Raw genomic sequence first — 113,840 nt, 5'->3', positions numbered from 1 at the left:
TCCAGTGCCAGCGGATGACCCTGCCACGATTCGGGGAGGAGGATCCGCCGGAGGTCGGGATGGCCGTCGTATTCGATGCCGACGAGGTCGAAGGCCTCGCGTTCGTGCCAGTCGGCGGTGCGAAAGACTGGTTCGGCCGACTCACAGACCGGGTCGTCCGTCGGCAATGGGACGACCAGCGTCACCTCGTGAGTGCGCTGCTCGTACTTCGTCAGGTGGATGAGCGACTCATACCGGTCCTCATACTGCTGGGACGTGAGACACGTGAGGTGGTCAAACCCCGCCTCGTCGCGCAGCAGGCGGACCACTTCCTGGACCTCGTCCGGGCGGATTACGAAGGCGGGCGCGTTCTCGTGATCGTCGCGCCCGATCGCGTACTCCGAAAGCAGGGCCTCGAGTGCGGCCTCGTCGACGCCCTCCTCGCGACGGTGGTCGTACTTCGGATCGATGCGCTCGTGCTCGGGTTCGGGCTCGGTTGTTTCGCTCATTGGGCCGGACACCACGCCGACGGCCGGCGTCCCCGAAGGCTACAGGTGACGCGGAAATGAGGGTTTTCCCGCGTTTCGGTGACTCTCTCCGTTGGCTACCAGATCGGTGTTGCAGCCGTCGCGGCCACGGAAACCGTTTATGTATCACGTCGTCCGTAGCGTAGAACATGACTCGCGGGATCGGCTGGTTCGACTCGTTTCGTGCGGTCGCCCCCGACTGGAGTGTCGTGCTGCTCGGGCTGGTGACCCAGCTCGGCGACGTGTGGTTTCTCGGATTTCTCGTCGGGGTCGTCTACTGGGCGGCGGTGCCGGACCGCCGTGACGAAGCTGCGACCGTCCTCGGGGTGACGCTGGCCGGGCTCTCGCTGATCACAGGCCTGAAAGAGGTCTTCGCGCTCTCGCGGCCCGATCGAGTGCTCGTGGCGGCCGAGACGCTGCCGGAGACGGTCCACCCGCTGTATCGGGCCACTGCGACGGCGACCGGCTACGGCTTCCCGAGTGGCCACGCCCTCATGTCGACGGTCGTCTATCTAAGTCTGGCCGAGTACCTCTCGGTCGGGACGCGCCGGCAGCGATACCTCGGCGCGGCGGGGATCGTCACGGCCGTCAGTTTCTCTCGCGTCGCGCTCGGCGTCCACTACCTCGTCGACGTCGTTGCCGGCGTCGCCGTCGCGCTGGTATTTCTGTTGCTCGCGGCCGGACTCTTCGATCGGTATCCGGACCGCCGTGGCACGGTCGGATTCGCGCTCGCGCTCGGCGTCGCCGTACTCTCGCTCGTGCCGGCCCGGACGGACCCCGATGCCGTCCTGTTGTTCGGGACGTCACTGGGCGCGTTTGCCGGCTGGCAACTCGCCGTCCTCGTTCGCGATCTCGAGGCCGGTAACGGGCCGATCCGGACCAGCCGGCCGCTGATCGCCAGAGCAACCGTCGCGACCCTCGTCGTCGTCGGGCTTGTCGCTGTCACGGTCTCATACTGGGCCGTGCCAGTGATCGCCGGGAGCGGCCTCCTCGGACTGGCCGCCGCCGCGTTCGTCACGGCACCGGTCCTGTATCGCTCGGACCACGTCGGTGAGCTCGTCCGGGAATCGCCCGCTCGCTCGCAATAAGCCATTCCACTGGCACTCGAGATCAGTCGCGCTCCGCTGACTCGTCGTCCGTCGCGTCCGTGTCGTCAGGTTCCGACTCTGATTCGTCTGCGTCGGGCGGAGCGACTGTCATGTGCGAAGCGTCCGCCGCGGGACTCTCGTCCGGTTCCGTGTCTTCGGTCTGGGTTGGCTGGGCCTGTCGCGGGTCCGGGCCTGTGGCCTCGCTTTCCTCGTCGGCCATCGCCGCGTCGGAGATATCGATCGCAACCTCGTCGTCTTCGGTGTCGCGCCGCGGGTCTTTTGCCGCCGCGCCGAGATCAGGTCTGGATCGGGACTTGTCGTCGTCCGGCTCCTCGGTGAACGCGACGTCAGACTCCTCGTCCTGCGTCTCGTCTATCTCGGGTTCGGCCGCGATTTCACCGCTAGGCCGGACCTCGGACACCCGGCCGGCATCGACGCGGTCGGCGGCAGCGCTGGCCTCGTCTGACATTTCTTTGCCCGCCGTTTCGCTCTCGATATCCGGGATATTCTCTCTGCTCAAGCGGCGATTCTGGAGCCCGAGCCCGACGAGTGCGCCCCCGGCGATGCCAAGTGGAATCGCCCGTGGTCGGTTCGCGGCCAGCGATCGGATCGCTGCCCCGAGCATGAGTCCGCCGCCGACCAGCGGCAGCGTCCCGCTCTCGAGTGCATCGGCTGTTATCGCGGTGGCTCGTCCGATCGGCGTGTCCAGTTGCTCGAGGTCGTCGACCTCGTTCGTCGGGACGTCCGTCGTCGCATCGTGATCTGTGTCTGTCGTCATTGGAATGCTGCCGGGCGTACGCGCCACGGCGGGATGAATATTCGACCGGCAGGTGACTACCGGCCACACCAACGGCGACCGATCTCAGCGTACGTGCATCGGCGACGACTGCGGTCGGAACTGATCGACAGCTGGTCGGGATCGGTCGACGTTGAACGCAGCCGAGATCAGCGGCTTTCGCTCCAGTAACCGATGATTTCTTTCGTTTCCGCCCTGCATGCTCCGGGCAGACGACCTTCCCTGTCTGTCGTGGAGTACTCGTCTATGTCAGATTCAAACGGATGTGAGGACGAGCCACATCGGACAGTGCGGAACGTCGTTTTCGTCGTTCTCGATACGGCTCGAGCGAAAAGCGTCGATGCGAAACTGATGCCGACGCTGACGGACCTGGCCGAGGCGGGAACTGCCTTCGAGAATGCCTTTGCGACCGCGCCCTGGACCCTGCCCTCTCACGCATCGATCTTCACCGGGACGTATCCGTCCGAACACGGCACCCACGGCGGACACACCTATCTCGACGGCGACCTGCGAACGCTGCCCGAGGCGTTCGCCGACGCAGGATTCGAGACGGTCGGCGTCTCGAACAATACCTGGATCACCGAGGAGTTCGGCTTCGACCGCGGGTTCGACGACCTTCGCAAGGGCTGGCAGTACATCCAGTCCGACGCCGACATGGGGGCCGTGGTCCGCGGTGAGAACCTCCGGGAGAAGCTCACGGCAACGCGAAATCGACTTTTCGACGGCAACCCGCTGGTCAACGCCGCCAACGTCCTCTACAGCGAGTTCGTACAGCCGTCGGGCGACGACGGCGCTGACCGGGCGAGCGACTGGGTCGCCGACTGGCTCGGCAGTCGAGACGGCGAGCAGCCGTTTTTCCTGTTCTGTAACTTCATCGAGCCCCACGTCGAGTACGATCCGCCGCGGGAGTACGCCAAGCGTTTCCTTCCCGACGATGCCAGCTACGAAGACGCGACCGCGATCAGACAGGACCCCCGTGCCTACGACTGCGAGGAATACGACCTCTCGGATCACGAATTCGCCATGCTCCGGGGCCTCTATCGCGCGGAACTGGCCTACGTCGACCACCAGCTCGGCCGACTCCGGACTGCCCTCGAGAACGCTGGCGAGTGGGAGGACACCCTGTTCGTCGTCTGTGGCGACCACGGCGAGCACATCGGCGAGCACGGCTTCTTCGGCCATCAGTACAACCTCTACGACACGGTACTCAACGTCCCGCTCGTGTTCTGTGGCGGTCCCTTCACCGATGGCGGGCGACGCCACGATCTCGTCCAGTTGCTCGATCTCCCCGCGACGCTGCTCGAGACGGCCGGCGTCGACGACCCTGCGCTACGCGAACAGTGGTCGAGCCAGTCGCTTCATCCAGTCTCGAGCGACGACACCCGCGACGCGATCTACGCCGAATACGTCGCCCCGCAGCCCTCGATCGACCGGCTCGAGACCCGCTTTGGCGAGGTTCCCGAGTGCGTCCAGGCGTTCGACCGGCGGCTCCGGACGGTCCGCACGGCCGAGTACAAGTACGTCCGTGGTGACGACGGCTTCGAGCGGCTCCACCACGTACGGACCGACCCGCTCGAGCGGACGGATATCAGCGACGGTGAGCCCCAGCGAGTACAGGCACTTCGGCGGCGACTCGCGGGGCGCTTCGAGCCGCTCGAGGCGGCCGGCGCGTCGGCGGCGGGTGCGTCGGCGGACGCGGACGTCGAGATGCAAGCGGGGACGAAAGAGCGGCTCGCGGATTTGGGCTATCTCTGATACTGCCGGACAGAACGACGAGACGCCGGTCACGAATTCGCAGCCGTTCCCACAGGTGACGGCCGCATACATGCGACCGGCTTCGTATTGACTTCTGTTCAGTAGTGTGACAACGGCGACGCCGCCGGACAGCGGTGACGACGGCGAGATATCAAGCGTTTAGTTGTACATGCGGAGACGTTTCTGCCCGCCGTCGGAACGTGGTACCGTGTCTCCCGCCTCGCCTCCAGAAACGGCGTCGTTTCCGTTCCCGACACAGATCGTTTACGACGGCACCGCTGACAGGCTTCGCGTCACCGTCGACGTCGATCCGACTCCCGCCGACGACGTGACGGTCAGGGCCGGTGCGCGTCGCCTCCGGATCACGGTCGATCGCGACGGCGATGTCGTCAAACGAACCGTCACGCCCCTCCCGCCCGGCCTCGTTTTCGGCGACGATCGCGAGGCCGTCTACAACAACGGCGTCCTCACCGTCTCGCTCGAGACCCACGCGCCACCGGGCGCAGGGGCCAAGCGGTAATCGCCGGTATTCGCCTGCTCCACGTTGATCCCGCGGGAGTTCGAATCGCGACCACGGCGATGAGCGACGACTACGACACGAAAGACAATGTCGCGGACGACCTCGACATCGACGAGCCACACGGCTTCTGATACTGTCAGACAGAAGCCAACACGAAGTCGGTCGCGAATTCGTGGCCGTCTCCGGGTGAGACGGCCGCAGCAGCGCGACCGATCGTCAGTCTTCTGTCCGACAGTACGAATCTGAACGGTAGTATCGGCCGCTACACGCGGTTACGGCGTGCCTGCAGCACGCTTTTGCTCGTCAGTCGGATACTGGACGGACGCCGTTGAGTCGAGCAATGACTTCCCACGATGCACAGTCCGGTGATGGATTCGTCTCGTTCTTTCGCCACTACGCGCAGACGTGGGTACACGCGGTCGCGGCGGCCGGCATGACCGCCTTCGGGACGCTGACGATCGTCCACCGCGGGTTCGCCGTCCTCGCGCTCGCCGCCTACGTCGTGCCGCCGATCGTGCTGTACCTCCGGCGGGCGTCGACCGACCGGGCCGAGAGCGACGCTGCTGCCGACAGCGCGGAGCCGGTGGCAACCGGTGACGATTCGACGGACGCGGAGACGGTGCCGCTCGAGCGGCCAGCCGACGAGACGGGACCCGAACCCGAGCGCGCCGGCACCTGGACTCTCGTCGACGCCCCGACCGAGGCGACGCTCCGGGACGTCTGTGTCACCGCGGCCGGCACGGTCCACACGGTAGGTGAAGACGGGCAGGTTCTCGCCGGAGCGGTCCCCGACGGCACAGCCCGTGAGTGGTCGATCACCCTCGCGGATGGACCGGCCGCTGCGGGCGAGGATCTCCACGGGGTCGACGCTACAGCCGATGGTGAGGCCATCTGGGTCGCCGGCGATAGCGGTGCAGTCGGTCGACTCGAGGCCGCGACCGGTCGCCACACCGATTACACGGCACCCGCGGAGATCACCGACAACTGGCTTGGGGTCGCCGTCGGCGGGTCGAACGGCGACGAGACGGTCTTGTTGATCAACGGCTCCGGTGCCGTTCTCAGGGGGCGCTATCGCGATGGCGATCTCTCGTGGGACGACCCCGTCACGCCCGGCAGCGGCTCGAGTCTGAGCGGTGTTGCAGTGGCCGACGAATCGGTCGGCTACTGCTGTGACACGAACGATGGCGTCTTCGAGACGACCGACGGCGGCGACTCGTTTTCTCGCGTCGGGCCGGTAGGGGCCGATGGGTCACTCGAGAACCTCGCGACGCTGGGGCGAGGCGACTGTTTCGTCAGTACTGACGACGGCGTCGTCCACCGCTACGACGGGCTGACGTGGACGCCCGAACGAGTCGGTGACGAGGCGATCTGCGGACTCACTCGGCGCGAGGGGGAGACGATCGCCTGCGATGCGGTCGGCGCGATCCACGAACGGACGCCGATGGCCGAGTGGGAACGAGCCGACACGGTCGCACCCGAGTCGCTGCTCGCTGTCTCGGTCGATACCGCCGGCGATCGAGCGGTCGCAGTGGGTGAGAACGGGACTGTTGTCGAACGGCGGTGATGGAAAACCGCTATGTGAACGTCAGGGGTGGCCGCCGCCGTGAACCATCGCTGGCGGATAGTCAGCTCCCGGAGACGTTCGTCGACCGGTCGAATCGGCGTATTCAGGGCCAACCAGTATTCTGCCGGTAGGTGGAGACCGAATGCTCGCGTCCACACAGCAGGCTGTCCCCCTGTACTCGGACGTGAGACGCCCTCGATCATGAGCACACCCACACGAACGGCGACGCAATACACCGTCCGCGCGTTCGACCCGGCCGATCGAGCGACGTTCCTGTCCATGTACGAAACAGTGTTCGGACACGAGCGAAGCGCCGACTGGTTTCGCTGGAAGTTCAGCGAGAACCCGTTTGCCGATCACGTCCCGATCATCGTGGCCAGCGACGATGGCGGCCCCGTCGGCTTCCGCTCGTTTTTCGCCCAAGAACTGCGTGCCGGTGACACCATCCTACCCGCGTTCCAGCCCTGCGATACGATGGTCCACCCGGATCACCGCAAGCGCGGCCTGTTCGACCGCATGAACGAACGGGCCATCGAGCGCTACACCGACGGCCGCCCGTCGTGTTTCTTCAACTTCCCAAATGAGCACTCGAAACGCGGGAATCGCAAGCACGGCTGGCGCGAAATCGGGACGGTCCCGGCCTACTACCGCCCGCAAAACCCCGCGGGCGTCCTCGAGCGAGTGGCAACTGACACACAGCACACAGCGCAGCGTCGATCGCGAGCGAGCGAGACGGGCGTGGCCGCCACGGTCACAAACACGCTTCGGGATGTCGTCACGGCAACGCATCGAGTCTGTGACCGGCTGCTCGTCGACGACGAGTCCACCCTCGAGATCGAGCGGACGACGCCGCCACCGGCCGACACCCTCGCCGCGGTCTATCGGCGCTCGATTCCCGATGCGATCCACACGAACCGAACCGCGGCGTTCTACCGCTGGCGATTCGACAACCCTGCCCAGACGTACACCAGCTACGTCGCACGTCGTGCCGGCGAGCCGGTGGCTGCGCTGGTCGTCTCGAGCGCTGCCGATCACGCGCGGCTCGTCGAGACGCTTCCGCGGACGCTCGAGACCGAGACGGCAGCGCTCGAGGCGCTACTCGTGGCGGCGCTCGAGGACGTCGCGGACCGGAGCTACGTCGAGGCGTTCGGCGAGACGCTTCCCGCGCCGCTTCGATTCCGGTTCTATCCGGATACCCGAGCGCCCCTGTCGACGCTGCTCCGACCGACGTCCCGAACGCTGTTCGCGCGGACCCTCACGGATGGGATCGACATCGAGTCGACTTCGGCCACGTCGTGGACGTTCTCACGTCTCGAGCTGGATACCACCTGATACGGACTCCTGTCAGTCAGTGCCGGCGCAACCGCGACCGTCCTGCGGTTGCACCGGGACATCGGGACAGCAGACCGTATGAACCGACGGGACGACTGCCGGCTGTCGACGGTGGCCGTCGAAATCGGCCACTGTTATTGCCGTTGAACGTGCAGCTACTACCGTGAGCGATCGACGCGCGGGCGACGACCAGTTCGACCGCTGTCGGCTGTGTGGGTCACCGCTCTCGCGGACTGCCGGCGAGCCCGTCTCGAGTGGCTTCTGTTCGACGGGCTGTCGCGATATCGCCGCCGAGTTCGACGCGAGCGATGACGACGCGCCGGTCGGACGCGGAGCCGACGCCCCACCCGAACCTGGGACCGACAGTGAGAGTACGGCCACTGGACGAGCGGCCGCGGACGACCCGGACACCGTCCGCACGTTCCTCCGAGTCGACGGCATGCACTCGGCGACCTGCGAGGCGTTCCTCGAGGCTGTCGCCGAGGACCGCGAGGGCGTCAGCGACGCCGAGGCCAGTTACGTCACCGAGACGGTCCGGGTCGACCACGATCCGGATCGGGTTTCGGCGGCCGCCCTCGAGGACGCGCTGAGCACGGTCGGCTACACGGCCTATCTGCGCGAGGAGGCGACTGCCGACGACGAAACCGGCGGCACACGGCGCTCGCGGGAGATGACCGGCATCCGGAAGCGCCGCTCGGAGGACATGCTCGAGATGCGCTACATCGTGGGGATCGTCTTCGGCTCGTTCCTGCTGTTGCCGTTCGTGGCCGTCTTCTACCCGATGTATCTCACCGAGTTCACCGACTGGGGTGCGATCTCGCACTTCGAGGGTGCGTTTACGGGGTTCACCGGCCCGCTGTATCTCCCGCTGTTTCTGATCATGACCGGGGCGATCCTCTATCTGACCGGCGGCCCGCTGCTCCGGGGCGCATACGTCAGCCTCAAACTCCGGCGACCGACGACGGACTTACTCGCGTCGTTGACGATCGTCAGCGCGTACGTCTTCAGCATCATCGTCTCCGGTCTCGGGCGGAGCGCTATTTACTTCGACCTGACGATCGTTGTCGCGTCGGTCGTGATGGGCGCGACCTACTACGAGGCGACGGTCAAGCGCCGCGCGACCGACCGACTGACCGATCTCACCGTCTCGCAGGTCGATACGGCTCGCTACTACGCCGACGACGGCTCGACGACGGAGATCCCCGTCGCCGACCTCGAGTCGGGCGATCAGGTCCTCGTCCGTGAGGGCGAGCGGATTCCCGTCGACGGGACGCTAGCCGAGGGCAAGTGTGCAGTCGACGAGGCCGTGGTCACCGGCGAGTCGCTGCCGGTCACGAAACGCAAGGGTGACGCGGTGGTCGGCGGTTCGATCGTCACGACTGACGCGGCGATCGTCGACGTCGGCGAGCGGACGACCAGCAGCATCGACCGGCTCATGCGGGTCGTCTGGAACGTCCAGAGCGCGGACCACGGCGTCACGCGCCGGGCCGACGAACTCGCAGCGCGACTCGCGCCGATCGTCCTCGCGGCCCCGATTGTCGTCGGCGTCGGAACTGCCCTCGCTGGCGCAAGCACCCTGACGACCGCGCTGGCTGTCCTCATGACCCTCATGGTCGCCAGCCCGTGGGCGCTCGGTTTCGCAACGCCGTACTCCGTCGCAACGACCCTCGAGGAAGCCCTCGAGCGCGGCATCGTCGTCTTCGATGAGACGATCTTCGAGCGCCTGCGCGCGGTCGACATCGTCGTCTTCGACAAGACCGGGACGCTGACGACCGGCGAGATGTCCGTCCTCGAAGCCGACGCGCCCGACGATCTCCTGACGGCCGCTGCCGCGCTCGAGCAGCGTGCGGCCCACCCGGCGGCGACGGCGATCGCCGAGGCGTTCGACGGGAGCGAAACCGGCGACGGTGTGGCTCGCACGGACGGCGGGACGGCTGCGGCCGGTGAGCGAGAGGTACAGGACTTCCACACGCACGCCACCGGCGTCGAGGGAACCGTCGACGGGCGAACGGTGCTCGTCGGCCACCCCGATCTCTTCCGCGAGCGCGGGTGGACGATCGACGACGACCTCGCGGCACGACTCGAGCGCACGCGGGACGCAGGCCGCCTCCCGGTCGTCGTCGGGCGAGACGGGTCCGCGGAGGGTGTCGTCGTCGTCGGCGACGAACCCCGCGAGACGTGGGACGAGACGGTCACAGCACTGGACGACGCGGAGATGGACATCGTGGTTCTGACCGGCGATGACGGACCGGCAGCCGACGTCTTCGATCGACATCCGGGCGTCGATCACGTCTTTGCCGGCGTCTCACCGGAGGGAAAGACGGCGGCTGTCGAGCGGATGAAAATCGACGATCGAGTCGCGATGGTTGGCGACGGGACGAACGACGCGCCGGCACTCGCCGCGGCCGATCTCGGGATCTCACTGGGCAGTGGGACGGCACTTGCCGCCGACGCGGCCGACGTCGCGATCGTCGACAACGATCTCGCGGCGGTCGACCGGGCGTTCGCGCTGGCGCAGGCCGCGCAGGATCGCCTTCGGCAGAACCTCGGCCTCGCGTTCGTCTACAACGCGATCGCCATCCCGCCAGCCGTCCTCGGCCTCGTGAACCCGCTCGTCACGACCGTTGCCGTCGTCGTCGGTGCGTCACTCATCGTCGCCAACGCGGAGCGGTCGTTGATCGACGACTAACACACCGAACGGCTGTTTGACGACAATCGCTCGAGCGGCACAGTTTCGGGACGAGCCACCGCGCAGCGTCGCCGAGCGACGCGCTTAACTGTCACTCGAGTCTCGACGTGCCGGTGGCGTCGTCGAGAGATACGTCCCCAACCGATCGCGGTTGTTCGCGATCCACCGATAGGCACGCTCGCGGTACTGCTCGTAGTCGTCGAACTGCCGGAGGAACGTCACGATGTCGTCGACGGGTCCGCCGATGTCGGCGCGGAGGAGCGCTTCGTCGACCGCGGCCCCACAGGAGGAGACCTCGTCGTCGGTTACCAGATGTGCACACTCCTCGTAGTCGTCGGGCAGGCGCTCGCGCAACTCGTCGGTGAGGTCGCGAAAGCCGACGAGACGGAGGTTCGACCGCGCCGCGAAGAACTCGGCCCACCACGTACAGAAGCCACAGTTGTCGTCGTAGACGAGAATCGCCTCGCTCATAGCTGCCGGAACGCACTCGAGACACAAAGGCTGCTCCGATACGGACCGAGCAGGGACATCCCAGATCGGGCACGGGCCGCGTGTCAGCCGCCCCGAGGCGGTGTCAGAACAATAATGAACGCGCTGACCAATGACGACCCATGAGTAGCGCGGCTGGGCCGCTGACGGAACCACAGGTGTTGGCCCACACGAAACGGCGACTCTTCCCGAACGAGGCCGAGTCGACCGCGTACGCGGTGGCCGACACCCAGTTTGCGACAGCGGAGTGGCTCCCCGGGCAGCCGGTCGATTCCGCCATCCGAGAGCGGCTGGCTCCGTTCAATCACGTCCGAATCGGCGGCGGCTACCCGGATCTCGTCGGCGTGCGAACCCTCGAGTCCGACCTGCTGGCCGTTGACCGGCTCGGCGACGACCCGCCACTGATCGCCATCGAGGCGAAAGGCCACGCGAGCGGCGGCGTCGATACCCAACGCGGGATCGTCCAAGCGTACGACCGACTCCACGAGGCGAACGCGGCCTACCTCGCCGCGCCAGCGGCTGCGATCTCCGAGACCGATCGGACGCTCGCACGGGAGTTGAACGTCGGCGTGCTCGGTGTGGATACAGCGGGGACAGTCGAGGCGCTCGAGGTGCCCCGTGTCGTTGGCAATCAAACGACGAGCGAGGCAACGGCGCTGCGATTTCAGGCCAGCGTCCAGGGGGTCGCGGACGCGTCGTTCGGGTTGAACCATCCGAAAAACTACCTCGGCTATCCGCTGGCACACTACGCGGCCGGGGAAACCGAGACCCTGCTTTCGGAGTACAAGGTCGTGAGTGCCGTCACGGCAGCCCGACGCGGGGCCGCGTTTCTGGGGTTGATCGAGGACCGCGTCGGTGTGGAGGGCGTCGAGCTGACCTCGCTCGGCGAAGAGGTCGTCCGCTTTGCGAAAGCACGCTCTGGGACCGTCGAGGCGGCACTTGCGGAGTTCGAAGGCTGGTACCGGTCGTCCAAACGATTCGTCGACCTCGCGCCGGCGTGGGGACGGCTGGCTCGACGGGTTGTCTTTGCCTATCCCGCAACTGAACTGCTGGTCTCTGAGTTGCAGACGATGCTCGAGGACGGAATCGCGGAGCCGTCGCTGGTCGACACGGTCGAGTATTTGCACGCACTGCATCCGACCTTTACGGTCGAACTGTTCATCAAGGGCGACGACGCCGTTCGAAGCCGAGTACTGACCGACGACGGCGACCTTCGGCGCTCGGCGCTCGAGGATGGCACTGTCTACCACTCGCCGACGGTGTTCCAGCTGAAGGCGATGCTGTACCATACCGGAATTTTAACCGACCGCGGAGCGGAGCCACACCGGCTCGAGCCACTCGCGGACGTCTGGGCGCTTCGAGAGCCCGTCTGAGGCTCGTTGGCTGCAAGCGCGTTCGGCCAGTTACGGCGATTCGAACCCGTGGCGGTCTCGATGTGCGGCGAGGAATGTCGCGTGCGGCTGCTGCTCTTCGTCCGCCGGCAGCGTAAGCGGCTCGTTCTCGAGCGGAGCGAACTCCTCGTAGCCCTCGAGATCGGGCCGGTCGGCGACCAGGATCCGGTAGTCGTCGGACACCGCGAGCCAGCCGGTGTCGAACGCCCAGTGGTGGAGCCGACAGAGGGCGAGCCCGTTTCGAACGGTGTCGCGGCCGTTCTCACGCTTCGGGTAGATGTGTGCGGCCTCAATATCGATCGTCCCGTCCGGCGATTCGCGCGAGTTCCCACAGATGGCACACCGGGCGTCGTAGGCAGCCGTGACCGTTTTCGGGAACGCACTCGAGCGAACCCGACGCTGGACTTCAGTGAACTCGTCTTCGTCGGCAGTCAACTCGGGCTCGTCGTCTTCGATGTCCGCAGCGACTGACTCCGAAAGCGCCTCGAACTGTGCCGGGTCGATCTCGAGGCGTTCCATCGTGAACTGATAGACCATCCGCCCGTCCCGGGAGACGTACTCCACAGCGATGACATCGACTAGTCCTTCGTACCGGAGTTCGTCGCTGTCCGCCGGTTGATAAAAGAAGTACACCGGAGCGGTCGAGCGCTCGGTTTGCTCGAGGAGCGCCTTGTTGGCACCGGTCGCCTGCTGGTCGCCCTTCTCAGGCACGCCCTCGCCGATATATGTGAACCGCTCGCCGTCGAGTTCGTCGCTGTACGGACCGTCTTCGCGAGCTTTGATGATGATATACGACAGCTCACCTTCGTTGGTCGTTCGCGGGTTGATCCCCTTGATGTACGAGCCAAAGCTGGTGTCGAAGGCGTCCTCGAGTTCGGCTTGGGCGTACGACTCACCCCGCTCGAGAGACGGATACGCCGATGTCCGTCGGCGCGCCAGTGCCCGACCGCTGTCCGTCAGCGAGTTCACGCCGTTCGATCGCTCGACGTAGCTGAGGCTCTGCAACCAACCTCGATGTTGGGCGGGGCCAGCGGCGTCGGTCCAGCCGACTTCGGGGTGGGCGCTTGCGATCGCGTCTCCCAACTCGGCGTCCGTCTTCGGGCCGTCGAGCAGTGCCTCGAGTATCGTCTCGAAGCCGCGGACGTTGCTCGAAAGGAGATCGTAGAGCACTGCCGGATCCGTCTCCGAAAGCCATGCCATGCCGCGCTGTGTGAGCCGAACCTGACCTGTCTCGATATCGAGGAGATCAATCCCATCGAGAAAGGTCAGGCGACGTCGAATGCCGTCGTCGCTCGTCGCTCGCGTGTTCGATTGACACCACTCGAGAACCGCCGCTTCGGTCGGAGTCTCGGTGAGGACGAATTTGCAGAGTTGTTCGAGGACGGCCGTATAGTTCCCTGCACCGCCAAAAAACCGCACTGCGATGGTGCGCTTTCCTCCACTCATCTTGACAGTCAATACTGCTGTCATTGAGTCGACGGCGTATAAAGCGAGTGGGAACCGCGTTCGGTCCGAGACGGCACGCCTGATCCGACCGTGCTCGGTCTCTCGTCGCCGATGCGTCCATCGGTACACTACCGCTTCAAGTGAACTGGCCAGACAGACACCACCGTTTCATGTGAACAGACGACACTTCCGGGTTATCGATCCGGATCTCGCCCCACGGACACCACTCTTGCACGTGAACACGTGCCGACTCGAGGCGGGATCGACCGTCCCGCCGACGGAATCGCTCTCAACGAAGTTCGTGAGACACCGCCGGTGCAAGTGAAACGGAGCGCCAGCGTCGTCTCATCACGACTCGCGTCGGCCCGACCACCGTTCACTCGCAAGGGTGGTGGGGGAGGCACAATCTGTCCACCACTGATTCGGCGGTCTCAAACGACGTCGTTCATCCGGGCGATGTCACGGATCGTCTCGATTTCCGCATCGAGATAGAGCACGTCGGCCATCGCGTCGACGGCACTCGTAAAGGGGACGTCGAGTTCGTAACTGTAGTAGTTGCCGCGAGAGCCGCTGCGGTTTTCCTTCGCCGAGAGAATCCCGAGCATCCGGAGATCGGAGAGGTGATTGTGGACCGACCGCTGGGCAAGCGAGTCGGTGCCTGCTGACTCACACAGCGCCTCGTACTCCTGATAGAGCTCTCGCGTCCGGCAGGGCGTCGACTCTTTGGCGGCTTTCGAGACCACCGCCAGCAGGGCGAGCCGACCGTGGGTCGTCAGTTCCCGCATACCTTCTTCGACGCGTTCCTGCTCGAGTTTCGAGCGTGCCTGATCGACGTGGCGCTCCTGGATCTCCTCGTCGTCGTTGTTCTCCGCGACTTCCCCGGCCAGCCGGAGGAGATCCAGCGCTTGTCGGGCGCTCCCGCTGTCGCGGGCGGCGAGTGCCGCACAGAGATTCAGCACGCCGTCGTCACAGCTGTCGTCCGCGATCGCGACCTCGGCTCGCGACTCGAGGATGTTCGTGAGTTCGGACGCCTCGTAGGGTGGAAACTGGAGTTCGCGTTCACAGAGCGTGTCCTGGACGCGGGGATCGAGCTGTTCACGGAACTTGAAGTCGTTACTGATACCGATGAGCCCGACCTTCGTCGCCTCGAGATAGCCGTTCGAGCGTGCTCGTGGGAGTTCGTACAGGAGTTCGTCGCGATCGCCGATCGAGTCGATCTCGTCTAAGACGATGACGACCGTGCCGCCGAGTGCCTCGAGTTCGCTGTAGAGTTTCTTGAACACGGTCTGTTGGGGGTAGCCAGTCGTGCTGATCTCGGCACCTGCGGGGCGGAGCGTGTTGACCAGTTCGACGGCGACCTGATACGACGAGTTGAGCGTCTTGCAGTTGACGCTGAGCACGGAGAGGTTGACGTCGTCGTATCTGGTGACGTCTTCTTGGAGGACATCGAGGAGATAGTCCGTGACGGCGGTCTTGCCAACCCCCGTGTTCCCGTAGAGAAAGATGTTGTTCGGCTCCCAGCCGTCGATAATCGGCTGGAGCGCGTCCATATACGCCTCGATCTCGTCGTCGCGCTCTTCGATCCGTTCGGGCTGGTACGACTCCCCGAGGGCGTCCTTGTTCCGGAAGATATTCTGCTTCCGCTCGAACCGAGGCATATCCGTACCAAGCAACATACACTACTTAAAGCCACTTGTTCATCTGATGCAAGTGAACTCACACACACCACTATTTCATGTGAAGACTAGTCTAGTGAGGGTGCTAGAGTAAACAGTCCACGGTTTCGTCTAAAGCTCTGACATATTGGACCAGATCGATTACACGGCTCGGTCGGGCGTACCCGCGTTCGTTCCAGTCGTCGGCCGCTCACGGCGTTTCGTTGGGGCTGTCGGCTCGAGGCCGCAACGACCGGCGACCACCCCCCTTCCCATGTTCGGCAGCTTCACTTGCAACGGTGGTGTGTCTCTGTCGATGCCGGTTTCTGACCGTCGCTCGCGATGGATCACTGCTGGTCCACGGGTCGCTCGGTGTCGCGGACCCCTGCACCGTGAGCATACGGCTACTGATTGGGTAAAAGAGGAACTCTATGAGAGGTGGTACTCTCGAGGTATCCGCTATTGGCGATGAATGAAGCTCGAGAACAGCAGACGCGAGAGGGATTTGAACCACGCGAACGGCTCATTCTTCGCCGTTCTCTGCTTCAAATCCTCCGTGCCGGTTCGCTCGTCACTGCGTTCCTCGCTGCACGGGCGCGGAGGGATTTGAACCCCCGACATCTTGGTCCGGAACCAAGGACTCTGTCCACTGAGCTACGCGCCCTCGAGCGATTGTAGCCTCAGCGGAGACATAACGATTCCCCTTTCTGCGACAGCGACGGCCTCGAGTACTCCGTCGACGAGCGTAATCGTCAACCCGTCGGCCGACAGTCTCCACCTGAATCGAGACACACCAGCCAATGCATGGCGGGCCCGTTGCGATTACTCTCGGCGTGGAACCTCGTGACGGCCGAAGCCATAGCGGAGGCGGTTCGCGAGCCGTCGCGAGAACCGGCCGTCGTCGGCCCGCGAGCCGAACCGTTCGGACAGCGCCGTGTAGATCAGCGGCAGGGGGACTTCCTGCTCGAGGCCTTCTTGGACGGTCCAGGTGCCGGTCGAGCCGCCCTCGATGCGATCGGCGACGGTTCCGAGGTCGGTACCCTCCTCGCGGAAGGCCTCCTCACAGAGTTCGAGCAGCCACGACCGGATCACTGCGCCGTTGTTCCAGACGGAGGCGACGTTCTCGAGGTCGAGATCGAACCGGCCCTCGTGGAGCAGCTCGAAGCCCTCGCCGTAGGCCTGCATCAGGGCGTACTCGACGCCGTTGTGGATCATCTTGACGTAGTGACCCGATCCCGAGGGACCCATTCGCTCGTGGCCATCGGGGCCGGTCGCGACGGCGTCGAAAACCGGCTCGAGTTCGTCGTAAGCCCACTGGGGACCGCCGACCATCAGGGAGAAGCCGAGTTCGGCACCGGCAGGGCCGCCGGAGGTGCCACAGTCGAGATACGCTGCAGGACAGGACTCGGCGCGGCGGACCGAATCCTCGAAGTAGGAGTTGCCGCCGTCGACGACGACGTCGTCGCCGTCGAGATGGTCTTCGAGTTCCTCGAGCGTGACGTCGACTGCCTCGCCGGCGGGGACCATCAGCCAGATCCGTTTGTCCGACCCGAGCTGGTCGACGAAGTCTGTAAGCGAGTCAGCGGGATCGGCACCGGCGTCGGCCGCCGTCGCGACGGCGTCGTCATCGAGGTCGAAGGCGACGACCTCGTGGCCCGCCGCAAGGGTTCGGTCGACAACGATCTGTCCCATCCGTCCGAGTCCGATCAGGCCCAGTTGCATGGATAGGCGTCGGGTGGCCGCGGTGGTAGTGGTTGCGATTCGGTGGCGGCCGCCGGGCGGGGGTCGGCGGTTTCAGAAACGGTGTGGAGGCACGTGACGATCGACGACTGTCGGAAAGGACACCCTAAGCGTGTCGACGTCGGTTACTGGAGCGGTTCCTCGAGTCGAGCCCAGCCGATCGCATCGAGGACGATGATGCGGTCGTTGTACCTGACGTAGACGCCGTTGTAGGCGTCGGTGTCGGACTCGTGGTAGGGTAGCGTCTCGCGAATCCGGTCGACGACCGACCAGGCACCGTCGCGCTCGAGCGTGATGTGTTCCCATTCGTCGCGCGCGCCGTTGCGGACTGCCCGATCCAGTGCGCGTCGCGCACCGGGGATTTCGCCGAGCCGTCGTGCGGACGCGTCGACGATCGTCGCGTCGGCCGGCACGGCAGCCGGGCTGACGAGTCGGGCACCGAGGTCGGCTTTCGATCGCGACGCGGCGGTCCGCGATCGCTCGGAACGGAGGACGTACCCGGCCACGGCTGCCGTTCCCACCGTGAGAAGCGAGAAGACCAGCTCTTTACCCCTGATCATTAGCGAGTACCTTACAGTAACTGACTAAGTATCTTTCGTAAGAACGTCCGCAGCCAACTGTCAGCGCCGCGACTTCTACAGCAGCCGTGCGACGTTGGCCGAGAGCAGTCCCGCCACGACCAGCAGTCCGACGGCGGCGACGGCTGCAGCCCAGAACATCGGCAGCGCCTCGCGTGCCGGCTCGCGGATCTTCTTTCCGGTGAGGCCGGCCTCGAATCGCTTCGCCGCGATCTCGACGAGCGCAGTCAGGACCAGCCAGAGTGCGACCATCACGAGCACCAGCCACCCGTTGACCGAGCCGAAGAGACGTTCGACGGTGTAGGTAGTCCCCGCCAGGTGGCTTCCCGAGAGAAACAGGACGAGCGAACTCACTCGCGAAACAGTGGTAAGCCTGCCCGAGATAACCTCGAGCGGGCGGGTCGTGTTGAACGCGCCGTCGCGTGCCAGCGGCAGGACGACGGCGGCGACGAAACAGACGCTACCGGCCCAGAGTGCGGCAAATACCAGATGTGTCGTTCTGGCAGCGAGCTGGTCGACCATACTGAGCCGCTCGGCCAGCGCGCGTATCAGCGTTCCGACTTCGGCTCGCGAGACAGTCGCCGAGCCTGATCGATCCTCCCGCGTCCGGTCACTCGAGCCAGTCGGGCGTCCACGCCACGAGTCGCCGCCGAACCAGCGCATAGCACAGCGAGATGGCCACGCCGCCGGCGATGACGGGCGTGAGCCAGCCGTCGAAGACGACCAACGCCGGGATCGCGAGCGCGACGGCGACCGCGGCGTCTTCCGGTGCGCCGTCGTAGCGGATCCAGCGCCGCGGCCGGATCCACTGGCTGCGGACGTGATCGTACACGGCCCGCTCGGTGCGGTCGTTCCAGGGGTCCATCTCTAGGCCGCCGCCGATCGCGTCGCTTGCAGCGTGGAGCCAGGCCGTGACGGCAAACGCGGCGACCGCGACGGTCGGACTCGAGGGGGTACTCGCTGCGACAGCAACCGCGGGAACGGCGACGGCGAGCCCGGTCACGGGAAAGTGCAGCGTTCGTCGATGAGCGAAGACGAGATCGAAATCGGGGGCGATGCCGCCGAGGATCGCGCCGACGGCGAGCGCGGTCGCGAACTCGGGGAGGGCGTAAGCGAGCGGCGCGACGATCGCGAGGCCGGTAAACGCGTGGGTGGTCGCCATCATCGGGGCTCGCTCGATCGTAGGTCGGGGACTGCCAAAACGGTATGCGAACCGGTAGGCCAGGGGACGGCGTCGGTCAGCGCCAGTCGCCGGTCACTCGAGGTTCTCGCCCTGATAACTGCCGTCGTAGATGTCCTCGTGGTCGGCCTCGGCGAAGACGAGCTGGGCGATTCTGGCACCGCGCTCGAGTTCGATGTCGTGGTGGACCTGCAATAGCCCTTCGCCGCGGCCCTCGTAGCCGGCGTCCCACACCGCCGTGTTGAGCATACAGGAGTTGCGCATGAGCGACGACCGGGGGTAGACGAAACCGACGTGGCCCTCGGGAATCGCGATCCGCTCGCCGTAGCGGACCACGTAGGCTCCCTTTGGTAGGTAGTAGGTGTCGGGGTCGGCCTCCTTGAGTTCCTCGAGGGGGCGGGCAACGCGGTCGCCGATCTCTTTGTCGTCCGTGCCGATGCGACCCGGTTCCAGCTGCTCGAAGACGACATCGGCAGTGAGGTCCACGCCGTTGGGCTGAATCTGCGCGTCGGTCGTCGGCGAGACGTGGTCGGCGACGAAGGCACCGGAACGGAACATACCTATGCTAACGCCGCGGCGACGAGAAAAGCATGTCCGTTCGCGACCTCTCGAGGAGTCGGTACCACCTGACACGCTAGTACTCCGTCACGCGTCGACGTGCGAGTCGAACCAGCGAACCGCGATCGGTTCGACCCGCAACGGCAGGCGTGACGAACCACTAGTCCCGAGGCTGACCAAATCTCTGGTGGGCGTACACGTAGCACACGAGATACGTTCATACTACCAATTGAGATACTCTCATGACGGTTACGCTTCGTAGAAACACGCTGGTTTTATCATGATAGACGGCCCATTTCGGTGTGCTATGGGACAGACGCTCACCGAGAAGATTCTCGACGACCACCTCGTCGAGGGCGAACTCGAGACCGGCGAGGAGATCGGTATCGAGATCGACCAGGTTCTCACACAGGACACGACCGGGACCATGGTCTGGCTCCAGTTCGAAGCAATGGGGCTGGACGAGGTCCAGACCGAAATCGCCGCACAGTATTGTGACCACCAGACCTATCAGTTCGACTTTAAGAACACTGACGACCACCGTTTCCTCCGCTCTGCGGCCGGCACCTACGGCGCGTATTTCTCTCGCCCCGGTAACGGCATCTGTCACAACGTCCACCGCGAAAACTTCGCGGCCCCCGGCAAGACCCTGCTGGGCTCGGACAGCCACACGCCCACGCCCGGCGGCCTCGGCGAACTCGCCATCGGCGCTGGCGGGATCGACGTCACCGTCGCCATGGGTGGCGCTCCCTACTACATCGAGATGCCCGAAGTCGTCAACGTCCGCCTCGAGGGCGAACTCCCAGAGTGGGCCACCGCGAAAGACGTCATCCTCGAGCTCCTGCGACGGCTGACCGTCAAGGGCGGCGTCGGCAAGATCCTCGAATACACCGGTCCCGGTGTCGAGTCGCTCACCGCACCCGAGCGGATGACAATCACCAACATGGGCACCGAGCTCGGTGCGACCACGTCGATCTTCCCGACCGACGAGCAGACCAAAGACTACCTCGAGCGCGTCAACCGCGGCGACGAGTACGTCGAACTCCAGCCCGACGACGACGCCGAGTACGACGACGAGATCGTCGTCGACCTCTCCGACCTCGAGCCGCTGATCGCTCAGCCCTCGATGCCGGACAAGGTCGTCCCCGTCAGCGAAGTCGCCGGCCAGTCCGTCGAGCAGGTCATCGTCGGCTCCTGTACCAACGGCGGCTACGAGGACATCCTCCCGGCCGCGAAGATGCTCGAGGATCGCGAGGTCAACCCGACGACCGAGATGATCGTCGCGCCCGGCTCCAAGCAGGCCTCCGAGATGCTCGCCCGTGAGGGCTGGGTCGCGGAGATGATGGCCGCTGGCGTCAACTTCTCGGAAGCGACGTGTGGTGCCTGTATCGGCATCGGCCACGTCCCCGCCTCCGATTCCGTCTCGCTGCGGACGTTCAACCGCAACTTCGAGGGCCGCTCGGGCATCGAAGACGACAACGTCTTCCTCTGTTCGCCAGAGGTCGCCGCCGCCGCGGCGATCAAAGGCGAAATCATCGACCCGCGCGACCTCGCCGACGAACTTGGCGACCTCGAGGCACCCGGTATCGAGCTGCCCGACGAGTACGACGGCTCGAAGACCGACCTCATCACGCCCGACGAGGCTCCCGACGACGAGCTCGTCAAGGGCCCGAACATTGGCGACGTCCCGCTGAAAGACCAGCTGGGATCGGACATCGAAGGTGACGCCCTCCTCAAGATGGAGGACAACATCACGACCGACCACATCATCCCTGCAACGCAGGACATCCTGATGTACCGGTCGAACATCGACAAGCTCTCGGAGTTCACCCTCTCGCGTGTCGACGAGACCTTCGCCCAGCGCGCTGCTGATGCCGACGGTGGCTTCCTCGTCGCCGGCGAGAACTACGGGCAGGGCTCCTCGCGTGAGCACGCCGCCATGTGCCCGATGTACCTCGGTATCGAGGGCGTCCTCGCACAGAGCTTCGCACGCATCCACCGTGCGAACCTCTTCAACTTCGGTATCGTCCCGCTGACGATCGACGAGGACACCTACGAGGACATCGACCAGGGCGACGAGATCGAGATCGTCGACGACGTCTACGACGCCGTCACCTCCGGTCAGGAAGAGTTCACCGTCCGCGTCAACGACGAGGAGTACACGGCGACGCTCGACGCCTCCGAGCGCGAGCGCGCAATCCTCGCAGCTGGCGGCAAGCTCTCCTGGACCAAAGAGCAGGCTCAGGACGGCTCCGGCGCTGCACCCGCCGACGACTGATCGGCTCGACCGACGACTCGGCTGCCGACTCGAATTTTACCTTTTTTCGCGTCGCTCGAGTGGCAACGCGGTCACTGACTCGAGGCGAACGCACACGCTGTCTCGATCCGCTGTAGGGACCCGACTGCCGAATTCACGGCCGTCGGACAACGCCATCGTCATACCGCTTCGCCCGATAGCACGATCGAATGTACCCCGGAGGACACGTAAACGCTGGCTACCGACGGCTGTTCGACCACGACAGCCTGACCTTCGGTGCCGGCTTCCCGCTGACCGGAACGAACCGCTCGCAGCCGAACATCGAGGATGAAATCCGACTCGCCAAACACGCCGAGTCGGTCGGTTTCGACGGCCTTTGGGCGCGTGACGTCCCGACCTACTGGCCGAAGTTCGGCGACGCCGGTCAGACGTTCGACACCTGGCCGTGGCTCTCACACGTCGCTGCCCACACCGACGACATCGCGCTCGGCACCTCGAGTGTCGTCCTCACACTTCGCCACCCACTGCACGTCGCCAAATCCGCGGCGACGGTCGACCAACTCTCTGACGGACGGCTCGTCCTCGGGATCGCTTCCGGCGACCGCGATCCCGAGTATCCTGCCTTCGACGTCGACCCCGACGACCGCGGGCAGCTGTTTCGCGAGTCCGTCGACGCCATCCGGACGGTCTGGCGCGATGACTTCCCCGAATGCGAGGGCCAGTGGGGGTCCCTCGAGGGCGACCTCGACGTGGTCCCGAAACCGACGACGGAGACGATTCCACTGTTACCGACCGGCCACGCCCGGCAGTCGAAAGACTGGATCGCAGAGCACGGCGACGGCTGGCTGTTCTATCACCTGCCCGAGCGCACGCTCGAGAGCTATCTCCACGACTGGCGCGACCGTGCCGGCGAGAAACCGTTCGCGATCGCGGTTCGGGTCGAGTTGGCCGACGACCGAACGGCCGAGCCCGAACCGCTGCATCTGGGCTTCCGGGCCGGCGTCGAGTGGTTCCGCGAGTATTTCAGTCGGCTCGAGGAACTGAGCCTCGACCACGCCATTATCGGCATCCAGAACGAGGACCGAGAGGCGGCGCTGTCGACGTTTGCCGACGAGATCATCGACCAGCTATAGCGTCTCGGTCCATGACCGATTCCCACAACTGATCGTTCGTTTCCTCCGGTTCTCGGAGGTTTATCCGCCTGTCGCCCGCAGGAGTAGTATGGAAGCAATCGAGGTAACTGAATACGGCGACAGCGACCGGCTCGAGACCATCGACGCCGAGCGACCGGATCCGGGGCCGGGCGAGGTCCGCATCGCCGTCGAGGCGGCGGGGATCAACTTCGCGGATATCATGCAGCGTCGCGGCGTCTATCCGGGCGGTCCCGAGCCGCCATATGTTCCCGGGATGGAAGCCGCAGGACGGGTCAACGCAGTCGGTGACGGCGTCGATGACGTCTCGGAGGGCGACCGAGTCGTCGCGATGGTCGAAACTGGCGGCTACGCCGAGTCCGTCGTCGCGAACGCTGAGATGCTCTTTCCGGTTCCGGAAGCGATGAGTCTCGAGGAAGCCGCCGGTTTCCCGATCCAGTTTCTCACCGCGCATAGCTGTCTGTTCGCGTGGGGCGGCCTCGAGGAAGGCGAGTCAGTGCTGATCCAGGCTGCCGCGGGTGGGGTCGGGACGGCTGCGGTTCAGCTGGCGTCGAACGCCGGCGCGGAGGTTTTCGGCACCGCGAGCTCGCAGGAAAAGCTCGACTTGGCAGCCGACCTCGGCTGTGACCATCCGATCAACTACACCGAGACGGACTTCCATGAGGTCATCGAGCGGGAAACCGACGGGGACGGCGTCGACCTCGTCTTAGAGAGCGTCGGCGACGACGTCTTCGAGCGCAGCCTCGACGCGATGGCCCACTTCGGCCGGATGGTCACCTATGGGGTCGCAAGCGGTGTCCCTGCTGAAGTCAGTAACCGCAGGCTGCTCTTCGAGAACAAGACCGTCACGGGCTTCCACCTCGGCCAGGCCGCCACCCACGACCCGAGCAGGGTCATGCAGGCGGTGCCCGAGCTCACCGAAGGACTCGCGAGCGGCGATCTCGAGGTCGTGCTTGGCGAGTCGTTCGCGCTCGCAGACGCCGCCGACGCCCACCAGTACATCGAGGACCGGAAGAGTTCGGGCAAAGTCGTATTGAAACCCTAATCCGACGACCCCAGCGACCGAGCGATTAAACCGAGACGTCCCACTCGAGGTCGTGCCCGACGAACTCGGCCTCGTCTAAGGGCTCGCCGCCCTCGAACCAGAACTCGCCGACGACGGTCTGTCCCTCGAGTACGCCGGGGAGCCACAGGTGATCGTCGTCCCACATCCGATCGTATGGCACGTCCTCGATGGCGATCCATTCCGGATGGGCCTCGTCGGACGCGGTCGGCTCGCCGGTAAACGAGCGCGTCCGGAAGACGTGACAGACCGAGTGTGTGTCGTCGTCGAGCAGGAAGGTGAGTTCGCCAGCTTTCTCGAGGGCTGTGACCTCGAGGCCGACCTCCTCGCGCGTTTCGCGGACGGCACACTCCTGGGGTGTCTCGCTGGGTTCACACTTTCCACCGGGACCGTTGTACCAGCCCTCGCCGAGCCCGCGGCGTTTCTCGATGAGGAGCACTTCGCGACCCGCGTTGGAATCGCTATCTCGGAGCGGGAAACACAGCGTCGTCTCGAGCATACTCGGGCGTTCGGGTGGAGTGGGAAAAACGTGCGCTCTCGCGTGGCCGATGGCTATGTGTCGACGCCGCTGGCGTGCGAAAAGACGAACTCGCGGACGAGTTTGGCGGCCAGTGCGGCTGCCTGCCCGTCGTCGCGGTCGTTGACTTCGACGGCGTCGAAGCCGTCGGCGTGGGGTGCAACCGAACGGACGACGTCGCGGAGTTCCCGTGGCTCGAGGCCGAACGGTTCGGTCGTCCCGGTGCCCGGCGCGAAGCCGGGATCGGCGGCGTCGATGTCGACGCTCAAGTAGACCTCGCGACCGGCGAGTCGATCGCCAGGATCCCAGTCAGCCACGTCTTCGGGCGGCACCACGGTCACGTCGTCCGCCCCGGCACGCTCCCACTCGGCTTCGCTGCCGGTGCGCGCGCCGAGGATGATCGCTTCTTCGACGGCGTCGACGTCCTCGAGAATCCGTCGGGTGACAGCGGCGTGGGACAGTTGATTGCCGTCGTAGTCGTCATAGAGGTCGAGGTGGGCGTCGAGGCAGACGAACACGTCAGGTTCGACCGCGCGTGCGCCCGCGAGCGAGACAGTGTGTTCGCCCCCCAGTAGCAGGGGGACGGCGTCGTTCCAGACGGCCTCGCGCAGCGTACTCGTCAGGTACTCGAGGTACTCCTGCACGTCGTCCCACGCGCGGACGTCGCCGCGGTCGACGACGCCCAACTCGGAGAAATGCTGGCCTGTTCGGTGGTCGTAATCGTCGAACGGTTCGGCAAAAGTGCGGATCCGGCGGGGCCCGAATCGGGTCCCCGGTTGAAAGGTCGTCGTGGCGTCCAGCGGCGCACCGACGACCACGAAGTTCGCATCTCCACGGTCGGCATCGGCCGCCGCGTCGATCCCCTCGCGTTCGTCAGCCGCCCCGGGAAACATTAGACGATCTTTCGCTGGTCTTCCATCTCGAGGTACTCGATGTTCTCGTCGGGCGAGACATCGATGTCCTCGGGGACACGCATCGTGATCGTCTCGTAGGTCTCTAAGTCCATGACCTGCATGTCGTCGCCGTCTACCGAGACGACCTGCCCGTTTTTGCGCTCGATGATCGGGACCCAGATCTTCGCGTCGACGGGCTGGGAGAGCGAGCGCTTCTTGCCGTCGAAGACGCCTTCGGCCTCGACGCGAGCCTTGGCGCTACCGTGTTTGCCTGGCTTGGCCGTGGAGTAGGCGTTGATCTTACACGGCGTATCGTCGATCATCACGTAGCTGCCTTCCTGGAGATCGCGAACTTCGGTCTGCTGTTTCGCCATGTCCCGGCGTAATCAACCGACGGTCATAAACCGTTTGGAATGGCCGCTGGAGCCTGTTTGGTGTGCTAACAGGACTATCTCCGTCACTGCGAGGTCGGATCTGGCCGTCTCGAGGCCACAGCGAACGCGCCGTTTGGCGAGCGACGAATCCCCAGCTATTTTACAGCGGATTCAAAACCTGTGGAACGTCCGGGAAAAACTCACATCCAGGCTGGACCACAGCACTCACATCCATCCAGTCCACCCCGGACTTCTCAACCTTGTCACCGTCCCGTAAAGTGTTGGTGGCCGAACAGACGTCCGCCTCTCAGCGGAGTTGTAGCCAGGTAAGATATTTCGGGGTCGAAACCAGCAGACACACCGAACCGACGACGAGGTAGGCGAGTGCCCGGCGACCGAGACGGCGAATAACCGCCGCTTGCTCGCCCGCGGTGACGTGTGTTGCCAGCGATCCGTCGTCGATCATTCGCCCGTCGGCGTCGACGTCGCCGACGATCGTGACGGTGTCGCCAGACGCGACCACACCCTCGCTGTATCGGTGGTCAGTGCCGCCGACGTCGGTATCCGCCAGTCGCTCGAGGCGGCCGGGTGCCGGGTCGTCCGGCGGCTGGATGGTCGAATCCGACCGCGCGATGTCGACGTGTGCACTGTCGGGATCGACCATTACGTCGCTGTATTCGGCGTCTCGTTTGACGCGGAACGGAACGCCGCCCGACCCCGATCGGGCCATCGTCCACCCGCTATCGCCGCCGAACCGGTCGTTCGCCTCGAGCGTCCAGGCCCAGCAGACGGCCGGCCGCTCGAACACGGGACTTGGCTCTGGCTCGCCGTCAGCGGTCGGGACGGCGCGGCCGGTCGCAACGATTTCGCCCGGCGGTTCGCACTTGCCAGTCCGAAGCCGGTGGACGCGGCGGCCGACGAGGAGGCCGCCGACGATGGCGGCACAGCCGACGGTCGTCCCGCCGATGAGCAACATTCCGACGAGGCCGACCGCCCGGACCTCGCGGTGTCCCATCGAGGCCTCAAGCGGCAGGTCTCCCACGGCGGCCAAGAGGACACACGCGAGGAGGGCCGCCGTCCACGTAATCGCGAGTGGCCGCATCGGCACGTGAAAGCGCCGGCGAAACGTCCGTCGTCGGTGGTCGACGAAAAGCGGAGCGAGCGCGAACACCACGACGTGAAACGCCACCAGTAGCGCGACGAGTCCTGTGAGTCCGTCCATCGACACCGATGACGTTCCGCTCGAGTGACTATAGCCCTGTTGTCATGATCTGACCGGACGGGACAGCCGCTACCAGCGGAACCCGACGGACGCGGCCGGCTCGAGCGGACTCGCCGGCAGCCCGTCACCGACTGCGGGCTCGTTGTACGCCCGCGGGGCAACGTCGTTGGGGCTGTCGGGATAGCACAGCGAGGCCAGCGTCTGAATCTGCCCGCGACCCACGCCGAGTTCGAATTGACCGCCGCCGTACAGCCGAATCCCGCGCTCGTTGCAGTAGGAAATCGTCTCGAGCAGCGATTCAAGTGAACCAAAACGCGACGGTTTGATGTTCAGCCAGTCGGGCTCCCACGGCAGCGCCTCGACATCTTCGAGGCCGTGAATCGGGGCGTCCCAGGAGACGCGTGATCGAACGCCTGCGTCCTCGAACAGCGGCCGCGTCTCGTCGGTCAGCGCTGGATCCTCGATGATGGCCTTTGGGAATCCCTCGAGAACGAGTTCATATAGTTCGGGATCGGCCGGGACGTCGACCTCAGTGCCTTCGTACTGGCCTTTCAGATCGAGAATTCGAACCGAATCAGTGCCGACCGTTTCGTCGATGGCAGTGACGAGATCAGCGTCCCACTCGGATGTCGGATCGAGCTTGAATTCGAGGTCGGGGACCTGCTCGCACAGGACCTCGAGTCGGTCGGTCGTCGGCGGCTCGCCGAGGCGGGTGCTGGCCACGAACCGAACCGGCTCGAGCGACCGCTCGAGGACGCTCGCAACGTCCGTCTCGGCCTGTCGCAGCGCAAGATCGAGCGCCGCACTCTCGATGCCCCACCGCCGGTAGTTGCGAAAGACCTCACGGTCGGGTGCACCGCCGGGAAAGAGATCGAGGTCAGTGAGTCGCTTGGAAAACGACTCGAACGTGTAGTCGCCGGTGAGTTCCGGCAGGCCAGTCTCAGCCAGCCGGTCGTGATCTTCGGTTTCGTAGGTCACGTCCTCGCCGCGTCCCGTAACTGTCCCGTCGCCGTTCGGTGTCGGTCCTGAAAGCGCAAATTCAGTCGTTACACGGGTAAAGTCGCTCGAGGTCTCGCGCTCGTGGCGCTCGCTTGCGACCGACTCGATCGTCAGCGGCAGGTCGGCGATCCGATCGTAGTCCATAGCTGTGTTTCGATCCGACACCGGAAGAAACGTTGGGCGGCCTCACGGTGGAAGGCGTGTCATTCCTCGCCGCGGCGCTGGCGGAGGTTCTGGCGCGTAAACTGTGGCCGCGCACCGATCGATTTGGGTGAGCGAAACGACCGGTAGAGCTGAATCAACACAATCACTGAGAAAGCCGCTGCGACGATCGATCCGGCGGGGGCCTCGAGCGCGTAGAGGACGCCGGTCGAGAACAGCGACATCGTCAACAGCATGCCGTAGATCATGCGCTTGGCGAGCTTCTCAAAGACCTTGTCCGAGTCCTCGACGCCGATGCGGAGGTAGAGGTCGTCACGGTCGAGTCGGTCGAGTGCGCGCTCGGTCTTGGGTGCGAGTCGAGTCAGCGACTCGCCACTGCGGCGGAGCTGTTGGCCCGTCTCGTCGATGTAGTTTCGGATGGTTTCCTCGCGATACCCTTCTTCGGTCAGGAAGTCGGTCGCCGTCGCGATGAAATCGAAGTCCTCATCGAGGGTGACACAGACGCCTTCGACGACGGTCGCGACCCGGAGGACGAGCGCGAGGTTTTTCGGAAGCCGGAACGGAAACTCGTAGATCGAGTCCTCGATCTGGCCGACGATCTGGTTGACCCGGTACTGTTCGACGTCCTCGCCGCGGGCGTCCTGGATGGCGATTTCCATCACCTCGGACATCACACCGCGGTCAGCGTCGGGCGACAGCGTCCCGATCTCAACCAGGGCGTCGAGGATGCCGTCGATGTCCTGGTTGGCGACGGCGACGTAGAAGTCGACGATCTTGTCCTGAATGAACGAATCGACCCGTCCCGACATCCCGAAGTCGTAGAAGACGATCTGCCCTTCGTCGGTCACCGCGAGGTTACCGGGGTGAGGATCGGCGTGGAAGACCCCATCGTCGATGATCATCTGGAGATACGACCGTTCCAAGTTCTCTGCAATCTGCGTTCGGTCGATCCCTTTGCGCTCGAGTTCCTCGAGGTCGTTGATTTTCGTCCCGCCGACGTACTCCATCGTGAGCACGCGCGAGTCGGAATGGCTCTCGATCACGGCGGGAATGCGAAACCGGTCATCGTCCGCGAAGTTCGCGCGGATCTCGGTTAGCATCTCGGCTTCGCGCTCGTAATCCATCTCCTCGCGGATCGTCTTCGAGAATTCGTCAGCGAGGTTCTCGAGCGAGAACGCGCGCGCTTCGCCGACGAAATACAGCAGGATCGGCAGCGACCACTTGATGACCCGCAGATCGGCGTTGACGAGTGATTCGATGTTCGGACGGCGGATCTTCACGGCGACCTCGCGACTGGCTCCGTCGGGCGGGTCGGCCCGCGTCCGCTCCGTTTCGGGGTCGAGTCGCGCCCGATAGACCTGTCCCAGACTCGCGCCGCTGATCGGCTCGGTATCGAATTCCGCAAAGCGCTCATCGACGGGGCCGAGTTCGTCCTCGAGCACCTGTTTCGCCTCGGGCCACGGTGCCGGCGGCACGGCGTCTTGCAGCGACGCGAGGGTGTCGATGTACGCCGGTGGGAGGATGTCGGGACGGGTCGACAGCAACTGCCCGAGTTTGATAAACGTCGGCCCCAGCGTCAACAGCGACTCGAGCAACCGCTCGGCCCGGCGGCTGTGGGTCTCGTGGTCGACCTGCCGGGGACGGCCAAACAGGAGAAAGCGCCGCCGGTCACGGGCGTAGGCGAGCAACAGCGGCAGGAACTGCCATGCGACGATGACGAAGCGCTTGTATGCGCGAAGAGAGGCCAGTCTCACTCACCCCGTGTTAGGCATCTTCGTCGACGATTTCGATCGTCGTCTCGTCGCTGGCACCTCGTTTTGACAGCACCAACTCGAGGACGCCCCGGTCGACCGTCGCCTCGGCGTTGGCGTCGGATGCGTCGTCGGGCAGCGGGAGGTCGACATCGAGAAAGAGCGAGCGGTTCTCCTCGATGTACTGGTAGTCTTCGGTCGGCTCCTTTTCCCTGGTGGCATCGATGGAGATGCAGCCGTCCTCGATCGCGAGGTCGAGCGACTCGGCGGTGACTCCAGGGACGTCGAGTACGAGCAGGTAGGCGTCTTCGCTTTCGAGTAGATCGAAGAAGACGTCCTCGGAGAGGTCCCGCAACGCGTCGCGGAGCGCTGACATGGATACAGGTTTGAACGCCGCTACGAAAAACCCCGCGGTCGCGGCGATTTGCCCTCCACGGCCCCCCACGCTTTTGGCGTCCGGCGACTCGAGTCACCGTATGGAAGGAGCGGACCGCGAGCGCACGGAAGCCGGGTTCAAGGTGCGGACGCCGGTCGCCGAGGCGCGCCGGATTCTCAGAGAGGCTGTCGCAGATCGTGGGGACGCCGATGTCCCCTGTGGGACCGAGACCGTCGACGTCGCGCGTGCTGACGGCCGCGTTCTTGCCGCGCCCGTTACAGCCGCCCGAAACGTCCCCCACTATCGACGCGCAGCGATGGACGGCTACGCCGTCCGGGCCGCGGACACCTTCGGGGCCAGCGGGCGCTCCCCGGAGGTGTTGGAACTCATCGAGCCCGACGCAGTCGACGAGGACCACGCTACTGCCGACCGTATCGAACCGGGGACGGCCGCGCGGGTCCACACCGGCAGTGCCCTCCCCGAGGGAGCCGACGCCGTCGTCATGATCGAACGTGTCACCGAACGCGAATCGATCGGCGACCTCGAGGTCGAAGACGCCCTCGCGGAGGGCGAAAACGTCGCGCCGATCGGCGAGGACATCGAGGAGGGGCAACAGCTCTACGAGGCGGGCCATCGGCTCCGCCCGTCCGATCTGGGCCTGCTGCGGTCGGCGGGCTACGGACAGGTTGCGGTCGCACAGCAACCGACGGTCGGCGTCGTTCCAACCGGCGAGGAACTGGTCGAGGCCGATCCCGATCCCGGCGAGGTCGTCGAGACCAACGGACTCACCGTGTCGCGGCTGGCCCAGCGCTGGGGCGCTCGCGCCACGTACCGCGATGTGGTCACCGACGATCCCGAGTCGCTGCGCGTGGCCATCCAGCGCGATCTCACCAAGGATGTGGTCGTCACGACTGGGGGTTCTTCGGTCGGTGAGCGGGACTTGCTGCCGGAAGTGATCGACGACCTGGGTGAGGTGCTGGTCCACGGCGTCGGGCTCAAACCCGGCCACCCGGTCTGTCTGGGGATCGTCGAAGACACGCCCGTACTCGCACTGCCCGGCTATCCAGTCGCCTGCATCATCAACGCCGTCCAGTTCCTGCGGCCGACGTTGCGCTGGCTCGAGGGCACAGAACCCGACCCCCACCCGACGACACAGGCCCGACTCGAGCGCAAGATTCCGAGCGAGCCCGGGACGCGGACGTTCGCACGCGTCCGACTCGAGGCCCGCAACGAGGACGACCTGGCTCGCGACGAGCCCAACTATGCGGCGATTCCGACCCGGGCAAGCGGGTCGGGCGTGCTCTCGAGCGTCGCGCTGGCGGATGGCTGGGTGGTCGTCGACGACGACCGCGAGGGGATTCCGGCCGGCGAGACGGTCGCGGTGCAAAACTGGGAAGTCAATCCATAGGTGTCCGCGAGGCGTCACCGTCCTTACACAATCTTGATAGTGGCATGTGTTGCCACTCCTCTGTGAGGATTCCACATGGCCACAACTGAAGATGTACTTGACCACCACCTGACGACCTTCGCCGAGCAGGATCTCGAGGGAGTCATGGCCGACTACACCGACGAGTCGGTCGTCGTGACGAACATGGGGATGTTCCGGGGCCTCGCGGAGATCGAGGGGCTCTTCGAGGACCTTTTCGCGGAGTTCGCGCACGAGGAAGCCACGATCGACGTCGGCCAGCAGACCGTCGAAGACGAGTTCGCCTACATCGTCTGGCACGGCGAATCGCCGGAGAACGTCTACGAGTTCGCGACGGACACGTTCTACATCCCTGACGACGAGATCCTGTTCCAGACCTTCGCCGGAAAAGTCGTCCCGAAGGACTGAGACGGACTCCTGTCAGTCAGTTCCGGCGTGTCCGCGACCCGTCCTGCGGAGACGCCGGTACATCGGTACAGCAGACCGTATGAGCTACCGAAGCGCGAGCCGAACGGCGTCGGCCAGCGCGTTCACGCGGGCGAGGTGTTCGTACGACCCGTCGCGGACCCCGTTCGTGACGTACGAGAAGCCGACGTTTTCTTCGGGATCGGCCCAGCCGACGCTGCTCCCGAGGCCGGCGTGACCGAAGACGTGCTCGGGCGAGAGCGAGCCATAGGGCGCGATCGTCGTCCCCCCTTTCCAGAAGCCGAGGGCAAACCGCGCCTCGCGGTCGAGCGTCCCGTCGGATTCCGTCTCGGCCTCGAGACGCGTCATCCGCTCGACGGTCTCGGGCTCGAGCAGGCGGGTCCCCTCGAGTTCGCCGCCGTTGGCCAGACAGGCATAAAAGCGGGCCATGTCGCGGGCGGTGCCGATTCCGTTGGCCGCGGGGACTACTGCCCGGTGGACCGTCTTGGCGTTGAACGGGGCCGCGACCGCGGCGTTGTCGCCGAGTCCTTCACCGGGGTCTCGACAACGGTCGAACGGCTCGAAGCCGACGACCGTCGCCACGTCGTCGTCCTCGCCTTCCCGGAGGCCGATGCCCGTCCGTGCCATATCGAGCGGCCCGAAGACGCGGTCGGCGGCAGCGCGTTCGATCGACGTCCCGGAGACGCGGCGGACGAGTTCGCCGACCAGCCAGCCGAAGGTCAGCGCGTGATAGGCCGGCACCTCGCCCGGCGGCGAGAGCGGGTCTTGGTCCTCGAGCGTCTCGACGACGGTGTCCCAGTCGCTCCAGACGGTCGGCCGATCGTCGATCGTACTCTTTTGCAGTCCTGCGGTGTGGCTGAGCACCTGCCGGACGGTGATGGCGGCCTTGTCGGTGCCTTTCTCGGCGAATTCGGGCCAGTGGTCGACGACGCGGTCGTCGTACGCGAGCGCACCCTCCTCGACGAGCGAGTGCAGTGTCACCGCGGCGTAGGGTTTCGTACACGAGAACAGTACGTGACGCGTCTCGTGGGTCTCCCTGTCGCCGTCGGGTCCCGTCGTGCCACCCGCGAGGTCGATGATGAGTTCGCCGTCGACGTAGACGGCCAGTTGTGCCCCATGATGGAGGCCGACCTCGAGGTGGCGATCGAAGAGGGCGGCGATGCGCTCGCGGTCGGATTCGGCAAGCCGTGACATACCATGTGCAACCAGCAGCGGGATTGTAATCGTTCCGCTCGAGACAGTCAGCCAACTAGTCGCCCGCCGACGAGTCGGGCCGATACGCCCGGCTGATCGTCTTCCAGTGGCCGGTCGTAAACCGATAGTACGTGACCACGGCGGGGACGAACGTCTCGAGGAGCAACGCGGCGTAGAGCGCGCCGATTCCGAGCGGCGTCACGGCCTCGAGGAACGGAACCGGGATCGAGACGGCACCGACCAGAGCGACGGGAAGCGCAAAGCCATACAGCCCGAGTACCTGCCCGTAGAACGGCCAACGGGTGTCGCCGCTGGCGCGGAGTGGGCCGGTCGCGCCGCCGCTGATGCCGCGGAAGACGACGCTGACGCAGGCGACGGCGATAAACGCGCTCACGAGCGGCAGGATCGATGGATCGGACACGAACAGGTGACCGACCTGCTCGGCGAAGCCGAACACGAGCGCCGCGCTGACGACGTAGACGCCAGTTCCAAACCAGAGCACCTCGCGACCGTAGGCATCCGCGTCCCCTTCGTCACCGGTGCCTAACTCCTGACCAACCAGACTGCTCGAGGCCAGCGAGAACCCCCAGCCGGGCGTGTCCATCAGGTCCCGGACGCGCCGGGCGACGACGTAGGCGGCGAGGACGTTCGGGCCGAAGAGCGCGACGATCGCGAGCATCGGGAACTGGGCGGCCCGCCGTGAGACGTTGGTAAACACCAGCGGCATCCCGATGGTGAGCACGTCGCGGATCTCGTCGCCCGTCACGAACGGCCACGCGATACTTATCGTCACGGGGAACGTGCCGATCAGCGGCAGCCGGCCGACCGTGAAACCGATGCCGAACGCCGCCAAGACGAGCGCGTTCGCGACGACGGTGCCAATCGCCGCGCCGACAACGCCCAGCTCGAGGACGAAGAGCAACACCGCGTTGAGCGCCACGTTGACGACTGCGCCGCCCGCTCGAAGGACCATGGGCGTCCACGCGTCGTCGGCCCCGACGAGCGTCCGACTGCCGATGAGATTCAGTCCCGCCAGCGGGACGCCGACGGCGACAACCCGGAGGTAGTCCGCCCCGAAGGCGATCGCAGCGGCATCGTCGCCGACGAGTGCGATCAGTCGCTCAGCACCCACCCCGTAAACGGCAGCGAGCGGCAGTAAGATCAGGGCAACGATGACGCCGCTCGTCGTCACCGCCCGCGAGAGGCCCGCAGCGGTCCCACCGCTGTATCGCTGGGAGACCAGACTAATGGTCGCGCCGGCGACCCCGCCGCCAACCGCAAAGGCGAGCCCCCAGTAGGGGGTTGCCAGCCCGACGCCGGCGATCGCCGCCGGCCCGAGTGCGATCCCGACCATCGCGACATCCGCCGCGGATTTGGACATTCGCGCGATTCCCGTGACGATGCGGGGCCAGGCGAGGTCAGTCGTCCGCTCGGCGCGTCGCGCGTCGATCACGCCGACCCGTGCGAGCAGGTAGCCGACCGCGAGCAGCAGCCACCGGACGGGGTTTGGAACGTCGCTCGAGCGAAAAGCCACGACGAATCGTTCGTGACCAGACGCTAAAACCCTTCATATGTCCTCTCGTTTCGGGACAAACTGCCACATGAAGCGAGTATTATAAAACGAACGTTTATCGAAGATGCCGATTGACCAGGGGGCTGCCATATCGTGTCGAACCGGCGCGTTCGACCGACGTTTTTAGCCTCGGCTCCCGAAAGGCCGGTATGAACCGCAAGGAATTTCGCGATCTCGCCACGTCCGCGGAGGCACGCGAGGCGATCGACTCGCTGGCGCTCGAGGCTGGCATCGAACGCGTCCCGCTCGCGGAGGCGCGGGGTCGGGTGCTGGTGGCGCGACTCGACGCCGAACTCGACGTCCCGGGATTCGACCGGGCGAGTCTCGACGGCTACGCGCTCCGAGCCCGAGATACGTTCGGCGCTGACGAGGCCGATCCCGCTCGGCTCGCGGTCGTCGGCGAGGTCCACGCCGGCGAGGAGCCGGACGTCGCACTCGAGGAGGGACAGGCAGTCGAAATCTCAACGGGTGCGGTGATGCCCGACGGTGCCGATGCGATGGTCCCCGTCGAACGTACGGATCGCGTCGACGGTCCGTCGACGGACCGAGCAAGCGGTGAAACCGCGAGCACCGACACGGATTCTGGTGGTGACGATGTCCTGATCCGTACCTCGGTCGCCCCCGGTGACAACGTCATGTTCGCCGGTGCGGACGTCGCCGCAGGCGAGCGCGCACTCGGTCCTGGAACGCAGATTACGCCTCGAGATATCGGCCTGCTGTCGGCGCTGGGGGTCGACGAGGTCCCAGTCCGGGCTAAGCCGCGTGTCGGCATCGTCTCGACCGGCGACGAACTCGTGCGGCCGGGCGGGGACCTCGCGAGCGAGCGCGGGGAGATCTACGACGTCAACAGCTACACGATCGCCGCAGGTGTCGAAGATGCGGGTGGCGAGGCCGTTCTCTATCCCCACGCTGGCGACGAGCAAGACGAGATGGAGCGGATTCTCCGCGAGGCTGCCGACGAGTGTGATCTCGTCCTCTCCTCGGGGTCGACCAGCGCGAGCGCGGTCGACGTCATCTACCGCGTTATCGAGGAACAAGGCGAGTTACTGCTCCACGGGGTGAGCGTCAAGCCGGGCAAACCGATGCTGATCGGGCGGTTGGATAATTCTGCTTACGTCGGTCTCCCGGGCTATCCCGTCTCCGCGATGATGGTCTTTCGCACCTTTGTTGCGCCGGCGATCCGCGAGGCCGCCGGACTCCCTGAACCCGCGTCGGCGACCGTCGCCGGCCGGCTGGCCCGACAGGAACGCTACGAGGAAGGCCGTCATCGGCTCATGCCCGTCGGCTTAGTCACCGATGGCGACGGTGAAACGCTCGTCTATCCCGTCGACAAAGGCAGCGGCGCGACGACCAGCCTGGCCGACGCCGACGGCGTCGTGGAAGTCGGCCCTGAAACCGACTATCTCGAGCAAGGCGAGCCTGTCACCGCCACGCTGTTCTCGCCGGACGTCCGACCGCCGACCCTGTTCGGCGTCGGCGAGGACGACCCGACCGTGTCGCGACTGCTCGACGGTCTCGAAAATCCACGCTACCTCTCGGTCGGTAGCCGGCCGGGCCTTCGGCGGCTCCGCGAAGGCGTTCCCGACGTGGCCGTGGTCGCGGGGCCGCTCGAGGCCGACATCGAGACGACCGAACTCGGCCGCTGGGAGCGCGAGTGGGGGCTGGTCGTCCGCGCCGGTAATCCCGACGAGCTCGAGGGACTCGCAGATTTGGTCGACCGCGACCGACGCTTCGTCAACCGGACGACCGACTCGGGGCTGCGCTCGAGTCTGGACGCCGCGGTAGCTGCCCTCGCGGACGACCGGGGGACGACCAGACGCGACCTGACCGACGCGATCGACGGCTACGACCTCGGGCTGCGTGCCCACGAGAGTCCCGCCCGGAAAGTCATCGCGGGCGACGCCGACGCGGGCCTTGGCCTCCGCGAGACTGCCGACCGACTCGATCTGGGCTTCGTCCCCCTCGGCGAGCAGCCGGTGTGCGTGTTGGCAAACCCCGATCGGACGGAAAAGGATGGGGTTCGGGAACTCGAGGAAGCGCTCGCGGACGTGCAGTAACTGTCGGCTCGAGGCGGGACTCGAGCGATACGGTGGCGCTCCGACACCAAGTCGACTGCCCACTCATACGGTCTGCTGCCAGTCATTTCCGGTGCAACCGCGACCCATCCTGGGGTTGCACCGGTAAATCGGTACAGCAGACCGTATTAGCTCTCCCCCTCGGTGTCGTCGGGCCGCGTCGCTTCCTGCCACGACGAGGCGTCGAAAAACGACTGCAGCGCCATCAACACGCCGACGTACGTGCCGAACGCGACGACGACGACCGGAACGATGATCGCGAGTACCAGTCCGCCGAGGGGGTTCGCACCGAGCAGCTGTAAGAGAACTGCCATACCCTTCCCAGGGCGGACGGCGATGATATATCGTTCGAATGCGTCCGCGTTCGCGAGCGCCCGCGAGGCCAGCTAGCCGACGGGGCTGCTTTTGGTTTCTCGCTCCCTACGAAGAGCCATGCAAATCGTCACGACGCTCCCGTCGGCAACCGAGATGGTGGCTGCACTGGGACTCGAGCCGGTCGGCGTCTCCCACGAGTGTGACTATCCGCCGAGTGCGGCGGAAGCCCCCGCTGTCACTCGGTCGCGAATTAATGCCGACGAGTCGGCCTCGAGCGCCGAGATCGACCGCCAGGTCCTCGAGATCGCCACGACCGAGGACGGCGTCTACGAGATCGACGTCGAGACGCTCGACGATCTCGACCCGGACGTGATCGTCACACAGGGGATGTGTGACGTCTGTGCGGTCGACGAGACCGTCGTCGCCGACGCTGTCGATCGGATTGCGGCCGATCCCAAGGTCGTGCCGACCGACCCACACAGCGTCGGCGACGTGCTTGACGACATCGAGCGGATCGGTCGTGCGGTCGACCGCGAAGCGCGCGCTCGCGAGGTCCGCGCCGACCTCGAGTCTCGCATCGACGCCATCCGGGAGCGAACTGCCGATATCGACGCCGCTGACCGCCCACGGGTGGCGATCTTCGACTGGACCGAGCCCGCGATGATTGCGGGCCACTGGACGGCCGAACTCGTCGACTGGGCCGGCGGTGCGTACGGACTGGCCGATGTCGGCGCGCGTTCACGACCGCGCGAGTGGGAAGAAATCCGTGACTACGATCCCGAAATCGTGATCGTCGCGCCCTGTGGCTTCGGCCTCGAGCAGATCGCACGCAACAGGACGGACCTCACCGACCGCGACGGGTGGGACGCGCTCACGGCAGTGAGGGAGAACCGCGTCTGGGCGATGGACGGCGACCACTACCTCAATCGGCCCGGCCCGCGGCTGGTGGACACGCTCGAGGCGCTCGCGGCGATCGTCCAGCCCGACCGATTCGACGGCCCCGATTCGGATATTGCGGTTCCGTTCGACGAGCTTGCAGGGCTCGAGTCGGTTTCGGACACCTCGGCACCTGGCTCGGGTTCGTGATCGTCCTGCCGACCGCTATCCGTGAGGCAATCCGTGAGCGCGCTCGCGAGGGCAGCCCCGAAGAGATCTGTGGCGTCCTCGGCGGCACGTACGAGCCCGAGGGGACGAGTCGCGTCCGCTCGCAGTACCCCGCAGACAACGTCGCCGAGAATCCGCGAACGCGCTACGAGATCGACCCCGAACAGCAGTTGGCGATCTTCGACCGCCTCGAGGCTCGCGGCGAGGAAATCGTCGGTTTCTATCACTCCCATCCCCGCGGCCCGGCCCATCCGAGCGACACCGACGCTGCGCTGGCGACGTGGCCCGATCGATCGTACGTGATCGTCTCGCTCGAGCCCCGCGAACTCGGCTCGTGGCGCTGGCGGGCACACGCCGACCGTGACGGTGCAGACGCCGACGGCCGATTCGAGCGCGAACGGCTCGTCGTCGACTGACCTCGCTCAGTTATCTACGTCGTCCTCGAGTTCGTCGGCCTTGTTCCGCGCCTCAGCGGCTTGCTCGCGGAACTCTTCGATCCGCTGGCTGAGCTTCTTCCCGGCGATGTATTTGAACTCGTCGGGCATCATTCCATACTCGATATCGAGCGTGATCATCGTATCACAGCCTTCGACGATCTCTGGGGCCCAGCTTCCCTGTGCCAGCTTCGACTCGTCCGTGACGACCGCCTCGCCGTCCTCGACGTCGATGAAGGCAGTCACGATGTTCCAGATGTTCGGATTGCTCGAGCTGGCCTCGTCGAACAGCCCCTCGAGTCGCGACTCCTTGAGCTCCTCGTCGCGGAGCTCTTCGAGGAGGTCCTCGAGGGCGTCGGCTATTTCCTCGTGTTCGGCGGCTTCCTCGCGAAGCTCGGCCGGTGACTCGTCTGCACTGTGCTCGGTCATCGGCGATCCCCCACCACGTTGCTGTCCGCGATCATAAACGAGGGTACCCGCTTCGAGACCGTAAACGTACGCTTCCGTTACGACGCGTCCTCGAGCGCGTCAGTCACCCACATACGGTTCGGATCTTCTGTTCTGTCCATCCATTTAATAAGTCGTTGTCTCATCTCCCGTCGCACAGCATTGTATTCGGGATCATCGATCAAATTCTGTAACTCGGCGGGGTCGGCCTCGAGATCGTACAGTTCATCGATGTCGGGACCGTTGTAGACGTACTTGTACTGGTCCGTGCGGACCATCCGCTGACTGTAGAGGCCGAACTCGTCGCCGTGGTACTGGCCGAAGATCGATCGGGGCCAGTAGCCCGATTTCCCGTACCTCCCGTTAGTTATGTCAATTTCTGCAGGATCTTCTGACACGGGATCGAGAAACGGCACAAGACTCCGCGAATCGAACGTATCTGGGATGTCGACGCCGCAAATTTCGAGAAACGTCGCCGCGAGATCGTGTAAGTAAACCGGGGACTCACAGGACGACTGAGTCTTGAACTTGGGCCCGCGGATCTGAAGCGGAATCCGGTAGGTGTCGTCGTACATTATCGGGCCCTTGTTGAACTGGCGGTGATGCCCGACGAAATCACCGTGATCCGCCGCGTGAACGACGACCGTGTCGCTGGTCATCCCATGGATATCGAGCGCGTCAAGAATCCGCTTGAGTTGCCGCTCGATGAGCGTAATAAAGCCCCAGTACTTCGCGATTACCTCCGCCCACAGGTCCCAATCGAAGCCGTCGACGCCGCGGTAGGCGAGGTAGTTCTCGTGGACGCGGGGCTTGTCGTCGTACGTCTCGGCGTAGCTGTCGGGTCGCTCGATGTCGTCTGGATCGTACAGCGAGGCGTAGGGTTCTGGGACGACATAGGGATGGTGGGGGCCGTAGAAATCAGTCCGATGGAAGAACGGCGTGTATCGACTTCCGTTGGCGTATTCTTCGATCCGCTCGATGGTCCGTTGGGCGGTAAACCAGGCCCGGGTATCCTCGACATCGATCGGTGCTGTGGCGGCGACGAGCGTCCCCTCGCTGGCGTCTCGTGGATCCTCACCGGTGTAGATTTGATCCTCGAGGAAGGGCTCACCGAGGGGGACGCCGCGTTCCTTGCGATACTCACGGAACGCCGCGTCAATATCGTCGTGGTGTCTGTCACTGCCGCCGAGATACGAAAATCCGAAGTCCTCCGGCGTCTGGTCGCGACCCACGTGCCATTTCCCGATGTAACTGAGATTGTAGCCGTTATTGGCGAGTTCCTCCGAAAACGTCGGGAAGTCGGTCGGCAGGTTCGGCTGGAGCGCGTCCGGCTCGTGGCAGTTGTTCAGCATGCCGTGGCGGTGGGGAAACTGCCCGGTCAGCAAGGAGGCGCGGGCACTCGAGCAGATGCTGATCGGTGTGAACGCCTGCTCGAAGCGGACGCCTTCGCGCGAGAGCCGGTCGCTTCCCGGCGTCTTGACCTGTGGATCGCCGGGTGCGCTAGCGTCGTATCGCTCTTGGTCAGTCAGGACGAGCAAGATGTTCGGGCGGCTGTCCGCGTCAGCGTCGGCCATCACGCATCGTACACCGACCCTGTAGTTAATGATGTAACCTGAACGTGGCCGCTCGACAGGGATCATAAGACGCCGCCGTATGAACCCAACCGTTGATTTATCCACCGTTCGATGGGCAAGACGTGCCGAGCGCGTACTGTGGTGAGTGTGAGTGGCAGTATCGGACCAAGGGGGACGACGCGGTTGCACTGAGCCGCGCGATGATCGACCATTTCGTCGAGACGGGCCATTCGCCTGTCGAGCGGTGTGACGCTGGAGACCGCTCTTCGACCGACGACCTCCTCGAGCCAGCGGATCGGACAGCGACGCGCACACGCGATTGCTGACTGCTCGTCTCGTGGGGTCGCTGAACGAACTCGGGTCGTAGCCATCGCTGGGTGAATCTCACAGGATGTGACCGATTGTCTATCAGTGCCGGTCAACAGCGTCGCATAACTGACTGTTTGTCCACTACAATTCGGAAACGTACTTTACTCTCGAGTGAAAAGGTGATGCCAGCCAGCGATTTGGCGTGCTATCATCCGACACCGACCAAACGATAATACTTTTCCATTAGGGTCCGAAATCCCTGAGTATGTCTGACGACCTCAAGAAAGGGCTCGAGGGTGTGTTAGTCGCTGAATCGGGACTCAGCTCGATCGACGGCGATGCGGGCCGGCTGATCTATCGCGGCTACACGATCGAGGACCTCGCGCGCGGCGCGAGCTACGAGGAAGTTCTGTACCTGCTCTGGAACGGTCACCTCCCGACCGAAGACGAACTCGAGCCGTTCGCGGACGCGCTCATGGAAGAACGCGAGGTCAGTGAGGACGTCCTCGCGACGATGGAACGGCTCGCCGCGGCCGACGAAGAGCCGATGGCGGCGCTGCGAACTGCAGTCTCGATGTTCTCGGCCACTGAACCCGAAACGGATGCCGACCCAGACGACCTCGAGGCGACGCTCCGGAAGGGTCGTCGGATCACGGCCAAGATCCCGACCGCGCTCGCGGCCTTCGAGCGCTACCGACTCGGCGAGGGGCCGGTCGATCCCCACCCCGACCTCGGGCTCGCGGCGAACTTCCTCTACATGCTGACCGGCGAGGTGCCCGACGATATCGCCGCCGAGACGTTCGATCAGGCGCTCATTCTGCACGCCGACCACGGCCTGAACGCCTCGACGTTTACCTCGATGGTCATCGGCTCGACGATGGCCGACATCTACAGCGCCGTCACCGGCGGCATCAGCGCCCTTTCGGGGCCGCTCCACGGCGGTGCAAACCAGGATGTCATGGAAGTCCTCATCGAGATCGACGAAAGCGACTTAGACCACCGCGAGTGGGTCGAGCAAGCCACTGACGAAGGACGACGCATCCCCGGCTTCGGCCACCGCGTCTACAACGTTAAAGACCCGCGCGCGAAGATCCTCCAGGAACGCAGCGAGGAACTCGCGAACAACGGCGAGGACAAGTGGTACAAGTACACCACCACCATCGAACAGTACCTCTCCGAGGAGAAGGGCCTCACCGAGAAGGGCATCGCCCCCAACGTCGACTTCTACTCGGGCTCGGTCTACTACCAGCTCGGCATCCCGATCGACATGTACACGCCCATCTTCGCGATGAGCCGCGCCGGTGGCTGGATCGCCCACGTCCTCGAGTACCAGGAGGACAACCGCCTCATCCGTCCGCGCGCCCGCTACACCGGCCCGGAGGACCAGGAGTTCGTTCCGATCGAGGAACGGTAACGCCGTTTCCGTCGCGTTTTTTGTCTTCAGTTTCCGACCATCTCAGACTGTAAGCGCCGCCGCTCGTTGCAAACGACACGAACGACAAAACGGTTTGATTCCCGCTCGCAGCCGGTCACTTCAGCTCGCGAACGAGCAGCGAGATGCCGATCAGTGACGTCAGGAGGACGGCGAGGTTGAATGCGGCGCGGATCGGCGGCTGGAACTTGGGATCGACCCAGAGCTCAATGGTGCTGGTAACGCTCCCGTAAAACTGAAACAGGGCGAACACGGCCACCAGCGAGCAGACGGCGAGCGCGCCCCAGGCGAGATAGCGATGGATCTCGTTGGAGCGTGGATCGAATCCGCTGATGGCGTTCGATTTGGCTGTCGTCTGAGCGCCATCGCGTTGGTGTGGCTGTTGATCGGTCGTCTGGTCAGTGTCGGTCGTCGGCTGTGTCGATGTATCAGTCATTGGAACCTCCGTGCAAGCGCGATCGTGGCGAGGACTGCAACAGCGGTGACGGCGATCCCGAACCCAGGTGTTCCGTCCCCACTCGATTCAGCACTCGCGTCCTCACGTGCGGCATCGCTGTCAGTTTCGGTGCTGCTGTCGGCTGCCTCGTCGTAGGCGTCGGAACTGCTGGCAAAGTCGCTTACTTCGAGCCCGGTTTCACTGGCAGTTTCGTTGACGGACAGCGACCCGGGGCCGAGGTTGGCAGCCGCGCGGTTCGTCCGGACGATCGTGCCGTCCCGCCAGAGGATCGCATCGAGGTAGTAGTCGTACCCCTGCGGGACCTCGAGCCCGACGGTTGGCGACGCGGTTTTCCCGGGCTTGATCGTCGACAGTTCGACGGTCGCGGAGTCTGCGATGACGTTTGACGCTGCCTGGCGGGCGTTCACTTCGAGCTTGAGGTCACGTTCGGCGTTGTCGCCAGTGTTCGTGAGGTAGCTACTGACCTCTAGGGTAGCCGTGTCGGTAGTCGTCGAGTCGATCGAGTAGCCGATCGCAGGGATGTCCGCGGGGCTCCCACCGGCGTCGCCGCCGAAGCGGTGGAACTCGACATCGGTGGCAGCGTACGCGGGCGTCAGCGCGTCGACGCCGTCGACAGTATGGCTGGTCGACTCGGTACGGGTGCCGTTTCGATAGACGAACGTCTCGATCTCGTAGCTGCTCTTGCGGGGGACCGACACCGTATCCGTGACGACGACTTCGTCGCCGTCGGTCAGCGTCTCGACGTCCCGTTCGGTGGTGTCCTCGACGAGACCGGTCTTCGTGTCGGTCGCGCGATGGACGACGGTGACGTTCGTGACGGGGTCGCCACGGTGCTCGAGGTACGTATCGACGGCCAGGGTGGCGGTGCCGCCGGTAACCTCGTCGGCGCTGATCGTGATTTCGGCCAGCGACACGTGGCCGGTGTGCTCGACGTCGGCGGCCGTCTCGGGCTCGCTGGGATCGGACACCGCTCCAGTGAGCGCGAGGGTCGTGACCGCCCCGGTCACGACCACGAGTGTCGCAATGACCAGGAGGGACTCGCGATTCATATCATCTTGCTCATAGCAGTTGTATAAGTGCTTTGTGTAGTCACGATAGAATGAATGCTTGCGTGATGAGACGTGGGGCGGTACGAGCAAGGCGCTGGCGCTAAAACGGGCCACCGTGTTCGTCTTCGTCTACGGAACGCTGACCGATCCCGAGCAAGTCGCGACCGTCCTCGGCGACAGCCCCCAGTACGAGTTCGCCGGCCGCGCGACCCTCGAGGGGTGTCATCGGGTCGACGGCCGATATCCGACGCTCGCACCCGGGGGCAGCGTCGGCGGACGGCTGCTCGCGGTCGACGACGCGGGCCTCGAGCGTCTCGACCGATACGAGGGCGTCGACAGCGGACTCTACGTGCGCGTCGCGGTGCCAGCCGGAAGCGGTGTGGAAGACGTGGACGATCGCTGCTGGGTGTACGTCGGCGACCCCGAGAGACTCGACGTCGACGTGACGTGGCCGGGGGATGGCCCGTTTCGCGACCGCGCCCGACGAGTCGTTTCGCGGCGGGCCGACGTGGTCCGATAGAGCGAATGACGCGTGTCTGTCCCGCGTCTGACGTCTGCTCTAACCCGCCGCTTGCTTGCGGTTTCACTTTCGCCGCGGGTGCATGAGATTTATATACTCTGGGTCCCCTTCTCCATTCGCACGTCACACGCCGTGCATTCCCTGTATTCCCTGTCGTGCTACGTCCTGTAGCACATCCCTGTTGGGGCGACGGTGGGCCCGGAACGGCTCCCCGCTCTCCGACAGTAATCCTTACACCCCACGCCGAGTAGACAGGTGTATGCTCGAACTCGCGGATATTCTCGAGGCGCGCGAGCGGGTCCGGGAGACCTCCCGGCAGACGCCCCTCGAGCATTCACACACCTATTCGGCGATGACCGGAGCCGAGATATATCTCAAACTGGAGAACTTCCAGCGAACGGGGGCGTTCAAGATCCGTGGGGCGACCAACCGGATCGCGACACTTTCCGAAGAGCAAAAGGACGCCGGTGTCGTCACCGCGAGCGCTGGCAACCACGCACAGGGAGTCGCGCTTGCGGCCACGCGATCGGGCGTTGACTCGAAGATCGTCATGCCCGAATACGCGCCGATCTCGAAGGTCAAAGCGACCAAAAGCTACGGTGCCGAGGTCGTGCTCGCGGGCCGGGACTACAACGAGGCTGCTGAGCGCGCCCACGAAATCGAACGCGAGGAAGGCCGAACCTACGTCCACGCCTTCGACGACGAGTACGTGATGGCCGGACAGGGAACGATCGGCCTCGAGATCGTCGAGGACTGCCCCGACGTCGAGACGGTCGTCGTCCCCATCGGCGGTGGCGGGCTAATCAGCGGTATCGCAACCGCGATCAAAGAACAGAAACCGGACACACGTGTCATCGGGGTACAGGCCGAAGGGGCCTCGAGTGCAGCGCCCTCACTCGAAAAGGGCGAACGCGTCTCGATCGACGAGGTCGATACGATCGCCGACGGGATCGCGACCCGCAGCATCGGCGAACAGACCTTTCCCCACATTCAGGAGTACGTCGATGAGATCGTTACCGTCACTGACTCCGAAATCTCTGTCGCCCTTGTCTACCTGCTCGAGCGCTCGAAAACCCTCGTCGAGGGTGCAGGCGCGGTTCCGCTTGCGGCCGTCCTCTTCGAAAAGTTCGATTACGACGAGGACGAGGTCATCGTCCCCGCACTGTGCGGTGGGAACATCGACCTCAATACCCTCACCAACGTCATCGTCCGCGGGCTGGTCGAGACCGGCCGGTATCTGAAGATCAGGACGGTTCTGAAGGATCGCCCAGGAGCGCTCGAGGACCTGCTCGATATCTTCACTGCCCACCGGGCAAACATCTACGCGATCCACCACGATCGGACCTCCCGCGAGGTCGAGATGAGCGACACCGAAGTCGAGATCGAACTCGAGATGCGCGGCCCCGACCACGTCGACGCCTTCCTCGCCGACCTGCGGGACGCGGGCTACGAAGTCGACGTGCTGGCCTGAGTGCGGTCCTCGTTCCACCCCGTTTTAAGCCGACGCCGGCCGAGACGTGGGATATGAAACGTATCATCGACACCGACGACGCCCCTGCTGCGGTCGGTGCGTACAGCCAGGCGACCAGTAACGGCTCGCTGCTCTTTACCGCCGGCCAGATTCCCCTGACGGCCGACGGCGAACTGCTCGACGACGAACCGATCGCGGCCCAGACCGAACAGGCGCTTTACAACCTCGACGCCATTCTCGACGAAGCCGGTGCGTCGTCCGACGACATCCTCAAAGTCTCCGTCTTCCTCGCCGACATCGACGACTTCGAGGCGATGAACGAGGCCTACGCCAACTACTTCGACGACGAGCCGCCGGCCAGAAGCGCCGTCGAAGTCGGCGCGCTCCCGAAGGGCGTCGGCGTCGAGATCGAAGCAATCGCGAGCCTCGAGTGAGGCGGTGACTGGTCCGTGACCGGTTCGCTTTCAGCGCTGTTCGGACTCGAGGCACGCGCCACGTCGGCTCTGCTGTGGGGCATTGTCGGCTGCCTGTCGGTGCTGGTCGGCGTCCAGGGGTATACGCTGCTTGCCGCCCCGCTCGTGACGATCACGCAGGCGCTGGTGCTCGCGTTGCTGGTCGGATTTGTCGTTGCTGGTGGGGCCTATGTGCTCGAGCCACGGCTTGCTGCGTGGGCGGCCAACCGCACGACGGAGTGACCGCATCTCGTAAGGGTTAAACCACGGACGTGGTTAGGATAACCTGAGCCAGGATGGCCGAACGGTAAGGCGCACGCCTGGAAAGCGTGTTCCCTTTGGGATTCTGGGTTCAAATCCCAGTCCTGGCGTTTCTGTCGCGAACAACTTCGTGAGCGACAGATACCTAACGACTGGATTTGAATCAGGGAGGTCGCGCACAGCGAGTGACGCGAGCGACCACGTCCGACCGTGGTTCAAATCCTAGTCCTGGCGTTTTTCGAATCCAACACTCGCGAGCAGCGCGTCGCTGGAGTCACAATTCGGCATTAGTGCGACGCAGTGTTGACGCCGATAGTGTGCCGTGTGAGACAAACGGGTAGGGGTACGCGAAGGAGGCGCTGGATTACTGCTCGAGTTCCACGGGGGAATCGGTCGCGATCCAGCAGTGGGGGTCATCCGGATCTCTGAGTTTCAGAGTACCGCTTTGACACACCACCATTTCGTATCGGTCGTCCATGATGACCCCGACGACAACTCTACTGTGATAGGATATCGTAACGAGGTCCGTACCATCCCCGTACCTGCCGGTAAGGACTGCATACTGACCGCATACCGGCCGATGTCGGCCCGGCCGGTCTCGAGTCGGCGCGAGCGGACGACCTTTGCCCTCACGGCCCAAGTGGACGGATATGTGTGGTCGCTATACGCTTGTCGTCGCGCAAGACGAACTCGAGGCGCGGTTCGACGCCCGGGTCCGCGAGGACGGGGCCGAGTCGAGTTTCAGCCCGCGATATAACATGGCACCCGGACAGCAGCTACCGGTGATCACGAACGAGCAGCCGGAGACGATTCGACGCCTCGAGTGGGGGCTGGTGCCGTCGTGGGCCGACGACGACAGCGGCGGGCTGATCAACGCGCGGGCCGAGTCAGTCGCCGAGAAGCCGAGTTTCCGGGGTGCCTACGAGCAACGGCGGTGTCTCGTTCCCGCGGACGGCTTTTACGAATGGGTCGACACTGCGGAGGGGAAACAGCCCTATCGAGTCAGCTTCGACGACGGCCGGGTGTTCGCGATGGCCGGCCTCTGGGAGCGCTGGGAGCCGGAGACGACCCAGACTGGCCTCGATGCGTTCGGCGGCGGCGTCGCCGACGGGACCGAGTCCGGCCCCCTCGAGACGTTTACCATCATCACCACGGAACCGAACGATCTCGTCGCGGACCTTCATCATCGGATGGCGGTGATTCTTGAGCCCGATACCGAGCAGCGGTGGCTGACGGGCGAGGCCGGCCACGACGTACTCGAGCCGTGTCCGGCCGACGGGATGTGTGCCGAGCCGGTTTCGACCGCAGTCAACGATCCGTCGACCGACGAGCCGTCGCTGATCGAGCCAGTCGAGACAGGCTGACCGACGCCGTCGCGGTTCGCGACGGGACGCGTTCCGTCGGCGACGACCGTTCCGTTCCAACGAATATATGGTTTAGGCTTACCTAATCCTCGCCAATGAAGCTGACCAGGCGAGACGCGGTTGCCGCGCTGGCTGCACTCGGCGTCGGTGGGACGCTGTCGGGCTGTGTGGCCCCGCCCGGATCCGAGCCGATCGACGTCGATCGGCTCCGTGAGACGCTGGTCGCGGCCGCCGACGTCGTCTACCCGAGCGAGGTCTCTGGCACGGCGACGTTCGTCGAGACGTTCCTCGAGGGCCGACTCGAGGACCCGACACACGTCGCCGGTCTAGATGAGGCGGTCACGGAACTGGATGACAACGCGACGTTCTGGTACGACGAGCGGTTTGCGGCGCTGTCGGTGACGGATCGCGAGCAGGTGCTTCGGAATATCGATGTGGATACCGCCGACGAGGATCCAACCGGAACGACGAGCGAACGAGTCCGCTACTACGTCGTCAACGATCTCTTGCTGGCGCTGTATGCCTCGCCGACGGGTGGGGAACTGGTCGGCATCGAGAATCCGCAGGGACACCCCGGCGGGCTCGCGAGCTATCAGCGGGGGCCGAGCGCGTGAGTTGGGATCGACCACCCGCCGAGTCGGCGGTGCCGGCGACCGAGACGGACGCTGACCGCACTCCCGTCGGGGACGCCGACGTTTGCGTGATCGGCGCGGGACCAGCCGGCGGGATCGTCGCCGATCGCCTCGCTGAGGCCGGCCACGAGGTCGTGATTCTCGAGGCTGGACCGCGATTCGACTCGGCGGACAGGCTCGCCAGACAGGAGCGGGCGATCCGCCCTGCTTACGACCGGCCGGATGTCTGGGACGGCGACCCGGAGCGCGACGCCTACGAGTCCTCGGGGGAGCGGTTCTACCCGCTGAACCACGCTCGCGCGAGAGGCGTCGGCGGCTCGACGCTCCACTGGCAGGGGATGGTGATGCGGCTCCACGAGGCTGACTTCAATTCGGCCAGCGTTCGGGGCGTCGGGACCGACTGGCCGATCGACTATCAGGACCTGCGGCCGTACTACGCCGACGCGGAGCGCGAACTCGGTGTGGCGGGTGCCGACGACAACCCGTTCGCGCCGCCCCGCGAGGAGCCCCATCCGATGCCGGCCTTTCGGCCGTCCTACAGCGACTCGCTGTTCGCCGAGGCCTGCGACGACCTCGAGATCGCGATGCACTCGGTGCCCAACGCCCGCAACTCGGAGGCTTACGACGGCCGCAACGCTTGCGTCGGCTACGGCACCTGCCAGCCGGTCTGTCCTTCGGGCGCGAAGTACGACGCGACTGTCCACGTCAAGCGCGCTGAGCGAAAGGGTGCAACAGTGATCGACCGCGCGCCGGTCCAGCGCCTCGAGCACGGTCCCGATACGATCGAGGCAGCCGTCTACGCGACGCCTGACGGCGAGGAGCACCGACAGGAAGCCGACACCTTCGTGATCGCCTGCGGCGGCGTGGAGACGCCACGCCTGCTCTTGCTTTCCGAGTCAAGTCAGTATCCAGACGGGCTGGCCAACTCGAGCGGTCTCGTCGGTAACTTCTTCATGGACCATCTGTTTGCCGGCACGGGCGGCGTCCTCGACGAGCCCACTCGGCAGAACCACGTCGGCTTTCTCACGAGCGAGTCCCACCAGTTCTACGACGAGGCCGATGCGGAGTACGCCCCGTTCAAACTCGAGTTTTTCAACTACGCTGGCCCGTCCCCGGTGGGGATGGCGCTGACCGGCGACGACTGGGGTGACGATTTACTCGCGCGGCTCCGGTCGGAGTACGGCACTCACATCGGGATGGGTGGCCTCGTCGAACAACTCCCCCGCGAGGACAGCTACGTCGGGCTCGACACGTCGACGACCGACGACCACGGCAATCCGGTTCCGGACGTCCACTGGAACGTCGACGATCGAGCGCTGCGAACCATCGAGCGCGTCAACGAGATTCAGGAACGGATTCTCGACGAGCTCGGCACAGAGATCACCTGGCAGGTCGGCCCGGAGAACACGGGGCCGGCATATCACCACATGGGGACGACTCGGATGGGTGACGACCCAACGGAGAGCGTCGTCGGATCCGACCTCCGTACCCACGATCTCGCAAACTGCTGGATCGCCTCGAGTAGCGTCTTCCCCACCGGCGGCGCGATGAATCCGACGCTGACGATCGCGGCGCTGGCGCTGAAAGCCGCAGATCACATACTCGAGGACCTGTAACTACCGACTCTTGTGTTTTAGGCAAACCTAAAAGTATAAATGTGGCCGGCGGTGAGTACCGCCAATGAGTAGCGGGGAGCAGCCCAAGATGACGGATAGAACCGGCGACGCCGACGACCGATACACCTTCGAGGACGTCAGCGTCGTCATGGGAACCTACAACGAGGAGGAAGCGATCGGCACAGTACTCGCCGACATCGAGGACGTCACCGACGGCAAGGCCGAGGTCGTCTGCGTCGACGGCTCGTCCGATCGGACGCCCGAAATCGCCCGCGAGCACGGCGCGACGGTCATCGAGCAACAACCGCAGGGATACGGCGTCGCTGTCCATGCGGCCATCACGGAACCGGACCGACCGATCGTCGTCACGACCGACTGCGACGATACTTATCCGATGGAGCAGTTACCGGAGTTCCTCGAGTTGATCAATCAGGGCTACGACGTGGTCAGCGGCGACCGTCTCTACCACGGTGCCGAGGCGATGCCGGCGTTCAACCGATTTGGCAACCATGCCTTCGCCGCGATCGCGAGCCTCCTGATGGGGACTCGCGTCCACGACACGACGACCGGAATGCGCGCCTATCGACGCGACGTCATCGAGTCGATCGAGTGGACGGAAAACACCGGGCTTTCGGCCGAACTGCTGATCCGACCGCTGATGCGAGGTTACAATATCCGCGAACACCCCATTGCATACCGCGAGCGTGCTGGCGAGACGAAACTGGACCCGCTGAAAGGCGGTGCCGAGATCGCCCGATCGATCATCAAAGTCTCGCTCGAGGAACGACTCCGAGAGCTCCCTCACGAGCCGACACAGTAGCACTCGACGATCGTCTTTCGTTTTTGAGCGATGCGGACAGCTCACCGTGTCCTCGCTGAGCCGGCGATCGAACCCTCTCAGTTCGCGTCCGAAACGGAAAGTTCAGTCCGGACGAACAGGCCATCCGGGGACTGATCGGGAATGTACGCCGCTTCGCCGCCACAATCCCGGATTGAACTGCACCGTTCGACGCTGGGTGTTAGTGCCCGGACGGTGTCTCCCTCAGTGCGAACCGGCAGCTCGAGTCGGTAGCTGAAACTGCTGCCAGGCCCTTGATCGACGAATACGTTCACGACGATGTCGTCTCGGTCGTCGATTGGGAGCGGCTCGGTACTGTCCCAGGAAGCCCCGTGTATACGCACGCTCTCGTCGGTGACGGTCAGTCGAACGGGCGTCTCTTCTGAGACGTTCGCGGCAACGGCGGTGGCACTGTCGTCGTCAGTCGTGACGGTCATCGTGACTCCCTCGGCTGTCGACGGGACGCCGACTGTGGTGTTCAACGCGACCGCGGAGCCGGCGACGTGGTCGACCCGCTGGAGCCGGGCCGCCTGTGGCGAGCTGGCATGCGGTGCCCAGGCACCGCGGTAGGCAAGCCTGTATAGCGACCGGTCGGGATACGCGTCGACGACGGCGAACGGCCGTTCGTCGAGTGCGTACACCCGTTGACCGTCGATGTCCGGATCGTTGCGAAGCGCTTGGAACGGATGGGCGAGCCAGTCACCGTACGGCGTCGGGAGGAAGACGAGCGCTCGCTCGGATGGACCGTCCTCGAGCGGCGCGTAGACCTCCTCGTAGGTGTCGGTCACGGCCGCGTTCCGATCGAGTTTCTCGTCGACGGTCGTCGCCGTGACGCCGCCAACCGCGAGCGCGCTTACGAGCAGCGCCGCGACGAACGCTGCGCGTGCGGGCTGCGGTGCCAGCCGCTGGTCGGCCAGCCGGCGAGCCCCGGCTGCCAGCGCCAGCGCGCCGACGGCACCAAAGACCGCGACCGGCACCAGCAGATCGAAGTGGTAGTACGGGCCGTGGGTGGCGATCAGCCCGTCACCGGCGCGCTCGAGGTCTCCGAGGATGTTGAAGTTGCCCCAGAAGTAGACGTTGCCGACGGGGACGGTGACGAGCAGCCCGGCGAGGATAGCCTCGCGAGGCGAAAGTCCGCGTCGGATGGTGACGCCGACCCCGACGGCGGCCACTGCTGCGCCGAGAATACCGCCCGCGATCCAGTCGGTGACGAACTGCGCGAGCACTCGTGCGTTCGCGCGCAGCGCCAGCTCGATCGTATAGTCGATCTCGTGGTTGAGGATCCGGCGCTGCCCGAAGCCGAGCCCGTCCAGCGGTGCGAACGCCTCGTAGGGAAACACCAGCGGTGATCCGGTTACGGTCGCGTTGTAGGCCAATGCAAGTCCGACGCCTGTCAGTCCGAACACCGCCGTTGTGAGTTGTCTGGGGAGAGCGACTCGTGGCTCCTGAACGAGTGTCCAGCACGCGTGGGCGATAAACGGCGTCGCGAACAGCACCGCCGTATACGGCCGCGCGAAAAAGGCCAGGCCGATCGCTGCGCCAGCCGCCCCGGCAACGCGCCAGTCGCCGGTCCGATCGGCGCGGAGGTAGCCGTAGGCAAACGTCAGGTTGAGCATTGTCGTCGGCGCATACGGCAGGAAGACGGCCGATTCGATCAGGAATAGCGGCGAACAGAGCATGATCACGGCGGCCGCAATGGCGGTTCGCCGGTCGAACACCTCGCGGACGATCAGGGCGACGAGCGCGAGCGTCGCGGCAGCGACGCCAGCGAGCGCGAGTCGGTAGCCGCCTGCGAGGTTCCCGAGTGCGAAGATGGCCGCAGGGACGGGCGCATACTTCGGATAGAGACGGTCGCCGTCGTCGACGAAGAACCACGGGCGGAAACTCTCCTCGACGGGCGGCCGGATGAACAGTTGCCCCTCGAGCAGCATCGCTGCCTGCTGGAGATAGACACCCTCGTCGTGGTTGAGCGAGTGATACGGAAACGTTCGCGTCGCGAGCAGCCAGACCGCGAGGGCACCGGCAAGTGCAATGGCGACGACCGCCGCCCGCCACGTTCGTCGTCTCATGGGTCACTCGTCACAGTCAGATCACCGGCCATCCTGTGCGAGCATGACGGCCATCGACAGGCCAGAGATGGCGACCAAGACGAGCGCTGGAACCGCTGCCCGTCCGTACAGGCCAGCCTCCTCGATCTCCCAGATGTAGGTCACGAGCGTCTCGAAGCCAAGCGGGCGCAGCATCAGCGTCGCGGGCAGTTCCTTCATCGTCGTGAGAAAGACGAGCGCGGCCCCTGCCGCCACACCCGGCAGGATTAGCGGCAGCGTCACCTTTCTGAACGTCCCCAGCCGCGACCGCCCCAACGTCCGGGACGCTTCGACGAGTTCTTGATCGACCTGCAACGTCGAGGTCTTGATCGACCCGATCGCCTGGGGCATGAAGCGAACGACGTACGCAAAGATCAGCAACGGCACCGTCTTGTAGACCGCCGGCAGAACATCGAGGCTAAAGCTGAGCAACGCGATCGCCAGGACGATCCCGGGCGTCGCATAGCCAATATAGGGCGCGCGGTCGGCCAGTTCCGCCAGCCGCGAATCCGACGTTGCCGATGTGAGCGCGATCGGCAGCGCCACGAGGATCGAGACGCCAGCAGCAAGCACGGCGACGTACGCCGAATTGAAGCCATACTCCCAGCTGAACGTCAGTCCACCGCCCTGATAGCCCGGCCCACCGCCCATCAGCCACGTCGCGAAGAGCGCGATCGGGAGGACGATCGCCAGCAACGCGATGACGGTCGGCAACAGCAACACCACGTATCGCCAGCGCCCGAGCTCGAGGTCGGCGCTCCCACGATGGCCACTGCTTTCGTACGCTCCCGACTCGTCGACGCCGATCCGTGACTCGAGTGCGAGGACGATCGCTGTCACCGTCAGTAACTGCAGCGACAGCAACGCCGCGTAGTCACGGGCGAAGGCGTTGTACCGGGCATAGATGAACTGCGTAAACACCTCGACGCGCATGATGTTGGGCGTGCCGAAGTCCGCAAAGGCGTACAGTGCCACGAGTAATGCACCGGCAGTGATCCCTGGAAGGATCTGCGGGAGGGTGACTCGGCGAAACGCCGTCCAGCGGCCGGTGTTGAGCGTCCGTGCCGCCTCTACGAGTGAGCCATCGAGTGACAGCAGCGACGCGCGCGTCGTCAGAAACACGTACGGATACGTATACAGCGTCAGGACGAACGCCGCACCAGCGAACCCGTACACTGACGGGATCGACTCGATGCCAAGCGGCGCGAGGAGATCGGCGAATTCGCCCTGCGGCCTAAACGCCGACACGAACGCGAACGCACCGAGATAGCTCGGCACTGCAAGCGGCAGCGCCGCGAGGACGGTCCAAAACCGGGGGAACGGAATCGATCCCTGAACCGTTATCACCGCAAGCGGCACGCCGACGAGGACGCTCGCGCCGGTGACGATCGCGACGAGCGCGACGCTTCTCACCAGTACCTCGAGCGTCTGGGGGGCAACGGCGAGCTCGAGTGCTTGATCGCCGAGTCCGACGGCGTCGACGGCCAGCCAGAACAGCGGCAGTACCAGCACGGCTGCGATGGCCGCAGCAAGCAGGGTGAGTCCGACGTCGGTTGCCCCGCTGTCGTCGCCGGTTGCGCGCCCGACAGTCCGTGCAACCAGGCCGCGGATCGTCATCCTGAGACGCCAGCGTCGTCCATCAGGTCAAGCGTCGGTTCCAGGTTCGAGAGCTCCGCGAGATCGATGTCCGGTGGACTCAGTTCGTCGATCGTCGGTAGCCCGCCGACTGGACTGACGCCGCTGATCATCGGGTAGGCAAAGCTGACCGTCGCGAAGAACTCCTGTGCCTCCGCGGAGAGCAGGTGACGGACGAAGTTGTCGGCCAGTTCTCCCCGCGGGGTTCCCTTGACCTTCATCGCACCGGCGACGTTGATCACCGCGCCCGCGTCGCTTTCGGTAAAGGCCAGATCGATTGGCGCGTCCGGTCGTCCGTTTTTCACACGCATCGCGTAGTAGTGGTTCGCGAACCCGGCCGTCAGCTCCTCGTCGGCAACCGATTGTGAGACATCGAATTCGTTCCCGTAGCGCTCGGTGCCGGCCTCCCGCATGTCGACGAGCCACTGGCGGGTCGCATCTTCGCCCTCGATTAGCCGCATGGCCGTCACGAACGATTTGAACGCGCCGTAGGTCGGTGCCCAGCCCATCGTTCCCTGCAGGGCACTGGTCTCGGGGAACTCCTGGACGGTCGACGGAATGTCCGACGCGCTCAACTCGTTCGTGTTGTACGGGACGGCGCGTGCACGCCCAGCGACGCCGGCCCACGCGTTGTCGTCGCCGACGAACTGGCTGTTGCCCACCGGCTCGGTCGCTGTATCGGAGAGCGGTTCGTAGGCGTCGTTGTCCGCGACGAATCCAAGCGAGCTGGCGTCGATCGACCAGAACACGTCTGCCTCGGTCGCACCGGCATCGACCTCTTCGACGATCGTCTGGGCCAGCGACGACGACGAGTTGGAGCTTGAGTGGACGGTGAAATCGGGATAGATGTTCTGGAGCATCTCCACGAAGTCGTAGTAGATGCCACCCTCGCCACCGCCGATATAGAGGGCGAGGTCTCCGGAGAGATCCGGAAGCTCCTCGATGGACGTCCCACCCGGTGCGGGACGCCCTTCGACCAATGTACCCGAGCCCCGGAACTCCGACAGCGATGGTATCTCGGCGTTCTGTTCGTTGTCGAACATCCCCAAACAGCCTGCAAGCGAGGCGACACCGAATACAGATCCTGCTCGCAGCGCGTTTCGGCGCGAAACCACGCGTTTTCCACTATCGTCTCTATTGTCCATCATGGTGAATTTAGGCCGACCTAAATCCTTATAGCTGACGGTTCAATCGTCGGCGACAACGTGTGTGCGGTCGGTCTCGATCCCGGCCGCCGGCCGGAGCGCTGACAGGCACTCGAGCCACTCGAGCATGTATTCGCCGACGTAGTTGAAGAACGCACCGTTGTTGTACGACGACCAGTCGCCGTCGGCGAGTTCGTGGGCCATGGCTTCGAAGACGTCGGCGTAAGTGTCGGCGTCTGCGCCCGCCTCGTCGATGACTCGCCAGAGGTGCTCGTTCAGTTCGAGTCCCGGCACTTCGTTATTGAGGTCGTCGAAGGTGCTGCGCGGGGCCTTGTTGTGCTCACACAGCGGTGCGCCGTTGTAGATCCGGGTCCCGAGGACGTCACAGGCGCGCTTGAGGAAGACGCCCGACCAGATGTCGTCGAACCGGCCGACGTCCCACTCGTTGTCGTCCATCGGAAGCTGGTAGAACGCAGGGATCACTTCGCGCCGGAAGGCGAGGTTCATCGAGCAGACGGTGAGGTAGTTGTCCCGTGCGGCGACGAAATCATCGCCGAAGTCCTCGGCCGTGGTGCGTGTCTGTGCCTGACCCTCGAGATCGCCGTCCATCAGGATGCGAACGGCATCCAGGTCGGGGACGTTGGTCCACAGGCCCTGCGAGGCGACGACCGAGCCGCCGTCGATCTCGGTCGTGCCGGTTTCGACGGTCTCGTCCATCGCCGAGTAGGGGTAGCCACGCGGGTAGAGGCCGTGCTCGTCGGCGTTCTGGTAGAGGACGTTGACCCACTGTTCGTCGGAGGAGACTTCCTCGAGTTCGCCCGCAAAGGCGAGGTTCTCCATATGCGTGCCGAAGAAGTCCTCGTCATCGTGGGGCAGGGTGTCGTCGTCGATAAAGAAGCCGTAGTCGAACTCGTCGTGGACCCACATGTAGAGCAGCCCGAAACTCGTCTCGGCGTGACTCGCCGCCGGCACGACGTGGCTGTACTCGGCGACGCCGTGGTCCTCGTACCACTCCTCGCGGCGGGACCCGTCGAAGACCTCGCCGGAGACGCCTTCCTCCTCGAGCATCGCTTCCATGGCGTCGGTCTCACAGAAGTCCTCGGTGACGAGGACGACGTGGAGCCGCGAGAGGTCGAAGCCGTGCTCGCGGGCGTTTTCAAAGTACGAGCGCATGCACTCGTATTCCCGAATCGTCGGGACGATAACACAGATGTCCTGACTCATTGCTCACCTATTTTTTAGGCCCGCCTAAAACACTACCGGTTTTTCGTGTCGCCTCCGGCTGTGTCGTTGCATCCGACAGCGACAGTCCGAGCCAGGCCCCCGCGCCCACACCGCCGAGCAGCGTCACGCCGTTTTTCAGCGCGTGATCGACAATCGCGGCGGCCAAGGCGACGCTCGCGCCGACGGGCGTCAACCCGACCACGAGCGCCGTAAACGCCGCCTCGTAGAGTCCGACGCCGCCCTGCGAGAGTGGCAACACCTTCGCGAGATTGCCGACGCTGACCGCCAGCGTCCCGACCGAAAGCAACGCCCCGATCGAGAGTCCGCTGTCGAGCGCCGCGAGGACGAGCACCGCCGTGAGCACGTCCAGTGACCACACCAGCAGGCTCCCGGTCCCAATCGTAGCCAGTGCCCGTGGCTGGCGGGCGACAACTTGCACGTCGCCTGCGAACTGGACTGCGGCCTCGAGGACGCCCTCGAGCCATGGCCGATCCTGCCCCTGCGCGCGGAGCCACGCGCCGAGCCCGTGGTCTGCCCGCGCGGATGTGACGACGACGGCACCAACGCCGACGGTCGCCGTACTCACGGCCGCCGCGGCCAGCAGGGCGGTCCGTGCGCCGCTGGCCTCGGTGACGAGCTCGAGCGGGCCCGTTTCGCCGCCGACCGCGAGCCACGCCATCGCGAGCACCGCAAGCGTCGCGATCGTCGCCAGGTCGAACAGTCGCTCGACGGTCAGCGAGGCGAACCCGGCGGCGTAGGGCACCTCCCGCTGGCGGTTCATCACGTACGCACGCACCGCGTCACCTGCACGGGCCGGAATCGCGAGGTTGGCCGTCTGGCTGACAAAGACGGCGACCGTCGCAACGGCGGTGTCACTGCGGTGCTCCATCGCTGCAAGCACGTCACTGTATCGTCGCCCACGAAGCGGCCACGAGGCGACGTAGACGGCGACTGCAGCCCCGAGGACGACTGGATCGGCACTCGCAATCTCGGCGACGACGGTCCGGAGCTCGATTTCACGGACGGCGACGGCCAGCCCGGCTACGACGAGTATCGTCCCGGCGATCGTCAGCCGGCGGCGGGTCAGCGCTGACGCGACCCGGCTGTTAGAATCGGACTGCTCGTCACCGTCGGTCATACACCCCTCTCATGACTCCGCATATTTAAGCCCACCTAAAACTCGCGTGGACGGGGTCGAACCCCGCTCTCGAGGGCGTTTCTGCGAACGAATCAGTTCTGGTTTCTGCGCTTATCCGAACACCGGTCAGGTAGTGCTATAGTAACAACTGAAACGATTTACACACCGATCGCACAGCCGTCGTGCGATCGGGTGTGCATTGACTTTCAGTGGCTACTATAGTGTCCCCATGACCTGCCGTGTCGTGCGGCGAGACACAGTGACAGCAGCCGGTCTCAGCGAAGCTCGTCAATGAGTTCACGCGTCGACTGGCGAACCGCTTCGTCGCTCGAGAGTTGCGGTTCCCAGCCAAGCGCCGCGAGCTTCTCGATCGAGAGGCGCATCTTCGGGACGTCGCCGGTCCAGCCGCGTTCGCCGCCGGTGTACTCTCGTTCGGGATCGACGCCGAGTTCGTCGGCGACGATGGTTGCAATTCGATCGACCGAGGTCGTCGTCCGCGTGCCGAGGTTGTAGGTGTTCATCGCGTCGTCGGCGTGTTCGACGACGTGGCACATCGCATCCAGACAGTCCTCGATGTGCAGGTACGACTTCTCCTGACGGCCGTCGCCCAGAATCGTCAGCTGTTCAGGGTCGTCTAGCAGTTTCTCAATGAAATCGGGAATCACCGCGCCGCGCAGTCGCGGGCCGACGACGTTCGCAAAGCGGAAGTTCCAGACCGTCAGGTCGTGGCTGTGGGCCCGCGCCGAGAGCAGTCCCTCGTCAGCTAGCTTGCTCGCGCCGTAGGCACTGATCGGCTCGAGTGGCGCATAATCCTCGGGTGTCGGCCGCGGCGCTTCGCCGTAGACCGTCGAGGAGGAGGTGTAGGCGATTTCGGTCACGCCGGCGTCGGCCATTGCCTCCAAAATGTTCCGGGTCATCCGCGTGTTGTCGTCGAACTGGCCGTGTGGCCGGTCGGTGTCGACGTGTTTCGACGCCGCGAGGTGGAAGACGAGGTCGATATCCTCGAGGTGCCCTTCGAGGACATCGGGATCGGTGAGATCGGCCTCGAAAAAGTCGGCTCCGTCGGGGATACGATCGCGGTCGCCGTTCGAGAGGTCGTCGACGACGGTCACGGCCGCGCCGTCGGCGAGCAAGCGCTTGGTCAGGTGCGACCCGATGAATCCGGCACCGCCCGTGACGAGGACGCGTCGGCTCGAGAGAGACATGGTCGATGGTTTGCAGACGGGATGTTAATCCTGTTGGGTTTCTCGGCGCGAAGATGGCGCTCGCAACTGACAAAGAGCGGAGGACGCAGGAGCCGTTTACACGCCGGTCGAGTACCGCAGAATGCCGGCGAAGCCGCCGAAGGCGTTGTAGAGCTGTTCGCCCTTCTCGAAGTCCGTCGAGATGAACTTCGTCTCGGTGCCGCGCTGTTCGGCGATCTCGATGAGGTGATCGATGGCGTCCTCGCGGTCCTCGTCGGTCGCCTCGACCTCGGCACCACACTCGCTACAGGTGTGATCGGGCGTCGACTTGCGCCGATCGAGCACCTCGCGGTCGGTGTTGCCACACTCTGGACACTCGTAGGTGACGACGTCCTTGCGGAGATCCTCGCTGATCAGCAGTCGGTCGACGGCACCCATCATCAGGTTTCGGCGGGTCTGCTCGAAGCCGTAGGTCGCCAGGTCGCCGGCGTTGAGTTCCTCGAAGAACTCCTCCATCTGCTGTTTGTCCTTCATCACCTCGGCGTCGGCCAAGGCGTCCTCGGCGTTGTCGACGAGGTCTTTCAGGCCGGACTCGTCGGTATAGGCGACGTCGAACTTCCCGATGACGTTGTCTTGGATCTCGTGGTGGAGGTAATCGCCATCCAGGAACTCGTCTTTGGTCGGCGAGGGACCACCGACGAGAATACCGTCGAGTTCGTGGCGCTTGGGGACGAACAGGTCGTTTGCCATCCCCGCGACCTCCTGATAGAAGTTGTCGATGGCCTCGAGGCGCAGGCGGGCGAATCGCTGGGCGGACTGGCCACCTTTGCGCTGCTTGCCGGGGACGAGCGAGGAGGCAGACTTGACTGGTTCGATGCGTTTGCCTTTCAGCCAGCCGACGTTGGCCTCGCGGCGGTCGAGGACGATGAGGCCGTACAGGCCCTTGTCGGCGAGCATCTCCTCGAGTGGCTCGGTGAGAAACGCCGAGTCGCAGTGATACCGGAAGGACTCGACAGGCTGGGGCGGACTCTCCAAGACCTTCGTGACCATGTCGGTGCGGCCGCCACCCGAGTCGACGGCACCCGAAAACAGCACCATCCCGTTTTCCGGCGGATAGGTGTCGTAGTACCGAAGCCGGTCTTTGATGCTCGTCAGCGCGTCCTGGACGGCCGTTCGCGTCTGTTTTGACTTGATGTTGGCCGCTTCGCTGTGTTCCTGCGTGACGTGCTGGACGACGTCACTGATCTGTCTGTCCTCTGGAACGTAGATCGTCACGAGCTGCGTTCCGGAGCCGTCGTAATCCTTGAGATCCTCGAGAACCTTCCGGAACTCGTATTTCTTCCGGTCGGATTGCTCCTGCTCGCCCTCCTGGCTCATTAGCCGTATAAAACAGTGCTGTGGGTAAGAATCCTTTGACACACCTGCCGACTGACACGGAGTGCCGTTCGCTGTCATCGCTCTCGATATGTCGACTGCATAACCCGACGGGGGAAGTGTGGTCACGATTTAAGGTGGTGCCGTTCTAGGAACCGAACAGTAACCGAGTATGTCTGATGAGACGGTCTACGCCATCGCGAGCGGAAAGGGCGGCGTCGGGAAAACGACGACGACGGTGAACCTCGGGACGGCCCTCGCGGAGGCCGGCGAGCGCGTCGCCATCGTCGACACCGATCTCGGCATGGCGAATCTCGCCGGGTTCGTCAGCCTCGCTCCCGACTCGACCACCCTTCATGACGTGTTAGCCGGAGCTGCATCGACCGACGACGCCACCTACCGACTGGCGGATAACATCGTCGCCATCCCGAGTGGCACGAGCCTCGACGAGTACGCCGAAACGTCGCCCGAGGGGCTGCGCGAGGTCGTCGACGACCTCCGAGACCGGTTTGACTACGTCTTTCTCGACGTCGGAGCGGGCATCAGTCACGAGACCGTCTTGCCACTGGGTCTGGCCGATGCCGTCGTCCTCGTCTCGACGCCCGAACCCGCTGCCGTCAACGACACGAAAAAGACGATCGAACTGACCGAGCGCTCCGGCGGTAACGTCGCTGGCCTGGTTCTGACTCGTACCCGTTCGGGGAGCGACATCTCCCACGACGACCTCGCCGACCGCCTCGAGGTCCCGCTTCTCGGGACGATCCCCGAAGACCCCGCGGCCCGCGAGAGCGTCTATGCCGGCACGCCGCTGGTCGTTTTCAACCCCGACGGCCCAGCGTCGGTCGCCTACCGCCGGCTCGCGGCGGAGCTGACCGGCGTCGAGATTCTGGGCCCGGACACCAGCGACGATGGCGAACCGGCCGGCGACGACCCTGCCACACAGGCCGTTGTCGAGACCGTCTCGAGCGACACGGAGTCGAACGACAGTGATGACGGACGGGAGGCAGCCCACGACGAGGTCTCGAGCGCGATCACGGAAGCCGAATCGGACAGCTGAGACGGACTCCTGTCAGTCAGTTCCGGCGTCTCCGCGACCCGTCCTGCGGAGACGCCGGGACATCGGTACAGCAGACCGTCCGAGAGTGCTGTGACAGCGCTGTCTCGCTCGACACGGACAGACGACGATTCGGGTGTGTCGGCCACGGTATCGATCGATCGTGTGAAAGCTGCCAGCAGAGCGAACCGCTGCCAGTAGGTGACGCCTAACCCCTCGTCACGGCCCGTGACAACCGTCCCCTTGATTATTCCGTGTCAGTCTTGACTCGAGTCTCACCGGTGATTGCGTCCTCTCGAGTCGACCTGATTACCAGCTGACTGATCGGGACCGATGTCGTTCACGTGCTGATTACTAATCATGTCGGGTATCGATGCCCTCGCGTATGGAGCGACGACAGATACTCCTCGGCAGTGGCACTGCACTCGCGACCGTCCTCGCCGGTTGTTCGAGCGACGAGACCGACAACGACTCGAACTCGGACGGGACCGACGGCCAGCCACCCGCTGACGATGACACTGCCGACACCGGTGACGGTGCTACCGGCACTGACGGCACCAAGAAAGACAAGGACAAGACCGACGGCACGCACGACGACAAAGACAAGACTGACGACAGCAACGGCGACGTTCCGGGGCTCGACGACGAGCTGACGATCGACAGTTGGATGATCTCGGTCACGGACATCAGCCGGGACGGCGACGAACTCACCGTCGTCGCGACAACGACGACGACCAATTCCGACGCGCTGCGGGACAAACTCGAGTCGATCGCCAGCGACATGTCCGATGCGGTCACCGATCCCGAGGCGTTTGCGGACGCTATCGACAGGGTCTCCTGGGTGCTCAAACACGACGGCACGACGATACTGTCGTTCTACGTCGACACGCAGTGGGTGCGCAAATACAGCACCGGGGCGATGAGCCGCGAGGCGTTTACCGATCGCGTCCTCGAGACCGTCGAGCAGCCGTAGCAACGGCGTTGAACCCAGCGCGATCCCGCCGCGGTTACATCGACCGCGGTGCGGCCACGCCCAGAATCGACAGGGCGTTCGCGACCACGTGTTTCGAGGCCGCAACCAGTGCCAGCCGCGCCTCGCGGACGTCGGGGTCGACGTCGTCGGCGAGTACCGGACACTCCCGGTAGAAGCCGTTGAACCGGTCGGCGAACTCTCGGGTGTAGGTCGCGATCCCGTGGGGCTCTAAGTCGTCGGCTGCCTCGTCGACGACCGCCGGGAAGCGTGCGATCGTCTCGAGGAGGTCCCGCTCGGCCTCAGTCTCGAGGAGGTCGGCGTCGACGGCAGTCTCGACGTCGTCCATGCCGGTTTCGGGGTCGATTCCCGCTTCCTCCAGAATCCCACAGCAGCGCGCGTGGACGTACTGAACGTACGGCGCAGACTGGGCCTCGAAATCGAGCGCGCGATCCCACTCGAAGGTGATCGCCTTTGTCGGCTGCTTGGAGACGATGTCGTAACGGACCGCGCCGATCCCGACCTGATGGGCGATGCGCTCGATGTCGTCCTCGTCTAAGTCGTCGTCACGGATGCGGTCGTCGAGCCGGTCTTCGACTTCCTGTCTGGCGCGGTCGATCGCCTCATCGAGCAGGTCGTCGAGATCGACGCCAGTGCCGCGGCGCGTGCTCATCTTCCCTTCTGGGAGGTTAACATAGGAGTACAGCACCTGCTGGAGGTCGTCGGTCTCGTTGCCGAGCAACTCGAGCGTGGTGCGAAGCTGCTTGGCTTGCAGTTTGTGGTCCTCGCCGAGCACCGTCACCGCGTGGTCGTAGTTGTCGAACTTCCACTCGTGGTGGGCCAGGTCGCGGGTGGCATACAGCGAGGTGCCGTCCGAGCGCAGGAAGACGAGGTTCTTGTCGATCCCGTGGTCGTCGAGCTCGAGCTGCCAGGCGTCTTCCTCGTAAACGGACTCGTCGAGTTCTTTCAGGCGGGCGACGAGGTCGTCGGTGTCACCGTTGCGCATGAACCGAGTTTCCTTGACGAACTCGTCGAACTCAGCGGGCAGGCGCGCGAGACACTCCGTCATGCCGCCGAGCACCTGATCGACGACCTCGCTGACGCGCTCGTAGGCCTCGTCGTCGCCGGCCTCGAGGCCCTGCATGATCGACTCGATTTCGGCTTCAGCCTGCTCGACCTCGCTCTCGGCAGCGTTCTCGAGGTAGGCGTTGCCCTTGCGGTAGTACCGGACGAGGTCGTACTCGATGCGGTCGCGTTCGGGCTCGCTCTCTAAGTCCTCCTCGTCGAAGGTCTCGTAGGCCCAGGTGAAGACGGCCATCTGCCGACCGGCGTCGTTGACGTAGTAGTGACGATCGACGTCGTAACCGGCGAAATCAAGGAGATTGCAGACCGCGTCGCCGATGATCGGGTTCCGTGCGCGGCCGACGTGGACCGGCCCCGTCGGGTTCGCGCTCGTGTGCTCGACGACGACGGATTCCTCGCGATCCGGCAGAGTGCCGTAGTCGTCGTCGGTCGCGTCGGCGAGGGTATCAGCGAGATACGCGTCACTCGGCAGAAAGTTGAGATACGGCCCCTGCGTCTGGATCTCGGAGACGTAGGTCAATTCATCGGCATCGATCTCGTCTGCGATCTGTCCGGCGACCTGCGGCGGCGCTGCGCCAGCCTCGCCAGCGAGTCGGAACGCCACGCTCGAGGCGAGGACGCTCGCAACGTCGTCCGGCGGTTCTTCGAGGCCCAGATCGTCCGTCGGGAAGTCGAGTGCGGAAAGCGCCCCCTCGAGGGCGTCCTCGACCTCCGCGCGTAGGGAGAGGAACATACCCGCCCGTATTCAGGGCTCGAGTAAAGGAATGTCGGGTTTCGTCTCGAGGACGGGAGGCGGGATAGCTCCGGGGACGGGTCGGATGATCCTGCCCGTTCTTTTCGTGACCTCTAGCAGATTCGACCGTCATAGATGCTGGCGGTGGTTGCCGTAACGCCAATCATGATCTGTGATGTAGTATACCACACCACATATGGCGGGACCAACTGACCAATCCGAATCAGAAGCCGGACGAGTGTTCGAGCAGGTCGACGAACACGTCGAGCAGCGAGATGACTGGGCGCGCCGCCGCCAGAAAGACATCCCAACCGACAAGCAGCTCCTCGTCATCGCGTGTATGGACGAACGGATTCCCGTCGAAGACGCACTCGACATTTCCCTGGGTGACGCCCACATCTTTCGAAACGCCGGCGGTAAGGTAACCGACGACGTCATCCGGAGTGCCGCGTTGAGTACGAACTTCTTCGACACGACGGAAATAATCGTCGTCAATCACACGGATTGTGGGATGATGAGCGCACCAGACGAGGCCATCGTCGACGGGCTCGAGGACGTCGCTGGCGGGAGCCTCGACGATGTCGATCTCAATCCCGCACTCCCCAGTTTAGAGATCGGCGACGCCTCGATCGCCGAGTGGGTTGCTATGACCGACGACATCGACGAGGCGTGTCAGGCCCAACTCGACTATCTCGAGGCCCACCCGCTCGTTCCCGACGAGGTCACCGTCCACGGCTACGTCTACGAAGTCGAAAGCGACGCCCTCCGCCGCCCTGGCGAACGGGTCTCCGAGGAGATCAATACGCGGGATTCAGAATAGGACAGTCTCTCCGTCGATTTCTGTCCTCGTCTGTCTCCGACTCCAGCCGAAGGAAGAACCGTCGCCGACGTCACTCGAGCAACGCCGCGGCCTCCCGAAACCGCTCGTAGTGGACTGGTCGAAAGGTCTCGCCGGAGGCGTCGAAGTCAGCCGGCGTCCAGAACCGGGCATCCGTGGCGTCGCTGCCCGCGACCGGCTCGCCGTCGGCGTCTGCCCAGTCGGCCACGTAGTGGACCGTCACCACGTGTTTGCCCGCCCGCGGTGGCATCGCCGACGCGGCCAGGATCTCGACCTCTCTTGGATCGACGGCGACGCCAGTCTCTTCCTCGAGTTCGCGGGCGGCCGCTTCGGGCGGTTCTTCGCCGGTTTCGATGTGACCACCGGGGATCGTCCACTCGCCGACACCCGGCGGAATCCCGCGTTCGACACAGAGCACGGCCGGGTCGGGCCGGTCGCGGTCGACGACCGCGACGCCGGCACACGGCACGGGATTGTGCCAGACGATCGCCTCACAACGCGGACAGTGCATGCGCTCGCGGTCGTCGGCTACTGTCGACTCGAGGCGGCTCCCACAGTCGGGACAAAACGTCGGCGGTCGGCTGACCATCTATGAACTCGTCAGCACTGACGGATCATAGGGTTTTCAATCCGCTGCCGGTCAGCGGGACGACGACGTCGTCGGCGTCGTCGATGACGCCACGCTCGCGGTACTGTTCGAGGGCTGCCGGCGCGACCGCACAGGTCGGCTCGACGTAGAATCCGCTGCGGTGGAGACGATCCAGCGTGGATTCGATCGGATCGTCGCCGAGTGCGATCGCATCGCCGTCGGTCGCCTCGATCGCCTCGAGGAGCTGGGTGCCGCGTGCGGGTTCGGTGATCTGGATGCCATCCGCGATGGTCGCCCGGGTGCCGTCATCGTCGGTCGGCTCGCCACCGAGTGCGGCGACGATCGGTGCGTAGCCGGCGGCCTGTGCGCCAAGTAGGCGGGGCATTCCGTCGACGATGCCGGCCTCGTTGAGCAGCGAAAAGCCACGGTAGGCACCCAGAAGGAGCGTCCCGTGGCCGATCGGAAGAACGACGGCGTCGGGGACGGTCCAGCCCTGCTGGGCGGCCACCTCGAATGCGAAGGTCATCGTCCCGGCGTAGAACGCGGGATTCCAGGCGTGACTGGCGTACCAGCCCGCACCGGTCTGGTAGGGAGCGTCGCGCTCGTCGGCCTCGGTGTCGCTCGCGTCGCCTTCGACGGCCTCGAGACAGGCCGCCGTCACGTCTTCTCTGGTCCCCTCGATGCGAACTGGCCGGGCGTCGGCCCGCTGGATCGCCATCAGTTTCGACTGGTTGATGTCGGCCGGAACGTAGATGTCCGCCGCGAGCCCGGCCCGGGCCGCGTAGGTCGCGATCGACGCGCCGGCGTTGCCCGAGGAGTCCTCGATGACTTTCTCGACGCCGAGTTCGACGGCCCGTGAGAGCGTCGTCGTCGCACCGCGGTCTTTGAACGAGCCCGTCGGGAACACGTACTCGAGTTTAAATTCCGCGTCCCAGTCGGGGGCGTCGACCAGCGGCGTAAACCCCTCGTAGAAGGTGACGTGCTGTTCCATCGGGAGGAACTCGAAGAACGTCCACAGTCCTTCGCTGGTGTCGAGGTTGTGCAACGGCAGCGGGTCGCCTTGCGGATGGGGTCGTTCGGTAAACTCAAGCGCGTGGCCACAGCCACAGCGCCACGGCTCGTCCGGCCCGGCCGCGTAGACGGCCCCACAGTCGGGACAGGTGAGATCAGCGGCCATCTCAGTACTGGCCGATATCGGTGCCGACCGAGCAGACGTACTCGCCGGTCGCGACCTGCGGGAGGCGTCGTGCACGCCAGAAGATCCCGCCGCTGTCGGCCGTCACCTCGGCTTTCGGCTCGCCGAAGGGAGTCGTCACGGTAAAGATCGTCTCGCCGGGACTCACCCGGTCGCCCAGATCCTTTTCGAGCGTGACCAGTCCGCCTGCGGGCGCGCCGTACTGTTCGAAGCCACTGGCACGGGTCTGGGTCTCGAGGGGCTGGTTCCCCTCGAGGAAGCCGTAGTACCGGAGGACGTTGAAGACGCCCTCGACGCCCTTCCGAATGCTCTCTTCGTCCCAGCCGACGGCCCCACCGAGTTCGGGGTCGACGGTCGGGATGCCCTCGTCGGGGCCTGTCCGGGCGAGTTGACCGTCCGGCCCCTTCTGGTCCAAGACGTAGCCACAGCCGAAGGCCTTCGCCAGCTCGAGACACTGGTCGTGGAGGCGATGGCGTTTCCCACAGCGGACGCGAACCTCGTCTAGCATCTGGCTGGTCGACCCCTGATGGAGGTCGAGGATCAGATCGGCCCGGGTGGCGGCATCGAACGTCGCGGCTGCGATCCGCTCGCTCGAGGTGCCGTTTTCGTTGCCCGGGTAGGCGCGGTTCATCTTCGTATCGTCGATCGGGTTGCGGTGTTCGGCGACCTGAAACGCGTGGTAGTTGACGATCCCGACGATCAGGATCGTCCCCGAAAGCTCGGCGGGATCCAGTCGCGGCACGACGCGCTGGATGACGCCGACGCCGTTGAGTTCGTCGCCGTCGCTGGCCGCCTGCATGTAGAGTGTCTTCCCAGAGGAGGCACCGTTTACCACTGCAACGGGCAGTCCAACCGAACCCCCGTCTCTGGTCTCGCCGACCTCGAGACGGCCCGTGTCCATCTCGCCGGGCCTCGCGCTCGCCGTTCCGAGCGTCGTCGTCATATGTCCCAGACGATGAACCCGTTGGCCTTTATACTATCTGTTGTTCTCCACGATTCTATATAGGGGCACGGAGTGAACTGAGCGCCGAGTAACACGACGGGACACAGCGGAGACACGCCGATCCGCTATCTGTCCGAATCAGGCTCTAACTGCGTGTCGAAGACGCGAACAAAGTCGATCGTCTCCCCGGCCGTCTCGAACAGCAGATTACGTCTCCGTCGCCAACTCCTCGAGAACGGACTCGTCATCGGGCTTTGGCTCCTGCTTGCCGATCAGGCTCGGTCTGGGCCACAGGTATCGCCACATGAGACCCGCAGCGACGCCGCCGAACGTCGACGCGACCATGAACATGACGGCATCGAACGGTTGGATTCCGGCGATCCCTGACGTGAAGACGCGAGCGAGAGCGACCTGTGGGTTGAAAAACGCCGTCGAGGCCGTTCCGATGATCCCCATACCGACGGTAAAGCCCACCGCGAGGCCGATCCACTCGCTGTCCTGACGGATCAGCGAGATGATCGCCGATGCGAGCAACATCGTCCCGAGGAACTCGGCCAGCCAGGTGGATGCGGGGCGCTCGACGGCGGAGATCGCGAACACCTCCCACCCGATCGTGCTCACGAAGGTGAGTCCTGCCAAGCCGACGCCGACGAGCCCGCCGAGGAACTGGACCGGCACGTACTGCCGTGCGGTCTTCATGTCCGTATCCCCGGTCACGAGCAGTGCAACGGTGACCGCCGGGTTGAGGTGGGCCCCACTGATTGGCCCGAGCATCTGGACGAGGACGAACAGCCAGCCGGCCGTCGCCAGGCCGATGAACAAGACGCCGATACTCGGTGACGCCTCGAGCATCCCGTCGGCGAGCAGCCCCGATGAGACGATGACGAAGACGAGCGTCGCGGAGCCAAAAAACTCCGCGAGACGTTTCTGTGTGTTGGTGAACTGTTCGGTAGACATTACCTAGCGTATACGTGAGGGGAGTATAGCCTCATACCCTAACCGCCCGATTGCGATACTGTCCGGCGTTGCGGACTTGTCGGAGGCCTCCACAGTGATGTGTCTGCTGGCCTAATTTCAGCTATGTAGCACGGCCCGCAGCGCAAACCGGAGGTTGTCCGTCCGTTCGGTGACCCGGCGGTAGAAGTAGGATTTCCACCGCTCGCCGTAGGGAACGTACTGCCAGACCTCGTACTCGTCGGCCAGATCGTACTGGGCGTCTTCGCGGACGCCCATGAGCATCTGGATCTCGAAATCGGTACCGTACCGATCGTGGAGGGCCATCGCGTGCTCGAGCATCGCCGGATCGTGACTGCCGACCGCGATACCGCCGTCGTAGCGTTCGAACGCGTCCTCGAGCAGGGTTCGATACTCCTGATCGACCCGTGTGCTGTCCGTGTACGCGATGTCTGCCGGCGGATCGTAGGCACCCTTGACCAAGCGGACCTTTCCGGGAACGTCCGCGAGCCGCCGCACGTCTGCGCGCGTCCGGCGAAGGTTCGCTTGCACGCAGACCCCGACGCCACCGTCGTGCTCGCGAGCGACGGTCTCGAAGACCTCGAGCGTCGCGTCTGTCGTCGTGTGGTCTTCCATGTCGACCCAGACGAAAACGCCGTGTTCGGCTGCTGTGTCGACGATATCCGACAGCTCCGACCGGAAGACGTCCTCACCGAGATCCAGCCCTAGCTGTGAGGGTTTGACGGAGATGCAGGCCGCGAGTTCCGAGCCAGCGATGTCGGTGACGAGGTGGCGGTACTCTGCGGCGTCGGAAGCGACCGCGTCGCGGTCGTCGTAATGTTCGCCCAGTAGGTTGACGATCGCCTTCACGTTCTGCTCGTTCAGTCGACGGACGTGCTCGAGCGCCGTTGCAGGAGACTCTCCCGCGACGAACCGGTCGGCGATCGGCGGGATCATATCACGTACAGCGGTCGCCACGCGTAAGGCTGTTCCTCAGTTTCTCGCACAGGTAGTCATAGACGGTGAGCCGAGCGAACGGGACTACTCGTCCTTTTTGAGCCCCAGCAGACGCTCGCGCAGTGTCCGTTTGCGGGCCCGTTCGGCGAGCAACACCGAACATTCGACGTCATCGAGGACGTCGAGCACCAGCGAGCCGGTGACGAGCCGCGAGAGCAACCCTCGCTCGGTCGCGCCGATCACCAGCAGCGTCGCGTCCGTGGCCGCATCGGCGATCGCGGTCTCGACGTCGCGGTCGTCGATGAGCAGGTCGGCGTCAGCTAGGCCGTTCTCGGCGGCCCACTCCTCGAGGAACTGTTCGCCCTCCTCGCGGGACTCGTCCTCGTCGACGGCGTGTAACAGCGTCACACGGGAGCCGAACTCCGTGCGGAGCAAGCGGACGGTCTCTGCGCCGAGGACCGAATCGGGGCCGCCGGCGGTCGGCAGCAGAATATGGTCGGGATCGAACCCACGATCTTTGAGCACCAGGAAGTCACAGGGGAGATCGTGAGTCAGTTCGTCGAGACGCGACTCGGCACGGCCATGCGAGGTTGGCCCCCAGCCCATGACGACCTGATCAGCCTCGAAGGTGCGCGCGGCGTCGAAGATCTCCTCGAACGAGCGGTGTGAGAGCACTGTGTGGGTCTCGACGGCAGCGCCGAACGTTTCGGCGTCCTCTCGCGCCTGCTCGAGGAGCTTCCGAGACTCGGCATCGATTCGCTCGGTTTGTTGGGCACCTCGCTCGAGCGGTGTCTGGTCGGGCACCTGTACGATGTGGACCGCGTGAACCGTTCCCTCTCGTTGTTTGGCGATGGCACCGGCGAGCGTGATGAGCTCGCTCTCGGTACGCGGGTTCGCAAGCGGCACCATCACGCGGAAATCACCGCCATCCGTGCCCGTGGCGGCTCTGGCGGCCTCGGGTCGAACCGAGTCGGCCGCGGCCACCGCAGCGTCGGGCATTTCCTCGGAGCGCTCGAGGACCCAGTTGACGAACACGCCGGCGCTTTCGACGCGCTGGCGGGCATAGAGCAGGTACCAGACACCAGCGAAGACGACGAGCGCTGCCGATAGCAGGATGACGAACGGCTCGATGTACGCGATCAGCGCGAACGACGAAATCGCTCCGATGATCGGGACGAGCGGATACAGCGGCACCTCGAAGTCGGGATCGTACTCGGCGGGTTCGGCCTCGCGCATGACGATGAGCGCGATGTTCAACAGCCCGTAGACGATCAGGTGCAACACCGAGCCAGCCGTCGACAGCAACTGGAGGTTGCCAAACAACAGGAAGGCGATGATGAGTCCGCCCGTGATCAGAATCGATTTAAACGGCGTGCCAAAGCGTTCGTGGATGTCGTTGACCGACGGCGAGAGGATCTTCTCACGACCCATCGCGAAGTTGATCCGCGATGACGAGAGGATCGACGCGTTCGCACTCGAGGCCGTCGCCAGCAGGCCCCCGAGCAACAACAGCCCCCAGCCGAGCCAGCCCAGCCCGATGCCGAAGACGCTGTACTGACTGAACAGCAACTCGGCGGCGTCGACAACGGCAGTTTCGTTGTTCGCCACCAGTTCGTTCGGCACTGCTGCCAGCAAGACGACGAGGAACAGCGCGTAGACGACCGTGACGATGAGGACCGAGCCGATGACCGCAAGCGGGAGGTTCCGGCCGGGATCTTTGATCTCCTCGGCGACGGACGTGATCTGGACGAAGCCGAGATAGGAGACGAAGACGATGGCCGTCACCGGAAGCACCTCACCCGGCGTTCCCTCGGGCGCGATCGGTCGCAGCGACTCGAGGTCGGCGTTGAACAGGCCAACAACGGTAAACAGGGAGAGAATACCGAGCAGCGTTAACACGATCGCGATCTGGAGTCCGCCGGTCTCCTTGGCACCGACGTAGTTGATGCCGATAAACAGCGCCGCGCCGACGAGGCCGATCATCTGCGCCGCTGAGATCGTGACTGGGCCGAGCGCGAGTGCCGACGCGCCGACGAAATCGTTGACGTACTCGCCGAACCCGTACATGTAGAACGCGGAGGCAAACGCCAGCCCGAGCCAGTTGGCCCAGCCGCTGATCGAGCCGAACAGGGGACCGAGTGCGCGATTGACGTAGAAGTACGCGCCGCCCGACTTTGGCATCGCTGTCCCCAACTCAGAGGCCGACAAGGCCGTAAACAGCGCGGTCACGCCGCCAATCACGAAGGTCGCGGCAGCGAGCGGCCCCGCTCGCGCCACGGCCGTCCCCGGGAGCACGAAGATCCCCGCGCCGATCATCGTCCCGATCCCGATCGTGATCGCCGAGAGGAGTCCCAGGTCCTTTGCGAGCTCCTCGTCGGCGCTCATGTGGCATCACCCCGTCGACATATCCACTCGGTTGGCGACCGTAGCAGACGGGTCGCGTTCGCGTCCGATCGGGGTGGTGGTCCACGTATCCGATGTCGAGCGTTCATTGAGTCGGGATTGTAGCGGAACCGATGATAAACCCCGTGATTATATTGTTGAATCCCCATAATTATGGATGTATATTGGCGTTCCGTGAAAAACATAAAATAAATGATTGGTTACTCGAGTGAGATCGGAACACTGTATGATGGGGGGTTCGAGACCATGAGACATGGAGCATCGGCTCGACGAGATCGATCGGCGGATCATTAACGCGCTGATGGACGATGCACGGAACGTCTCGGCACCAACGATCGCCGAGGAAACGAACGTGTCGCCGGGAACGATTCGGAACCGGATTGCACGACTGGAAGACTACGGTGTGCTGACTGGCTACCACGCGACCGTCGACTTCGAGCGAGCGGACGGTCGCCTGACGAACCTGTTTATGTGTAACGCGCCGGTTTCCGAGCGGGAACTGATCGCCCGCCGGACACAGAGCATTTCTGGGGTGATCAACGTCCGCGAACTGATGACTGGCCGCCGGAACCTCCACGTGCTGGCCGTCGGCGAGGACACGGCTGATCTCCGCCGGATCTCCCGGGCCCTGTCGGATCTTGGCGTCGAGATCGAAGACGAAGTCCTCGTCCAAAACGAAATCTGGCAGCCATACGCCCCGTACGGCTCCGACGAGAACGCCCAGTGTGAGTCGATTACCGATTTCGTCAGTCTCTCGGGTGATGCGGAAGTCGCCGAGGTAACCGTCGATCCCGGCGCACCGATCGCCGGGACGACCCTCCAACGCGCTGTCGGGCGGGAGGTCCTCGACGACGATGCGCTCGTGATCGCGATCGAACGCGACGACGTCGTTCTGACGCCACACGGTGACACCGAAATCCGGGCCGACGACATCGTCACCGTCTTCTCGCGCGACGGCATCGACGATGCGATGCTCGAGGCGTTTCGCGACGCCGAGCGCGTATAGGCCGCCGCCTCGAGTTGGACGACGGTCGATGTTCCGTCTGCGCTCGTTTCTCGCTGGTCACCACTCATACGGGCTCCTGTCGGTCGGTTCCGGCACACTCGCGACACGGCATACAGGTGCGCCGGCACCTGTACTCAATAACTGTATACAATCCATATGGATTCTGTGGACAAGGTATTTATCATTGTTCCACCTTCCCACACCTATGACGGCAGGACCACCGATCGACGAACTCCACTTCGCGGACGCCCCGTCCGTCGCCTCCGTTCCGGGTCCACAGACGCAGGCGTTGCTCGAGAAACAGCGGGAGATCGACAGTAGCGCGGTCGCCTATCCGGAAGACATCCCGATCGCCTTCGAGGACGGCAAGGGGGCGACGGTTCGGGACGCCGACGGCAACACCTATATCGACCTCTTCGCGGGGATCGGCGTGTTGAACGTCGGCCATGCGAATCCCTACGTCCTCGAGGCCGTCCACGAGCAGGCCGACAAGTTCGTCCACACGGTCGATTTCCCGACCGAGGCCCGGCTCGAGCTGATCGAGAAGTTAGACGAGATCGCCCCCGACGGCCTCCAGGGACAGAACAAGGTCGTTTTCGGGGGCCCGACCGGTAGCGACGCGATCGAGGCCTCGATCAAACTCGCCAAGTACAACACCGGCGGCGACGGCCTCATCGCCTTTCGCGGGGCCTACCACGGCGCGACGACCGGCGCGATGAGCGTCACGTCGAACAAGAAGTTCAAGGGCCACTACACGCCGCTGCTCTCCGATGTCGTCCACGCGCCGTATCCGGATCCGTTCCGGCAGGACAAGACGCCCGAGGAAGCCGTCGACCACGCGCTCGAGGAGGTCCAGGCGATCGTCGAGGACCCCTACGGCGGGCTGGCGAACCCGGCGGGGATCATCGTCGAGCCGATCCAGGGTGAGGGCGGGATCGTGACCCCACCAGAAGGATTCTTACAGGGGCTGCGCGACATCGCCGACGACAACGACGTGGTGCTCGTCTTCGACGAGATTCAGAGCGGTCTCGGCCGCACCGGCCAGTGGTGGGCCAGCGACTGGGAGGGCGTCGCTCCCGACGCGATGACCTCCGCGAAAGCCCTCGGTGGTGTGGGCTTCCCGCTCTCGGCGACGATGTATCACGAAGACCTCGACACGTGGGGCTCGGGCGACCATGCGGGCACCTACCGCGGTCACGTCGTCGGGATGCGTGCCGGTATCCGCGCGATCGAGTACATCCAGGCGCACGACCTGCTCGCCCACGCTCGCGACCTCGGCGAGTACGTCCGGGGGCGGCTCCGCGAGGCAGCTGCAGAGACCGACCGACTCGCCGACGTTCGCGGCAAAGGACTGTTCATCGGTGCCGAGTTCGTCGATACTGACGGCCACCCCGACGGCGACCTCGTCGACGCCATCCAGCAGTACTGCTTCGAGCGTGGCGTCCTCGTCTGGACGGCCGGCCGCCACGGCAACGTGCTCCGACTGTTGCCGCCGCTGGTGCTCACCCACGAGTTGGCCGAGACGGCACTCGACGTCGTCATCGCGGCGATCGAAGACCTGACCGCCGAAGCGACACAGGCCGCCTGATACGGTTTCCTGTCACTGGGTTTCGGTGCACCCGCGACCGTCCTTCGGGTGCACCGGTACTGACTGATAGCAGACCGTCTGAAGCTCATACGCTGTGTTCGACACCGACGCGATCGCAGTCATCGGCTGATCGCTGGCTGGGCTGCCGCAGAGAATACGTGCCGTTCGCCCGTGTTGACCAGCGCTCGAGTTGATCGGCAGCCCCGTCGGTAACGGGCCGTCGCTTTGCTCATGTCGGTCACCATTAAGTAGTTCTTCACCCAACCTCCTGGGAACGAATGGCACACAAGGAACGAAACAGACTGCGCGAACTCCGGCGAGAGTTCCACCGCCATCCCGAACCGGGCTGGCGTGAGTTCCAGACGACCGCCAGGGTCGTCGATGAACTCGAGCGAATCGGCGTCGACGAGATTGCCGTCGGCCGCGAGGCGCTGGCGACCGACCAGCGCATGGCCGTCCCCACCGAGTCGGATCTCGAGCCGTGGCGCGAGCGCGCCCGCGAGGCAGGAGTTCGCTCGGATGTCTTAGAGCGTACTGCCGACGGCCATACGGGCGTGATTGCGACCGTCGAACAGGGTGAGGGGCCCTGTATCGGGTTGCGCGTCGATCTCGACGCGATCTCGATGCGCGAATCCGACGAGCGCGACCACCGACCGGCCGCGGAGGGCTTTCGGTCCGAACACGACGGCTACATGCACGCCTGTGGCCACGATGCGCATCTCGCGATGGCACTGGGGACGCTCGAGGCAGTCAAAAAAAGCGACTTCGATGGCACGCTGAAGGCGTTTTTCCAGCCCGCAGAGGAGATCTCCGGCGGCGGGAAGGCGATGGCCGAAAGCGGCTATCTCGACGATGTCGACTATCTGCTCGCGTTGCATATCGGCCTCGATCACCCGACCGGCGAGATCGTCGCAGGCATCGAAAAGCCGCTGGCGATGGCCCACTTGACTGCGACGTTCGAGGGGGCAAGCGCCCATGCGGGCAAAGCGCCCAACGAGGGGGCAAACGCCATGCAAGCAGCCGCGACAGCGATCCAGAATGCCTACGGCATCCCCCGCCATGCCGACGGGATGACCCGGGTCAACGTCGGCCGTATCGAGGGCGGCACCGCGAGCAACGTCATCGCCGAGGAGGTCACGATCGAGGCCGAGGTCCGCGGCGAGACGACTGCATTGATGGAGTATACGCGTACGGAACTCGAGCGGGTCCTCTATGCCGCCGCCGAAATGCACGACTGTGACGTCACGCCGCGGGTGATCAGCGAGTCGCCACGCGTCGACAGCCACCCCGCGTTGCGAGATCTCGTCGGCAACGTCGCGTGGGAAGTCGACGGCGTCGAGCGCGTGATTCCGACCGAGGAGTTCGGCGTCAGCGAAGACGTGACCTACCTCATGCAGCACGTCCAGGACAGCGGCGGCCTCGCATCATACGTCCTTATCGGGACCGACCACCCGACGAGCCATCACACGCCGACGTTCGATATCGACGAGGAGAGCCTCGAGATCGGGGTCGCGCTGCTGTCCGAGACGGCCCTCGAACTCTCGAGACGACGGCCGTAGCGCGGCCGAGCGTACTGGTCTGTGTTCGCAACGCAGTCGGTGGATGGGAAACGTTAATCCGCGCGCCCTCTGTGTATCCCGTATGAGCCAGGACGACGTGCCGGAGTCGTTACAGGCGGCAGCGGATTCGGACCGCCCGCGCGGAATTTTGACCCCCTCCGACCGCGATTTCCTGCTCGGCCGGAAGACCGACTACACCGACCACTCGAAGAAACAGAAGCGAAACCGGATCCGTCGCCGGGTTCGCAACGCGATCCTCGACTTCAGCATCCTCTTCGAGTACATGGAAGAACGCGACCGAGAGACGGTCTTCGACCCCGACGACGAGGACCGCGACGCCTATACCCAGGGGATCACCGATATGCTCGCCTTTCTCCATCTCGGGACAATGGGCTATCACACCCCGTTCAAAGACATGCTCTCTGAGGGCGTCGGCAAGGCCGAACAACAACTCGCCGGCTCGAACTACCGGATGGTCAACGTCGAGTTCAACGTTGAACCGGTCGGCCAGATCGACGTCGACGAGGTCGTCGACAAACTCGAGCACGAGGAGTTCGCCCAGCTCTCCGATGAGGAACTGCGTGCGTTCGTGCGCCTGCTGACGATGTCCGACGCCTTCTCGCCGGCGGACACCCGCGAGGAGATCAAAGACAGCGTCGACGAGTTCGCCGAACGAGTGGCCGAAAGCGCCGCGGCTCGCGAGCGATCGCTCGAGGAACTGACGAACTGACACGCCCGCTGTCGCCGAAACTCTGGGTCGTGTGCTCGAGTCCGGCCCGACCCAACTCGACGCCACAGATTCTTCTCCTGCGATCGGCTCGACACACTGTCGGTATCGCCGTCGCGGTGGCTGCTGTCCGAGTCTCGCGACACTGCCACCCGCACAACAGTCGACTGGCGAGACGACCTGCCGGAACGAACTCGTCTCGATGCGCGGAGTCCGGCGGCACGCGGTGAATCGGCTGCTGTGTTTCGACAGCGGCGGTCGACCGGGCATATGCAGCCACTGTGTTCTTGTCTCTTCGAGTAGCAACAGAGTAAACGCAATCTGTAGATAAAATCGCAGTCTGAGAAACACTTATTGTGTACGCTGTTGATGGCCACGGTATGGCGTCACACAGCATGGCGGGCGGGCGGCTGACTCGCATCCAACCATCACGCTGTCGTCCGAGTTCGGAGGTGAGACGAGATGAGTGGCGCTGAGAAGGGGATGGTTGATGAGTTCCGCGAGGAGATCGATACGACGGTCTTCCTGTTCGGCGCGTTGTTGACCGTCGGGGTGATCGCGGCGTTCTTCATTAGCCCGAGCACTGTCGAGAGCGGGATTTCGACGCTGAACGATCAGCTGCTCGGCGCGTTCAACTGGGCACTGCTGTTGATCGTGTTCCTGATCGTCGTCTTCCTGTTGTTCCTGATCATTGGTCCGTGGGGGTCGATCAGACTGGGTGACGAGTCGCCGGAATACAGCTTCCTGTCGTTTTTCGCGATGCTGTATTCCGCAGGGTTCGCGGCGGGTGTCGTCTTCTGGGGCCCGACCGAGGCGCTGTTCTACTACGACAGTCCCTCACCGCTGTTCGGCGGCGTGGAAGGTGGATCGGCCGAAGCGATGACCATCGCCATCCAGCAGACGCTGTTCCACTGGGCGCTGCCCCAACTCGCAGTGTTCACCATCATGGGAATCGCGATCGGCTACTTCGCGTACAATTACGATAACGTCCCGCTACGGGTATCATCGGCGCTGACACCGATCATCGGCGCTGAGAATCTCGACGGGCCGTTCGCGAAAGTCGTCGACATCCTCGCCGTCTTCGCGACGATCGGCGGCGTGGCCACGTCGCTTGGCTTCATCGGGAGTCAGTTCGTCACCGGGCTCGAGTACCAATGGGGAATCAGCATGGGGAACATCGGGATCCTTCTCGTGGTGACATTTATGACTTTACTGTTTACCACCTCGATGGTGCTCGGAGTCAACAAGGGGATTCGCCGGCTCTCGAACTTCAACATGGTGCTGTTCGTCCTCCTCATGTTTGCGACGTTCATCGTCGGCCCGACGCTGTTCTTGATCCTGCTCGGCACGCAGGCCTTCGGCGGGATGATCTCCGATTTCGTCTCGATGAGCCTCTTTACCGGTGCCGGTCCAATGGGTGCGGGGAATCCGGAGGCGACGAGTTGGATGAACGCCTGGACCGTCTTCTACTGGGCGTGGGCGCTCTCGTGGTCGCCCTTCGCGGGCCTGTTCATCGCTCGTATCTCCAAGGGACGGACCGTCCGGGAAGTCGCGTTTACCGGAATCGTCGCCACCTCGGCAGCCACCATTCCGTGGTTCACGTTCGTCGGCGGCACCTCCGTCTGGGCCCACCACAACGGGATCGCCGACTTCAGCGCGGTGATCGCCGGCGAACAGGGCGCGGAGGTCTCCGGGTTCATCCTGTTCGAGACGTTCCCCATGGGATCGATCTTCATGCTGGCCTTCATGATCCTCGTGACGACGTTCTTCGTCACGTCGGCGGACTCCTCGACGCTTGCCGTCTCGATGATGACGACCGGCGGCAAGGCCCGCCCGTCGACGATCAACCGGATCTTCTGGGGCGTCGTCCTCGGGATGACCGCCGCAATCTTGATGATCCTCGGCGGCACCGGCAGCGCGAACACGCTCCAGCAGGCGGCGATCATTACCGGGACGCCCTTCGCGTTCGTCTGCTTCCTCTCGATGCTCGCGTTGATCAAGGACTTCGGTTCAGAGTACGGCCGCGTGCTGCTGCAAGACGAAACCGTGCTCGTCGGCTCGAGCCGGCCGGCCGAATCGGAGTCACCGTCCGGTCCCGGCGGCCCCGTCGAGTCGGACGACGATTGAGCCGGCCGTCTCCCGCTATCACACGGGCTGACGATTCGTGTCGGCTGTCATGCTGCTCTCCTTTTTGACGTGGTTGGGGAGTCGACCGTGATGCTCCGCTCCCTTCGCTAACCCATAACAAGTTTTAATGTATGTGGTACACATAAATTGTGTATGGATAGGGACACGGCGGAACCCGACGCGGACGCGCTTCCGGGTCCGAACGCCAAGCAGTGGGTGAACTTCCATCAGGAGTACTCCGCGCCCAGCGAGTATTCTCACGAGTTCGTCTGGGACATAACCCAGGCGGCCGACGGCCCGTTCGTCACCGACGTCGACGGGAACGTCCTGCTCGATTTCACCTGCCACATCGGTGCGGCCCCACTCGGCTACAACAACGAGAAGGTCCTCACAAAGGTCCGTGAGTTCGACCTCGTCGAGCCGCTGAAGATCGCCGGGCAGGACATGTACTTCGGCTCCGGCCCCTCCCCCAAGGAATCGACGGTGCCGGGCTCGAGCCACCTCATGGAGAAACTTACCGATGTCTCGAGTCAGTACGGGATGGACACCGTCTTCCTCTCGAACTCCGGCGCGGAGGCCATGGAGAACGCGATGAAGATCACGAACGACTACCGCGCGCCCGCGAAGTACGGCATCGCCTTTTCGGGCAGTTTCCACGGCCGCACCCTCGGCACGTTGTCGATCACCAAGTCCAAATCGGTCTACACCCGCAACTATCCCCAGATCGACGGGATCGAGACGGTGCCGTTCTGTGCTGATCGTGGCTGTGATGCCGACAGCTGTGACTGTGGCTTCTTCGCAGGCGGCGGTTCGCAACTCCGGGGCATGCTCGCACCCGAAGGCGGCCACGTCGACCCCGACGAGATCGCGTTCCTCGCGCTCGAGCCGATTCAGGGCGTCGGCGGCTACCGCTTCCCCAGCGAGGCGTTCATGCAGGAGATTGCGGCCGTCACCGACGAATACGACATCCCACTGGTTGTCGACGAAATCCAGGCCGGGATCGGCCGTACCGGCGAGATCTGGGCTTCCGATCACTACCCGATCGAGCCGGACGTCATCGCCAGCGCGAAGGCCTTGCGCGTCGGCGCGACCATCGCCCGTTCCGACGTGTTCCCCGACGAGAAGAACCGCTTGGGGTCGACGTTCGGCGGCGGCGACCTGCTCGGCTCGATGATGGGGGCCTTTACCCTCGAGGCCATCGACGAGTACGACCTCCTCGACAACGCGACTCGGCGCGGCAAGCAAGCAAAAGAACGCATTCGCGACGACGCACCCGACTCCGTCGTGGACGTCCGCGGTAAGGGGCTGATGCTCGCCGTCGAGTTCGATACAGCAGACCGTCGGGACGCCGTGGTCGAAGCTGCCCTCGAACGCGGGCTGTTGACGCTCGGCTGTGGGGAGAAAACGATTCGGCTGCTCCCACCGCTTGACGCGACCGAGCGCGAGATCGAGTTGGGAACGGGGATCTTTCTCGAGGCGATCGCGGCCGTCAGCCCGAGCGCGACGGTCGCGTAAGGCTCTCGCTCGACGATCGATTTTCGTTTCTACACGCGGTTCGGTGGCGGTCGGTGACGTTCGCTCGCCGGTGCGATACACAGATATTGATTCACTGCACCGCGCTACTTCGTTGCCTCGAGTGAGGTGGACGCGACATGCAATAAACGCTCCAGCGGCGAGAGCAGCAGTCGCTTACCCCAGCAGTAGCAGAAGTTGCAGTACTCCCGCGAGGAGGATGAGAATCGCAGCCACCACAGAGAGCCAGATGGACACAGGACCGAGCTCGACGCGATCGACGTTCCCAGTCAGGACGTGGTAGCCGTTTCCGATCAGAACCCCGACACCGCCAACGATCATCAGTACCGAACTAATGGACAACCTGACACCGTCGGGATTTCCCGACAAAAAATTCGAGACGGCGATCATCACGAGGCCGCCACCGACGACCATCTGCGAGACGTGATAGAGGAGGGATCGATTCACACACTGATTTGTTGGATGGGTATTTAAATTATTTTGGTGACATCTCCGCTGCGGTAATCGATCATCGATCGCCGGACACGGCCAGCAATCACTCGAGCGACCGCTCGACGACCGACACGCCCTCGAGTCCCGCTAGTGCCTCGAGCACGCCGTTGAGATGCTCCAGGCCACTTCCCTCGAGTCCGATCGTGACCGGCGTCCGGTTGGGGTGGTCGTCACCCGTTCGACGCGCGCGCTCGAGAATATCCAGTTCGGCTCCCTCGGCTTCGACCACCTCGACCACGTCGCCAACCGTGGTCGGCCACCCCTCGAGTGCGAGTCGGGCCTCGGTATAGCGCTCGAGTTCGCACAATCCCGTCCGCGTGAGTTCGGCGTGCTCGGTGAGATTTACGTTTCCGCCCGAGATCACGACGCCGACGTGCGCACCTTCCAGCGCTAACTCGTCCGAGAGCGCGGCAGCCAGCGGGGCAGCCCCGGCGCTTTCGGCGACGGTCTTCGCGCGTTCAGCCAACAGGGTCACCGCGGCGGCGATCTCTCGGTCGCTCACGCTCACTACGTCGTCGACGACCTCGCGAGCGATTTCGAAGGTCGTCTCGAGCATGCGCGTATCCGCGATCCCCTCCGCGACGGTATCGACGCTCTGGAGCTCGCGGATCTCGCCGCACTCGAGCGACGGCTTCGCGTGGGTGGCTCCCGCTGGCTGGACCCCGATCACCCGAACGTCGTGCTCGGCAGCCTTCAGGACCGTTCCGATGCCCGAGATGAGCCCGCCGCCGCCGATAGCGACCAGCACGGTATCGAGGTCGGGGTATTGCTCGAGCAACTCGAGGCCGATCGTTCCCTGGCCGGCGACGATGGCCGCGTCATCGAAGGGGTGGACGAACGTCTCGCCAGTCTCTGCAGCGCGCTCGAGCGCGAATTCGTAGGAGCGTTCGTAGATGTCTCCCTCCACAACCACCGCAGCCCCATAGCTGCGGGTGGCCTCGATCTTCGCTGCGGGAGTGACCTCGGGGACGACGATCGTCGTCTCGATATCGAGCAGGTCGCCGGCCAGCGCAACACCTTGGGCGTGATTGCCCGCGCTCGAGGCGATAACCCCTGCCTCGCGCTCTGCGTCCGAAAGCTGGGCCATCTTGTTGTACGCTCCGCGGATCTTGAAGGATCCTGTCCGCTGGACGTTCTCGAGTTTGAGCCCGACCGAGGCCGCATTGCTCAACTCGGCAAACGTCCGCGAAGTATCGAGTGGCGTCCGGTGGACCACGTCCGCGATGCGCTCTCGAGCGGCTTCGACGTCTGCGAGGGTAACGCGGGGGTCGCTGCCCTCGGTCATTCGTTGTCCTCTCGTGGAACTGGATGCCGACGCTCGAGTTCGCGGATCGTCTCGACGAGCACGTCGACACCGTGTGTGAGGCTGCGCTCGTCGACGTCGAAGGTGGGCGTGTGATGACTCGTCGGGTGGTCGGTGCCAACGATCAGATATGAGGCGAGGCCGCCATCGTCTTGGACGCGCTCCATCAGGAAGGTCGCGTCCTCGCTCGCACCGAAGTCGGCAGCCGGTAGCACGCGTTCGATTCCTGCGACGCCGCCGGCGACGTCGCTGACGATCTGCTGCAGCTCGGGATCGCTATCGGCGCGGGGCGACTCGCTGACCACGTCGACCTCGGCTCGGCAGCCGTGTAGCTCCGCCGCCGATCGGATCGTGCGCTCGAGCCGCCGTTTCGTGTATGCCATCAGTTCAGTCGTCTCGCCACGGGCTTCGGCTTCCATGTGGGCGCGCTCGGCGATGACGTTGCTCGCGGTGCCGGCCTCAGCCTTCCCGATGTTCACGCGGGTCATGCCGTCGCTGTGCCGGGGGATGCCGTAGGCGTTCTCGATCGCCGTTCCCATGGCGTGCATGGCGTTTGCCCCCTTGTTGGGTGCTTTGCCCGCGTGGGCGGACGTTCCTTCGATCGTCGCGTCGACGTGGCACATCGCCAGCGGCTTTTCGATGCCTGCGACGACCTCGCCGGTCGGGTGGTCGAGGCCGACGTGGACCGCGAGCAGGTAGTCCAGTCCGTCGGCGTACTCGCTTTTTGCCATCGGACAGCCCCCGCCGCCGGTCTCCTCGGCTGGTTGGAAGAAGACGACCAAGCGTCCCGAAAAGTCGCTCTCGGCGATCGCCTCGAGCGCGGCCAGCCCCCAGGTCATGTGGGCGTCGTGGCCGCAGGCGTGCATCGTGCCGTCGATCTCCGAGCGAAAGCCCTCGGCAGCGGGGACGTGTTCTCCGTCGGTCGATTCCTCGATGAATAGGCCGTCGATGTCGACGCGCAGGCCGATCGCCGGTCCCTCACCGCGCTCTACGACGGCGACCGCGCCAGTGGTGCCGCCGGACAGCTGCTCGAGCAGATCCTCGTCGACACCTCGCTCGCGGGCGCGTTCGCGCCACGGCTCGAGGTCGGCGTCGGGAACAGCCATCCGGTCGGCGGGGTCGTAGGCCGCCGAGCCGACAGCGAGTTCGTCGACGCCGATCGAACGGATCTCGTCGACGAGCCGGGCAGTGGTGGTAAACTCGCGCCATGCGGGTTCGGGGTGGCGGTGGAGACGCCGTCGAACGGAAACGAGGCGATTGCGCACTGGCTCGCTCATGTGGGCTGATGACGTGCCCCACTATCTTAACTATACACAGTTGTCGTTTACGATGGGTACACAAAAAGGATAAGTCGGCTGCTGACAATCGTCGGACAACGCGTCGCGATGACGTGACCACGATCCACATGCACACGAATCCAGACATCGTTGTTCTGCGAGAGGGGACGGAAGGACTGTCGATGGAATCGTACGCCGATACGCTGCGCGAGCGGCTTCCCGACCACACCGTCGCGCTTGCACGGACGCCCAAAACGGAACGCGAACTCGTCCCACAGGCCCGGGTCGTGACTGGCATCACGATTGAGACGAACCTCCTCGAGCGTGCCGACCGGCTCGAACTCTTTGCGTGTACCTTCGCCGGCACGGACCACGTGCCGGTGGATGCACTGGCCGACCACGGCGTCGCCGTCACGAACGCCGGCGGTATCCACGCGCCCGGCATCGCCGAGCAGGCGATTGGCAACATGCTCGTGTTCGCACGCCGGCTCCACGAGGGGTGGCGGCGCAAGCGAAACGGCGAGTGGCGACACTTCCAATCGTTCGAGTTTACTGACAGTACTGTCACGATCGTCGGCCTCGGCTCGATCGGGCAGGAAATCACCAAGCGTCTCGAGGGGTTCGAGGTCGAGACGATCGGCATTCGGTATACGCCGTCCAAGGGTGGCCCGACCGACGAGGTGCTCGGCTTCGACGAGGCCGACATCCACGAGGCGTTTTCACGCAGCGACTACGTCGTCCTCGCCTGTCCACTGAACGGCCTGACCCGCGGGCTCGTCGGCGAAGAAGAACTAGCGACGCTGCCCCCGAATGCTGTCGTCATTAACGCGGCCCGCGGCGGGATCGTCGACACCGACGCGCTCGTCTCGGCGCTCCAGGTCGAGAGCATTCGCGGGGCTGCCCTCGACGTGACCGACCCCGAACCGCTGCCGGCTGACCACCCACTGTGGGACCTCGAGAACTGTCTGATCACCCCACACACCGGCGGTCACACGCCAAAGCACTGGGATCGGCTGGCCGACATCGTCGCCGAAAACGTCGAGGCGCTCGAGACCGGCGGTGACCTCGAGAACGCGGTGGTCCGGCCCGACTCGACCTGAGACCGGTGCAACCGATCACTCCTCGTCAGGCGTCTCGGATCGGTCCGACTGGGTGGCCAGTTGTGGATGGGTCGACTCACCGAACCCGCCGCTCAGGACCCGCGCGAGCACTTCGTCGACGCGCTCGTCCGTTTCAGTAATGCGGTCGTCCTCGGCTTCGACGACGAATCCGGAGGAGATGTTCGGTGCCGTCGGAATGAAAAGCACCGTTCGGCCGTCGCTGGTCGTGTGTCCGGTCTTGAACGCTGGTAGCTCCTTCCCATCCCAACTCTTGACTCTGACGGGTTCCTGAAGGGCCTGTTCCTCGCCGATCGTGGTTTCGGCGGCGATCTTCGACGCGTTGTAGACGACCCGGAGCCCCGGGAGGCGGTTCGCGACGCTGTCGACGCTGCGGGCGAAGAGATCACCGACCGTCGTCCGGGTCAGGGTGCCGATTACGATCGTCACCAGCACGAAGACGGTCAGCGAGATCGCAAGCCGAAGGACGTGGGCGATAGCCAACCGAGTTGGCTCGTTGTCGATGACGCCCTGCAAGGCCTGTGCATCGACCACGGCCGTCGGCGTGATCCCCGCCACGATCGCGTAGGCCCGATACACGACGTACAGCGTAACGAATATCGGCCCAATGAGAATCAGCCCGCTCGCGAATACTCGCTTCCACGACGCCATTATCGGATCATATCCCCGATGGGACATGAGCCCTTTCCTTTCCAACAGGTCGTGACAGGGACCTGCGCGGGCGAGTGTCGCGGTCGGCTACGGCCAGAGTCCGCGGGTCTCCTTTGCCTCGGCCACCCGGGACAGCGCCACCACGTACGCGGCATCGCGCCACGTCAGCCCGCCGTCCTCGACCTCCGCACGGACGTCGGTCCAGGCATCGAGCATGTGTTCTTCGAGTTCCCTGTTGACGCGCTCGAGCGTCCACTGGCGGCGGTTGATGTCCTGAAGCCACTCGAAGTAGCTCACCGTCACGCCGCCCGCGTTCGCGAGGATATCCGGCACGACTGGGATGTCGCGCTCCTCTAAGATGGCGTCGGCAGCGAACGTCGTTGGGCCGTTCGCGCCCTCGACGACGATGTCGGCCGCGATAGCGTCGGCGTTGTCGGCGGTGATGACGTTGCCGACGGCCGCCGGGATCAACACGTCGACGTCGAGCTCGAGCAGGTCCGCGTTCGAGAGCCGGCGCGCGCTGTCGCCGTCGGCGAGCTCGGTCGCGTAGCTCGTGACGGCTTCCGGCTCCTCGTCGTGGGACGGGATCGCGTCGACATCGATTCCGCCGGGGTCGTAAATCGCGCCGTTGACGTCGCTGACAGCGACGACGGTCGCGCCCCAGTCCTCGAGCAGGCGGGCTGCGTTGGCCCCGACGCTGCCGAAGCCCTGGACGGCGACGGTGGTGTTCGAGAGGTCACGATCGTAGTGGTCGACGGCTTCACGGGCGATGATCGCGGTCGACCGACCGGGGGCTTCCTCGCGACCGTAGGAGCCGCCGATGACCGGTGGCTTGCCGGTGACGACGCCGGGGATGGTCTCGCCCTGTTGCATCGAGTAGGCGTCCATAAACCAGGCCATCGTCTGGGCGTCGGTGCCCATATCCGGTGCAGGAACGTCTTTGGTCGGCCCGACCATATTGCGCAGTTCCTCGGCGAACCGGCGGGTGAGCCGTTCGGTCTCGTCGTCGCTCAACGACTTGGGATCGACAGCGATACCGCCTTTCCCGCCGCCGAAGGGCAGGTCCAACACGGCACACTTCCAGGTCATCCACATCGAGAGGCCGATACACTCCTCGGCGGTCACCTCCGGATGGTACCGAAGCCCGCCCTTGTAGGGCCCGCGAACGTCGTCGTGTTGGGCCCGATAGCCGGTAAACACCTCGACGGAGCCGTCGTCGCGCTCTAAGGGTACCGACACCTGCTGGACGCGCGTCGGGTGTTTCAGGCGCTCGACGACGCCGGGATCAACATCGACGTGCGTCGCCGCACGCTCGAGCTGTCGGCGAGCGGTGATCAGCGCCGAATCGAGCTCGTCGTCCGATGCCATCTCGTCCGTAGATGGGGTCGTGCTCATGGGCGTGATAACTGACGGCGTTAGGTCGTAAACAACTGTCGCGGAAATTCGGCGAGCGTTTCGGCACCGTCGCTCGTCACGTGGAACGTCTCGCTGATCTCGACGCCGACCTCGTCGGTCCAGATGCCCGGAATCATGTGAAACGTCATGTTCTCCTCGAGCACCGTGTCGTCGCCCGGACGCAGACTCGCAGTGTGTTCGCCCCAGTCCGGCGGGTAGCCAAGCCCCATCGAGTAGCCGATGCGATCCTCCTTCTCGAGGCCGTACTGGGCGATCGTCTCGCGCCACGCCTTCTCGACGGCCTCACAGGTAACGCCGGGTTCGGCGGCGTCGAGCGCTGCCTCGAGTCCCTCGACGACGATCTCGGCGGTCTCCTCGAGTTCGTCAGGTGGGTCGCCGACGAACGTCGTGCGAGCCAGCGGCGAGTGATACCGGTGACGACAGCCCGAGAGTTCGATGATGACGGGATCGCCGTCCTCGAAGGGCCGGTCGGTCCACGTCAGATGTGGTGTGCCGGTGTGCTCGCCGGATGGCATCAGCGGGACGATCGACGGGTAGTCGCCGCCGTACGCTTCGGTCCCCGTAATGAGGGCATCGTAGATCGCGGCCGCGGCCTCGTACTCCGGGACGCCCTCCTCGATGGCGTCGAGCCCTGCCTGCATCGCGTGCTCGGAGATACGGGCGGCCTCGCGCATGTACGCGAGTTCCTGTTCTGACTTTGTGATTCGGACCCAGCCGACCAGCAGCGTCGCGTCCTCGAACTCGGCGTCGGGGAGGTTCGTTTGCAGTCGGGTGTAGGACTTCGCGGTGAAGTAGGAAGCGTCCATCTCGAGGCCGATCCGCCCGTCGGCGACCGCGAGGTCCTCGAGAACGCCCGCGACGTAGTCCATCGGATGGAGATCGGACGGCGAGTGAACGTGGTCGTCGCTGTAGGTCCGAATGCTCGCCTCCGAAAGGTGTGTCGTCGCGCGTGCGCCGTTTCCATCCATCCCACGGCCGATCCAGACGGGTTCATCGCGCTCGAGCGTGACCACGACGGCCTGGTGGACGTAAAACGACCAGCCGTCATAGCCCGTCAGATAGTTCATGTTCGCCGGATCGGCGACGACGATCGCGTCGAGGTCCGCCTCGCGCAGCCGGTCTTTGGTCCGAGCGACCCGACGCTCGTACTCGGCCTCGTCGAAAATATGCTCTCGTGGCATGCTAACAAGCCCTCTCCAAAAGGAGTCTACCAGAATTGTTAAAAGCTTTCCGTGTATGTTAGGGACAGATACTGTTTACAGACTCACGACGTCCGTCGGAAACGGGCACGCAGCAGTCACGTCGTTTGATTTCCCGACCCGGCTCTCGTCCCGCCGAACCACCGGCGGTTAAGACACGTCGGTTCGTCCCGCCGGATATGGCAATACTCGAGACAGTCGTAATCGCGTTCTGGGCGATGTTGCCCGCCTACGTCCCCAACAACGCCGCGGTGTTGGCCGGCGGCGGTCGGCCCATCGATGGCGGTCGAACGTGGGGCGACAGGCGCGTGCTCGGCGACGGAAAGACGTGGCGCGGGACGGCGATGGGAACCCTCGCAGGCGTTGCACTCGCGGCCGTCCTGACCGTCATCGAGCCGACCGTCAGCGACGCCCTCGGCTTCGCCGTCCCGAGTTTCGAGCCCCTCGCGGCGCTCGGCCTCGCCGGCGGTGCAATGCTCGGGGACATCCTCGCCTCGTTTCTCAAGCGCCGGAGCGGCCGCCAACGTGGCGCGATGTTTCCCGGCCTTGACCAGCTAGATTTCGTCGTCGTCTCCCTGCCGCTGACTGCGCTGCTGGCGACCGAGTGGTTCCAAACGTGGTTTACGCTCGAGGTCATCCTCGTCGTCGTCGTCCTGACGCCGATTCTCCACGTGACGACGAACGTCATCGCGTACAAGCTCGGACTGAAGAACGAACCCTGGTAGCTTCGACGGCACCCGTCAGGACGCGAGCCACGTCCCGGTTCAGATGCGGTTCTGTCAGTCGGTGCCGGAATCCAGTGACAGGAGCCCGTATCACACCGCTTATTTTAGTCCGGGCCGCCTTCTCGAGTAATGACGAACCAAGCGCTCATCGACGCCTTGCGTGCGGCCGACGCCGTTCAGTTCGGCGAATTCGAACTCTCCCACGGCGGCACCAGCGAGTACTACGTCGACAAGTACCTCTTCGAGACCGATCCGGGCTGTCTCGAGTTGATCGCCGAGGCCTTCGCCGAGCGACTCGCCGATGACGACAAACTCGGCGGCGTCGCGCTGGGCGGCGTCCCGCTTGCTGCCGCGACGAGCGTCGAAGCCGACGTTCCCTACGTCATCGCGCGCAAGCAGCGCAAGGACTACGGCACCGCGAACTTGGTCGAGGGCCGTCTCGAGGAGGGCGAAGAAGTCATCGTCCTCGAGGATATCGTGACAACGGGGACGAGTCTCGTCGACGCGATCGAGGCGCTCCGTGACGCCGGCGCGACCGTCGAGCGAGCGCTTGTCGTCGTCGATCGACAGGAGGGCGGCCGCGAGAACGTCGAGGACGCGGATGTCGAGATGGAGGCGCTCGTCACCGCCGAGGAGCTGCTGGCCGATCGGGACTGACGGCTGATACGGCTTGCTGTAACGATTTACCGGTGCAACCGCGACCGCCCTGCGGTTGCACCGGCAGTGACTTACAGTAGACAGTACGACTCACCGCGTCGTGTCACGTGCGGGGTTGTACCGACGGTACACCACGACAGCGACGACTAGCGCGAGCCCACCGCTGATCGCGAGCGCGCTGCCGCCGACCCACTGGCTCCGGAACCCGATCAGCATCATGCCGAGGCTCGCGCCGAAGAGGCCGGCATGAACGAGCACCGCGACGACGACGAACGCGAGCAGCGTCGATCGTGAAATCTCGCTGAACGTCCGCTCGAGATCTTCGTCGCCACCGCTCTCGTCTCCGATCGGGTCCTCGAGCGGATCACTCCCGAACGGATCTTCGAGTGGATCATCCGCGAACGGGTCCTCGAGCGGATCGTCGTCGGCCGGTGGATCGAAGCCCACGACGTGACGTAGCCGACCCGGAGCGAAAACCGTTCGGCCGGTGACGCCCCATCACAATGCTTTTATCCCGCTCGAGACTACGCGTAGCCACGATGGTAGGTGTCCGCTTTACAGGGGCGTTTGCCCGTTTTTAACTCCCACCTACCGTGTATTGTGTCGGCTCCGGTCGACCAGTGTGCGGGAGACGGCGCGGACACGCCACCGGGATTTTCACCACATCCACAGCCATGTCAGAATCAGATTCACAGCAGCAGATAGCGGTCGTACTGCCCGACGGATCGGAACTCGAGGTCGACGCCGATGCGACGGTCGAGGACTGTGCCTACGAGATCGGCCCCGGCCTCGGTAGCGACACGGTTGCCGGCAAACTCGACGGTGACCTCGTCGCCAAAGAGGAACCGGCCTACGACGGCGCGGAACTCGAGATCATCACGGACCAGTCCGACGAATATCTCCGCGTGATGCGCCACTCCGCGGCCCACTGTCTCGCGCAGGCCGTCGAACGGCTGTACGACGCCGAGGAGGTCAAACTCGCGATCGGTCCGCCGACGGACGAGGGCTTCTACTACGACTTCGACAACCTCGATGTCGACGAGGACGACCTCGCGGACCTCGAGGCCGAGATGGAAGAAATCATCGAAGCCGACTACGACATCGAGCGCGAGGAGGTTTCGATCGACGAAGCCGAAGACCGACTGGCAGACGAACCCTACAAGCTCGAACTCCTCGAGGAACTCGCCGAGGAAGACGAGACGGTCACGTTCTACAGTCAGGGCGAGTGGGAAGACCTCTGTGCTGGCCCGCACGTCGACTCGACGGGCGAGATCGGCGCGATCGAACTGCTCGAGATCGCCGGCGCGTACTGGCGCGGCGACGAGGATAACACGATGCAGACCCGGATTTACGGGACGGCCTTCGAGGACGAAAGCGACCTCGAGGACTTCTTAGAGCGCAAGCAGGAAGCCGAAAAACGCGATCACCGCCGGATCGGCAACGAGATGGATCTGTTCTCGATTCAGGACGTCACCGGTCCCGGCCTGCCGCTGTATCACCCCGCCGGGAAGACGGTTCTGAAGGAACTCGAGGACTTCGTCGAGACGCTGAACAAGGAGGCGGGCTACGATTACGTCGAGACGCCCCACGTCTTCAAGACGGACCTCTGGCACCGGTCGGGCCACTACGAGAACTACCAGGACGACATGTTCATCTTCGACGTCGGCGACGACGAGTTCGGCCTGAAGCCGATGAACTGTCCCGGCCACGCCGCCATCTTCCAGGACCACTCCTGGAGCTACCGCGACCTCCCGATCCGCTACGCCGAGAACGGCAAAGTCTACCGCAAGGAGCAACGCGGCGAACTCTCGGGCCTCTCGCGGGTCTGGGCCTTCACGATCGACGACGGCCACCTGTTCATTCGTCCCGACCAGATCAAACGCGAGGTCGAGGAGATCATGGACATGATTACGGACGTCCTCGAGACGTTCGACCTCGACTACGAGATGGCCCTGGCAACCCGTCCCGAAAAGTCGGTCGGCTCCGACGAGATCTGGGAGCGCGCCGAGGAACAACTCGAGAGCGTCCTCGAGGCCCACGGCCACGAGTACGAGATCGAGGAAGGCGACGGCGCGTTCTACGGGCCGAAGATCGACTTCGCGTTCGAGGACGCCATCGGCCGCTCGTGGGACGGCCCGACGGTCCAGCTTGACTTCAATATGCCCGAGCGCTTCGACCTGAACTACGTCGGCGAGGACAACGAGGAACACCGTCCGGTCATGATCCACCGCGCGCTGTATGGCAGCTACGAGCGGTTCTTCATGATGCTCATCGAGCACTACGAAGGTCGGTTCCCGCTGTGGCTCGCGCCCGAACAGGTCCGCGTGCTGCCGATCTCCGACGCGAACCTCGGCTACGCCTACCAGGTCGCAAACGAGTTCGACGACTTCCGCGTCGAGGTCGACGACCGCGACTCGACCTTAGAGCGCAAGATCCGCGCGGCCCACGACGACCGCGTGCCCTACCAGATCATCGTCGGCGACAACGAGGAAGAAGACGGGAACATCTCAGTGCGTGACCGCTTCGAGGATCAGGAGTACGACGTCGAAATCGCGGACTTCCGCGCCCACCTCGAGGCCGAACGCGACGAGCAGCGGACGGAGCCTGACTTCCTGCAATAGCGACCGGACGACACGTTTTTCGCGGTTGACGGCGCTCGAGTCGAGTGTTTCGACGACTAGATAACGACGGTCTCGGCTTGAAGGGACTACATAGATGTGCAGATTCAGCGATTAAATCGGACCGAAATACCCATAGTTGCGGAATCGTGCATATCTGTATGAACAGAGCCGAGAAGGCAGCCCTCCAGCTGCGGGCCGTCGACGTGTTGCGGATGTTGAAGGAAACGCGGACCTATGACGAGCTCGCCGAGACAACGGGGCTTCCAGCGGGCGATCTCAACCGGTACGTAAACGGGCACGTCCTGCCCGGAACTGATCGCGCGCGCGAGGTCGTCGAGGATCTCGGCCGGGAGGCGTTGGCCAAGGAACTCGATGCACGCATTCGCGTCGACGACGATGGGTACGTCGACAACTCCGCGACCGTCTTCGACCAGCCGTTTCTCGATCTGGCCGCGCCGGTCGTGGCCAATGGCTTCAACTTCGAGCGTCCTGACGTCGTGCTCACCGCCGCGACCGACGGGATCACGCTTGCGGCCGCGCTCGCGAGCTACTACGGCGTCCGTTGTGCCTACGCGAAAAAGCGCAAGGAAACCGCCGTCGAGGAATTCATCGAGGCCCGCCAGCGCCTGCAATCGGGGATCGAACTCACCTACTATTTGCCCGCTTCCGCGATCGACCCCGGCGAGTCAGTACTCGTCGTCGACGACCTAATCCGATCGGGTGAGACACAGGAGCTCCTGCTCGACATCGCTCACACCGCCGAGGCCGACGTTGCCGGCGTCTTCGCACTCATCGCAGCCGGCGAAGATGGTATCCGGCGTGCCCGCAACCACACCGACGCACCGGTCGGCGCGCTCACGACCGTCTGATTTCCGGTCGGCTGGTTCTCCCGGACGCTATCCCCCCTCGAGGAGTGATCGGACTCACCGGCGTATCCCGAAGAGCGGCTCGTCTACGGCTGTTCGCGGCTGTTCGCACGTAACTCTCGCGGGGGAACCATGTGAACTAGTGCCACATTATTAATCATTAGGTTTATGGTGGTGCCCGCAGTTTGTGGTGGTACGCACATGACGAAGACAGTCATCCTCGGCGTGATCGGTTCGGACGCTCACGTTGTCGGGATTACCATCCTGGAACAGGCACTGGAGGCAGCCGGATTCGACGTCGTCAACCTCGGGGTGCAGACCTCCCAAGAAGACTTCGTCGAAGCCACGTCCGCCAACGACGCCGAGGCTGTACTCGTCTCGTCACTCTACGGCCACGCGAAACAGGACTGCGAGGGCTTCCACCAGCGGATCGCCGATGCTGATCTCGACGTGACGACCTATATCGGTGGGAACCTCGCCGTCGGGCAGGACGACTTCGAGGAGACCCGCAAGTTCTTCCGCGAACTTGGCTTCGACCGGGTCTTCAACTCCGAGACCGACCCCGAAGACGCCATCGAGGCCCTGCGGGCCGATCTGGACATGCGCTCGACCGAGTCCGAACAGGAAAGCCAGACCGTCTCGGCCTGATCGCCGCGACGTCGCTGCTTCTTGCCGTTCTTTTCGACCAGCAGTAGCGGTCGCTGACCGTGATCGATCGCTAACACTAACTGTTTTATCGACTACAATTGGTCGGTGTCAGTGGAATCGCGACCGTCCGCCAGTCCGACCGGGACATCGGTACAGCAGCCCGTCTCAGTCACCGAACGATCGTCACCGGGACCGGCGACCGGCGAGCCACCGTCTCGGCGACGCTGCCGAGGAGGATCCGGCTCGCCCCGGTCCGGCCGTGGCTCCCGACGACGATGTGGTCGACATCGTTGTCGTCGGCGTAGTCGACGATCGACCGCGAGACGCTGCCGACGACGTGGTCCGTCTCGAGTTCGACGTCGTGCTCGGCGGCCTGCTCGCGAGCCGCTTCTAAGATTTCTTCGGCGCGTTCCTCGTGGTGGCGCTGTATCTCGTCGTAATTTGCCATCGCCGTTCCTTCGACGCCACTCACTGCGTAGAAGTCACCCGGATCGAGCACGTAGAGGGCGGTGATCGTCGCGTCCGAATACTCCTCGCAAGCGAACTCGAGTGCGTCAGTCGACTGTTCCGAGTCGTCAACTGCCACGAGAACGTGCCGTGCCATACGCAGCGGTATGTCGGCCCATGGAATAAGTCCACCTCTCGACTCGAACCGGCGGGAACTGCTCGCCGAGACGGCTCGAATAACAGAAAATCGGTGTGAAAGCGGCTGTTTCGCTGTCGCGCGTTACTTCGCGCGGCCCTGGCCGCCGGTGTTGGACGGGCGGACCTTCTCGGCACCTTTGCCGCGGTTGTTGAGCCCACGGTTTGCCGTCCCGGCGTTGGTGAGCCCGCGGAACGCGCGGTTGGTGTGGTCGTCGCTGCAGATCCAGTTGAGGTCGTCGTCGTTCTCGATCGCGGGGTGGTTCGGATCGACGAGGATCACTTCGAACCACTTCTGCGAGCCGTCTTCACCGACCCAGTAGCTGTTGAGCACGCGCAGGTTGGGGTACTTTCGAGAGACACGCTCTTCGCCGATGCGCTGGATGTTCTTGCGCCGCCCGATGCGGTTGACACCCTGACGCTTCGAGCGCCGACCGGCCGTGAACCGTTCCTTCCGGGCGGTCCCTTTGCGGACCGACACACGGGTCATGACGATGCCCTGCTTGGCCTTGTAGCCGAGTTCGCGTGCCTTGTCGAGTCGCGTTGGACGGTCGATCCGCTCGATCGCGCCCTGCTTGCGCCACTCCTGTTTGCGCTGCCACTGCAGTTCCCCGAGTTTGCCGTCGTCGGGGTCTTTCCATGCGTCCTTGATGTGGGAATAGAAGCTTTTTGCCATCGTATTCACCCGCGGGCGTTTCCTGGTTCAATCCCGACCGGGGCACATGCCCCGCGGATCACATCCCGACCTGCGGTCCGGTACCGTGCAGGTGCCCGCTGATGCCCGCGAACCAGCGAGTCTACCGGACCTATCCAACTCTCGAGTATAAGGGCTTCGAACTCCGCGAGCGCGCTACCGCACTGGCACGCGCTCGCGGACCCCGCTCGGCGCGATGCCGTTGATCGTCGCGAAGACGGCCCCAAGCACTAGCCCGTAGACGAGGTGGCCGAATCCGAACAGGAGTGCGCCGAACAGTTCCGCTGTGAGCCCCGGAACCTGCAGAAACGGCATTGGCAACGTAGCCACCCCGAGACGTTCCATCGCGAACGGGAACAGGACGCCTCCGGCAAAGAGGCCAATGACGGCACCGAAGACGAGCCCTGCGATGATGTAATCGCTGAAATCGGTCACCAGTTGCTGGACTGCCGGCCGCGAGACGAGGGTGGCGAACACCAGCCCGAACACGATGCTGATCATCAGGTGAATCGCCCAGCCAGCACCGACTGCGAGTTCGGGTTCAGCTGCGAGGCCGCCGAGTAGTTCGATCTGGTCTCCGCCGAAGTGAAGCACCAGACCCATGGCGATACCGGCGACTAGTCCGCCCGTAACGCCACCGCCCCACACGCCGACGCCATCGAGTTCGTGTGTTGTGCTAGCACTCATATGTGATGCTACGGATGCGAGGCTGATTAATTCAAGCATCCACCGGAGTCAGTGAGTGTGACGTACGTCAGTAGTTCCACTATGGTGATCGATCGTCGCTCGAGTTGATCGAACGCCGGACGAATGTCGGTTCTTGGCCGCCTGCCACACCACCGTCGACATGACCGACAAAGTGAGGGATCATTATTCCATGCTGATGGCTCGAGTACTGTCTTTCAGGCCATCTTGAAACCCTGAAATTTGGGTTTGTGAAATTAGATAACAGTATATGTATATCTAACTCGAGCGCGTATTTTCACAGTATGGCCTTTAGCATCATCGATGTGATGTCCGACGGTTTCTCCCGCACCACCGAGCGAAACGGACTCGGTTTCATCGCCGTATTCGCCGTCCTCGCACTTCTGAACGCACTCGTGACCGCCATCGGATTCGATCCTGCGACTGGGACAGTGCCTGCGTCCGGAGCTATCGCTCTCGTCGCCGGACTAGTTTCGCTGGTGATCGGAATCGTGACGATCGCGGCCGTCATCGTTGCGCTCCGGACGTTCGCGTCGGCGGAAACCGAGGCGATCCCCCGCGAGTTCCGCCGCCGACGAATCGGCGTTGCCACGCTCAACGTTTTCGTCGGCACGATCGTCTACGTGTTACTCGTCGCCATCGGCAGCGTCTTCCTGCTCATTCCGGGGTTGTTCGTGCTCGTCAGCCTCTACTACTGGAGCGTCTTCGTCGCAGTCGACGATCAGCACTTCTTCGAGGGCTTTCGCAGCAGCTGGTCGCTGACCAGCGGCCGTCGCCTTCGTCTGTTCGGACTGGGGGTGGCCGTCCTGTTCGTTGGGATCGTCGTCAACGGAGCCGCCGGGATTCCGGCGATTTTCCTCGGCGGTGTCGCCAGCCTCGTGCTCACGCAACTCGTCGCCGCGGTCGTCACGGTGTACACGCTCGCGACCACCGCCCGTGCGTACGACCAGCTTCGGAGCCTCGAGCCACCCGTCGACGCCGACGCCAGACCGGGCTCTGCTGGGATGCCCGCCTGAGTTCTACGTCGAACGACACTCCCGTCGTAGTCCTGATTCTATATATCGATATGCAATATATGAAAGCACGATGTCGGCTTCTCCCACGTGACGTTCACGACACGTCTCGAGCCCGCTAACGTGGAATTCGCTCAGAAAAGCCTCTATCGGGACTGGATGGTGCTCTCGACTCGAGCCCGGTCAACTGGACCGGCGCTGTTGCTGGCGAAACCAGTGGTTGCCACGCTGCTGGACAGCGATACCGTGAGTCTCCACCTCGAGCGAGAATGAGACTGTGAGTACAAATCGGTCCTACTGTACTCGAATGACACTGACGACCCAGCTGGTCGTTACACGAAATCGGTAACCGTTTCGAACGATTCGGTGGAGATCGCGTCGGCCACCTCGTCGGTGGGGAGGTCGTCGGGCACGTGCTGGGGGTACTTGCGGCGGAAGTAGCCCACGATGTTCGTCAGATCACGCCGGAGGAATTCGTCGGCGTTTTCGTGATCCATTGGAACCGCCTGTGGCCAGTCGAAGATCGTCACGCCCGCCTCGTTGACGAAGACGTTGTACTCGCTCATGTCCGCATGGACGTACCCATGTGCGTACGCGCGATTGATTTCGGAGACGAGCAGATCGAGAACCCCGAGCACCTGATCGTCCTCGAGTCGGGTTCGTGAGAGTTCGACGCCGTCCATCTTCTCCATGACGATGGCGTGGCGATTCTGTCCGATCGGCTGTGGAACCGCGACGTCGGGGTAGAGTTCCTCGAGAATGTCGTACTCGCGTTCGGCGGCCTTTCGAGCGGTGTACATCCAGGAGACGTGCTCGTTGTCCGCGGTGTAATCACGTTCCTTGTGGACTTCCCGGAAGTTCGTATAGCCCTCACGGTGATATTTCAGGGCCAGCGGCTTGTACGAGCGGACTTCGTAGACGTCGCTTTCCTTGCCGACGCCCAGTGGCGAGCCAAACTCCGTGATCGTGTCCTGTTCGACGAGCGCCCGCAGCGCCAAGGCGTCGTAGCCCTCGAACTGCAGCGTATACCCCTCGTACTGGATCGTCTTCTTCTCGATCAATCCACGTTTGAGACAGCGCTCGAGACGGTAATCGACCTCTTCTTCGGTCAAGTTGGCGAACTTCGGGAGCTTTTCGCGCTGGACCCACTCCGAAAAGCGCATCCCCTGTTCGACTCCCGAGAGGAGATAGAAGTCTTCATCCTCGAGTTCCGGAAGTAATCCGGCGACGTTTCGCACCATAGAGACCGATAGCCGGTCAGTACGTAAAAACGGCGTGACGCGGTCTCCACGCGGCGAGCAAACCCACTCGCGTACGGCAGGCTACTGTCGGGTCAAAGTTGACTCGCGCTGTTCTGCCCTGTCTGAACCTCATATTGCTATACAAAAACTGCTCGGAGGCAGGCATGTAATCAAATAATCGATTGAACCGACATTCCTTTCGACATACCTCTTGCGTACGAAAACATCGTGAGGAGGTACCAAGGGCGATAATTCAGAGACAGACACTAATCAGCCGAAAATAAGGAAAGCAGAACAGCGCCGCCGCTCAGAGGTCAGCGGGCATCTCACTTCCAGACCTCGTTGACGGTGAACGTGAAATACCTGTCATGGTCAAAAGAGAACTCAGTAGGTTGAGTGACAGACACTCCTCGATAGCACGGGACACACCGTATAAAGTGACATGTGGGTCTGTACCATGTTCAAGCTTGCTAGCTAATGTTCGTGTCTGCTAACGGTGGATTCGTGTCTCTTGACTGAGAGTGATTGTTCTTTATTAAGCGTAAGTGTGAATCCGAGTTTTAACCCGAACGTAGGAGTCTCCTTCGAGGGTCGTCCTCGGTGAAGTGTAGTGTTTTCATCGAATCTGTAAGTGCCGGGTGGAAGACACGTTTCGTTTTGATACCCGTACACAGCGTACTGCTGGCTACTGGTTTCTCCCGGGTCAAGTTTCTTGGACATTCCGAGTAGGTTGATTACCACATCGTGTGTCACGTTCCAGCACTGGTTCTCGGCGGTCGTCGGGATCGGGTCGGTCTCACCTGTCCAATTTAGTGGATTCTTGTCTTCCGAGACATTGGGAATAAGGATGAGCCGGTTCTTATCCGACGCCCTACCGCTCAAATACGATGTGAATGGCGGCGTTGCGCCTGTAAAGAGAGTCATCGGCATCTCTGTCGTGTTCGTCAGGGCGGCGTGAACCCGCGCAGGATGATTGTCTGTGAACTGTTTCTCCACTCTCATATCAAATTTAACATCATCCGTCGTTATCGGTGCTGAGGTCTGATTGAGGGGCTTGTTTGATCTTTCAGGGCCTCGGTTCGAGACACAGCCGGCAAGTGCAAGCGCGACGGATGAGCCTACCATTTGCAGGGCAGTACGCCGATTATAGCGGGAGGGCATCTGTGAGTAGACGTATGTATTCGGATGTTATAATTTTTCTTTGAACCAGAAATGTGGATATAACGGTGCCTGTATTGGTAAACAGACATAAAGCAACTCAGCAGATAGCCGATTGACGTAGATTAAATGATTGGAACCGCGGAATCCAAGCGATTATTCTTGACGCGCCTGTCTTCAGCAGCGGCGGTCGGAATCGCTTTCCACATCGTCCCCGTCTAGTCGGCTATGACGACGCTTGCCGATCGGGAGTGGCGGCTGATCTGGGACGAGCCCCGCGCAGGCGCGACGCAGATGGCTCTCGAGGAGATCGCCGCGCGGACGGCACTCGAAGACGACCTGCGGACTGTCCGCGTCTACTCGTGGGAGCCAAGCACGCTTTCGCTGGGGTATCGACAGGACGCCGATACCGTCGACTGGGACTTTTGCGAGCGGGAAGGGATCGATGTCACGCGCCGCCAGACCGGCGGCGGCGGGATCTACCACGACCGCTATGCCGACATCTCGTATACGATCGTCGCCCCCGCCGACGAAGTACCGGGCGATCTGATGGACTGCTACGAACTGTTCTGCGAGCCGGTCCTCGAGGCGTTCGACCGGATGGGCGTCGACGCGGCCTTCGCATCGGCCGAACAGGCATCGATCTATCAGCCGTCGTGCTATCTGCGCGACATCAATCCGGCACACGACATCGTGGCGTCGGCGGCTGCAGGCGCGGACGCCAAGAAAATCAGCGGGAACGCCCAGTACCGCCAGCGCGACGTCGTCATCCAGCATGGGTCGATCAGTTACAATCTCGAGCCCCGGGCCCACGTTGGCGTCTTCGATACCGATCTCGCGGAATCGACCTTTACCGATCGCGTGACGAGCATTCGTGACGAGACGGGAATCGACCGCGACACAGCGGTCGACGCGGTCGCGGGAGCGCTGGGTGACTGGGTTGACGCCACCGACTCGACGTGGCGCGACGACGAGCTTGCGGCCGCTCGCGAACTGGCCGACCGGAAGTTCGGCAGCGACGCGTGGGTTCGCGATCGCGAAGTGCTCGAGCCCGGCGAGGGGTGACACAGACCCGCCGTTCGCCCCGCTCCGAAGTACCTATCACGGCCCGGTACTGACGGGAATCCATGACGATGAAGGTCGGCGCACACGTTTCGATCTCCGGAACGCGCGTTTCCTCCGACGACGAGAAACCACCGTACGACGACATCCGCAACGCTGTCTGCCGGCAAGTCAACTTCGGCGGGAACTGCGGCCAGATCTTTACGACGTCGCCGCAAGTCTGGGCCCAGCCCGATATTTCTGACGAGGCCGCCGACGGCTTTCGTGAGGAAAGCGACGCGAAACTCGAGGGACCGTGGGTGATCCACTCCTCGTATCTGGTCAACCTCTGTACGCCAAAGGAGGACCTCCGACGCAAGTCGATGGAGAGCATGCAGGCCGAACTCGATGCCGCCGACAAACTCGGCGTGCCGTACGTCAACGTCCACCTTGGCGCGCACACGGGCGCGGGTGTCGAAGGTGGACTGGACAACGCCGCCGACGTCATCGACGATCTCGAGGTGCCCGACGACGTGCAGATCCTGATCGAATCCGACGCGGGCAGCGGCACGAAACTCGGCGGCGAGTTTGACCACCTTGCAGGAATCATCGACCGCACCGAGACCGATATCGGCATCTGTATCGACACCGCCCACACGCTCGTCGCGGGCAACGACCTCACCACGCCCGAGGCCGTCGACGAGACCGTCGGCCGATTCGACGACGTGGTCGGCCTGGAGTACCTCGAGTATATCCACCTCAATGACTCGAAACACGACGTGGGCACTCACAAGGACGAACATGCCCTCATCGGCGAGGGCTATATCGGCGAGGACGGTATGAAGGCGATCGTGAACCATCCCGAGTTGCGGGATCTCCCCTTCGCGCTCGAGACGCCGACCGAAGACGGTCGCGGCTTCGCGTGGAACATCCAGAAGGTCAAAGAGCTGCGCGACGACGAGTAGGACGGCCGGATCGACTCGTTTTTACTCGAGACGTCGCTAGCGGCTGTCGTGCGCGAGTTCTCCGAAGACTACCTCAGCCGGACCCGTGAGGGGATGTGGGACGATTCTCGCGATGCACTCGAGCCACTGGAGCTCGACTCTCGCGACCGGATTCTGGACGTTGGCTGTGGAACTGGCGAGTTGAGCCGCGTCCTCACCGCGGAGTCGCCCGGCGAGGTGATCGGGTGTGACGCTGATCCAGAACTACTCGCAGCCGCCGCCGAGTACGTCCCCGTCGTCGCCGGCGACGCCTACCAGTTACCGTTTCCCGACGAGACGTTCGATCTCGTCGTCTGTCAGGCCTTGCTAATCAATCTGCCCGAGCCTGCGGCCGCACTGGCTGAGTTCGCCCGCGTCTCGAGGGACCTCGTCGCGGCCGTCGAACCCGACAACGCTGCAGTCGAGGTCCACTCGAGCGTCGACGTCGAAGACGCCCTCGAGCGCCGCGCCCGGCGGGCCTATCTCGACGGTGTCAGTACGGACGTGGCGCTCGGGGCCGACGCCCGCGAAGCGTTCGCCGAGGCCGGTCTCGATGTACTCGCAACCCGACGGTACGACCACGTGCGGACGGTCGAACCGCCATACAGCGACGCCGCGTTACGGGCCGCCCGCCGGAAAGCGACCGGCGACGGACTGGCTGATGACCGGGAGACGATGCTCTCGGGTGCGCTGACCGAACGCGAGTACGACGATCTCCGAAGAGCGTGGCGCGAGATGGGACGGGACGTAATCGAGCAGATGCAGACCCGCGAGTATCGCCGCGCGGAATCGGTGCCGTTTCACGTCACGGTCGGCCGCGTCCCCTAACGCAGCGAGAAGCGCCACTATTGTCTTGTAGTTCTCTCATCAAGTCCTCGTATGGCCGCGATCGAACTCGAGGGAACGTATAACGTCGCCGACGCGGGAATCCTCGTTGCGATGACTGTCGCCCTCTTCGTCGCTGCCCAGCTGTGGTTCACTCGCGTCGACATCGCGTAACCCTGAGTTCGGGCGACCGACCACCGGTTACGTGGGTTGGTCGTCCGGGGACAGCGTGTTCTCGATGAGTGTTTTGCTCCCGCGGCGGAACCGCTCCGACGCTGCGTTCGACGAGATATCGAACTGCGTTCCGAGCTCGGCGAGCGAACACGAGCGCGGAATGTCGAGATACCCCTCGTCGACGGCCGCAACGAGGATTTCGTGTTGTCGATCCGTCAGCCCGAATCGCGACTGCGAGCTGTGGTTCGGGGACCAGTCCTCGTACAGCTGCTTGAGCTCGACGTCGAAGTCACGGCCCGTAAAGAACGCATGGTACTGATCGAGCGTCTCTTCGTCCGGGAGCGCAGCGCGAATGTCCCATCCCTTCTCGGTCGCTGTCGCATCCTGTAAGATCGCTCCCGTCTCGACCACCGTCGGATAGACGCTCGCGCGACGTCCCTCGGGAGTTAACTCGAGTTGGTAGAGCCGTTGCTCGTCGAATTCGACCACCCGCACCGGCGGCTTGACGGTGGGATCTGCCTCGAGCCCGGCTTCGAACGTACCGAACGCGGGACCGTCCGCCCAGACGAGCAGTTGCTGTGTCCCGTCTCCAGTGAGATCCGACCGTTCCCACGTGATCTCGATATCGGGTGCGTGTGCGAGCGCCGTTCGTAGAATAGGATAGTCAATCCGGAATGTCGTGAGCAGCATATCAACGATTGGTGCCGATACGAACCCTGTTCCCTTGCCCGTTTTGGTACGGCCCTAATCAATAATCATTATGAATTACATAAAAGCCGTGAATACTTACGCCATATACCTATCCGACAAACTAGTCCATTATCGGACAATGTCTAACCGGAACGCGGAGGGGAATCAGGGATCTAATTCGATCGACGCGTGGTTCGACGTTTTGAACCATCCGCGTCGGCGATATCTCTGTCGGTACATGATGCAAACGGATGCGGACATCGTAACACAGGAGGACCTCGTCGAGTTCGTTATCGAGCGCGACTCGAGTGTCGCCGATGGGGTATCCGACCGGCAGGGTGTTTCGATGGAACTGTGCCACGTACACCTGCCAAAACTTGACGACCTCGACCCTGTTGATTACGATCGAAAAGGAGGACGCGTATATATCGATTCTGCGATGCTTGCGGCGCGGCTCGAGGACGCGCGATCGATGATCGAAAACATACTCGCGGAGAGGACCGACTGATACCGACCGCGTCAGACGGTCTGCTGTCCCGAGTGTCCGGCACACCCCGTGGCAGGGTGTGGTCGCACCGGCACTGACTGCTCGCAGTCTGTCTTAGACGACGTCTCCACGGACCGTCACGCCGTCCTGCCGATCACGCCAGGCATGAAGTTCCCGTGCAGCGTCGGTGGCTTCGTCGCCGTCCAGCCCGAGCATCTCGAGTGCGCGCGACAGCGTCGGCAACGCCAACTCGCCGTCGCGGAGTTTTCGGAACGCGTCGTCGCTTCTGGTCCCGTCGGCCCAGAGACAGACCCCACGGGGATCGAGCAACTGCGTGTAGTCCTCGCGCAGTTGTGCTCCACGGAGCCGCTGGGTGACGTTGTCCTCGAACGGCGCGTTACAGACCTCGAGGTGGATCGGTTCGTCGTCCTCGAGGAGGTGGGCGGCGAGACATTTCTCGGGGGCGGCGTGGCCGTTGGCGTTGGCCCGGAGATACTGTGGGAACTCGCGAGCCCAGTCGGCCCGGACGGTCTTGCCGACGCCCGCGATGCCATGTGAGTCGCGAAACTGGCTGTCCGGGTCCGCGTCGTCAGCGCTGGCGGTCGCCGGGTCACTGTCGTCGCGCATGAGGATGTCCTTCGTAATGTAGACGTCCAGTCGCTCGACGGGATCGAGCCCCAGCGCCACGTCGCCGACAGCCCACACCTCGCGAACGGGGACCGGCAGCCGCTCGTCTTCGACGGTGTTGACCAGTCGCTCGAGGCGGTTGACTGCCATGTCCCGTGCGAATCCACTCATCGTGCGGTGGTGGGCGCTCGAGTCGCAAAACGGTTTCCCGTCTGTCGACATCGTGCCCGAGCGCGGGCTGTCAGTGGCGCCGGCAGCCATCGTGTCACGCATGCAGATTTTTATCGCCGTCCGATGTACGGACCCGTATGCGACACCGGATCTTCAACGACGACGGTGACGAGGACCTCGTCTTCGTTATGGGCTGGGGCAACCGCTGGACCCACGAAAACGTCAGCTGGCTTCTTGGCCAGCTGACCGATGCCGGCTATCGTGTCCACGCGTTCGAACTCCCGACGGACATCGACGACTTCAAAGCCGACTGGCTCGAGCCGGTCGCCGAGTACGTCCGCGACCTCGAGACGTACCAGTTACTCGGCCACAGCGCGGGTGCGCTTATCGCACAGGCGCTCGATGGCGCGGACAACCACGTCTATCTGAGCCCGTGGTGGGGCTACGGTGACGCGTTCCCGGAACCGGTGCTCGAGGCGGTTTCGCTGGTCCCAACTGCGTTCCCGTGTCTGCCCGTCACTGAACTGGACCGGGATGCGATGGGCGAACGGGCGACCGACCACCAGCTCGCGACGCTGCCCTCGTGGGTTTCGCCGGCGTTCGTCCGGGAAACCCGCCGCGCACAGCGGGAGTTGTTGACGATCGACCACGATGCCGTCGTCTTTTGCTCGCTTCGCGATCCCGTCATCGACCTGCGCCCAATCGGCGAGCGCGTCCCCGCCGATCACGTCGTCCTCTACGATGGCGGCCACGAGCTGTTCTCAGCTGCGACCCGCGATCGGTACGTCGAACTCGTCCTCGGTGCGCTCGAGGAGGGGTCCAACGCCGTCGAGGAGCGACCGACGGTCCCGGCTTGAACAGCACACGACCGAGTTCGGCGAGCGCGATCAGAGCGCGTCGACCAGCGCACGTAGTTGTGTCCGTCCGTTCACCAGTGTCGCTCGGGGGAACCCACGACGTGCTTGCTTGAGCGCGTCGGCGAGCGCGTTTGCGGCGTCGTTACTGATACCGTGACCGTGGCCAACGAGGATCCGTTCCGGCGCAAGCCCTGCAAACACGTCCGTTGGTGGAACCGGGCGGACGAGGAGAGACGGCGAGCCGTTCGCCGCCCGCGAGATACGGGAGTGCCGTTCCCAACAGATCGGGGACGTACATCGTCGCGTCCGACCGTCGGTACGCGATTCCTTCAGTCCAGCCGGGGAATGGACTCGCTTTACGGACGCGAAACCCTGACGTTTCAATCTCGTCGTCAACGGTCTCGATAGGCACGTCTCCCGGCAGTTGCGCTGGAATCCGATCGAGCCACGTCGGGACGAACACGGGCACGTCGAAGCGGCGGGAAAACGCCGCTGCGTCACGGGCATGGTACGCCGAGCAGACGACGATGCCCGCAGCGTTGCCGAGCGTCCGGATCTCTGCGTCGATGCCAGATGCATCGAGCGGATCGAACAGCCAGACGTCACTCTCTTCGCCGAGGATGGCGTGACTCGCGCGGCGTCCTGCCTTATCGGGGTGAGCGAGCCAGCCAACGCCGCCATCGAACCTGTCGATCAGCCGGCAGGACGTCGGCTGTGACCTGTCATACGTCGCCATGTGCTGTTGTCGTCCTCACTGTCGAAACTCATTTTTATTGTCATATGTGGTCCCGACGCGGTTGGCTCGAGGGGCTGCTGTGGGGATGCCCAAGAGACGAAACGGACATACGCGTCCGACGGCAACGCTTTCGCGATGGACTGCAATCGGTGTGAGGAGGAGGCGATCATGCACGCCGCCTACTCGGGGGCACACCTCTGTGCGGATCACTTCCGTGAGTCGGTCGAAAAACGGGTCCGTCGACGGGTCCGACGAGACGATCTCGTCCCCCACGACGTGACGCCCGAGAACCCACAGACGTGGGTGATCGGCCTTTCCGGGGGCAAAGACAGCGTCGTCCTCACGAAGATTCTCCACGACACCTTCGCCGAGGATCCTCGCATCGAACTCGTCGGACTGACAATCCACGAGGGAATCGAGGGCTACCGCGACAAGAGTCTCGAGGCCTGTGTGGACCTCACCGACGACCTCGGCATCCGCCACGAAGTCGTCAGCTACGAGGAGGAGTTCGGCGTCCGGATGGACGACGTCGTCGAAGACGACCCCGAAAACATGGCTGCCTGTGCCTACTGTGGCGTCTTTCGGCGCGATCTCCTCTCGAGATACGCCGACGAACTCGAGGCGGATCTTCTACTGACGGGCCACAATCTCGATGACGAGGCCCAGTCGGCACTGATGAACTTCCTTGAGGGCGATGTCGAGCAGATGGCGAAACACTTCGACGCCAGCCTCGGCCCGCTCTCGGAACGTGACGAACAGGACGAGTTCGTCCCGCGTGCGAAGCCGCTACGTGACGTTCCTGAAAAGGAAATAGCGCTCTACGCCCACGTCAACGACCTGCCCGCCCACATCACGGAGTGTCCCCACTCGAGTGAGGCCTACCGCGGCGAGATCCAGCAACTACTCTACGGGCTCGAGGAGAACCACCCCGGGACGCGTCACTCGATTCTCTCGGGGTACGAAGAGTTAGCGGGCATCCTCTCTGAGGAGTTCAGCGGCGACGACGGGGCCGACCTCCAGGAGTGTGTCGAGTGTGGCTCGACGACCACTCGCGAGGTTTGTCGGAAGTGTTCGTTGCTCGAGTCGCTGGTTTGAACGCTAACAGGGCGTGACGAGCTGTCGAATACACTGCCTTCGTTCTCGAGTATTCTACAGGCGCTCTGACCGATTCACGCCCGTATACGTCCGTAAACATGGCTTTCGACCCTATCGAAGATAGGTCCGTTATCGGTCCGACTGTCGGTGAACCGATGCAGTTGATACTGAGACGGTCTGCTGTACCGATGTCCCGGCGTCTCCGCAGGACGGGTCGCGGAGACGCCGGAACTGACTGCCAGTAGTCCGTATGAGACGATCGGTCGACCTCGTATCTTATCGCACAAAAAGGGATCCGACTGGTGAACGAAGTCGTCGGTGATCCGGTGGTGTGTCAGATGCCGCGTGCGGCGGTGGTGTGTCAGATGCCGCGTGCGGCGGTGGTGTGTCAGATGCCGCGTGCGGGTTACCGGATCACGTCGACGCCGTTCTGGCGCTCGAGTTCGTTGCGGCCACCGTCGCTGTGTGCGCCGCGTCGGGAGCCGCCGTCTTCGATGTGATTGCTCGCGTCGAAGTCCGTATCGCTCACGCCTTCGATGCTCGCACGGGACTTGTCGGCCTGTTTCTGGGTCGTCGGACCGAGCACCTGTGCGCTCTGGACGCCGGTCATGATCGCCATGACGCGCACCTTGCCCTTGTAGTTGTCCTGGATGCGGGCTCCCCAGATGACGTTCGCGCTGGCCTCGAGGCGTTCGGTAATGTTGTCGGCGATGCCCTCGGCCTCTTTGAGTGTGAGGTCGGGGCCGCCGGTGATGTGGACGAGTCCGCCGGACGCGCCGCGGTAGTCGACGTCAAGCAGCGGGTGGTTCATCGCGTCCTTGACGACCTCGTCGGTTTTGTTCTTGTCCTGGGTCTCGCCGACGAGCATCACCGCGACGCCACCTTGGTTCATGATGGTGGACATGTCGGCGTAGTCTAGGTTGATCAGCGAGGGCTGGGTGATGGTCTCCGAGATGCCTTTGACGGTCTCGGCGATGATCTGGTCCATCACCGAGAACGCCTTCCCGATCGGCAGGTTCGGGACGTAATCGAGCAGCCGGTTGTTGTCGAGGACGATGATCGAGTCGGCCTGCTCGCGCAGTTTCTCTAAGCCTTCCTCGGCTTTGACCGTGCGGGCGCGCTCGACGTTAAACGGCGTCGAAACCATGCCGACGACGATCGCACCCTGCTCTTTGGCGATCTTCGAGACGACGGGGGCAGCACCCGTGCCGGTGCCACCACCCATCCCAGCGGTCACGAACACGAGGTCCGCGTCGCCGAGAACCTCTTTGACCGTGCTCTGGGCCATCTCGGTCGCGCGCTCGCCCATCGACGGGTCGCCGCCAGCGCCGAGCCCGTTCGTGAGCGACTTGCCGACGAGGATCTTCGTGTCGGCCTCGATCATCTTGAGGTGCTGTTTGTCCGTGTTGATCGCGACCGTGTCGGCACCGTCGACGCCGATGTTGTACAGTCGGTTGATGGTGTTATTACCGGCACCACCACAACCAACGATCACGATCCGGGGGTCCCCGAACTCGTCACCGTCCATCGAGGCGTCCATCTCCCGGGCCTCTTCTTCTGCGTTCTCTAAGGCGTCTTGGACGATATCCTGCATCGTTACACCTTCGCCCAGTTGCGTTTGCCGGACTGCTCAGTTGGGCCGTCCGCCTGTTCGTTGATCATCTCACGGACGGCCGACCGGATCGCCTCGCTCCGGTTCGGGAACTCGCCCGAGTCGACCAATTGCTCTACTTCCTCGATCTGCTGCTTTGGGATTCGCAGTGTCACACGCTCCATGGTTGTATTCCCCGTTGGGTAAGACGGTGGCGCGCCCCTGTCAGACGCGGCGTGTCTTACGTTCAAACCGCCCGTAGTCGGGCGATTTTCCGTCTTGTCGACGGCTGTAAGACAATCCGTCTTACGCGAATAAGTCGATGTTTGTCTTGGACAATAAAGTTTTCGCTGAGCGTGATTTTCAGCGTCTTACACTGATCAGTATTGCGTACTGTCCGACTCGAGGACATCCGCTGCGGGTGTCCGACGCCCGCAGCTGGGACAGAACGACCAGTCTGACTGAATCTCGTCGCCACACTCACAGAACAATCGCCGCGACGCCTTTTCGCCGCAATTGGGGCAGTAGACGTGGTCGCCCTCGAGGGGGTTGCCACACTGACTGCACTGCACGTTGTCGTCCCGTGGCTGGGACGCTGTCGGTTCGGGTGACTGTGCCGATCGCTGATCGTTATCTGCCGTCTCACGCGCCCGGTCGATGTCGACCGCGTCCAGTTTGTCCGACGCGTCTGTCGAACCGTCAAGCGAGATCGAGATGGTAACATCGTGTGGCGATGTCGATCCACGCGCTCGCGTGCTCGCGCGATCGAGTCCCACCTCCCGCAATCGCGCGTCGAGTCGTTCGTCGACGTGATCGCGCACGAGATCGTCGATCGCACCCGCCTGTGTCCGTTCCGTATCGGAGCGTGCGTCGCTGCTCCGAGTCACCTCGTCCTCGAGATATGCGCGAAGCGCCTCCCGCATGGCTTCGCTTTTCGAGGCCTCGAGCGCCTCGAGTTGCGCGACGAGGTCGTCATCGGCACGGAACGTGATCTTGCTCATCGGTGAATTGCTCTCGTCTTATCACGCCATCTATATCAATCATGGTGCTACTGACGGAAACTGACACGTTCTCACCGTCTCGAATAATAACCCTTATGTGCCCTACGGCGGCTACGTTTGAGTGCGAAGTGCCCGCCCTTAGCTCAGACTGGTAGAGCAGTCGACTGTAGATCGACTTGTCCCCCGTTCAAATCGGGGAGGGCGGACTTCCTTTCCTGTCGATTTGCAGCAGACGCCGATTAGGCCGCAGTCTTGCGATTTCACCCCGCTCGAGACGGCCGAGAGTTCACAGTGGACCAAGATTCTTGTTGGAGGTCTATGTCTTCTGGCGATTTCCATCGCAGCGACCTGGAACTGGCATCGTCACTGTCCGTACTGCTGTGGCCGTATGACACGGACGACATCGATCGACGGACGCCCCCGTCGCGTTTGTGAGTGTGCCCCACATCATCTGGTGGTGTTCCCAAACCAACGAGCGCCGTGTGACCGACCCTGACCGACTCGCCTTTGGCGGTTCCGTGAGGGCGGGGCTTGGCACCCTCACCGCTATACCGCTATGACCCACTGACCGCAAGCTCGTTGCCGTCCACGAGGGAAGACGCTTTGACGAGAGTGGTGTGTGAATACGTCGGCTCGTCGGCGGCAGATTGACCGATCGTGTTGTATATTCGTCATATGATAGCTTTATATCAGTGCTTGGCGTGTATTCCTGCGATCATGGCAACAGCAAAAGTCCACCAGATTCAAGTTTCTGACATGATGTGTAACGGTTGTGAAGACACGATACAGCACGAACTGCGCCACGCCAACGGTGTCACGCGCGTCAGCGCAAACCACATCGAAGGAACAGTCGAAATTGAGGGTGACGATACTCTCGACCTCCCGAAACTCACCGACACAATAAACGACCTCGGGTTCACCGCTACGTAATCGCACACGGTCACTCTCGTTTTTTCGGTCGGTGCTGTGATACGGACTCCTGTCAGTCAATGCCGGTCGGACCGCAACCCGCATTGCAGTCCCATCGGGACAGCAGACCGTATGACAGGAGTTCGTCGCAGGCCGTCTGGCGGTGGCCGGTTCACTCGCGGTAAATAGGAGTCGCGGTTGACGTCCGCATCCCGTTCTGAACGCAGGACTCGAGCATGGTTCGGGTGCGCGAATCGGTCACAATTCTGTGACTTACTATCGTGCCAACCTGTACGTGCCCGTTTCAGCCGCCGGTCAGCCGACAAGCCGTCCCTACCGCCGGGCTGTCGCTCGAGCCCCGCGACAGCCACACGACTGGCCCGACAGTCGTCGAACGCCGTCTATTGTGTCCGGTTGTCCGTCTGCAACCGCGAGTAACAGCCGTCTTGCGTGGGTAAACCGGGTCGAAACAATGAGTCGGTGTGCCGTTGGCCTGTTGTGAGACCCCGTGAGGATGTTCAACCGATCAGCGCAGGATTCGCGGCCGTCGGCAGTCGAAGCGGACAGCCGCGAATCGACGACGGCCGTTCGCCTCGAGGGTGTCACCCACCAGTACGGATCGGGTGGCGGTCGGCTTCGCTCGAGCGACGAGCGAACGGTGACCGCACTCCGGGACGTGTCGTTCGACGTGCCGATGGGGTCTATCCTCGGGCTCGAGGGACCAAGCGGGAGTGGGAAATCGACGATACTACACGCGGTCGCCGGGCTGTTGGTCCCGACCGACGGCAACGTACTGCTGTGCGGGACCGATCTCACGACGCTGTCCGACGCGGAGCGAACTCGGATGCGGCGGCGTCACATCGGGATTGTTTTCCAGCGGTTTCATCTCCTGCCATCGCTGTCGGCCCGCGCGAACGTCGCGTTGCCGCTCGTACAGGCAGGTATCTCACGATCCGATCGGCGAGCGCGTGCGACGGCGCTGCTCGAGGCAGTCGGACTGGGTGATCGTAGTACGCACTTGCCCGGCGAACTCAGCGGCGGTGAGCGCCAGCGTGTCGCGATCGCACGGGCGCTGTCGACGGATCCGGACGTGATCGTTGCCGACGAGCCGACGGGCGAACTCGACACGGCGACCGGGACGGACGTCCTCGAACTGTTGACTGATATCGGCCGCGATCGGGCAGTGGTGGTCGCTTCACACGACGCGACCACGCTGTCGGTTGCCGATCGCGTCATCACGCTTTGTGACGGTCGGGTGGACGATGTCCGATGAGCCCGATGACCTGCCCGACGGCCTCGAGACGCGGCGACGTAGGCGGTGGACTGGACTGTTCTCCCTGACGGTTTCGCGGTGGTGGCAGCGAGCGACGGGGACGACGGCGGGTCGGATCGTCTCGACTGTCGCCGCCGTCGCGCTGACGATCGCGTTCCTGTTAGTCGTGACGGGGATCGCGCTGTCGCTGGCCGACGGCGGCGTGACGACGACGGACGACGCGACTGTCCACATCACGCCGGAAGCACAGCAGACGTTATCCTCCGTCGACGGAGTCGAGGGGCCGCGACTCGGGGCGACCAACGAGCGAGCTAGCACGATCCGCGCACACGACGGCGTCGCACACGCCTCGCCGGTGCTAATCGAGGCGGGCCGCCTCGAGGCAGGCGGCGACCCACAGACCGTTCAACTCGTCGGTGTCGTTCCGGACGGCGAGTCACGGACCGTTGCGGGGTTGCCGATAGATGCCCTCGAGGAAGGTGATCCCCACTATGCGAACGGCTCGTATGACGGCCCACGAACGGGCGGGATCGTGCTCTCTCGCACCGCTGCTGACCGGCTCGGTGCCTCCGCTGGCGACAACCTGGCCGTCTCGACCGCGCCGAGACGCGCGACCAACTTTTCAGTGACTGCGGTCTCCGAGACCGACGGCGGCGACGTCAGTGCGCCGGTCGCGCTCGTCCACGCCAGCGAACTGCAGTCGTTGTCCGGGGCCGCCGACGGCGAACTCGCCGACCGGATGGTGATCTGGGGCGAACCCGACGCCGCGCGGTCGGCCGCTGCCGACGCGTACCCGCACGCGTCGGTCACGGTCACCGACACGGCCGATCCCACCGCACTGTTCGATGACGGGCTGGCGTTTGCGACCAGCGTGATCGCGCTGGTGGTCGGCGTGACGATCTGTGCGTCGTTCGTCGCGACGACGATGGGGATGACCGTTGACGAGGACCGGCGTACCCTCGCCGTCCTCGAGTCGGTCGGCGTCCCTGCGCGGGGCCGGCTCGCCGTAATCGCGATTTCGACGGGGATCACGACGCTCGTCGGGTCAGTCGTGGGCGTCGGACTCGGCGCGGTGGGGATCGCGGGCGTCAACGCGGTCGCCAGCGCGACCGTCGCGCCGGGGGCGGTCGCACAGTTCCATCCGCTGTTCGTCCCCTATGGGATCGTCGTCGCCGTGCTGGCTGGCATCGTTGCCGTCCCCTACCCGCTTGCGGTGGCCGCACGAACGTCCGTGCTGGCAGAGGTGGGCCGATGAGCGTGGGGCGTGCAGTCGTTCGGCTGCGAGCCGTCGTCGGGCTGGCACTCGCACAGCTCCGGCGCTCGCCCGGACGGACAGTACTGACCGTACTCGCAGTCACGCTGGCGGTACTCTCGGTGACGGTGCTTGCGAGCCTGGGTGTGGGCGTCGTCGAGAAAGGCGAACAGGGGCTGGACAACGCCGATCGAGACATCTGGATCTCGCGATCCCCCGTCGATCCAGCAGCCAGCGGGACGGAGAACCCAATCGTCGGCGCACACGGCGTCGCGGCCGACCTCACCGCACGAGATGACATCTCCTCTGCCTCTCCGATCGCGATGTACGATGTCTACGTCGGCTCGAGTCCGTCCGACCTCGAGCGCCGGCCTGCGGTCGGCGTCCCGGAGACTCACGACAGATTTGACTTCCAGGCCGGGCATGGATTCGATCTCACAGAGGGGGCTGCTACCAGTCCGCCACCTGACGATCCCCAGCGTCGCGAACTCGTGCTCGATCCGCAGGTCGCCGACGAACTCGGCGTCGGAGTCGGCGACACGGTCTACATCGGAACGAGCCGGCAGACTGCGACAGCAAACGAGTTCACTGTCATCGGCATCTCCGACTACTACTCGCAGTATATGGGCTCGCCG

General features: G+C 64.0%; 107 protein-coding genes and 3 tRNA genes (2 of these 110 running past the window's edge). 53 read left to right on the top strand and 57 right to left on the bottom strand.

Annotated elements, in window-relative coordinates:
- Window positions 1-488, bottom strand: partial view of an NADH-quinone oxidoreductase subunit D gene (locus tag BDK88_RS01525; RefSeq protein WP_130498852.1) — the 5' portion only. The gene continues 1,204 nt to the left of window position 1, outside the view; the window shows 488 of its 1,692 coding nt (coding positions 1-488); the start codon lies at window positions 486-488; its stop codon lies beyond the left edge, outside the window.
- Window positions 489-655: 167 nt separating this feature from the next.
- Here BDK88_RS01525 and BDK88_RS01520 point away from each other — a divergent pair, with 167 nt between their 5' ends.
- On the top strand, window positions 656-1,594 hold the full coding sequence (locus BDK88_RS01520) for a phosphatase PAP2 family protein (protein WP_130498851.1): 939 nt from the start codon (window positions 656-658) through the stop codon (window positions 1,592-1,594).
- Window positions 1,595-1,616: 22 nt separating this feature from the next.
- Here BDK88_RS01520 and BDK88_RS01515 read toward each other — a convergent pair whose 3' ends face one another.
- Window positions 1,617-2,372 (bottom strand): midas domain-containing protein, encoded by a 756-nt coding sequence (locus tag BDK88_RS01515; protein WP_130498850.1) that lies wholly within the window; start codon window positions 2,370-2,372, stop codon window positions 1,617-1,619.
- A gap of 264 nt (window positions 2,373-2,636) precedes the next feature.
- On the opposite strand from BDK88_RS01515, the gene BDK88_RS01510 reads away from it, so the two are divergent.
- The 5 genes from BDK88_RS01510 to BDK88_RS01490 all read left to right on the top strand — a co-directional run bounded on the left by BDK88_RS01510 (window position 2,637) and on the right by BDK88_RS01490 (window position 10,250).
- A complete protein-coding gene (locus BDK88_RS01510; RefSeq protein WP_130498849.1) occupies window positions 2,637-4,145 on the top strand; it encodes a sulfatase in 1,509 nt (502 codons plus the stop codon).
- Window positions 4,146-4,353: 208 nt separating this feature from the next.
- Window positions 4,354-4,665 (top strand): Hsp20/alpha crystallin family protein, encoded by a 312-nt coding sequence (locus BDK88_RS01505; RefSeq protein WP_207225243.1) that lies wholly within the window; start codon window positions 4,354-4,356, stop codon window positions 4,663-4,665.
- A 340-nt stretch (window positions 4,666-5,005) separates the two neighbouring features.
- Window positions 5,006-6,229, top strand: a complete 1,224-nt coding sequence (locus BDK88_RS01500; protein WP_130498847.1) for a beta propeller repeat protein — start codon at window positions 5,006-5,008, stop codon at window positions 6,227-6,229.
- Between the two features lie 201 nt (window positions 6,230-6,430).
- The gene (locus BDK88_RS01495) at window positions 6,431-7,561 is read left to right on the top strand and encodes a GNAT family N-acetyltransferase (RefSeq protein WP_130498846.1); all 1,131 of its coding nucleotides are present in this window, start codon (window positions 6,431-6,433) and stop codon (window positions 7,559-7,561) included.
- Window positions 7,562-7,724: 163 nt separating this feature from the next.
- Window positions 7,725-10,250, top strand: a complete 2,526-nt coding sequence (locus BDK88_RS01490; RefSeq protein WP_130498845.1) for a heavy metal translocating P-type ATPase — start codon at window positions 7,725-7,727, stop codon at window positions 10,248-10,250.
- 84 nt (window positions 10,251-10,334) lie between these two features.
- On the opposite strand, the gene BDK88_RS01485 is transcribed toward BDK88_RS01490, so the two are convergent.
- On the bottom strand, window positions 10,335-10,721 hold the full coding sequence (locus BDK88_RS01485; RefSeq protein ID WP_130498844.1) for a DCC1-like thiol-disulfide oxidoreductase family protein: 387 nt from the start codon (window positions 10,719-10,721) through the stop codon (window positions 10,335-10,337).
- A gap of 140 nt (window positions 10,722-10,861) precedes the next feature.
- Between BDK88_RS01485 and BDK88_RS01480 the strand changes: the two genes are divergently transcribed.
- Window positions 10,862-12,112 carry a hypothetical protein gene (locus BDK88_RS01480; RefSeq protein ID WP_130498843.1) on the top strand — a complete coding sequence of 417 codons (1,251 nt, stop codon included), beginning with the start codon at window positions 10,862-10,864 and terminating at the stop codon, window positions 12,110-12,112.
- A 30-nt stretch (window positions 12,113-12,142) separates the two neighbouring features.
- Here BDK88_RS01480 and BDK88_RS01475 read toward each other — a convergent pair whose 3' ends face one another.
- The 8 genes from BDK88_RS01475 to BDK88_RS01440 form a co-directional block, all read right to left on the bottom strand.
- Complete coding sequence (locus tag BDK88_RS01475; RefSeq protein ID WP_130498842.1) at window positions 12,143-13,576, bottom strand: HNH endonuclease; 1,434 nt, start codon at window positions 13,574-13,576, stop codon at window positions 12,143-12,145.
- Window positions 13,577-14,007: 431 nt separating this feature from the next.
- Window positions 14,008-15,234, bottom strand: coding sequence for an orc1/cdc6 family replication initiation protein (locus BDK88_RS01470; RefSeq protein WP_130498841.1), 1,227 nt, complete (start codon window positions 15,232-15,234; stop codon window positions 14,008-14,010).
- Window positions 15,235-15,822: 588 nt separating this feature from the next.
- Window positions 15,823-15,895 (bottom strand) — tRNA-Arg (locus BDK88_RS01465).
- 158 nt (window positions 15,896-16,053) lie between these two features.
- Complete coding sequence (gnd, locus tag BDK88_RS01460) at window positions 16,054-16,953, bottom strand: phosphogluconate dehydrogenase (NAD(+)-dependent, decarboxylating) (RefSeq protein ID WP_130498840.1); 900 nt, start codon at window positions 16,951-16,953, stop codon at window positions 16,054-16,056.
- 143 nt (window positions 16,954-17,096) lie between these two features.
- Window positions 17,097-17,531 carry a hypothetical protein gene (locus BDK88_RS01455; RefSeq protein WP_130498839.1) on the bottom strand — a complete coding sequence of 145 codons (435 nt, stop codon included), beginning with the start codon at window positions 17,529-17,531 and terminating at the stop codon, window positions 17,097-17,099.
- Between the two features lie 75 nt (window positions 17,532-17,606).
- Complete coding sequence (locus BDK88_RS01450) at window positions 17,607-18,071, bottom strand: copper resistance protein CopD (RefSeq protein WP_130498838.1); 465 nt, start codon at window positions 18,069-18,071, stop codon at window positions 17,607-17,609.
- An 88-nt stretch (window positions 18,072-18,159) separates the two neighbouring features.
- Entirely contained in the window at window positions 18,160-18,714 is a 555-nt protein-coding gene (locus BDK88_RS01445) for a metal-dependent hydrolase (protein ID WP_130498837.1), read from the bottom strand.
- Between the two features lie 90 nt (window positions 18,715-18,804).
- Complete coding sequence (locus BDK88_RS01440; RefSeq protein ID WP_130498836.1) at window positions 18,805-19,287, bottom strand: deoxyuridine 5'-triphosphate nucleotidohydrolase; 483 nt, start codon at window positions 19,285-19,287, stop codon at window positions 18,805-18,807.
- 307 nt (window positions 19,288-19,594) lie between these two features.
- On the opposite strand from BDK88_RS01440, the gene BDK88_RS01435 reads away from it, so the two are divergent.
- From BDK88_RS01435 to BDK88_RS01425, 3 genes are all read left to right on the top strand, one after another.
- Window positions 19,595-21,565 (top strand): aconitate hydratase, encoded by a 1,971-nt coding sequence (locus BDK88_RS01435; protein ID WP_130498835.1) that lies wholly within the window; start codon window positions 19,595-19,597, stop codon window positions 21,563-21,565.
- Window positions 21,566-21,753: 188 nt separating this feature from the next.
- Window positions 21,754-22,677, top strand: a complete 924-nt coding sequence (locus BDK88_RS01430) for an LLM class oxidoreductase (RefSeq protein WP_130498834.1) — start codon at window positions 21,754-21,756, stop codon at window positions 22,675-22,677.
- Window positions 22,678-22,765: 88 nt separating this feature from the next.
- Window positions 22,766-23,740: a quinone oxidoreductase family protein gene (locus BDK88_RS01425; protein ID WP_130498833.1), complete on the top strand. Its 975-nt coding sequence runs from the start codon at window positions 22,766-22,768 to the stop codon at window positions 23,738-23,740.
- A 25-nt stretch (window positions 23,741-23,765) separates the two neighbouring features.
- Here BDK88_RS01425 and BDK88_RS01420 read toward each other — a convergent pair whose 3' ends face one another.
- The 7 genes from BDK88_RS01420 to BDK88_RS01390 form a co-directional block, all read right to left on the bottom strand.
- A complete protein-coding gene (locus tag BDK88_RS01420; RefSeq protein WP_130498832.1) occupies window positions 23,766-24,257 on the bottom strand; it encodes an 8-oxo-dGTP diphosphatase in 492 nt (163 codons plus the stop codon).
- A gap of 53 nt (window positions 24,258-24,310) precedes the next feature.
- Window positions 24,311-25,168 carry an agmatinase gene (gene speB, locus BDK88_RS01415; protein WP_130498831.1) on the bottom strand — a complete coding sequence of 286 codons (858 nt, stop codon included), beginning with the start codon at window positions 25,166-25,168 and terminating at the stop codon, window positions 24,311-24,313.
- Window positions 25,168-25,542, bottom strand: coding sequence for a translation initiation factor IF-5A (locus tag BDK88_RS01410; RefSeq protein WP_008011277.1), 375 nt, complete (start codon window positions 25,540-25,542; stop codon window positions 25,168-25,170). The genes speB and BDK88_RS01410 overlap by 1 nt, the downstream gene beginning before the upstream one ends.
- 307 nt (window positions 25,543-25,849) lie before the next feature.
- Window positions 25,850-26,764 carry a hypothetical protein gene (locus tag BDK88_RS01405; protein WP_130498830.1) on the bottom strand — a complete coding sequence of 305 codons (915 nt, stop codon included), beginning with the start codon at window positions 26,762-26,764 and terminating at the stop codon, window positions 25,850-25,852.
- Between the two features lie 69 nt (window positions 26,765-26,833).
- The gene (locus BDK88_RS01400) at window positions 26,834-27,907 is read right to left on the bottom strand and encodes an enolase-like domain-containing protein (protein WP_130498829.1); all 1,074 of its coding nucleotides are present in this window, start codon (window positions 27,905-27,907) and stop codon (window positions 26,834-26,836) included.
- 59 nt (window positions 27,908-27,966) lie between these two features.
- Window positions 27,967-29,613 (bottom strand): ABC1 kinase family protein, encoded by a 1,647-nt coding sequence (locus BDK88_RS01395; RefSeq protein ID WP_130499762.1) that lies wholly within the window; start codon window positions 29,611-29,613, stop codon window positions 27,967-27,969.
- Between the two features lie 76 nt (window positions 29,614-29,689).
- Window positions 29,690-30,052, bottom strand: a complete 363-nt coding sequence (locus tag BDK88_RS01390; protein WP_130498828.1) for an Hsp20/alpha crystallin family protein — start codon at window positions 30,050-30,052, stop codon at window positions 29,690-29,692.
- 100 nt (window positions 30,053-30,152) lie between these two features.
- Between BDK88_RS01390 and BDK88_RS01385 the strand changes: the two genes are divergently transcribed.
- Window positions 30,153-31,460: a molybdopterin molybdotransferase MoeA gene (locus tag BDK88_RS01385; RefSeq protein ID WP_130498827.1), complete on the top strand. Its 1,308-nt coding sequence runs from the start codon at window positions 30,153-30,155 to the stop codon at window positions 31,458-31,460.
- Window positions 31,461-31,535: 75 nt separating this feature from the next.
- Complete coding sequence (locus BDK88_RS01380; protein ID WP_130498826.1) at window positions 31,536-31,886, top strand: nuclear transport factor 2 family protein; 351 nt, start codon at window positions 31,536-31,538, stop codon at window positions 31,884-31,886.
- An 84-nt stretch (window positions 31,887-31,970) separates the two neighbouring features.
- Here the strand turns inward: BDK88_RS01380 and BDK88_RS01375 are convergent, their stop codons facing one another.
- Both BDK88_RS01375 and BDK88_RS01370 read right to left on the bottom strand, forming a co-directional pair.
- Entirely contained in the window at window positions 31,971-33,098 is a 1,128-nt protein-coding gene (locus BDK88_RS01375; RefSeq protein WP_130498825.1) for a serine hydrolase domain-containing protein, read from the bottom strand.
- 55 nt (window positions 33,099-33,153) lie between these two features.
- Window positions 33,154-34,632 carry an MATE family efflux transporter gene (locus BDK88_RS01370; RefSeq protein ID WP_130498824.1) on the bottom strand — a complete coding sequence of 493 codons (1,479 nt, stop codon included), beginning with the start codon at window positions 34,630-34,632 and terminating at the stop codon, window positions 33,154-33,156.
- A 188-nt stretch (window positions 34,633-34,820) separates the two neighbouring features.
- On the opposite strand from BDK88_RS01370, the gene BDK88_RS01365 reads away from it, so the two are divergent.
- Window positions 34,821-36,728 (top strand): molybdopterin biosynthesis protein, encoded by a 1,908-nt coding sequence (locus BDK88_RS01365; RefSeq protein ID WP_130498823.1) that lies wholly within the window; start codon window positions 34,821-34,823, stop codon window positions 36,726-36,728.
- Window positions 36,729-36,874: 146 nt separating this feature from the next.
- Here BDK88_RS01365 and BDK88_RS01360 read toward each other — a convergent pair whose 3' ends face one another.
- Window positions 36,875-37,060 carry a hypothetical protein gene (locus BDK88_RS01360; RefSeq protein ID WP_130498822.1) on the bottom strand — a complete coding sequence of 62 codons (186 nt, stop codon included), beginning with the start codon at window positions 37,058-37,060 and terminating at the stop codon, window positions 36,875-36,877.
- Between the two features lie 118 nt (window positions 37,061-37,178).
- Here BDK88_RS01360 and BDK88_RS01355 point away from each other — a divergent pair, with 118 nt between their 5' ends.
- Both BDK88_RS01355 and BDK88_RS01350 read left to right on the top strand, forming a co-directional pair.
- The gene (locus BDK88_RS01355; RefSeq protein WP_130498821.1) at window positions 37,179-38,147 is read left to right on the top strand and encodes an ABC transporter substrate-binding protein; all 969 of its coding nucleotides are present in this window, start codon (window positions 37,179-37,181) and stop codon (window positions 38,145-38,147) included.
- Window positions 38,144-38,581 carry a desampylase gene (locus tag BDK88_RS01350; RefSeq protein ID WP_130498820.1) on the top strand — a complete coding sequence of 146 codons (438 nt, stop codon included), beginning with the start codon at window positions 38,144-38,146 and terminating at the stop codon, window positions 38,579-38,581. Before BDK88_RS01355 ends, BDK88_RS01350 begins: the two co-directional genes overlap by 4 nt.
- 6 nt (window positions 38,582-38,587) lie before the next feature.
- On the opposite strand, the gene BDK88_RS01345 is transcribed toward BDK88_RS01350, so the two are convergent.
- Together BDK88_RS01345 and BDK88_RS01340 are read right to left on the bottom strand one after the other, a co-directional pair.
- Window positions 38,588-39,028 carry a hypothetical protein gene (locus BDK88_RS01345; protein WP_130498819.1) on the bottom strand — a complete coding sequence of 147 codons (441 nt, stop codon included), beginning with the start codon at window positions 39,026-39,028 and terminating at the stop codon, window positions 38,588-38,590.
- Window positions 39,029-39,105: 77 nt separating this feature from the next.
- Entirely contained in the window at window positions 39,106-40,620 is a 1,515-nt protein-coding gene (locus BDK88_RS01340) for a sulfatase-like hydrolase/transferase (RefSeq protein ID WP_130498818.1), read from the bottom strand.
- 92 nt (window positions 40,621-40,712) lie between these two features.
- Here BDK88_RS01340 and BDK88_RS01335 point away from each other — a divergent pair, with 92 nt between their 5' ends.
- Both BDK88_RS01335 and citZ read left to right on the top strand, forming a co-directional pair.
- A complete protein-coding gene (locus BDK88_RS01335) occupies window positions 40,713-40,946 on the top strand; it encodes a hypothetical protein (protein ID WP_130498817.1) in 234 nt (77 codons plus the stop codon).
- A 248-nt stretch (window positions 40,947-41,194) separates the two neighbouring features.
- Window positions 41,195-42,343, top strand: coding sequence for a citrate synthase (gene citZ, locus BDK88_RS01330; RefSeq protein ID WP_130498816.1), 1,149 nt, complete (start codon window positions 41,195-41,197; stop codon window positions 42,341-42,343).
- A 115-nt stretch (window positions 42,344-42,458) separates the two neighbouring features.
- Here citZ and BDK88_RS01325 read toward each other — a convergent pair whose 3' ends face one another.
- Both BDK88_RS01325 and BDK88_RS01320 read right to left on the bottom strand, forming a co-directional pair.
- Window positions 42,459-42,797 (bottom strand): hypothetical protein, encoded by a 339-nt coding sequence (locus BDK88_RS01325; RefSeq protein ID WP_130498815.1) that lies wholly within the window; start codon window positions 42,795-42,797, stop codon window positions 42,459-42,461.
- Window positions 42,794-43,867: a DUF7490 domain-containing protein gene (locus tag BDK88_RS01320; protein ID WP_130498814.1), complete on the bottom strand. Its 1,074-nt coding sequence runs from the start codon at window positions 43,865-43,867 to the stop codon at window positions 42,794-42,796. The genes BDK88_RS01325 and BDK88_RS01320 overlap by 4 nt, the downstream gene beginning before the upstream one ends.
- 115 nt (window positions 43,868-43,982) lie before the next feature.
- Here BDK88_RS01320 and BDK88_RS01315 point away from each other — a divergent pair, with 115 nt between their 5' ends.
- From BDK88_RS01315 to BDK88_RS01275, 9 genes are all read left to right on the top strand, one after another.
- Complete coding sequence (locus BDK88_RS01315; protein ID WP_130499761.1) at window positions 43,983-44,387, top strand: gamma-glutamylcyclotransferase family protein; 405 nt, start codon at window positions 43,983-43,985, stop codon at window positions 44,385-44,387.
- Between the two features lie 259 nt (window positions 44,388-44,646).
- A complete protein-coding gene (gene ilvA / locus BDK88_RS01310; protein WP_130498813.1) occupies window positions 44,647-45,858 on the top strand; it encodes a threonine ammonia-lyase in 1,212 nt (403 codons plus the stop codon).
- Window positions 45,859-45,911: 53 nt separating this feature from the next.
- Window positions 45,912-46,292 carry a Rid family detoxifying hydrolase gene (locus tag BDK88_RS01305; RefSeq protein WP_130498812.1) on the top strand — a complete coding sequence of 127 codons (381 nt, stop codon included), beginning with the start codon at window positions 45,912-45,914 and terminating at the stop codon, window positions 46,290-46,292.
- Window positions 46,293-46,307: 15 nt separating this feature from the next.
- On the top strand, window positions 46,308-46,553 hold the full coding sequence (locus BDK88_RS01300; protein WP_207225242.1) for a hypothetical protein: 246 nt from the start codon (window positions 46,308-46,310) through the stop codon (window positions 46,551-46,553).
- A 47-nt stretch (window positions 46,554-46,600) separates the two neighbouring features.
- Window positions 46,601-46,681, top strand: a tRNA-Ser gene (locus BDK88_RS01295).
- 540 nt (window positions 46,682-47,221) lie between these two features.
- Window positions 47,222-47,935, top strand: a complete 714-nt coding sequence (locus BDK88_RS01290; RefSeq protein ID WP_130498811.1) for an SOS response-associated peptidase — start codon at window positions 47,222-47,224, stop codon at window positions 47,933-47,935.
- Between the two features lie 95 nt (window positions 47,936-48,030).
- Entirely contained in the window at window positions 48,031-48,549 is a 519-nt protein-coding gene (locus tag BDK88_RS01285) for a gluconate 2-dehydrogenase subunit 3 family protein (RefSeq protein ID WP_130498810.1), read from the top strand.
- Window positions 48,546-50,183 (top strand): GMC family oxidoreductase, encoded by a 1,638-nt coding sequence (locus tag BDK88_RS01280; RefSeq protein ID WP_130498809.1) that lies wholly within the window; start codon window positions 48,546-48,548, stop codon window positions 50,181-50,183. Before BDK88_RS01285 ends, BDK88_RS01280 begins: the two co-directional genes overlap by 4 nt.
- Before the next feature lie 64 nt (window positions 50,184-50,247).
- The gene (locus BDK88_RS01275) at window positions 50,248-51,003 is read left to right on the top strand and encodes a dolichyl-phosphate hexose transferase (protein ID WP_130498808.1); all 756 of its coding nucleotides are present in this window, start codon (window positions 50,248-50,250) and stop codon (window positions 51,001-51,003) included.
- A 77-nt stretch (window positions 51,004-51,080) separates the two neighbouring features.
- On the opposite strand, the gene BDK88_RS01270 is transcribed toward BDK88_RS01275, so the two are convergent.
- The 7 genes from BDK88_RS01270 to prf1 form a co-directional block, all read right to left on the bottom strand.
- Complete coding sequence (locus tag BDK88_RS01270) at window positions 51,081-53,090, bottom strand: ArnT family glycosyltransferase (protein ID WP_130498807.1); 2,010 nt, start codon at window positions 53,088-53,090, stop codon at window positions 51,081-51,083.
- A 21-nt stretch (window positions 53,091-53,111) separates the two neighbouring features.
- On the bottom strand, window positions 53,112-54,725 hold the full coding sequence (locus BDK88_RS01265) for an ABC transporter permease (RefSeq protein WP_130498806.1): 1,614 nt from the start codon (window positions 54,723-54,725) through the stop codon (window positions 53,112-53,114).
- Complete coding sequence (locus BDK88_RS01260; protein WP_130498805.1) at window positions 54,722-55,891, bottom strand: extracellular solute-binding protein; 1,170 nt, start codon at window positions 55,889-55,891, stop codon at window positions 54,722-54,724. The genes BDK88_RS01265 and BDK88_RS01260 overlap by 4 nt, the downstream gene beginning before the upstream one ends.
- Before the next feature lie 39 nt (window positions 55,892-55,930).
- Window positions 55,931-57,112, bottom strand: coding sequence for an alpha-1 4-glucan-protein synthase (locus tag BDK88_RS01255; RefSeq protein ID WP_130498804.1), 1,182 nt, complete (start codon window positions 57,110-57,112; stop codon window positions 55,931-55,933).
- Window positions 57,113-57,119: 7 nt separating this feature from the next.
- Complete coding sequence (locus BDK88_RS01250) at window positions 57,120-58,250, bottom strand: lysylphosphatidylglycerol synthase transmembrane domain-containing protein (protein ID WP_130498803.1); 1,131 nt, start codon at window positions 58,248-58,250, stop codon at window positions 57,120-57,122.
- A 275-nt stretch (window positions 58,251-58,525) separates the two neighbouring features.
- The gene (locus BDK88_RS01245) at window positions 58,526-59,455 is read right to left on the bottom strand and encodes an NAD-dependent epimerase/dehydratase family protein (protein WP_130498802.1); all 930 of its coding nucleotides are present in this window, start codon (window positions 59,453-59,455) and stop codon (window positions 58,526-58,528) included.
- Window positions 59,456-59,551: 96 nt separating this feature from the next.
- Window positions 59,552-60,811, bottom strand: coding sequence for a peptide chain release factor aRF-1 (prf1, locus tag BDK88_RS01240; RefSeq protein ID WP_130498801.1), 1,260 nt, complete (start codon window positions 60,809-60,811; stop codon window positions 59,552-59,554).
- A 169-nt stretch (window positions 60,812-60,980) separates the two neighbouring features.
- Here prf1 and minD point away from each other — a divergent pair, with 169 nt between their 5' ends.
- Entirely contained in the window at window positions 60,981-61,865 is an 885-nt protein-coding gene (gene minD, locus BDK88_RS01235; RefSeq protein WP_130498800.1) for a cell division ATPase MinD, read from the top strand.
- A 382-nt stretch (window positions 61,866-62,247) separates the two neighbouring features.
- Window positions 62,248-62,835 carry a hypothetical protein gene (locus BDK88_RS01230; RefSeq protein ID WP_130498799.1) on the top strand — a complete coding sequence of 196 codons (588 nt, stop codon included), beginning with the start codon at window positions 62,248-62,250 and terminating at the stop codon, window positions 62,833-62,835.
- 34 nt (window positions 62,836-62,869) lie between these two features.
- Here BDK88_RS01230 and argS read toward each other — a convergent pair whose 3' ends face one another.
- A complete protein-coding gene (argS, locus tag BDK88_RS01225) occupies window positions 62,870-64,648 on the bottom strand; it encodes an arginine--tRNA ligase (protein ID WP_130498798.1) in 1,779 nt (592 codons plus the stop codon).
- 196 nt (window positions 64,649-64,844) lie between these two features.
- Between argS and BDK88_RS01220 the strand changes: the two genes are divergently transcribed.
- Window positions 64,845-65,468, top strand: a complete 624-nt coding sequence (locus BDK88_RS01220) for a beta-class carbonic anhydrase (protein WP_130498797.1) — start codon at window positions 64,845-64,847, stop codon at window positions 65,466-65,468.
- A 70-nt stretch (window positions 65,469-65,538) separates the two neighbouring features.
- Here the strand turns inward: BDK88_RS01220 and BDK88_RS01215 are convergent, their stop codons facing one another.
- The 6 genes from BDK88_RS01215 to BDK88_RS01190 all read right to left on the bottom strand — a co-directional run bounded on the left by BDK88_RS01215 (window position 65,539) and on the right by BDK88_RS01190 (window position 72,509).
- Window positions 65,539-66,075, bottom strand: a complete 537-nt coding sequence (locus tag BDK88_RS01215; protein ID WP_130498796.1) for an NUDIX domain-containing protein — start codon at window positions 66,073-66,075, stop codon at window positions 65,539-65,541.
- A 25-nt stretch (window positions 66,076-66,100) separates the two neighbouring features.
- Window positions 66,101-67,252, bottom strand: coding sequence for a threonine synthase (locus BDK88_RS01210; RefSeq protein ID WP_130498795.1), 1,152 nt, complete (start codon window positions 67,250-67,252; stop codon window positions 66,101-66,103).
- A gap of 1 nt (window position 67,253) precedes the next feature.
- Window positions 67,254-68,213, bottom strand: coding sequence for a succinylglutamate desuccinylase/aspartoacylase family protein (locus BDK88_RS01205; protein ID WP_130498794.1), 960 nt, complete (start codon window positions 68,211-68,213; stop codon window positions 67,254-67,256).
- Between the two features lie 207 nt (window positions 68,214-68,420).
- The gene (locus BDK88_RS01200; protein WP_130498793.1) at window positions 68,421-69,170 is read right to left on the bottom strand and encodes an aquaporin; all 750 of its coding nucleotides are present in this window, start codon (window positions 69,168-69,170) and stop codon (window positions 68,421-68,423) included.
- A 117-nt stretch (window positions 69,171-69,287) separates the two neighbouring features.
- Window positions 69,288-70,124, bottom strand: a complete 837-nt coding sequence (locus BDK88_RS01195; RefSeq protein WP_130498792.1) for a proline dehydrogenase family protein — start codon at window positions 70,122-70,124, stop codon at window positions 69,288-69,290.
- 84 nt (window positions 70,125-70,208) lie between these two features.
- A complete protein-coding gene (locus tag BDK88_RS01190; RefSeq protein WP_130498791.1) occupies window positions 70,209-72,509 on the bottom strand; it encodes an amino acid permease in 2,301 nt (766 codons plus the stop codon).
- Between the two features lie 271 nt (window positions 72,510-72,780).
- Here BDK88_RS01190 and BDK88_RS01185 point away from each other — a divergent pair, with 271 nt between their 5' ends.
- From BDK88_RS01185 to BDK88_RS01160, 6 genes are all read left to right on the top strand, one after another.
- Window positions 72,781-73,533 carry an Lrp/AsnC family transcriptional regulator gene (locus BDK88_RS01185; RefSeq protein WP_130498790.1) on the top strand — a complete coding sequence of 251 codons (753 nt, stop codon included), beginning with the start codon at window positions 72,781-72,783 and terminating at the stop codon, window positions 73,531-73,533.
- A gap of 205 nt (window positions 73,534-73,738) precedes the next feature.
- On the top strand, window positions 73,739-75,121 hold the full coding sequence (locus tag BDK88_RS01180) for an aspartate aminotransferase family protein (protein ID WP_130498789.1): 1,383 nt from the start codon (window positions 73,739-73,741) through the stop codon (window positions 75,119-75,121).
- A gap of 278 nt (window positions 75,122-75,399) precedes the next feature.
- Window positions 75,400-76,680, top strand: coding sequence for an amidohydrolase (locus BDK88_RS01175; RefSeq protein ID WP_130498788.1), 1,281 nt, complete (start codon window positions 75,400-75,402; stop codon window positions 76,678-76,680).
- A gap of 82 nt (window positions 76,681-76,762) precedes the next feature.
- A complete protein-coding gene (locus BDK88_RS01170; RefSeq protein ID WP_130498787.1) occupies window positions 76,763-77,410 on the top strand; it encodes a hypothetical protein in 648 nt (215 codons plus the stop codon).
- Between the two features lie 459 nt (window positions 77,411-77,869).
- Window positions 77,870-79,534: a BCCT family transporter gene (locus BDK88_RS01165; RefSeq protein WP_207225241.1), complete on the top strand. Its 1,665-nt coding sequence runs from the start codon at window positions 77,870-77,872 to the stop codon at window positions 79,532-79,534.
- Between the two features lie 153 nt (window positions 79,535-79,687).
- Entirely contained in the window at window positions 79,688-81,049 is a 1,362-nt protein-coding gene (locus BDK88_RS01160) for an aminotransferase class III-fold pyridoxal phosphate-dependent enzyme (protein ID WP_130498786.1), read from the top strand.
- A 174-nt stretch (window positions 81,050-81,223) separates the two neighbouring features.
- On the opposite strand, the gene BDK88_RS01155 is transcribed toward BDK88_RS01160, so the two are convergent.
- The 3 genes from BDK88_RS01155 to BDK88_RS01145 all read right to left on the bottom strand — a co-directional run bounded on the left by BDK88_RS01155 (window position 81,224) and on the right by BDK88_RS01145 (window position 84,139).
- Window positions 81,224-81,514, bottom strand: a complete 291-nt coding sequence (locus BDK88_RS01155) for a hypothetical protein (protein WP_130498785.1) — start codon at window positions 81,512-81,514, stop codon at window positions 81,224-81,226.
- Between the two features lie 88 nt (window positions 81,515-81,602).
- A complete protein-coding gene (gene ilvA, locus BDK88_RS01150; RefSeq protein ID WP_130498784.1) occupies window positions 81,603-82,844 on the bottom strand; it encodes a threonine ammonia-lyase in 1,242 nt (413 codons plus the stop codon).
- Window positions 82,841-84,139: an amidohydrolase gene (locus BDK88_RS01145; protein WP_130498783.1), complete on the bottom strand. Its 1,299-nt coding sequence runs from the start codon at window positions 84,137-84,139 to the stop codon at window positions 82,841-82,843. Before BDK88_RS01145 ends, ilvA (BDK88_RS01150) begins: the two co-directional genes overlap by 4 nt.
- A gap of 128 nt (window positions 84,140-84,267) precedes the next feature.
- Here BDK88_RS01145 and BDK88_RS01140 point away from each other — a divergent pair, with 128 nt between their 5' ends.
- Window positions 84,268-85,239 (top strand): D-2-hydroxyacid dehydrogenase, encoded by a 972-nt coding sequence (locus BDK88_RS01140; RefSeq protein WP_130498782.1) that lies wholly within the window; start codon window positions 84,268-84,270, stop codon window positions 85,237-85,239.
- 15 nt (window positions 85,240-85,254) lie between these two features.
- On the opposite strand, the gene BDK88_RS01135 is transcribed toward BDK88_RS01140, so the two are convergent.
- The 3 genes from BDK88_RS01135 to BDK88_RS01125 all read right to left on the bottom strand — a co-directional run bounded on the left by BDK88_RS01135 (window position 85,255) and on the right by BDK88_RS01125 (window position 88,505).
- Window positions 85,255-85,908, bottom strand: a complete 654-nt coding sequence (locus BDK88_RS01135) for a DUF502 domain-containing protein (protein ID WP_130498781.1) — start codon at window positions 85,906-85,908, stop codon at window positions 85,255-85,257.
- 87 nt (window positions 85,909-85,995) lie between these two features.
- Window positions 85,996-87,303, bottom strand: coding sequence for a glutamate dehydrogenase GdhB (gdhB, locus tag BDK88_RS01130; protein WP_130498780.1), 1,308 nt, complete (start codon window positions 87,301-87,303; stop codon window positions 85,996-85,998).
- Window positions 87,304-87,323: 20 nt separating this feature from the next.
- Complete coding sequence (locus BDK88_RS01125; protein ID WP_130498779.1) at window positions 87,324-88,505, bottom strand: M24 family metallopeptidase; 1,182 nt, start codon at window positions 88,503-88,505, stop codon at window positions 87,324-87,326.
- Between the two features lie 197 nt (window positions 88,506-88,702).
- Between BDK88_RS01125 and BDK88_RS01120 the strand changes: the two genes are divergently transcribed.
- Window positions 88,703-89,248 (top strand): CDP-2,3-bis-(O-geranylgeranyl)-sn-glycerol synthase, encoded by a 546-nt coding sequence (locus BDK88_RS01120; RefSeq protein WP_130498778.1) that lies wholly within the window; start codon window positions 88,703-88,705, stop codon window positions 89,246-89,248.
- A 129-nt stretch (window positions 89,249-89,377) separates the two neighbouring features.
- A complete protein-coding gene (gene pyrE, locus BDK88_RS01115) occupies window positions 89,378-89,905 on the top strand; it encodes an orotate phosphoribosyltransferase (protein WP_130498777.1) in 528 nt (175 codons plus the stop codon).
- Window positions 89,906-89,995: 90 nt separating this feature from the next.
- Here the strand turns inward: pyrE and BDK88_RS01110 are convergent, their stop codons facing one another.
- Window positions 89,996-90,352, bottom strand: coding sequence for a DUF7322 domain-containing protein (locus BDK88_RS01110; protein WP_130498776.1), 357 nt, complete (start codon window positions 90,350-90,352; stop codon window positions 89,996-89,998).
- Window positions 90,353-90,579: 227 nt separating this feature from the next.
- On the opposite strand from BDK88_RS01110, the gene thrS reads away from it, so the two are divergent.
- The 3 genes from thrS (at window position 90,580) to glmS (ending at window position 94,040) form a co-directional block, all read left to right on the top strand.
- Entirely contained in the window at window positions 90,580-92,526 is a 1,947-nt protein-coding gene (gene thrS, locus BDK88_RS01105) for a threonine--tRNA ligase (protein WP_130498775.1), read from the top strand.
- Between the two features lie 158 nt (window positions 92,527-92,684).
- On the top strand, window positions 92,685-93,395 hold the full coding sequence (locus BDK88_RS01100) for a phosphoribosyltransferase family protein (protein WP_130498774.1): 711 nt from the start codon (window positions 92,685-92,687) through the stop codon (window positions 93,393-93,395).
- A gap of 198 nt (window positions 93,396-93,593) precedes the next feature.
- On the top strand, window positions 93,594-94,040 hold the full coding sequence (glmS, locus tag BDK88_RS01095) for a methylaspartate mutase subunit S (RefSeq protein ID WP_130498773.1): 447 nt from the start codon (window positions 93,594-93,596) through the stop codon (window positions 94,038-94,040).
- A gap of 169 nt (window positions 94,041-94,209) precedes the next feature.
- Here the strand turns inward: glmS and BDK88_RS01090 are convergent, their stop codons facing one another.
- From BDK88_RS01090 to BDK88_RS01080, 3 genes are all read right to left on the bottom strand, one after another.
- The gene (locus BDK88_RS01090; RefSeq protein WP_130498772.1) at window positions 94,210-94,644 is read right to left on the bottom strand and encodes a universal stress protein; all 435 of its coding nucleotides are present in this window, start codon (window positions 94,642-94,644) and stop codon (window positions 94,210-94,212) included.
- Between the two features lie 123 nt (window positions 94,645-94,767).
- Complete coding sequence (locus BDK88_RS01085) at window positions 94,768-95,358, bottom strand: 50S ribosomal protein L15e (protein ID WP_092929794.1); 591 nt, start codon at window positions 95,356-95,358, stop codon at window positions 94,768-94,770.
- Between the two features lie 174 nt (window positions 95,359-95,532).
- The gene (locus BDK88_RS01080) at window positions 95,533-96,063 is read right to left on the bottom strand and encodes a hypothetical protein (RefSeq protein ID WP_130498771.1); all 531 of its coding nucleotides are present in this window, start codon (window positions 96,061-96,063) and stop codon (window positions 95,533-95,535) included.
- A gap of 302 nt (window positions 96,064-96,365) precedes the next feature.
- On the opposite strand from BDK88_RS01080, the gene BDK88_RS01075 reads away from it, so the two are divergent.
- On the top strand, window positions 96,366-97,097 hold the full coding sequence (locus BDK88_RS01075; protein ID WP_130498770.1) for a DUF2254 domain-containing protein: 732 nt from the start codon (window positions 96,366-96,368) through the stop codon (window positions 97,095-97,097).
- 329 nt (window positions 97,098-97,426) lie between these two features.
- On the opposite strand, the gene BDK88_RS01070 is transcribed toward BDK88_RS01075, so the two are convergent.
- Both BDK88_RS01070 and BDK88_RS01065 read right to left on the bottom strand, forming a co-directional pair.
- Window positions 97,427-98,335, bottom strand: a complete 909-nt coding sequence (locus BDK88_RS01070; protein WP_130498769.1) for a serine/threonine-protein kinase RIO2 — start codon at window positions 98,333-98,335, stop codon at window positions 97,427-97,429.
- Between the two features lie 474 nt (window positions 98,336-98,809).
- Complete coding sequence (locus BDK88_RS01065) at window positions 98,810-99,496, bottom strand: hypothetical protein (protein WP_130498768.1); 687 nt, start codon at window positions 99,494-99,496, stop codon at window positions 98,810-98,812.
- A gap of 225 nt (window positions 99,497-99,721) precedes the next feature.
- Here BDK88_RS01065 and BDK88_RS01060 point away from each other — a divergent pair, with 225 nt between their 5' ends.
- The 3 genes from BDK88_RS01060 (at window position 99,722) to BDK88_RS01050 (ending at window position 102,345) form a co-directional block, all read left to right on the top strand.
- Window positions 99,722-100,558, top strand: coding sequence for a lipoate--protein ligase family protein (locus BDK88_RS01060; protein ID WP_130498767.1), 837 nt, complete (start codon window positions 99,722-99,724; stop codon window positions 100,556-100,558).
- Between the two features lie 68 nt (window positions 100,559-100,626).
- Window positions 100,627-101,499, top strand: a complete 873-nt coding sequence (locus BDK88_RS01055) for a deoxyribonuclease IV (RefSeq protein ID WP_130499758.1) — start codon at window positions 100,627-100,629, stop codon at window positions 101,497-101,499.
- Between the two features lie 48 nt (window positions 101,500-101,547).
- Window positions 101,548-102,345 carry a class I SAM-dependent methyltransferase gene (locus tag BDK88_RS01050; RefSeq protein ID WP_130498766.1) on the top strand — a complete coding sequence of 266 codons (798 nt, stop codon included), beginning with the start codon at window positions 101,548-101,550 and terminating at the stop codon, window positions 102,343-102,345.
- Between the two features lie 198 nt (window positions 102,346-102,543).
- Here BDK88_RS01050 and BDK88_RS01040 read toward each other — a convergent pair whose 3' ends face one another.
- Window positions 102,544-103,206 carry a helix-turn-helix domain-containing protein gene (locus BDK88_RS01040; RefSeq protein WP_130498765.1) on the bottom strand — a complete coding sequence of 221 codons (663 nt, stop codon included), beginning with the start codon at window positions 103,204-103,206 and terminating at the stop codon, window positions 102,544-102,546.
- A gap of 139 nt (window positions 103,207-103,345) precedes the next feature.
- Between BDK88_RS01040 and BDK88_RS01035 the strand changes: the two genes are divergently transcribed.
- Window positions 103,346-103,714, top strand: coding sequence for a DUF7344 domain-containing protein (locus tag BDK88_RS01035; RefSeq protein ID WP_130498764.1), 369 nt, complete (start codon window positions 103,346-103,348; stop codon window positions 103,712-103,714).
- Between the two features lie 93 nt (window positions 103,715-103,807).
- On the opposite strand, the gene BDK88_RS01030 is transcribed toward BDK88_RS01035, so the two are convergent.
- The gene (locus BDK88_RS01030; RefSeq protein WP_130498763.1) at window positions 103,808-104,491 is read right to left on the bottom strand and encodes a DUF7095 family protein; all 684 of its coding nucleotides are present in this window, start codon (window positions 104,489-104,491) and stop codon (window positions 103,808-103,810) included.
- A 137-nt stretch (window positions 104,492-104,628) separates the two neighbouring features.
- Here BDK88_RS01030 and BDK88_RS01025 point away from each other — a divergent pair, with 137 nt between their 5' ends.
- On the top strand, window positions 104,629-105,348 hold the full coding sequence (locus tag BDK88_RS01025; protein ID WP_130498762.1) for an alpha/beta hydrolase: 720 nt from the start codon (window positions 104,629-104,631) through the stop codon (window positions 105,346-105,348).
- A gap of 142 nt (window positions 105,349-105,490) precedes the next feature.
- Here the strand turns inward: BDK88_RS01025 and BDK88_RS01020 are convergent, their stop codons facing one another.
- Complete coding sequence (locus BDK88_RS01020; RefSeq protein WP_242611593.1) at window positions 105,491-106,084, bottom strand: hypothetical protein; 594 nt, start codon at window positions 106,082-106,084, stop codon at window positions 105,491-105,493.
- A 135-nt stretch (window positions 106,085-106,219) separates the two neighbouring features.
- On the opposite strand from BDK88_RS01020, the gene ncsA reads away from it, so the two are divergent.
- The gene (gene ncsA, locus BDK88_RS01015; protein WP_130498761.1) at window positions 106,220-107,179 is read left to right on the top strand and encodes a tRNA 2-thiolation protein NcsA; all 960 of its coding nucleotides are present in this window, start codon (window positions 106,220-106,222) and stop codon (window positions 107,177-107,179) included.
- 406 nt (window positions 107,180-107,585) lie between these two features.
- On the opposite strand, the gene ftsZ is transcribed toward ncsA, so the two are convergent.
- The 3 genes from ftsZ to BDK88_RS01000 all read right to left on the bottom strand — a co-directional run bounded on the left by ftsZ (window position 107,586) and on the right by BDK88_RS01000 (window position 109,771).
- On the bottom strand, window positions 107,586-108,773 hold the full coding sequence (gene ftsZ, locus BDK88_RS01010; protein WP_008011420.1) for a cell division protein FtsZ: 1,188 nt from the start codon (window positions 108,771-108,773) through the stop codon (window positions 107,586-107,588).
- A gap of 2 nt (window positions 108,774-108,775) precedes the next feature.
- Window positions 108,776-108,955, bottom strand: coding sequence for a ribbon-helix-helix domain-containing protein (locus BDK88_RS01005; RefSeq protein WP_008011422.1), 180 nt, complete (start codon window positions 108,953-108,955; stop codon window positions 108,776-108,778).
- 195 nt (window positions 108,956-109,150) lie between these two features.
- Window positions 109,151-109,771: a double zinc ribbon domain-containing protein gene (locus BDK88_RS01000; protein ID WP_130498760.1), complete on the bottom strand. Its 621-nt coding sequence runs from the start codon at window positions 109,769-109,771 to the stop codon at window positions 109,151-109,153.
- A gap of 132 nt (window positions 109,772-109,903) precedes the next feature.
- Here BDK88_RS01000 and BDK88_RS00995 point away from each other — a divergent pair.
- The 5 genes from BDK88_RS00995 to BDK88_RS00975 all read left to right on the top strand — a co-directional run.
- A tRNA-Tyr gene (locus BDK88_RS00995) sits at window positions 109,904-109,977 on the top strand.
- A gap of 511 nt (window positions 109,978-110,488) precedes the next feature.
- On the top strand, window positions 110,489-110,701 hold the full coding sequence (locus tag BDK88_RS00990; protein ID WP_130498759.1) for a heavy-metal-associated domain-containing protein: 213 nt from the start codon (window positions 110,489-110,491) through the stop codon (window positions 110,699-110,701).
- Window positions 110,702-111,194: 493 nt separating this feature from the next.
- On the top strand, window positions 111,195-111,953 hold the full coding sequence (locus BDK88_RS00985) for an ABC transporter ATP-binding protein (RefSeq protein WP_130498758.1): 759 nt from the start codon (window positions 111,195-111,197) through the stop codon (window positions 111,951-111,953).
- The gene (locus tag BDK88_RS00980) at window positions 111,943-113,208 is read left to right on the top strand and encodes an FtsX-like permease family protein (RefSeq protein WP_130498757.1); all 1,266 of its coding nucleotides are present in this window, start codon (window positions 111,943-111,945) and stop codon (window positions 113,206-113,208) included. Before BDK88_RS00985 ends, BDK88_RS00980 begins: the two co-directional genes overlap by 11 nt.
- A protein-coding gene (locus tag BDK88_RS00975) for an ABC transporter permease (RefSeq protein ID WP_130498756.1) crosses the window boundary here: on the top strand, window positions 113,205-113,840 show its 5' portion. It continues 597 nt past the right edge of the window; the window shows 636 of its 1,233 coding nt (coding positions 1-636); its start codon is at window positions 113,205-113,207; the stop codon falls past the right edge of the window. The genes BDK88_RS00980 and BDK88_RS00975 overlap by 4 nt, the downstream gene beginning before the upstream one ends.

It is taken from the genome of Natrinema hispanicum (assembly GCF_004217335.1).
GTDB lineage: Archaea > Halobacteriota > Halobacteria > Halobacteriales > Natrialbaceae > Natrinema > Natrinema hispanicum.
This window is presented reverse-complemented; position numbering and strand designations above follow the sequence as displayed.

Bases quoted from the DNA above. Each gene is read 5' to 3' on its own strand.
- BDK88_RS01520 (WP_130498851.1), top strand. From the start codon at position 656: ATGACTCGCGGGATCGGCTGGTTCGACTCGTTTCGTGCGGTCGCCCCC.
- BDK88_RS01515 (WP_130498850.1), bottom strand. From the start codon at position 2,372: ATGACGACAGACACAGATCACGATGCGACGACGGACGTCCCGACGAAC.
- BDK88_RS01510 (WP_130498849.1), top strand. From the start codon at position 2,637: ATGTCAGATTCAAACGGATGTGAGGACGAGCCACATCGGACAGTGCGG.
- BDK88_RS01500 (WP_130498847.1), top strand. From the start codon at position 5,006: ATGACTTCCCACGATGCACAGTCCGGTGATGGATTCGTCTCGTTCTTT.
- BDK88_RS01495 (WP_130498846.1), top strand. From the start codon at position 6,431: ATGAGCACACCCACACGAACGGCGACGCAATACACCGTCCGCGCGTTC.
- BDK88_RS01485 (WP_130498844.1), bottom strand. From the start codon at position 10,721: ATGAGCGAGGCGATTCTCGTCTACGACGACAACTGTGGCTTCTGTACG.
- BDK88_RS01480 (WP_130498843.1), top strand. From the start codon at position 10,862: ATGAGTAGCGCGGCTGGGCCGCTGACGGAACCACAGGTGTTGGCCCAC.
- BDK88_RS01475 (WP_130498842.1), bottom strand. From the start codon at position 13,576: ATGAGTGGAGGAAAGCGCACCATCGCAGTGCGGTTTTTTGGCGGTGCA.
- BDK88_RS01470 (WP_130498841.1), bottom strand. From the start codon at position 15,234: ATGCCTCGGTTCGAGCGGAAGCAGAATATCTTCCGGAACAAGGACGCC.
- gnd (WP_130498840.1), bottom strand. From the start codon at position 16,953: ATGCAACTGGGCCTGATCGGACTCGGACGGATGGGACAGATCGTTGTC.
- BDK88_RS01455 (WP_130498839.1), bottom strand. From the start codon at position 17,531: ATGATCAGGGGTAAAGAGCTGGTCTTCTCGCTTCTCACGGTGGGAACG.
- BDK88_RS01450 (WP_130498838.1), bottom strand. From the start codon at position 18,071: ATGGTCGACCAGCTCGCTGCCAGAACGACACATCTGGTATTTGCCGCA.
- BDK88_RS01445 (WP_130498837.1), bottom strand. From the start codon at position 18,714: ATGATGGCGACCACCCACGCGTTTACCGGCCTCGCGATCGTCGCGCCG.
- BDK88_RS01440 (WP_130498836.1), bottom strand. From the start codon at position 19,287: ATGTTCCGTTCCGGTGCCTTCGTCGCCGACCACGTCTCGCCGACGACC.
- BDK88_RS01435 (WP_130498835.1), top strand. From the start codon at position 19,595: ATGGGACAGACGCTCACCGAGAAGATTCTCGACGACCACCTCGTCGAG.
- BDK88_RS01430 (WP_130498834.1), top strand. From the start codon at position 21,754: ATGTACCCCGGAGGACACGTAAACGCTGGCTACCGACGGCTGTTCGAC.
- BDK88_RS01425 (WP_130498833.1), top strand. From the start codon at position 22,766: ATGGAAGCAATCGAGGTAACTGAATACGGCGACAGCGACCGGCTCGAG.
- BDK88_RS01420 (WP_130498832.1), bottom strand. From the start codon at position 24,257: ATGCTCGAGACGACGCTGTGTTTCCCGCTCCGAGATAGCGATTCCAAC.
- speB (WP_130498831.1), bottom strand. From the start codon at position 25,168: ATGTTTCCCGGGGCGGCTGACGAACGCGAGGGGATCGACGCGGCGGCC.
- BDK88_RS01410 (WP_008011277.1), bottom strand. From the start codon at position 25,542: ATGGCGAAACAGCAGACCGAAGTTCGCGATCTCCAGGAAGGCAGCTAC.
- BDK88_RS01405 (WP_130498830.1), bottom strand. From the start codon at position 26,764: ATGGACGGACTCACAGGACTCGTCGCGCTACTGGTGGCGTTTCACGTC.
- BDK88_RS01400 (WP_130498829.1), bottom strand. From the start codon at position 27,907: ATGGACTACGATCGGATCGCCGACCTGCCGCTGACGATCGAGTCGGTC.
- BDK88_RS01390 (WP_130498828.1), bottom strand. From the start codon at position 30,052: ATGTCAGCGCTCCGCGACGCGTTGCGGGACCTCTCCGAGGACGTCTTC.
- BDK88_RS01385 (WP_130498827.1), top strand. From the start codon at position 30,153: ATGGAAGGAGCGGACCGCGAGCGCACGGAAGCCGGGTTCAAGGTGCGG.
- BDK88_RS01380 (WP_130498826.1), top strand. From the start codon at position 31,536: ATGGCCACAACTGAAGATGTACTTGACCACCACCTGACGACCTTCGCC.
- BDK88_RS01375 (WP_130498825.1), bottom strand. From the start codon at position 33,098: ATGTCACGGCTTGCCGAATCCGACCGCGAGCGCATCGCCGCCCTCTTC.
- BDK88_RS01365 (WP_130498823.1), top strand. From the start codon at position 34,821: ATGAACCGCAAGGAATTTCGCGATCTCGCCACGTCCGCGGAGGCACGC.
- BDK88_RS01360 (WP_130498822.1), bottom strand. From the start codon at position 37,060: ATGGCAGTTCTCTTACAGCTGCTCGGTGCGAACCCCCTCGGCGGACTG.
- BDK88_RS01355 (WP_130498821.1), top strand. From the start codon at position 37,179: ATGCAAATCGTCACGACGCTCCCGTCGGCAACCGAGATGGTGGCTGCA.
- BDK88_RS01345 (WP_130498819.1), bottom strand. From the start codon at position 39,028: ATGACCGAGCACAGTGCAGACGAGTCACCGGCCGAGCTTCGCGAGGAA.
- BDK88_RS01340 (WP_130498818.1), bottom strand. From the start codon at position 40,620: ATGGCCGACGCTGACGCGGACAGCCGCCCGAACATCTTGCTCGTCCTG.
- citZ (WP_130498816.1), top strand. From the start codon at position 41,195: ATGTCTGACGACCTCAAGAAAGGGCTCGAGGGTGTGTTAGTCGCTGAA.
- BDK88_RS01325 (WP_130498815.1), bottom strand. From the start codon at position 42,797: ATGACTGATACATCGACACAGCCGACGACCGACACTGACCAGACGACC.
- BDK88_RS01320 (WP_130498814.1), bottom strand. From the start codon at position 43,867: ATGAATCGCGAGTCCCTCCTGGTCATTGCGACACTCGTGGTCGTGACC.
- ilvA (WP_130498813.1), top strand. From the start codon at position 44,647: ATGCTCGAACTCGCGGATATTCTCGAGGCGCGCGAGCGGGTCCGGGAG.
- BDK88_RS01305 (WP_130498812.1), top strand. From the start codon at position 45,912: ATGAAACGTATCATCGACACCGACGACGCCCCTGCTGCGGTCGGTGCG.
- BDK88_RS01290 (WP_130498811.1), top strand. From the start codon at position 47,222: ATGTGTGGTCGCTATACGCTTGTCGTCGCGCAAGACGAACTCGAGGCG.
- BDK88_RS01285 (WP_130498810.1), top strand. From the start codon at position 48,031: ATGAAGCTGACCAGGCGAGACGCGGTTGCCGCGCTGGCTGCACTCGGC.
- BDK88_RS01275 (WP_130498808.1), top strand. From the start codon at position 50,248: ATGAGTAGCGGGGAGCAGCCCAAGATGACGGATAGAACCGGCGACGCC.
- BDK88_RS01270 (WP_130498807.1), bottom strand. From the start codon at position 53,090: ATGAGACGACGAACGTGGCGGGCGGCGGTCGTCGCCATTGCACTTGCC.
- BDK88_RS01265 (WP_130498806.1), bottom strand. From the start codon at position 54,725: ATGACGATCCGCGGCCTGGTTGCACGGACTGTCGGGCGCGCAACCGGC.
- BDK88_RS01260 (WP_130498805.1), bottom strand. From the start codon at position 55,891: ATGATGGACAATAGAGACGATAGTGGAAAACGCGTGGTTTCGCGCCGA.
- BDK88_RS01255 (WP_130498804.1), bottom strand. From the start codon at position 57,112: ATGAGTCAGGACATCTGTGTTATCGTCCCGACGATTCGGGAATACGAG.
- BDK88_RS01250 (WP_130498803.1), bottom strand. From the start codon at position 58,250: ATGACCGACGGTGACGAGCAGTCCGATTCTAACAGCCGGGTCGCGTCA.
- BDK88_RS01245 (WP_130498802.1), bottom strand. From the start codon at position 59,455: ATGTCTCTCTCGAGCCGACGCGTCCTCGTCACGGGCGGTGCCGGATTC.
- prf1 (WP_130498801.1), bottom strand. From the start codon at position 60,811: ATGAGCCAGGAGGGCGAGCAGGAGCAATCCGACCGGAAGAAATACGAG.
- minD (WP_130498800.1), top strand. From the start codon at position 60,981: ATGTCTGATGAGACGGTCTACGCCATCGCGAGCGGAAAGGGCGGCGTC.
- BDK88_RS01230 (WP_130498799.1), top strand. From the start codon at position 62,248: ATGGAGCGACGACAGATACTCCTCGGCAGTGGCACTGCACTCGCGACC.
- argS (WP_130498798.1), bottom strand. From the start codon at position 64,648: ATGTTCCTCTCCCTACGCGCGGAGGTCGAGGACGCCCTCGAGGGGGCG.
- BDK88_RS01220 (WP_130498797.1), top strand. From the start codon at position 64,845: ATGGCGGGACCAACTGACCAATCCGAATCAGAAGCCGGACGAGTGTTC.
- BDK88_RS01215 (WP_130498796.1), bottom strand. From the start codon at position 66,075: ATGGTCAGCCGACCGCCGACGTTTTGTCCCGACTGTGGGAGCCGCCTC.
- BDK88_RS01210 (WP_130498795.1), bottom strand. From the start codon at position 67,252: ATGGCCGCTGATCTCACCTGTCCCGACTGTGGGGCCGTCTACGCGGCC.
- BDK88_RS01205 (WP_130498794.1), bottom strand. From the start codon at position 68,213: ATGACGACGACGCTCGGAACGGCGAGCGCGAGGCCCGGCGAGATGGAC.
- BDK88_RS01200 (WP_130498793.1), bottom strand. From the start codon at position 69,170: ATGTCTACCGAACAGTTCACCAACACACAGAAACGTCTCGCGGAGTTT.
- BDK88_RS01195 (WP_130498792.1), bottom strand. From the start codon at position 70,124: ATGATCCCGCCGATCGCCGACCGGTTCGTCGCGGGAGAGTCTCCTGCA.
- BDK88_RS01190 (WP_130498791.1), bottom strand. From the start codon at position 72,509: ATGAGCGCCGACGAGGAGCTCGCAAAGGACCTGGGACTCCTCTCGGCG.
- BDK88_RS01185 (WP_130498790.1), top strand. From the start codon at position 72,781: ATGGAGCATCGGCTCGACGAGATCGATCGGCGGATCATTAACGCGCTG.
- BDK88_RS01180 (WP_130498789.1), top strand. From the start codon at position 73,739: ATGACGGCAGGACCACCGATCGACGAACTCCACTTCGCGGACGCCCCG.
- BDK88_RS01175 (WP_130498788.1), top strand. From the start codon at position 75,400: ATGGCACACAAGGAACGAAACAGACTGCGCGAACTCCGGCGAGAGTTC.
- BDK88_RS01170 (WP_130498787.1), top strand. From the start codon at position 76,763: ATGAGCCAGGACGACGTGCCGGAGTCGTTACAGGCGGCAGCGGATTCG.
- BDK88_RS01165 (WP_207225241.1), top strand. From the start codon at position 77,870: ATGAGTGGCGCTGAGAAGGGGATGGTTGATGAGTTCCGCGAGGAGATC.
- BDK88_RS01160 (WP_130498786.1), top strand. From the start codon at position 79,688: ATGGATAGGGACACGGCGGAACCCGACGCGGACGCGCTTCCGGGTCCG.
- ilvA (WP_130498784.1), bottom strand. From the start codon at position 82,844: ATGACCGAGGGCAGCGACCCCCGCGTTACCCTCGCAGACGTCGAAGCC.
- BDK88_RS01145 (WP_130498783.1), bottom strand. From the start codon at position 84,139: ATGAGCGAGCCAGTGCGCAATCGCCTCGTTTCCGTTCGACGGCGTCTC.
- BDK88_RS01140 (WP_130498782.1), top strand. From the start codon at position 84,268: ATGCACACGAATCCAGACATCGTTGTTCTGCGAGAGGGGACGGAAGGA.
- BDK88_RS01135 (WP_130498781.1), bottom strand. From the start codon at position 85,908: ATGGCGTCGTGGAAGCGAGTATTCGCGAGCGGGCTGATTCTCATTGGG.
- gdhB (WP_130498780.1), bottom strand. From the start codon at position 87,303: ATGAGCACGACCCCATCTACGGACGAGATGGCATCGGACGACGAGCTC.
- BDK88_RS01125 (WP_130498779.1), bottom strand. From the start codon at position 88,505: ATGCCACGAGAGCATATTTTCGACGAGGCCGAGTACGAGCGTCGGGTC.
- BDK88_RS01120 (WP_130498778.1), top strand. From the start codon at position 88,703: ATGGCAATACTCGAGACAGTCGTAATCGCGTTCTGGGCGATGTTGCCC.
- pyrE (WP_130498777.1), top strand. From the start codon at position 89,378: ATGACGAACCAAGCGCTCATCGACGCCTTGCGTGCGGCCGACGCCGTT.
- thrS (WP_130498775.1), top strand. From the start codon at position 90,580: ATGTCAGAATCAGATTCACAGCAGCAGATAGCGGTCGTACTGCCCGAC.
- BDK88_RS01100 (WP_130498774.1), top strand. From the start codon at position 92,685: ATGAACAGAGCCGAGAAGGCAGCCCTCCAGCTGCGGGCCGTCGACGTG.
- glmS (WP_130498773.1), top strand. From the start codon at position 93,594: ATGACGAAGACAGTCATCCTCGGCGTGATCGGTTCGGACGCTCACGTT.
- BDK88_RS01090 (WP_130498772.1), bottom strand. From the start codon at position 94,644: ATGGCACGGCACGTTCTCGTGGCAGTTGACGACTCGGAACAGTCGACT.
- BDK88_RS01085 (WP_092929794.1), bottom strand. From the start codon at position 95,358: ATGGCAAAAAGCTTCTATTCCCACATCAAGGACGCATGGAAAGACCCC.
- BDK88_RS01080 (WP_130498771.1), bottom strand. From the start codon at position 96,063: ATGAGTGCTAGCACAACACACGAACTCGATGGCGTCGGCGTGTGGGGC.
- BDK88_RS01075 (WP_130498770.1), top strand. From the start codon at position 96,366: ATGGCCTTTAGCATCATCGATGTGATGTCCGACGGTTTCTCCCGCACC.
- BDK88_RS01070 (WP_130498769.1), bottom strand. From the start codon at position 98,335: ATGGTGCGAAACGTCGCCGGATTACTTCCGGAACTCGAGGATGAAGAC.
- BDK88_RS01065 (WP_130498768.1), bottom strand. From the start codon at position 99,496: ATGCCCTCCCGCTATAATCGGCGTACTGCCCTGCAAATGGTAGGCTCA.
- BDK88_RS01060 (WP_130498767.1), top strand. From the start codon at position 99,722: ATGACGACGCTTGCCGATCGGGAGTGGCGGCTGATCTGGGACGAGCCC.
- BDK88_RS01055 (WP_130499758.1), top strand. From the start codon at position 100,627: ATGAAGGTCGGCGCACACGTTTCGATCTCCGGAACGCGCGTTTCCTCC.
- BDK88_RS01040 (WP_130498765.1), bottom strand. From the start codon at position 103,206: ATGCTGCTCACGACATTCCGGATTGACTATCCTATTCTACGAACGGCG.
- BDK88_RS01035 (WP_130498764.1), top strand. From the start codon at position 103,346: ATGTCTAACCGGAACGCGGAGGGGAATCAGGGATCTAATTCGATCGAC.
- BDK88_RS01030 (WP_130498763.1), bottom strand. From the start codon at position 104,491: ATGAGTGGATTCGCACGGGACATGGCAGTCAACCGCCTCGAGCGACTG.
- BDK88_RS01025 (WP_130498762.1), top strand. From the start codon at position 104,629: ATGCGACACCGGATCTTCAACGACGACGGTGACGAGGACCTCGTCTTC.
- BDK88_RS01020 (WP_242611593.1), bottom strand. From the start codon at position 106,084: ATGGCGACGTATGACAGGTCACAGCCGACGTCCTGCCGGCTGATCGAC.
- ncsA (WP_130498761.1), top strand. From the start codon at position 106,220: ATGGACTGCAATCGGTGTGAGGAGGAGGCGATCATGCACGCCGCCTAC.
- ftsZ (WP_008011420.1), bottom strand. From the start codon at position 108,773: ATGCAGGATATCGTCCAAGACGCCTTAGAGAACGCAGAAGAAGAGGCC.
- BDK88_RS01005 (WP_008011422.1), bottom strand. From the start codon at position 108,955: ATGGAGCGTGTGACACTGCGAATCCCAAAGCAGCAGATCGAGGAAGTA.
- BDK88_RS01000 (WP_130498760.1), bottom strand. From the start codon at position 109,771: ATGAGCAAGATCACGTTCCGTGCCGATGACGACCTCGTCGCGCAACTC.
- BDK88_RS00990 (WP_130498759.1), top strand. From the start codon at position 110,489: ATGGCAACAGCAAAAGTCCACCAGATTCAAGTTTCTGACATGATGTGT.
- BDK88_RS00985 (WP_130498758.1), top strand. From the start codon at position 111,195: ATGTTCAACCGATCAGCGCAGGATTCGCGGCCGTCGGCAGTCGAAGCG.
- BDK88_RS00980 (WP_130498757.1), top strand. From the start codon at position 111,943: ATGTCCGATGAGCCCGATGACCTGCCCGACGGCCTCGAGACGCGGCGA.